This window comes from Nocardioides sediminis (assembly GCF_003047295.1).
Lineage (GTDB): Bacteria > Actinomycetota > Actinomycetes > Propionibacteriales > Nocardioidaceae > Nocardioides > Nocardioides sediminis.
In genome coordinates this window covers 785,374-900,716 of record NZ_PZYZ01000001.1, presented here as the reverse complement: position 1 = coordinate 900,716, position 115,343 = coordinate 785,374, and the positions used below count along the sequence as shown (strand labels likewise).

The window sequence follows — 115,343 nt, the reverse complement described above, 5'->3', positions numbered from 1 at the left end:
CCTCGCCTTCTCCCTGATGCTCCGGGCGATCCCGTCCACCCTCTCGCTGGCCGGGGAGTCGCGGGACGCCGCGCTCGCCCGTGGCCTCGAGCGCTCGCCACGCGCGCGGCTCGTCCCGCTGGTGATCCGCGTCGTGGCGCGGGCGCGGGAGACCGGCGACGCCCTGCACGCCCGCGGCATCGGCGAGTAGGGGCCCCCGCCGCCTCGTCGGACGTCCGGCGGGACGTCCGGCGGGACGTCCGACGATCAGGTCGCCCGAGCCGCCGCCTCGTCGGACGTCCCGGTCGACGTCCGAACGCCCCGGCCGTCAGGGCGACGGCTGGTTGAGGAACCACCGGTGGCCGAAGGGGTCGCGGAACACCGCCACCCGACCGGCGGGCGGAGCGTCCTCAGGACCTCGGTCCAGGGTCGTGCCCGCGGCGCGCAGTCGCGTGCAGACCGCGTCGACGTCGTCGACGGTCAGGTGCAACGACACCGCCGCACCGAGGCCGGGGTCGGGCGCGGCCACACCGGAGTCCGGGAACTCCTCCGACATCATCCAGCCGGCGCCGTCGACGGCCAGCTCGACGTGCCCGACGCGGCCGTCCTCCATCAGGATCGGCTCGAACGTCACCTGGGCGCCCAGCACGTCGACGTACCAGTCGATCGCGGCCCGCGCGTCCGGCACGCAGAGGTACGGCGTCAGCTCGCTCACCTGCCCAAACCGACCACGCCGGTGGCCGGTTGTCCAGAGCCGTTCACCAGCCCGGTGGCCGCCGGTCGACCCAGGGCCGCGCCTGCTCGAGCTGGGCGGCCGCGGCGAGTAGCACGTGCTCCTCGGCCGGACGGGCGGCGAGCATGGTGCCGACGGGCAGACCGTCGTCCGTCTGGTGCAGCGGCAGCGACACCGCCGGCATGCCGGTGACGTTCCAGGCGCTCGTCCAAGGGGTGAAACGCTTCTGCGCCTCGAAGTCGGCCTCCGGGTCGGCGTCGTCGCGCAACGCACCGACCGGGGGCGGCGGAGTGGCCAGGGTCGGGGTCAGCACCAGGTCGTACGGCGCCAGCGCGAGCAGCGCCTCGGCGGCGTACTGGCGCATCCGGGCGATGGCCCGCCCGAAGTCGGGCCCGCTGACGGCCCGGCCGCGTTCGGCGAGCCACCGGGTCAGCGGCCTCAGGAGGGGCTCGGTGCCCGCCGGGACCTCGGCGAGCGCGGTCAGCACGGCCCAGCAGGTCTCGAAGGTAGCGACCGCCTCGCGCGGCAGCGGCACCGCGACGTCCTCGACGTCGTGGCCGAGCCCGGCGAGGAGCGCGGAGGTCGTCTCCCAGGCCTCGACGCTGCTGGGGTCGACGGCGGTGTCGGTGATGACTGGTGTGATGAAGCGAGCGACCCGGAGGCGCCCCGGGTCGCGGTCGCAGGCGTCGAGGAACCGGAGCGGAGGAGGTGGGGCCCAGGAGGGGTCACCGGGCCGCCGGCCCGCCAGCACGTCGAGCAGGGCAGCGGCGTCGCGCACGGTCCGGGCGAGGGTCCCGGCCGTGGCCAGGCCGGTCGGATCGCCGTACAGGGGGGCGGCACTGATCCGACCGCGGGTGGGCTTGAGCCCGACGAGCCCGCAGCACGAGGCCGGGATGCGGATGGAGCCGCCGCCGTCCGAGCCCGGGGCCACGGGCACCAGCCCCGCCGCCACGGCTGCCGCTGCCCCGCCGCTGGAGCCACCCGCGGTCCGGGTGGGGTCCCAGGGGGTCACGGCCGGCGGTGCGACGTCGGGCTCGGTGTAGCAGGGCGAGCCGAGCTCGGGGGTGTTCGTCTTGCCCAGGCTGGGCATGCCCGCGGCCTCGAGGGTGAGGACGACGTTGTCGGAGACGTCCGGCACGAAGTCCGCGAACGCGGCGGAGCCGAAGGTCGTGCGCACGCCCGCGGTGGGGTGCAGGTCCTTGATCGCGGTCGGCACTCCCCACAGGGGCGCGGCGCCCTCGGGACGCGGTCCGAGGCGACGCGCGTGCTCGCGCGCCTGTTCGGGGGTCGGCGTGACGAAGGCGCCGACGCGGTCGGCGCGGGCGAGGTAGTGCTCGACCAGGTCGAGCGGGGTGACCTCCCCACGGCGGACGAGGTCACCCTGCTCGAGGGCTGTCAGGTCGTGGAGTGCGGCCACGCAGGCGACCGTACCCCGGTGGACCGGCGGTCAGGCCGCGGCGTCGTCGCGCCAGTCGACCAGCTCGGCGACGGCGGCGCGGAACTTGGCCAGCACCTCGTCGGAGAGCACGTCGACGTCCACGCCGGGCTGCGAGAGCACCACGGTGTCGATGACCTTGGCGCCTGCGATGGTGGCCGAGTGGCGGGCGTGCTCGTGCGACCACTTGCCGCCGTACGGCGTCGGGGTGGTGCCCACGGCGGCGAAGGGCTTGCCCACGATGGCGCCCGCGCCGTAGGGACGCGAGAGCCAGTCGATGGCGTTGTTGAGCACGGCGGGCATGGTGCCGTTGTACTCGGGGGTGATCACCAGCACGCGGTCGGCGGCGGCGACCTGCTCGCGCAGGGCGACGGCCGCGGCGGGCGCCGTCTCGCCGTCGATCTCCTCGTTGTAGAACGGGATCGAGCCGAGGCCCTCGGCGATCTCGAGGGTGACGCCCTCGGGGGCGGACGCCTTCAGCGCCTCGGCGAGGCGGCGGTTGATCGAGTCGGCGCGCAGGCTGCCGACGAGGACGAGGACGCGGGTGTCAGTCATGACGGACAAAACGGACCGTGGTCCGCTTTCATTCCCGCCGTCGTCAGGAAATGCGGGATCCGGGTGTGGCGCCGGCCACTACCCTGACGCCGTGCCCATCAGCCTCCCGATGGCGGACGCGCCGCCTCCCGAGCGAGCCGACGCCGCGCGCAACCGGGAGACGATCCTGGCCGCCGCCTCCCGGCTCGTCGACGAGCTGGGCGTGGAACGGGTCTCGATGGATGCCGTGGCGCGCGAGGCCGGCGTCGGCAAGGGCACGCTGTTCCGGCGCTTCCACAGCCGCGAGGGCCTGATGGCCGCGGTGCTCGACCGCTCCGAGTCCGCGTGGCAGGCCAGCGTCCTCTCGGGCCCACCCCCGCTCGGGCCCGGGGCGCCGCCCTACGAGCGGCTCCTCGCGATGGGCCACTCCCGCCTGCGGCTCAACGTCACCCACGGCGCGCTCATCAAGGCGGCGACCGGCAGCCACGGGGCCCGCTCCCGCGCGGCGGCGTCCTTCGCGATCATGCACCTGCGCCACCTGCTCTCCGAGCTGCACGTGGAGGGCGACCTCCCCCTGCTCGCGGTCGCCCTCCTCGCACCGCTCGACATCGTGGTCGTCGAGCAGCAGCAGGCCGACGACGTGACCCTCGACCGCATCGAGGCCGCGTGGGACGACCTGGTCCGCCGGGTCGTCGGGCACTGAGCCGGGGCGAGCGCGCCTCGGACTCACCGACGCAACCGTCATGGCACCGCCTAGCGGTGGTGCCGCCGCAGCCCGAACGTCAGCCCGTCGACCAGCGCGCCCCAGGACGCCTCGATGACGTTGTGCCCGACGCCCACCGTCACCCAGGACGACTCGCCGTCGGAGGTCTCGATGAGCACGCGGGTGATCGCGTCTGTGCCGTGGCCCTGGTCGAGGATCCGGACCTTGTAGTCGATGAGCTCGAACTTGGCGACCTCGGGGAACGCCTGCCCGATCGCGGTCCGGAGCGCCGCGTCGAGGGCGTTGACCGGGCCGTTGCCCTCCCCCGTGACGACGTAGCGCACGCCCTCGGCCCTGAGCTTGACCGTGGCCTCGGAGACCGCCTCCGCGGCCGGTGCGGTCTCGGTGATGACCCGCCACGACTCGACGTCGAAGTACGACGGCCGGACGCCCTCGACCTCCTCGACGAGGAGGAGCTCGAAGGAGGCGTCCGCCGCCTCGAAGGTGTAGCCGCGCTGCTCGAGCTGCTTGACCCGGTCGGTCACCCGGGTGACCAGGTCGCGGTCTCCGGAGAGGTCGAAGCCCAGCTCGCGGCCCTTGAGCTCGATGGAGGCCCGTCCGGCCATGTCCGAGACGAGCAGGCGCATGTCGTTGCCGACCTCGAGCGGGTCGGTGTGCTGGTAGAGGTCGGGGTCGACCTTGATGGCCGAGGCGTGCAGGCCGGCCTTGTGCGCGAACGCCGACGTGCCGACGTACGGCTGGCGGGACGCGGGCGGGACGTTGGTGACCTCGGCGACGGCGTGGGCGATGCGGGTGGCCTCGCGCAGCAACCCCTGCGGCAGGACGTGGCGGCCCAGCTTGAGCTCCAGGTTGGCGACCACGGTGACCAGGTCGGCGTTGCCGGTGCGCTCGCCGTACCCGTTGATGCAGCCCTGCACGTGCGTCGCGCCCGCGTCGACCGCGGCGAGCGAGTTGGCGACGGCGCAGCCGCTGTCGTTGTGGGCGTGGATGCCCACGCGGGCCCCGGTGGTCTCGATGACGTCGTCGACGACGTCGCTCACCCAGTCGGGCAGCATGCCTCCGTTGGTGTCGCACAGGGCGACGACCTCGGCCCCGGCCTCGGCGGCGGTGCGCAGCACCTCGAGGGCGTAGGCCCGGTTGGCGCGGTAGCCGTCGAAGAAGTGCTCGGCGTCGAGGAAGACGGTCTGCCCCTCCTCGCGCAGGTGGCTGACGGTGTCGCGGACCATCGCGAGGTTCTCCTCCAGCGTGGTGCGCAGCGCGAGCTCGACGTGCCGGTCGTGCGACTTGGCGACGAGCGTGACGACGCCGGCGCCCGAGTCACGCAGCGCGGCGACGAGCGGGTCGTCGGCAGCGCGTACACCGGCACGCCGGGTGGCGCCGAACGCCGCCAGGCGCGCGTGCTCGAGGTCGAGCTCGAGGGCCGCCCGGCGGAAGAACTCCGTGTCCTTGGGGTTGGCGCCGGGCCAACCGCCCTCGATGTAGCCCACGCCGAGCCCGTCGAGCTGGCGCGCGATGGTCAGCTTGTCGGCGACGGAGAGGTTGAGGCCCTCCTGCTGCGCGCCGTCGCGCAATGTCGTGTCGTAGACGTGGAAGGAGCCCTGCAGGTCCATCGGTCTCTTCTCTCGGGGCGGGGGCGTGCGGGTACAAAAAAACCTCCCGGGGTGCAGGAGGTCGGCGCGGCGGGGATCCCGTCGCGCTAGGAAATGATGATCGTGATCATGGCCACGTCCCTACTGTGCCACGCCCGCCGGCGGCGCCGGCCGGTGTCTCGCGATCCGGCCGACCGAGCGGCTAGAGCCAGCTGGGGAGGCTGACGTCCGCGAGCGGACGGTCGCGCGCGGGCGCCCAGATCGTGCCGTCGCTCGTCGCCGTGGCGGCGAGCCCGGTCGCGGCGGCCAGCAGCACGAGGGTGGCCAGGAACCACGGCACCCCCCGGGCCGCGAGCGGGTGGCTCACCCGCTGCACCGGGCCGCGCAGGCGCGAGCTGCCCGGTCCCCACCACATGGCCAGGGCCAGGACGAGGCCGACGACGCCGAGGCTGGTGGTGAGCGAGAGGCCGGCCGCGAAGCACAGCAGCGCCCCCGCGGCCGCCAGGCCCAGGCTCCACGTCACCAGCAGCAGCACGCCCGGGACGGCGGCCACCGCGTGCCAGGGCGTCGCCAGCAGCAGCTGGGGGGCGTCGTACCACCTCGTGCCGCGGAGCTGGCGGCGCGCACCCGCGGCGCTGCCGGCCAGCGAGCCGCTGCGCAGCAGCCAGGTGACCACGACCAGCAACGCGATCGTGACGTACGGCGCGACCGCGACGCCGGCGCCGGCCACCGCCGCGCCCGCGACGACGAGCACCCCGCGGCGGAAGCGCTCGAGCCCTCCGGTCCGCGGTGGCGGCGGGTCCCAGGGCATCGCCTCGCCGTGGCCGGGGTCCCGGATGGTCTCGGTGGGGCCGGTCGCGCCGTCGTCGTGGAGGACGCGGGTCGAGCGGGGAGACGGCTCGGTCCACGGCTCCCGGCCGACCGCGGCGGGCGCGGTGAACGCCTCGTCCTCGCCCCGCCAGCGGTCGCCGCCCGCGGGCTCGACCCGCCGGTCGACGACCTCGGTGGTGTCGGCCGCCGGGGCCAGCGAGGCCACGGCCATCGGCATCGTGAAGGGCTCGGCCCGGTGGTCGGACCGGTGCTGGGACGGCTGCCCGGGCGTGGCCGGCAGCAGCCGGTCGAGCCATGCGCGCAGCTCGGGCAGCGAGGGGCGACGTGCCGGGTCCGGGTCGAGGGCCTCCTCGAGGGCGGGCCGGAGCACCGGGTCCAGGTCGGTCAGGTCGTGCTCGCCGCGGCGGACACGGTCCATCACCGCCACGGACGGCCCGCGTCCGAACGGCGGTCGACCGGTGCCGGCGAAGGCGACGGTGGCCGCCCACGAGTGCACGTCGGAGGCGGCGGTGGCGTCGTCGCCGTACAGGATCTCGGGGGCGAGGTATCCCGGCGTCCCGAGCAGCCACCCGGTGTGGGTGAGCTTGGGGTCGTCCGCCACCCGGGCCAGGCCGAAGTCGATCAGGATCGGCGTGCGCCCCTCCATCAGCACGTTGGACGGCTTGACGTCGCGGTGCAGCACCCCGACCTCGTGCACGGCCGCCAGCGCCTCGGCCAGGCAGCTGGCGGTCCAGACGAGGTCGGGTCCGGTGAGCGGGCCCTCCTCGTGCACGTGGTCGTGGAGCGAGAGCCCGGGGACGTAGCGGGTGGCCACGAAGGGGATGTCCCCCCACGGGTCGGCGTCGACGATCTCGGCGACGCGCCGGTTGCGGATGCGGCCGAGGCTGTTGACCTCACGCGCCAGCCGCCGGCGGGCCTCGTCGTCCCCGACGATGTGCGGGCGCAGCACCTTGAGCGCCACCCGCTCCCCACCCGGCTTGCGGGCGAGGTGCACGACGCCCATCCCGCCCTCGCCGAGTCGCGTCAACAGCTCGTAGCCGCCCACGCGCAGACCGGGCGGCGCCTGCTCGGGGCGGGATGTGGTCACGCAGGGAGATTACCCGTGGTTCCCGCGGGTGCGGAGCACCCCGGGCGGTCGGGGCGGGAGGTCACCCGGCCGGCGCGTCCCGGCCCGCTTCGACCTGCGCCCCGAAGCCGTGGGCGAGCTGGGAGGCGAGCAGCGCGTGACTGCCGGACCGGGTGAGGGGCGGCAGGGGACGCAACCCGTCACCGGGTCCCGGAGGACCGCCGGTGGGGAGGTCGGCGAGGCCCTCGTGGACCCAGGCCCGGTGGGTGACGCGGACCGGCTCGGCCGGACCCTCGGCACCGGCGGCGGGCAGGACGGTCGCGAGCGCCGCGGGCGGGAGCGCCTCGACCCGGCTCACCACCGCGGCGGGGTCGTCCGCCAGCAGCTCCTCACCGGCCCCGAGCAGCTCCTCCCACGTCATCACGCGTCGGTCGGGATACTGGCCGTCGAAGAGGACCACCTTGCGGACCGAGCGGATGTCGCCCCGCACGCGGCGCAGCTTGTCCACCTGCTCGACGTCCTCGGCCACCACCACCACGGCGCCCGCGTCGTGGACGACGCGGGCGAGGTCCTCCGGGGCGCTGTCCGGCGGGACGGCGACCGTCGCGGCGCCGGCGCACAGGCCGGCGAGGTGCGCCAGCACCCAGTCGACGCGGATCCGCGAGAGGACCGCGACGCGGTCGCCCGGCTCGACCCCGAGACCGACGAGGCCAGCCGCGAGGGGCTCGACGAGCGCGCGGACCTCGCTCCAGGTGACGTCCTGCCAGGCCTCGCGTCCGGGCGCTCCCACCAGGTGCCGGTAGGCGACGTCGTCGGGCTGGGCCTCACTCCGTTCCCAGAGCAGCCGGGCGAGCGTCGGCGAGACGTCGGCGGTCCCGCCCTCCCCCTGGTCCACGACGCCCCCTCACCGACCCTCGCGGGCGGCCAGGCCCGACTGGGCCTCCAGGACGGCGCGCAGCGTGGCGGCGTCGTACGCCCCCACGTGGCGCACGTCCCCGATGAAGAAGGTCGGCGTGCCCCGGACGCCGCTCGCCTCCGCGCTGGCCACGTGCCGCTCGACGCGGTGCTGGAGCTCCTCGTCGTCCAGGTCCCGCAGGAACTGCTCGACGTCCAGGCCCAGGACGCCGGCGTAGCCGGCGAGGTCCTCGAGCTCGAGCTCGTCCTGGTGGTCGAAGAGCATCGCGTGCATGTCCCAGAACCGTCCCTGTCGCCAGGCGGCCTCCGCGGCGTACGCCGCGAGCTCGGCGTGCGGGTGGACCGTCAGGGGGAAGTGTCGCACCACGTAGCGCAGCCGGTCGCCGAAGTGCGCCCGCAGCTCGTCGCCCACGCCGCTCACGCGCGCGCAGAAGGGGCACTCGTAGTCGAGGTACTCGACCAGGGTGAGCGGGGCGTCCACGTCGCCGAGCACGTGGTCCTCCGCGGGGTCGACCGGCACCGACAGCGTCCTCGGGAGAGCCGCGTCCCCCTCCCCCAGCACGCGCGCGGCGAAGGCGAACATCGCCCACCCGAGCAGGCTGGCCAGCACCGCCGAGAGCAGCACGCCCACGCGCGCCTGCTCCTGCAGCGCCTCGGACTCGAAGGCGAGCGACACGATCAGGAGGGAGACGGTGAACCCGATGCCGGACAGGGCGCCGCCGGCCAGGGTGTGGCCGGTGCCCACGCCCTGCGGCAGCCGGCCCCAGCCGAGCCGCACGCTCGACCACGCGCCGACGGCGATGCCGACCGTCTTGCCGAGGACCAGGCCGACGACGATGCCCCACGTGACCGAGGAGACGAGCGAGTCGGCCAGGACGCCCCCGCGCAGGTCCACGCCGGCGTTGGCCAGCGCGAAGACCGGCACCACCACGTGGCTGGTCGGGCCGTGCAGGGCCTCCTGCAGCCGCTCGTTGACCGAGATGGCCCGGGTGAGGGTACGGCGGGCGGCGCGCTGGACGTCCGGCATCGGCGACTGGCGGAAGGCCCGGAACCGGGTCGCCGCCTCCTCCACGTCGGCCCGCCGCGGGTCCAGCGCCGGGACCAGCAGGCCCGAGACCATGCCGGCGATGGAGGCGTGCAGCCCCGACTCGAGCGTCGCCACCCACAGCACGACCACCACGGCGACGTACGGCGCCGCCTGCCACACGCCGTACCGGTCCAGGCCCACGAGGACCGCCAGGCAGACGGCGGCCACCGCGAGCGGGCCCAGGTGCAGGTCGTCGGAGTAGACGACGCCGATGACGCTCACCGCGACGATGTCGTCGATCACGGTGAGGGTCAGCAGGAAGATCCGCAGCTGGGTCGACACCGCCGGCCCGACCAAGGCCATCACGCCCAGCAGGAACGCGGTGTCGGTGCCGATGACGGCGCCCCAGCCGCGGGCCTCCTCGCCGGAGGAGTTGAGCGCGAGGTAGAGCGCGGCCGGCACGAGCATCCCGGTGATCCCGGCGACGAGCGGGACGACGACCCGGGACCGGTCGGTCAGCTCGCCGATCGCGAACTCCTTGCGGACCTCGAGGCCGATGACGAAGAAGAAGACGACCATCAGGCCGTCGTTGATCCAGTGGTGGAGGTCCATCGAGATGTCCCCCGCGCCGGCGGCGACGGACACCGGGGTGGCCCACAACGCCTCGTAGGCGTCCGACCAGGGCGAGTTGGCCCACACCAGGGCCACGACGGAGGCGAGCACGAGCAGGCCGGCGGAGCCGGCCTCGGTGCTCATGAACTGGCGCAGCGACCGGGGCGCCTGCCCTACGAAGGCGTCCTGGCCCCGGCAGACGGTCTGGTCAGTCGCGGCGCCCACGGCGTCAGCAGACCTGGTGCATCCAGCCGAAGGTGTCGTCGGCGCGACCGAGCTGGATGTCCACGAGCGCCTGCCGGATCTGCATGGTCAGGTCCGTGGAGGCGGGGGCGGGCGCCTCGCCGCCCTCCCACTTCAGCGAGCCGACCGGGGTCACGACCGCCGCCGTGCCGCAGGCGAAGATCTCGACGATGTCGCCGCTGGCCACCCCGTCGCGCCACTCCTCGATCGAGAACCGGCGCTCCTCCACCTGGTGCCCGAGCTTGCCGGCGAGCTCGATGATCGAGGCACGGGTGATGCCCTCGAGGATCGTGCCGGTCGCCGGGGTGACGATGCGCCCGTCGCGGAACACGAAGTACATGTTCATCCCGCCCAGCTCCTCGACGTACTTCCCGTCCTGGGCGTCGAGGAACACGACCTGGTCGCACCCGTGGGCCGTCGCCTGCTGCTGGGCGACCAGCGAGCTGGCGTAGTTGCCGCCCGTCTTGGCCGCTCCCATGCCGCCGCGGCCCGCGCGCGTGTAGTCCTCGGTCAGCCACAGCGTGACCGGCTTGACGCCGCCCTTGAAGTAGGCGCCCGCCGGGGAAGCGATGACCATGAAGGTCACGTGCTCCGCGGGCCGCACGCCGAGGAACACCTCGGAGGCGAACATGAACGGCCGCAGGTAGAGGCTCTTCTCGCCGCCGTCGGGGTTGTCGGGCACCCAGCGCTGGTCGATGGTGACCAGGGCGTCGACGGCCGCCACGAAGTCCTCGGGGTCGAGGACCGGGAAGGCCAGCCGCTCGCTGGACCGCACCATCCGCTTGGCGTTCTCCTCGGGCCTGAAGGTCCACACCGTGCCGTCGGGGTGCCGGTAGGCCTTCATCCCCTCGAAGGTCTCCTGCGCGTAGTGCAGGACCGCGGTCGCGGGGTCCATGGTGAGGGGGCCGTACGGCGTGATGCGGGCGTCGTGCCACCCCTGCGCCGGCGTCCACTCGACCGTGAACATGTGGTCGGTGAAGTGCGTCCCGAAGCCGGGGTTGGCCAGGATCTCGGCCAGCCGGGCGTCGTCGACGGGGGCGGGGTTGGCGGTCGTGCGGATGTCCATGGCGTCAGGCTAGCCCCGGATCACAGGCGCGCGGCGATGGAGTCGCCGACCTCGCTGGTACGACGCGTGGTCCCGGGAGCGCGCTCGGCCAGGTCGGCGAGGACGGCGGCCTCCACGGCGGCCGCGGCCCCGGGGTGTCCGAGGTGGTCCAGGAGCAGCGACGTCGAGAGGATGGCCGCGGTGGGGTCGGCCTTCTGCTGCCCGGCGATGTCGGGGGCGGACCCGTGCACCGGCTCGAACATCGAGGGCGCCGTCCGGTCGGGGTTGATGTTGCCGGAGGCGGCCAGGCCGATACCGCCGGTGATGGCGGCGGCGAGGTCGGTGACGATGTCGCCGAAGAGGTTGTCGGTGACGATCACGTCGAAGCGGCTCGGGTTCACGGTCATGTGGATCATCGCGGCGTCGACGTGCATGTAGTCGGTCGTGACGTCCGGGAACTCGGTGGCGACCTGGTCGAAGATCCGCCACCACAGCGAGCCGGCGTGCACGAGCACGTTGGTCTTGTGGACCAGCGTGAGGTGCTTGCGGGGACGCCGCCGGGCGCGGGCGAAGGCGTCGCGGACGACGCGCTCCACGCCGTACGCCGTGTTGAGGCTGACCTCGGTGGCGACCTCGGCCGGGGTGCCGGTGCGCAGGGCGCCGCCGTTGCCGGTGTAGGGGCCCTCGGTGCCCTCGCGGACGACCACGAAGTCGACCTCGCCCGGGGCGGCGAGCGGGCTGGGTGTGCCCGGGAAGAGCCGCGAGGGACGCAGGTTGACGTAGTGGTCGAGCTCGAACCGCAGCCGCAGCAGGAGCCCGCGCTCGAGGATCCCGGGCGGCAGGTTCGGGTCGTTGGGCTTGCCGCCGACGGCACCGAGCAGGATCGCGTCGTGCTCCCGGATCTCGGCGAGCACGGCATCGGGGAGCACCTCGCCGGTGGCCAGGTAGTTCTCCGCACCCAGGGAGTAGTGGGTCTGCGCGAACTTGACCGGGACGTCGACCGCTTCGAGGACCTTGAGGGCCTCGGGGACCACCTCCTGGCCGATGCCGTCGCCGGGGATGACGGCGAGGGCCACGGTGCCGGTGGCAGGCTCGGGCGAGGGCGTGGGTGCGTCGGTGCTCATGCCGGCGAATCTAGTTGTCGTCGGGCAGGCGCCCGCCGTTGTCTCGCAGGTCAAGCGCGGCCTGGACGGCGGCCGCGGTGGCCTCCAGGCTGCGGGGGTTCTCGGGGTGGTGGCTGGCGGGTCCCCAGTCGGGGTACATCTCGTACATGGCTGTCCTTCGTGAAGTCGTCGTGTCGGTCGGGTCGGCCCGGACGCCCCGGGCGGGGCGCGTTCACTGACGACTCGTGGATCGCACGAGGAGGGTGACCAGCGGACTGCGGATCGCGCGAGATGGCGCTGGGGCGGTCCGCCGCGGGGCGTCAGGGCCTGGGATCTTGCTGGAAAAGATCCGAGGCCACTGCAACGCCGAACACCGCGGCGAGGTGGCCTCGGTCAGGCCTCGCCGCGGCAGTCGATGAGTACGAGCTGGAACCGCATGGTGCGACGAGCGTACGCCGCGGTCCGGCGTCGCGCACCGGGATTCTCAGAAGCGTTCACGATGCGAGACAGGCGTCTTGTCATGGAAGACTCGGCGACCTCATGAGTGCCCCACCCGAGCTTCCCGACATCGTGTCCCGCGCCTTCGACGTCTCCCGCAAGGCGGGCTACGTCTCGTTCTGCCGCAACGAGACCGGCCGCCTGCTGGCGACGCTCGCCGCCACCCGCGGCGGGACGCTCGCCGAGTTCGGCACCGGCTGCGGCGTCGGCACCGCCTGGCTGCGCAGCGGCGTGCGCAACGGCGCGCACATCCTCACCGCCGAGCGGGATCCCCGGCTGGCCACCGCGGCCGCCGAGATCTTCCACGACGACGACCACGTCGAGGTCCTCGAGGCCGACTGGTCGACGCTGCACGAGCGCGGGCCCTACTCGCTGATCTTCCTGGACTCCGGCGACCCCGACTCCGTGCGCGTGGACGCCGTGGTCGACCTGCTCGAGCCGGGCGGCATCGTGGTGCTCGACGACTTCACGCCCTGCGAGATGTGGCCGCCGATCGCCTACGGCCGGGTCGACACCCTCCGTGAGGAGTGGCTCACCGACGAGCGCTTCACCGCCGTCGAGGTGATGATCGCGCCCGACGCCTCAGCGCTGATCGCCACCCGGCGCTGACACCCGGGGCGACACCTCGACGGTGCACCACGGCAGCATGAGCTGTGCGAGCGGCCCGATCGCCAGCGCGTAGACCACGGTCCCGAGGCCCAGCGCGCCACCGAGCAGCAGGCCGATCACGACGACGGTGACCTCGAGCGCCGTACGCACCAGGCGCAGGGACAGCCCGGTCCGGCGCGCCAGGCCCGTCATCAGCCCGTCGCGCGGGCCGCGGCCGAGCTGGGACCCGATGTAGAGGGCGGTCGCCAGCCCGTTGAGCGCGAGCCCGCCGACCAGCAGCCCGACCCGCAGGACCACGGAGTCCGGCTCGGCCAGCACCGCCAGCGTGGCGTCGGCGGCCAGCCCCACCAGGACGGCGTTGGCCACCGTGCCGATGCCCGGCTTCTCGCGTAGCGGGATCCACAGCAGCAGCACCACGAAGCTGAGCAGCACGACCGCCTGGCCGATGGTCATCGGGACGTGGCGGATGAAGCCGGAGTGCAGCACGTCCCACGGCGCCAGGCCGAGCGCGCCGCGGACCATCATCGCCAGCGAGGCGCCGTAGAGCAGCAGGCCCACCAGCAGCTGCGGGAGCCGACGGCCGAGGCGCCCGGCGCGGAGCTGGGCGACGGGACCGAGGTCGAGGAGGGCGGGCCGGACGCGAGGGGTGGTCGTGGTGCTCACGGGCTCCAGTCTGGCCACGATTGGCCTTCTTCTCGATAGCCAATCGTGGGACAGTGGCCTGCATGACCCGCACCATCACGGCCGCCCGCGTGGCCAACCTCGTCGGCCCGTTGCGCACGGAGGACCGTCCGCTGTACGTCGCACTGGCGGAGCAGCTGCGCCTGCTGATCGGCGAGGGGCGCATCCCCGCGGCCACCCGGCTGCCCAGCGAGCGCGAGCTGACCGCCGCGCTCGGCGTGAGCCGGACGACCGTCACCCGTGCCTACGCCGAGCTCCGCGAGCGCGACTACGCCGCGTCGCGGCGGGGCTCCGGCACCGTCACCCGGCTACCGCTGCGCGCGGAGTCGGTGACCGACCGCGTGTTCGCGCCGTGGTCGCAGGACCCCGACGTCATCGACCTCAACTGCGCGGCACCCAGCGCCCCGGCCGGCGTCGCGGCGGCGTACGACTCGGCGGTGCGCGAGCTGCCCGCCTACCTCTCCAGCCACGGCTACTACCCCGCCGGGCTCCCCCGCCTGCAGGCGGCGATCGCCCGGCTGTACGACGAGCGGGGACTGCCCACGTCGCCCGAGCAGGTCATCGTGACCGCCGGCGCCCTCGGCGGCGCGGCGATCATCGCGCAGGCGCTCACCGCCCCCGGCGACCGCGTCGTGGTCGAGGACCCCGTCTACCCCAACGCCACCCAGGCGCTGGGCCACCGCAGCGCCCGCCTCGTGCCGGCGCCCGTCGACCCCGGCGGCTGGGACGTGCCCGCCACCGCGGCGATCGTCCGCCAGGCCGCGCCGCGTCTGGCCTACCTCGTGCCGGACTTCCAGAACCCGACGGGCAGCCTGATGCCCGACGCCCAGCGCGAGGAGTACGCCGCCGCGCTGCGACGAGCGCGCGTCGTGCCGGTCGTGGACGAGGCCCACCAGGCGCTCGCGCTCGACGGGCAGGAGATGCCGGCGCCGTTCGCGTCGTACCTCCCCGGCACGGTGACGATCGGCAGCGCGAGCAAGCAGTTCTGGGGCGGCCTGCGGCTGGGGTGGCTACGGGTGCCGGAGGCGATGGTGCCGCAGCTCCTGCACTCCCGGATGAGCCTCGACCTCGGCGCCCCGCTGGTCGAGCAGCTCGCGCTGCTGCACCTGCTCGAGCACCGGCACGAGGTGTGGGCGACCAACCGGGCGCGGCTGCGCGCGCAACGGGCTGCGCTGCTCGACCGGCTGGTGGAGCAGCTGCCCGAGTGGGAGTTCGTGCGCCCCGGCGGCGGGCTGGCGGTCTGGTGCCGGCTGCCGCTCCCCCGCGCCTCGGCGCTCGTCGCCGAGGCCGAGCGCCGCGGCGTCGTCGTCGCCGCGGGCCGTGTCTTCGCCGTCGAGGGCGGCCTCGAGCACCACGTGCGGATCCCGTGGACCCGTCCGGTGGACGACCTGGAGGCCGCGGTGGACCGGCTGCGGGAGGCGTGGGACGTCGTCGCGCACGGGCGCGCCCGCGACGGTGGGGCGGCGGACCGCCTCACCGTCGCCTGAGCGGGTAGTCAGTCCAGGTCGACGGCGCGCACCGAGACGGCGTCGATGGCCGCCTCGATCTCGGCCAGCGTCTCGGCGGGGATCGCGGAGTCCACCGACAGCGCCACCAGCGCCTCGCCGCCCTTGTCCTGGCGGGAGACCTGCATGCCGGCGATGTTGACCTGGGCGTCGCCGAGGATGCCGCCGACCGTGCCGACCATGCCGGGGCGGTCGGTGTAGGTGAAGAACGCCAGGTGGTCGGTCGGCTCGATGTCGATCTCGAAGCCGTTGACCTCGACGATCCGCTCCTTCTGGTTGATCCCGATGAGCGTGCCGCTCGCCGAGACCTGGTGCCCGTCCGCGAGGGTGCCCCGCAGGGTGATGAGGTTGCGGTGGTCGGGGCTCTCCGGGTCGGTGACGAGGCGGACGGCGGTGCCGCGCTCGGCCGCGAGGAGCGGCGCGTTCACGTAGGAGACCTGGTCCTCGACGATGTCGGAGAAGACACCCTTGAGGGCGGCCAGCTCGAGCACCTTGACGTCGAACTCGGTGATCTCGCCGCGGACCTCCACGTCGAGCTGCTGGGCCACCTCGCCGGCGAGCGCGGTGAACACCCGGCCGAGCTTCTCGGTGAGCGGGATGCCGGGACGCACGTCCTCGGCGATCACGCCGCCCTGGACGTTGACCGCGTCGGGCACCAGCTCGCCCGAGAGAGCAAGCCGCACCGACCGCGCGACGGCGATGCCGGCCTTCTCCTGGGCCTCGTCGGTCGAGGCGCCGAGGTGCGGGGTGGCGACGACATTCTCGAGCTCGAAGAGCGGCGAGTCGGTGCACGGCTCGGAGGCGAAGACGTCGAGCCCGGCGGCCGCGATCTGGCCGGTCTTCAGCGCGTCGTACAGCGCGGCCTCGTCGACGATGCCGCCGCGGGCGGCGTTGACGAGCACGAGCGAGGACTTGGCCTTCGCCAGCTGGTCGGCGCCGATGAGCCCGACGGTCTCGGGGGTCTTGGGGAGGTGGACGCTCATGAAGTCGGCCTCGGTCAGCAGCGTGTCGAGGTCGACGAGCCGGACGCCCATCTGCGCGGCGCGACCGGCCTGGACGTAGGGGTCGTAGGCGATGACCTTCATGCCGAACGCCGAGAGGCGCTGGGCGACCAGGACGCCGATCCGGCCGAGACCGACGATGCCGACGGTCTTCTCGTAGAGCTCGATGCCGGTGTACTTCGAGCGCTTCCACTCGCCGTTCTTGAGGGCGGCGTGCGCGGGGCTGACGTGGCGCGCGGCGGAGAGCATCAGGGCGACGGCGAGCTCGGCCGCCGAGACGATGTTGGAGGTCGGCGCGTTGACCACCATGACGCCGGCCTGGGTGGCCGCCTTGACGTCCACGTTGTCGAGGCCGACGCCGGCGCGGGCGACGACCTTGAGGTTGCGGGCGGCGGCGAGGGCCTCGGCGTCCACCTTGGTGGCCGAGCGCACCAGGATGGCGTCGACGTCGGCGATCGCCGGGATCAGCTCGGCACGGTCGGCACCGTTGCACTGGCGGACCTCGAAGTCCGGACCGAGCGCCTCGATGGTGGCGGGGCTGAGCTCTTCGGCGATGAGTACGACAGGCTTCGTCACAGCGGATCCTCACAGACGTGGGAACAATGGTCGAGGTGCACGACGCTGTGCGGCGTCCAATGTACAAGCCCGAGGGTCTGGTGTCCGATCGGGTCCACATCGCAAGGCGCAGCGGTTCATCCGTTCCGTACGGTCCGCCGGGGACGATCCGGTGCGAGGCTCGGGACGTCCGACGAGGCCGCGGACGGAGCCGATGAGGAGTGCGTGCCCATGACTGGACCCACCATGACGGGGATCGTCCCGCGCTGGGAGTCGAGGATCTTCGCCCGGTACGTCCCGCCCGCCGCGGCGGCGGTGCTCGACGCCACCGAACCGAGGTCGGTGGAGGAGACCGACGAGCTCTACCTGCTCGTGCCCGGCGCGGACAACGTCAAGGTCCGCGACGGCCTGATGGACGTCAAGGTCCTGCGGGAGACCGACGCCGCCGGCCTGCAGCGCTGGGAGCCGGTGCTCAAGGCCCCGTTCCCGCTCGACCGGGAGGCCGTCGGGACGGTCTTCGCCAGCCTGCGGCTCACCGCGCCGGCGGTCCCTCCGGAGGGCCTGACGCTGCACGAGGCGCTGGCGGCGGCGGAGGCCGCCGCGAGCCGGGGGCTGCGCGTCGTACGGGTGCACAAGCGCCGCGCCCGGTACACCGTGGCCGGGTGCGCGGCCGAGCGGTCCGACTTCGAGGCCGCCGGACGGCGTACGACGTCGGTCGCGGTCGAGTCCACCGACCCCCGGGAGGTCCTGGTCGCCCTCGCGACCCTCGGCCTGCGCAACCACCGCAACGTGGACGTGCTGGCGGGGCTGCGCATGCTCCTGGACGGCGTCCCGGAGCGCTACGCGGTCGTCGACGTCGGCACCAACTCGGTGAAGTTCCACGTCGCCGAGCTCGACACGGAGGGCCACGGCGGGTGGCGCACGGTCGTCGACCGGGCGGAGGTGACCCGGCTCGGCGAGGGCCTGCAGGCCACCGGCGTCATCGGCGCCGAGCCGCTCGACCGCACGGCCCGGGCGATCGCCGCGATGGCGGCGGAGGCCAGCCGCCTCGAGGTGCGGGCGATCGCCGCGGTCGGCACGGCGGGGACCAGGATGGCCGGCAACCGGGACGAGGTCGTCGCCGCGATCCGTGCACGGTCCGGGTTGTCGCTGGAGGTCATCTCCGGGGAGGACGAGGCCCGCCTGGCCTACCTGGCGGCGGCCAGGGGCGTCGGGCTCGGCGACGGGCTGGTGGTGGTCTTCGACACCGGTGGCGGCAGCTCGCAGTTCACCTTCGGCCACGGACCGGTGGTCGACGAGCGGTTCAGCGTGGACGTCGGGGCCGCGCGCTTCACCGAGAGGTTCGGGCTGGCGGAGGCCGTGTCGCCGGAGGTCGTCGCCGACGTCCGTGCGGCCGTCGCCGCGGACCTGGCGCGCCTCCACGGCCGTCCCCGACCGGACGCGGTGGTGGCCATGGGCGGTGCCGTGACCAACCTCGCGGCCGTCAGCCACGGTCTGGCGACCTACGACCCCGACGTCGTGCAGGGGACGCGGCTCGACGCGGCCGAGATCGACCGGCAGATCGAGCGCTACCGCGTCCTGGACGCGGCCGGCCGCCGGACGGTCGTCGGGCTGCAGCCGGCGCGGGCCGAGGTCATCCTCGCGGGCGCGTGCATCGTCCGGACCGTGCTGGACGAGCTCGGCTGCGACGCGGTCACGGTGAGCGACCGCGGGCTCCGCCACGGCGTGCTCGTGGAGCGCTTCGGGGTCGGGACCGAGGCGCCGAGCCACTGACCGTGACCACTGACCGGGGCCACCGACCGCCGGTCAGGGGGCCGCGAGCTCGCGGGAGAAGAACTCCAGGGCCGAGCGGGTCTTGGTCTGCTGCTCCGCCCCGAGGTCGACGCCGTGGGAGCCGAGGTAGGCCTTGCTCTCGGCGGCGGCGGTGAACGCGTCCGCGGGCGGGCACTTGGTCGAGAGCTCCAGGATCCGGCTGCCGTCGGGGTAGAACCACAGCTCGGCCACCATCCGTCGGGTGAAGTCGGTGGGGGTCCACTTGAGCTTGGCGACGGTGATCGGACCCAGCACGCTGAGGTCGTCGAGCCCGACCGCGCCGCTGTGGGCAGCGAAGAGTGCCCGCTGCTTCTTGCCGAAGAGCGTGCTGACCGGGCGGCGGCCCGCGATGACCTCCTTGACGTCGCCGCCGTCCACCTCGTCCTTCATCGTCCCCGAGCACACGAACCCGCCGGGCAGCGCGTCGACCTCCACCGAGAACCGGCGGTCGCTCCTGAGCTCGTCGGGGAGCGCCGCGGGGTCGACCGGCCGGAGCTTCACGACGGAGTCGCCGGGCTTGTTCTGGGTCCGCCGGGCCCGGACGACGACGCCCATCCGGTCCAGCTGCAGGTCCGGGGTGTCGAAGAAGACCACCTGCCGCAGCTGGGCGTCGAGGGGGTCCATACCGAGCGCGGCCACGGTGGACCGCCGGTCGGTGTCGGGAACGGTCAGCTTGAGCTCGACGCTGTCCGCTCCGCGGATCAGGGTCAGGAGCTCGGACAGCTGCTCGGGCGAGAGCGTGGGCATGGGAGTCGCGGCGTCCATCACCCCACGATGGCCCGCGTCGCGCGCCGGCGACTCACCCTCACCGGGTGAAGAGCCCCGGCGTACGACGCGGACCAGGGTCCGCCTGTGGCACGCTCGGCTCGTGGGCGTGCAGGACGACGCGGAGCGGCTGGAGCCGGCGAGCGCGCAGGAGTGGAGCGCCTGGCTGCGCGAGCACCACGGGCGGTCCCACGGCGTCTGGGTGGTCAGCCGGCGCCGGGCGGCCGACCGGGAGTTCACCTACGAGGAGTCGATCCTCGAGGCGCTCCGGTACGGCTGGGTGGACTCGACCCTCAAGCCCGTCGACGAGGACCGCTCCATGCTGTGGTTCGCGCCGCGCCGCAAGGGGAGCATCTGGACCCGCATCAACAAGGGCCGCGTCGCCCGCCTCGAGGAGGCGGGCCTCATGGAGCCCGCCGGGCGTGCCGCCGTGGCGGCGGCCAAGGCGTCGGGCATGTGGACCCTCATGGACGCCGTGGAGGATCTAGTCGTCCCCGACGACCTCGCCGCGGCCTTCGACCGCCACCCCGGCTCGCGGGAGCACTGGGCGTCCTTCTCCCCGTCCTCGCGGAAGCAGGCCCTCGCGTGGATCGTGCTGGCGAAGCGGCCGGAGACCCGGGCCGCCCGCGTCGAGACGGTGGCCGAGAGGGCGGCGCGCGGCGAGAAGGTGCAGTGACGGCTCAGACGGGGCAGCCGTCGGGACCGCACACGTCCCCGCCGGGACCCCCGGCGAGGACCTGGACGACCGGGTGGGCGTCGGCCCACGCACGCTCGAGGACCTGGGCGAAGGCCTCGGCCGGCTGCGCGCCGGAGACGCCGTACCGCTGGTCGACGACGAAGAACGGCACGCCGCTGGCGCCGTACGCCTGGGCCTGCTCCATGTCGGCCCAGACCTCGTCGGTGTACGCCGACCCGGCCAGCACCTCGTCGACCCGCGCGGCGTCGAGGCCGCACGCGACCGCGACCTCGCGCAGCACGGCGTGGTCGGCGACGTTGCGACCCCGTGCGAAGTAGGCGTCGAGCAGCGCCTCCTTGACCCGGCCCTGGAGGTCGCTGCCTCCCAGCTCGTGGGCGAGGTGGATGACGCGGTGCGCGTCGACCGTGTTGAGGTGCAGGGTGTCGCCGAGCCTGAACACCAGGCCCTCCTCGGCTGCGACCGCCTCGACCTGGTCCTGCATCTGCCGAGCGCCCTGGGGCGTCTGGCCGTACTTGCGGGCGAGCATCGTCGCGGTCGGCTCGGTCGGCTCGGTGGGCGCGCCGGGGTCGAGCTGGAAGGAGCGCCAGCGCACCTCCACCTCGTCGGCGTGCTCGAAGCCCGCGAGGGCCTTCTCCAGGCGGCGCTTGCCGATGTAGCACCAGGGGCACACGACGTCGGACCAGATCTCGATCAGCATGTCGGGCCCAACGCGGCGGAGCGGGTGGTTGTTCCGTCAACCACCCACTCGGGCGCCGGGGGCCGACGCGGTCTCCTCCTGCCGGCGCACCTTCCCCCGTCGAGCGAGGTAGGTCACCGCGAAGCCGAGCACGAGCGCGAGGAGCACGCCGAGGTTGGCGTAGGGCCAGGCTCCTTCCCAGTACGGCGCGACCGGGTCGTCGACGTAGGTGCCGAGGCCGAGCGGGCCGATGAGGAACCCCTGCCAGTTGTTCCACGCGGCGTCGGCGGCGAAGCTGTTGACGACGAGACCCCAGCCCAGCACCGACGCGCCGACGAAGGTGCCCAGCGACACCGCGTCGTACGCGCCGTAGCGTCCGCGGGCGTCGAAGAGGGCCTCATCGTCGTAGTCGCGGCGGCGCAGCGCGATGTCGGCGATCATGATCCCGGCCCAGGCGGCGAGCGGGACGCCCAGCGTGATCAGGAAGCTCTGGAACGGGCCCAGGAAGTCCTCGGCGAAGAACACGACCCAGATCGTGCCGAGGGTCAGGATGACGCCGTCGAGGAAGGCGGCCGCCGGACGCGGGATGCGCACCCCCAGGGACAGCAGCGTCAGGCCCGAGGAGTAGATGCCGAGCACCGCGCCGCTGACCAGGGCCAGGATCGCGGTGAGCAGGAACGGCACCAGGAACCACGTCGGGAGCAGCGTGCCGAGCGTGCCGATGGGGTCGGCCACGATGCCTGCCATCAGCTCCTCGGAGGAGCCGGCGAGCAGCAGCCCGAACGTCACGAGCAGGACCGGTGCGACCGCGCCCCCGAAGGTGTTCCACCCGACGATCGCCGCTCCCCTGGCGTCCCGGTGCTGGTAGCGCGACCAGTCGGCCGCGATGTTGATCCAGCCGAGGCCGAAGCCGGTCATCACCATGACGAGCGCGCCCACCATCTGCTGGGCGTCGCCGTCGGGGATGGCTCGCACGCCCGACCAGTCGATCTCGTCGAGGGTGAGGCCGACGTAGATGATCGTGGCGATGCCGGTGATCCACGTCAGCACCGACTGCATGCGCATGATCACGTGGTAGCCGGCGACGCTGGCCGAGACGATGAGGAGCGCCACCACGACCGTGGCCGCCACCTTGGTGCCCGTGCCCCCCGACCAGCCCAGCTGGTCGAAGATCGTGGCGGTGGCCAGCACGGCGAGGATGGCCAGGAAGGTCTCCCAGCCGATGGACACCAGCCACGAGACGACACCGGGGACCTTCTGGCCGTTGACCCCGAACGCCGCCCGGCTCAGGACCATGGTCGGCGCCGAGCCGCGCTTGCCCGCGATGGCGATGACGCCGCACAGGGCGAACGACACCACGATGCCCACGACCGTGACGACGGCCGCCTGGCGGAAGGAGATCCCGAAGCCCAGCACGAACGAGCCGTAGCTGATGCCGAACACCGACACGTTGGCGGCGAACCACGGCCAGAAGAGGTCGGAGGGGCGCGCCGTCCGGTCCGCCTCGTCGATGATCTCGATGCCGGTGGTCTCGACGCCGAGGCGGCGGGTCCGCTCCAGGGTGCTGTCGCTCATGTCCGCATGGTCGCGCACCCGGGCGCGGGGGGCCACCACCGCCCCGCCCCTGGGGGTCCCGCCCCCGTCACCTCGAGCGGTGCCGGTGGGCGGCGGCCTTGACCCGGTTCTGGCAGCGGGTGGAGCAGAACCGTCGGCCCCCGTTGCGCGAGGTGTCGGTGAAGACCCGGTCGCACGGGTCGGCGGCGCAGACCCCCAGTCGTCCGCCCCGGTCGCTGCCCAGCGCGAGCGCGAGCCCGGCCGCCAGGCCGGCGGCCCAGCCCCGGGCGACGCTCTCGTCGGGCCCGTGGAAGTGCAGGTCCCACCCGGTCTCGGTGTGGGTGAGCCGCGGCCGCGCGTCGGTGCGCTCGAGCAGGTCGTTGACCAGTGCCGCCGCCCGGTCGAGGTCACCGCCGTCCGCGGCCGCGTACACCGCACGGAGGTCGGCGGCGACGTCGCCGAGGGCTCGCGCCGTGGCCGGTGACACCGTCGGTCGGTAGTCCTCCCGCGAGATCGCCTCGCGGACCGCGTCCTGGAGGGCCCGCCCCGTCGGGACGTCGACCGCTTCGGTGCCGTCGTGCCCGGCGGTCGTCGCGTTGACGAGCGCCGCCCCGGCGTCGAGGAGGATCCTCACATGACTGTCGAACAACATTTGACCAGTCACCCCTGTCGTCGTACGGTCGGCGCGTGATGACTGACGATAACCCAGACACCAGTCACGATCCGCTGCCGCGGGCCGTGCGGGCCCTCGTCGCGGCGCGGACGGTCAACCGGCTCGGCGCGTTCGCGCTCCCCTTCACGGCCGCGATCCTCGTGGAGGACTTCGGCACCTCGGTGACGACCGCCGGGCTGGTCGTCGCATCCTTCGGCGTGGCCTCGATCCCGTCCCGGCTCGCGGGCGGCGTGCTGGCCGACCGGTGGGGCCGACGGCCCACCATGCTGCTCGGGCTGGTGGGCTGCGCGGTGGCCCTCCTCGCCTTCGCCGCCTCCCCCACCCTGCTGGCGGCCGCCGCCTCGGTCACCCTGCTGGGGCTGGTCTTCGAGCTCTACGAGCCACCGAGCCAGGCGATCATCGCCGATCTGTGCCCACCTGGGCAGCGACCGCGCGCCTACTCGCTGCTGGGGGCCGCGCTGGCCGTCGCCGGGGTCGCGGCCGGGCTGCTCGCCGCGGCCCTGGCCGCCCTCGACCTGCGATGGCTGCTGGTCGCCGACGCGGTGTCGTGCCTGGCCGCTGCGGTGGTGGTCGCCGTGGTCGTGCCGGCCGGAGGGACGTCCCGGGGTGCGGGGGCAGGGGTCGGCCGGCCGTGGCGGGACCGGCGGCTCGTGCTCATGTGGCTGGCCGGCACCGCGTTCGCGACGCTCTACATGCAGGCGATGGTCGGCCTCCCGCTCACGCTGCTCGCGCGCGGGCTGCCGGCCGGCGGGATGGGCTGGTTGCTGGCGGTGTCCGCGCTCGTCATGGTGCTGGCGCAGCGCCTCACCCGGGGTTGGTCCCCGACGCCCTTCCGGGCGATGGCGGTCGGGTACGTCCTGCTGGCGGCGGGGATGGGTGTCGCCGCCGTGGCCGACGCGATGCCGGCATTCGTGCTCGCGGTGGCCGTCTGGAGCGTAGGCGACCTGCTGCTCCTCGGGCACCCGTTCGCGGTGGTCGCCGGCCTGGCACCGGCGGGCGGGAGCGCGCGCTACCTCGCGGCGTACGGGACCTGCTGGGGCGTCGCGTCGGTGCTCGCCCCCGTGCTCGGGACGCGGCTCCTCGCGGTCGACCCCGCCTGGCTGTGGGGGTGCTCCGCGGGCCTGGCGCTGGTGCTGGCGGGCGTGCAGCCGCTGCTCGCACGGGCGATGGCTCGCAGCACGGTACCGGAGCCGCAGCCGGACGTCGTGCGCGCTTGAGCCGACGGCCCGCCGCCGTACGTCGTCGCGTGCGTCAGGCGCCGAGGCGGGCGACCTCGTCGGCCACCGGGGTGTCGCCCGAGACGAGGTTCCACTGGGCGCCGACGCCCGCGCCGGTGTCGATGACCTCGGCGAGCACGGCGGCGACGTCGCCCCGCGGCACCTCGGCCCGCTCGACCCGCTCCCCCAGCTCGACCCGACCGGTGGGCTCGTCGTCGGTGAGCCGGCCGGGCCGGATGATCGTCCAGTCCAGGCCGCTGTCGCGCAGGGCCGCGTCGGCGTCGCGCTTGGCCTCGACGTACGCCGCCCAGACCGGCTCGGTGTCGTCGGGCACCGGCTCGTCGACGTTGATCGCCGAGACCTGCACGAAGCGCGAGATCCCGGCGGCCCGGGCGCCGGCGATCGACTTGAGGGCGCCCTCGAGGTCCACGGTGCGCTTGCGCTCGATGTTGCCGTCCGGTCCCCCGCCGGCCGCGAACACCACGGCGTGCGCGCCCTCGAAGGCCGCCGCGAACGCGGCCTCGTCGGCCTGCTCGATGTCGAGCAGACGGACCTCGGCCCCGGCGGCCTCGAGGTCGGCCCGGTAGGACTCCGATCGCACCAGCGCGATCGGCGTGTGGCCCCGCTCCACGAGCAGGGGGTGCAGCTGGCGGGCGATCTGCCCGTTGCCTCCGACGACAGCGATACGACTCATGCCCCCACCGTGCCAGAGCGGTCAAGGCGGTCAAGGCGAGCCATGCGAGCGACGGGCCCCAGACGTCGCGTCCGGGGCCCGTCGCAGGCGGGGTGCCGTGGTCAGCGGGTGGCGGTGCCCTCGACGTAGTCGGAGTCGTGGGACTTGACCCAGGCCATCAGCTTGCGCAGCTCGCGGCCGGTCGACTCGATCGGGTGCTGCTCGCCCTTGGCGCGCAGCTCCTTGAACTCCGGCGCGCCGGCGTCCTGGTCGTCGATGAAACGCTTGGCGAACGCGCCGTTCTTGATGTCCTCGAGGACGGCCTGCATGTTCTCCTTGACCTGCGGGGTGATCACCCGCGGGCCGGACACGTAGTCGCCGTACTCGGCGGTGTCGGAGACCGACCAGCGCTGCTTGGCGATGCCGCCCTCGTACATCAGGTCGACGATGAGCTTGAGCTCGTGCAGGCACTCGAAGTAGGCGACCTCCGGCTGGTAGCCGGCCTCGATGAGGGTCTCGAAGCCGTACATCACCAGCTGGGAGGCGCCGCCGCACAGCACGGCCTGCTCGCCGAACAGGTCGGTCTCGGTCTCCTCGGCGAAGGTGGTCTTGATGCCGCCCGCGCGCAGGCCGCCGATGGCCTTGGCGTAGGACAGCGCGAGGTCCCAGGCCTTGCCGGACGCGTCCTCCTCGACCGCGACGAGCACGGGGACGCCGCGTCCGTCGACGTACTCGCGACGGACCAGGTGGCCGGGGCCCTTGGGGGCGACCATGAAGACGTCGACGCCCTCGGGCGGGGTGATGTAGCCGAAGCGGATGTTGAAGCCGTGGCCGAAGACGAGGGTGTCGCCGGGGGCCAGGTGCGGCTCGATGGACTCGGCGTACACGGTGCGCTGCACCTGGTCGGGGGTGAGGATGACGACGACGTCGGCCTCCTCGACCGCCTCGGCGACGTCGAGGACGCGCAGGCCCTCGGCCTCGGCCTTGGCGCGGCTCCTCGACTCCGGCGCGAGCCCGATCCGGACGTCGACGCCCGAGTCGCGCAGGCTCAGCGCGTGGGCGTGGCCCTGGCTGCCGTAACCGATGACGGCGACGTTCTTGCCCTGGATCAGGGACAGGTCGGCGTCGTCGTCGTAGAACATCTCAGCCACTGGTGGCTCACTTTCTGGTTGGGAACTGCTGGGAACGGATGTCAGGTTGCGGGTCGAGGTCGGCCTCAGCGGCCGGCGGTGCCGGCCGCGGGGGCCGGGACGGGAACCGGTCGCAGGCTGCGCTCGCTGATGGAGCGGGAGCCGCGGCCGATGGCGACCATGCCGGACTGGACGAGCTCACGGATCCCGAAGGGCTCGAGCACCCGGAGGAAGTCGGCGAGCTTGTCGGCGTTGCCGGTGACCTGGATGGTGATCGCGTCGGGCGCCACGTCGACGACCTTGGCGCGGAAGAGCTGCACCGCGTCGAGGACCGCGCCCCGGGTCGCGGCGTCGGCGCGCACCTTGACGAGGACGAGCTCGCGGTCGATCGCCGAGGCCTGGTCGAGCTCGACGATCTTGATGACCTCGACGAGCTTGTTCAGCTGCTTGGTGACCTGCTCGAGGGGCGACTCCTCGACGTTGACCACGATGGTCATCCGGGAGATCTCGGGGTGCTCGGTCGGCCCCACGGCGAGGCTGTCGATGTTGAAGCCGCGCCGGCTGAAGAGACCCGCGATCCGGGCCAGCACGCCGGGCTTGTTCTCGACCAGCACGGACAGGGTGTGCTTGGACATCAGAGGCCGTCCTCGTCGAACTCAGGCGCGAGGTCGCGCGCGTACTTGATCTCGTCGTTGCTGGTGCCGGCCGCGACCATCGGCCACACCATCGCGTCGCGGTGCACCCGGAAGTCGACCACGACGGGCTGGTCGTCGATCGACATGGCCTTCTCGATGGTGGCGTCGACCTGGTCGGGCGACTCGCAGGACAGCCCCACGCAGCCGTAGGCGTCGGCGAGCTTGACGAAGTCGGGGATCCGCTTGGAGTGGAGGTCGGTGTTGGAGTAGCGCTCGTTGTAGAACAGCGTCTGCCACTGGCGGACCATGCCCAGCGACTCGTTGTTGATGATCGCGACCTTGATCGGGATGTCGTTGATCGCGCAGGTGGCCAGCTCCTGGTTGGTCATCTGGAAGCAGCCGTCGCCGTCGATCGCCCACACGGTGGAGTCGGGCATGCCGACCTTGGCCCCCATCGCCGCCGGGACGGCGTAGCCCATGGTCCCCAGACCGCCCGAGTTGAGCCACGTGTTGGGCTTCTCGTAGCCGATGAAGTGCGCCGCCCACATCTGGTGCTGCCCGACGCCGGAGGTGTAGATGGCGTCCGGGCCGGCGATCGCGCCGAGCCGCTCGATGACGTACTGCGGGGCGAGGCCCGAGGCGGGGGTGTCGTAGCCCAGCGGGTAGCGCTTCTTGACCCCGGCCAGGAAGTCGACCCAGGCCTCGTAGTCGCCGGTGTGGCCGGCGTCGGCCTCGGTCGTCAGGAGCGCGAGCAGGTCGGCGATCACCTCGTGGCAGTCGCCGACGATCGGGACGTCCGCGTGCCGGTTCTTGCCGATCTCGGCCGGGTCGATGTCCGCGTGGATCACCTTGGCGCCGGGGGCGAACGAGTCGAGGTTGCCGGTGACCCGGTCGTCGAAGCGCGCGCCGAGGCTGATGATCAGGTCGCTCTTCTGCAGGCCCGCCACCGCGGCGACGGTGCCGTGCATGCCGGGCATGCCGAGGTGCTGGACGTGGCTGTCGGGGAACGCGCCCCGGGCCATCAGGGTCGTGACCACCGGCATGCCGGTCGCCTCGGCCAGCTTGAGGAGCGCCTGGGAGGCGCGGGCCCGGATGACCCCGCCGCCGACGTAGAGCACCGGGCGCCGGGCCTCGAGGATGAGCCGGACCGCCTCGCGGATCTGCTTGCTGTGCGGCCGGGTCACGGGACGGTAGCCGGGCAGCTGGAGCTCGGTGGGCCACGCGAAGGTGGTCTCGGCCTGCAGCGCCGACTTGGCCACGTCGACCAGGACCGGGCCGGGCCGGCCGGTCGAGGCGATGTGGAAGGCCTCGGCGACCGTGCGCGGGATGTCACGCGGGTCGGTCACCAGGAAGTTGTGCTTGGTGATCGGCATCGTGATGCCCCGGATGTCGGCCTCCTGGAAGGCGTCCGTGCCGATCATGCTGGCGCCGACCTGCCCGGTCACCGCCACCAGCGGCACCGAGTCCATGTGGGCGTCGGCGAGCGGCGTCACCAGGTTCGTCGCGCCCGGACCGGAGGTCGCCATGCAGACGCCCACCCGGCCGGTCGCCGCAGCGTACCCCTGGGCGGCGTGCCCGGCGCCCTGCTCGTGGCGGACCAGGATGTGGCGGATCCGCGTGGAGTCCATGAGGGGGTCGTACGCCGGCAGGATGGCGCCGCCCGGGATGCCGAAGATGTCGGTGGCGCCGGCGCTCTCGAGCGACCTCACCAGGCTCTGAGCGCCCGTCATGCCCTCGGGCGTCGCCTTCCCGGTCGTCGGGACGCCCCTGATGCCCGTCTCACTCATGATGCTTCCTCGTCGTCGTCGTGATCGTCGTCATCACGATCCTCGGCCAACAAAAAACCCCTCGGCCCGGCGGGCAACGAGGGGTGACGCGTGGGCGCGCAGCCTGGGGCTGTCAGCTCACGCGTCGCGTGCGTACAAGAATCCGTGCGGATGTCTGGGAGCGCATGCGCCTACGGTCGCCGTCGGGTCGTTCCGACGTCAACCGAGTCTGCCACCTGTCCCACTATCTGGAACAGCGGTCTCGCGATGTGGCTACCCGCGGCAGGTCAGCGACCCTGGGCCGTGCACACGCACGACCGGTTGCCCTGGGCGTCCTCGAGGACCCAGAAGGAGTGCTCGGACACGTCGGCCACCAGCCGCCCGCCCGCGGCCACGACCGCGTCGATCCGCGCCTGCACCTGGTCGCCCGGCACCCACACGTCGAGGTGCCAGCGCTGCCGCGGCTCGTCGCTGCCCGACTCCTGGAACCAGACGGGCGGCAGGCGGTCGTGCGGGTCGCGGATCCCACCCCCGCCGCCGTCGAAGGCCAGGAAGTCGCGCCAGAACGGCAGGACCGACGCCTCGTCGGGCGAGTCGAGGGCCAGCTCGAGCTGCTGGAGGCTCGCCGTGTCGGCGGAGACGCCCAGCTCGGCGGCGATCTCGCTGATCCTCCTCGCCATCGCGAGGTCGCGTCCGGTGACCCGGCCGACGTCGTGGCTGACGAGCGCGACGTCGACACGCGGGTAGGTGAGGGTGACGTCGGGGTGGTGGTTCGCCTCGTCGGCGGCCGCGCCGATGGCGTCGACGAGCCGGACCCCCGCGGCGAAGCTGCCCGTGGCGAACCGGGCGTGGATGCCGGTGAGGAGCATCCGCCAGTCGTCGAGCCCGGCCGCCGTCACGTCGTCGTAGGTCACGCGCGTGCTGCCGCTGCGGTCATCGTCGCTCACGGGAGCACCTCCTGGCCGATGGGTCCTGGGTTGTGGCAGATCTCCCAGCGGAAGCCGTCGGGGTCGGCGAAGTAGCCGGAGTAACCGCCCCAGTCGCGCTCCACGGCGTCGGACACGTGCTGGGCGCCGGCCGCCCGGGCCTGCTCGAGCACCCGGTCGACGCCGTCGGTGGTCGCGAGGTTGTGGGACAGGGTGAGCGGGGCGAGGCCGCCCCCCGGGGCCTGGCCCACCTCGGCGGTGAAGGCGTCGACGTCCCAGAGGGAGAGCACGAGCTTGTCGCCCGCCTTGAACATCAGCACCTCCCCCGGCTCGTCGACCGCCGGCTCCCAGCCCAGTCCGTCGACGTAGAAGGCGCGCGAGGCGCCGAGGTCACGCACCGCGAGGGTCACGAACGAGATCCGCTGGTCCATGCGCACACCATGCCAGCGCCCACCGACGGTGGCTACGTCTGGCACGGTGGGGCCATGGGTTCACCTTTCGACCGGCTCACCGCTGGACTCGGCAAGGCGGCCCAGGCCGTCGTCGGCGCGCCTCACGTCTTCAACGCCGCGCGGGCCGCCGGGGCGAGCAGCTCTGCCGCCGCCGACGTGATGGCCGCCTCCGCGGCCGCGCTCCAGGTCGCCGCCGCGCGCTCCGACGGGACGCCCGGCCGGCAGAACGCCGTCCGGCACTTCATCTGGCAGGCCTACATCGCCGGGCGCCACGGGGCCGCCGTGGCCGAGGCGGTCGCGGCCGCCCACGAGGAGGGGCGCAACACCCCGCACGACACCCGTGTCGACCTGCACAACAACGCGGTCGGCCGCGCCTACGGCGTCGCCCACGCCGCCGAGGTCGGACGGGGGTCCCTGCTCGACGCCCTGCGCAGTCTGGCCGTGGTCGCCGAGGAGAAGTGGGCGGCCGAGGAGCTGATCTGGGTCAGGGACCGCTGAGGATGTGCTCCTGGGCGGCGCGGCTCGCCCCACCGCCGGCGAGCACGTCGCGGACGGCCGCCATGCCGGCGTGCACCTCGGCGTACGACGTGGACAACGGCGACAGGCCGATCCGCAGGCCGCCGGGGTCGCGGTAGTCCGGGATCACGTCGCGCTCCCACAGCGCGGCCGTGACCTCGCGCATCCGGTCGTGGCGCAGCGTGACGTGGCCCCCGCGCAGGTCGGGGTCGCGGGGCGAGGCGACGGTCACGCCGTGCTCGGCCAGCCAGGCGTCGGCGAGGTCGACGGCGTACGACGTCAGGTCCCGCGACTTGGCGCGCACCGCGTCCATCCCGGCCCGGTCGACGAGGTCGAGCATGTCCTGCATGGCGAGCATGCCGACCACGGCCGGGGTGCCGGAGATGAAGCGCCGGATGCCACCGGAGGGCTGGTAGCCCGGTCCCATCAGGAACGGGTCCGCGTGGCCCATCCATCCCTGGATCGGCTGCCGGAGGGCCGGGCCGGCCGAGCCGTCGAGGTGTCGCTGGGCGACGTAGGCGAACGCCGGCGAGCCGGGACCGCCGTTGAGGTACTTGTAGGTGCAGCCCACCGCGAGGTCGACACCCCACCGGTCGAGCTCGACCGGCACCGACCCGACCGAGTGGCACAGGTCCCACACGACGAGGGCACCGGCGTCCTGGACGACGGGAGTGATCGCCTCGACGTCCGCGAGGTGCCCCGAGCGGTAGGCGACCTGGCTGAGGACCACGACCGCGGTGCGGTCCCCCACCGCCTCGCGCACCTGCTCGACATCGACGCCCGAGTCGTGCTCGACCGGGATCCAGCGCACCGTCAGGCCGCGCTCGGCGGCGATCCCCTCGACGATGTAGCGGTCGGTGGGGAAGTTGTCGGAGTCGATGACGATCTCGTCCCGGCCCGGCCGCGCGTCCACGGCGGCTCGGACGAGCTTGTAGAGCAGCACCGTCGTCGAGTCCCCGACGGTGGTCTGGCCGGGGGCGGCGCCGAGGCAGACGCGGGCGATCTCGTCGCCCAGGCGGAGCGGGAGGTCGTACCAGCCCTCGTCCCAGCCGCGGATCAGGCGACCGCCCCACGCCTCGTCGACGAAGGCGCGCAGCCGCTCGCCCGTGACCGCGAGCGGGCGGCCCAGCGAGTTGCCGTCGAAGTAGACGAGGGAGCTCTCGGCACCGACGAACTCGGACCGGAAGGCGGCCAGGGGATCGGCGGCGTCGAGCGTCGCGGCGTACGTCGGGCTGGTGCTGCTGGAGGTGCCGGTGCCGGCCGGGTCGGTCATGGCGGACAGCCTCTCAGACCCACCGGAGGGTCGCCCGGACGTTACGCCACCCGATCCCGCCGGCAACACCCCCGACGGGGTCTGACGGGGGTGAGCGGGCGGTCCTAGGTTCGAGGCCGGTCCGCGCACCGCGGTACCGAATTCTTGGGAGGGAATCATATGATCCGCACCATCCGGAGCGTCACCGCCGGCTTCGTCGTGGCGATCGCCATGGCCGTCGGCCTCACCACCGTGGGCATCGCCCCCGCCAGTGCCGCCGGCAGCTGGACGACCGTCGCCAAGACGGCCGAGGGCAAGATGAAGAGCAAGATCGTCGGCAAGACCTCGACGGGCCGCAAGGTCACGGGGTCCTTCAAGCCGAAGAAGTTCATCGAGAAGGACGGCAAGGTCTGGGCCAAGGGCGTCATCCGCGGCGAGTTCGAGAACGCCGCCGGCAAGACCAAGACCTTCAAGGTCAAGCGGAAGGTGCCGGTCAAGAAGATCAACGGCACCCCCGCCACCGCGCGAGCCGCCGCACGCGCCGACTGCGACGTCCTCAACCTCGTCCTCGGCCCGCTGGACCTCAACGTGCTCGGCCTGACGGTCAACCTCAACCGGCTCGTGCTCGACATCGTGGCCGTCAGCGGTGCCGGCAACCTGCTGGGCAACCTGCTCTGCGCCGTGGCCGGGCTCCTCGACGGCGGCGGCCTGCTGAGCAACCTGCTGGGTCAGATCACCGACCTGCTCAACCAGATCCTCGGTCGCCTGGGGCTGGCCGCCCGAACCATCTCCGGATAACCCTGTCGCGGACGCCTGCCCTGGCCTACAGTAAAGGACAGGCGCCGCGCGTCTTGGACCCACAGCCCCCGATCAACCCCCCGGCGATCTGGGGGCTGTGGCCATTTCTGGGCAGGCGACGGAGGCGACCCATGGGGCCGTCAGCTCGTGACGGCCCCGTGGGCAGCGGACTGGACGACCTTGGCGTACTTGCCCAGGACGCCGCGGGTGTACTTCGGGGGGTTGGGCTCCCAGCCCACCTTGCGGTCCTCCCAGGGCTCGCTGCCGTCGGCGGGCTCGACGTCGAGCCGCTTGTTGGCGACGTCCAGGGTGATCTGGTCGCCGTCGCGGATGAACGCGATCGGTCCGGCGTCGACGGCCTCGGGCGCGATGTGCCCCACGCACAGGCCCGTGGTGCCGCCGCTGAACCGCCCGTCGGTGATGAGCAGCACGTCCTTGCCGAGCCCGGCTCCCTTGATCGCCCCGGTGATGGCGAGCATCTCGCGCATGCCCGGCCCACCCTTGGGACCCTCGTAGCGGATGACGACGACGTCGCGGGCCTTGATCTCCCCGGCGGCGAGCGCGTCGAGCGCCTTGCGCTCGCCGTCGAAGACGCGGGCGGTGCCGGTGAACGTGCTGTCGTCGAACCCGGCGCTCTTGACGACCGCCCCCTCGGGGGCGAGCGAGCCGGTCAGGATGGTGAGGCCGCCCGTCGCGTGGATGGGGCGGTCGAGGTTGCGCAGCACCTCCCCGTCGACGTGCTGCGGGGCGAGCGCCTCGAGGTTCTCGGCCATGGTCCGACCGGTGACCGTGAGGGTGTCGCCGTGCATGAGCCCCGCGTCGAGCAGGGCCTTCATGACGACCGGGATGCCGCCGATCTTGTCGACGTCGTTCATCACGAAGCGGCCGAACGGCTTGAGGTCACCGATGTGCGGCACCGTGGCGCCGATCCGGTTGAAGTCGTCGAGGGTGAGGTCGACCTCGGCCTCGCGGGCGATCGCGAGGAGGTGGAGCACGGCGTTGGTGGAGCCGCCGAGCGCCATCACCACGGCGATGGCGTTCTCGAAGGCGGGCCGGGTCATCACCTGGCGGGCCGTGATGCCCCGCCGGAGCATCTCGACGACCGCCTCGCCGGAGCGGTGCGCGAAGCCGTCGCGGCGCCGGTCGACGGCGGGCGGGGCCGCGCTCCCGGGCAGGCTCATGCCGAGCGCCTCGGCGACGCTCGCCATCGTGTTGGCGGTGTACATGCCGCCGCAGGCTCCCTCGCCCGGGCAGATCGCCTTCTCGATGCGGGTGACCTCGTCCTCGGTGATCTTGCCGGCCAGGCACGCGCCGACCGCCTCGAAGGCGTCGATGATCGTGACGTCGTTGCCGTCGACCTGGCCGGGCATGATCGACCCGGCGTAGAGGAAGACGCTCGCCAGGTCGAGGCGGGCGGCGGCCATGAGCATCCCGGGCAGCGACTTGTCGCAGCCCGCGAGGAGCACCGAGCCGTCGAGGCGCTCGGCCATCATCACCGTCTCGACGGAGTCCGCGATCACCTCGCGGCTCACCAGGCTGAAGTGCATCCCCTCGTGGCCCATCGAGATGCCGTCGGAGACCGAGATGGTGCCGAACTCGAGCGGGTAGCCGCCCGCCGCGTGCACGCCGTTCTTCACGGCCTTCGCGAGCCGGTCCAGGCTCAGGTTGCAGGGGGTGATCTCGTTCCAGCTCGAGGCCACGCCGATCTGCGGCTTGACCCAGTCGTCGTCGCCCATGCCGACCGCGCGGAGCATCCCGCGGGCGGCGGCCTTCTCCAGGCCGTCGGTGACGTCGCGTGACCGGGGCTTGATGTCGGGCTGCTGTCCTGTCGGCTGGTCGGTCGGCTGGGTCATGGCGTCAGGCTAGTCGGGCTCCCCCGCCGACCGTCCGCCCGTCTCAGGAGGCGCGAGGCTGCCCGGACTCGAACGCCCGGAGCTCGTCCACGACCTCGGCCAGCGTCGGGTGGTCCTGGGGCGTGCCGTGCGCGAGTCGCAGCATCGCGCGCCAGACACCGCGTTCGTAGGTGATGCGCGGCACCCCCAGCTCTCGGGAGCGTTGCCACTGCCACGCTCCCTCGACCGTGGTCGACGACCCCGGGGGCGCCCACCACCCGCGTCCTCGAGGATCGCAGTGCGCGGGGTAGAGACGGTGTGCCCGGTCCCGGACCACCGCCGGACTCATCGGCCGGACCTCCTCGCCGGCCTCGTCGACAGCCACGAGGGTGACGCCGCCCAGGGCGAGGACGTCCGCGAGGTCCGCCACCGAGGGGCTCGTGCGGCCCGTCTCCCACCGCGCCACCCGCGACTGCGAGACCCCGAGCGCCGCGGCCAACGCGCGTTGGGACATGCCCAGCCGGCGGCGTACGCGACGCACCAGACCGGGCAGGGAGTCGAGCAGTGCCCCGCCGCCACTCGCCCCGTCAGCTCCCGCCACCGCGTCTTGCAGGCCGTCGTGCACCTCGTCCCCCGGCCCGGCCCCCGCCGGCTGTCCCTCGAGCCCGTCCATACCGTCCCCCCGTAGTCGCCGTGGCTGTCGTCCCGGAGAACGAGGTGAACAGGCGGCACCGACACCGCGTCCGGTCTGTCCACAGGCGAACACCGCGGGGACTTCCCGGCGAGCGCTACGACCTGAGTCACGGGGTGACTCAGGTGGTGTCCCGGCCGCCCGTCGCCCGACCGCTGCGACCTGAGTCACCGGGCGACTCAGGTCGCAGTTCTCGTCTCGGCCGCCCGCCCCCCAGACCTGAGTCACGGGGCGACTCAGGTCACAGCACTCCTCAGCGGGACTCGGCCGCCGCCCTGAGCGAGGCGAGCCCCCGGTCGAAGTCCTTGCCGATCGACCGGTCGAAGAACAGCCTGCCGGCGAGCGACATCAGCGCGCCCCGTCGCCCGCTCATCGTCCACACGACCCGGGTGTGGCCGCCGCCGACCTGCTCGAGGTCGAAGGTCGTGAGGTTGCGCGCCTTGAAGGGCTTGAGGAACTGAAGGTCGACGGCGACCCGCGACGGGGTCGACTCGACGATCTCCATCTCCCCCTCGCCGGCCTTCCTGTTGCCCGACCAGTGGTAGCGAGCGCCGACGCCGCACTCCGGCCCGATGTACCTGCGCTCGAGGGCGGGGTCCAGGCCCTCCCACGGCGACCACTGCTGCCACTGGCGGAAGTCGTCGACGAGCCCGTGCACCCGGTCGCTGGGCGCATCAACAGTGGTCGATCGGGACACCGAGAACTCGGGCATCGCAGGCCCGGCCTCAGTCGATCGAGGCCGCGCGGACGAACAGCACGTCCGGAAGGTCCTTGTGGATCTCCTGCCACGTCTCCCCCGTGTCCGGCGAGCACCAGACGGCCCCGTTGCGGCCGCCGAAGTAGAGGCCCGTCGACTCGTGGTCGTCGGCGCACATCGCGTCTCGCATGACCGCGGCGTAGAAGCTGTCCGGCAGGGACCCCTCGCCCAGGACCTCCCAGGTGGACCCGCCGTCCGTCGTACGGCAGACACGGGCCTTGCCGTCGACCGGCCAGCGACCGCCGGCATCGGCGATCGGGAAGGTGTACGCCGTGTTGGCCTGCCGCGGGTGGGTCACCATCGCGAAGCCGAACTCCGAGGGCAGGCCGGGAGCGATGTCCTGCCAGCTCGCACCTCCGTCGTCGGAGCGGTAGACGCCGCCGTGGTTCTGGAGGAAGAGCCGGTCGGGCTCGGTCGCGTCACGGGCCACCTTGTGCACGCACTGGCCGAACTCCGGGTAGTTGCGCTCGCCGGGGTAGAACTCCGCCTTGACGCCGGTGTTGGAGGCCTCCCACGAGGCACCGCCGTCGGAGGTGCGGTAGACCCCTCCCGTCGAGATGGCGGCCAGCACCGAGTCGCCGTCGGTCGGGTGCGGCAGGATCGTGTGGAACGCCTGGCCCCCGAAGCCCTCGTTCCACTCCTGACGGTGCGGGTGGTCCCACAGTCCGCGGACGATCTCGAAGGTCTCGCCCCGGTCGGTCGAGCGGAAGATGGCGCCCGGCTCGGTGCCGGCCCAGACCACGCCGTCCTCGACGCCCGGCACCATCTGCCACACCCGGGCCAGGGTGGCCGGGCTGCCGTCGGGCTGCCTGGCGTCCTCGGGGAAGCGGATCGCGCCGTTGGGCGTCTCCTGCCAGGAGGCGCCGAGGTCGTCCGAGCGCCACACCTGGGGCCCGAGCCAGCTCGACGAGGCCCCGGCCAGCAGGCGTGGCGTGCCACCGCGCCCGTCGATCAGGACGGAGTAGACCTCCTCCATCGGGAAGTGCGGACCGGTCCACTCCCATGCGGTGCGGGCCTCGTCCGAGGTACCGATCCACAGGCCCTTGCGGGTCCCCACCATCAACAAGCTGCGCGTCATCTGCGTTCCCCTCCGTCGAACGACCCCGAAACCCCGTATTCCTAAAAGGAACAGTAATCTTCTTCCACCATGGGTCAAGACCTTCCCGTCACCTCGTACGCGCTGCTCGGCCTCCTGACGTTCGGGGACGAGCTGACCGGCTACGAGCTCAAGCAGCGCGCCGACGCGACGCTGCGCTTCTACTGGGTCTCCCCCGCGATGAGCCAGGTCTACAGCGAGCTGGCCCGCCTGGCCGACCGCGGCCTGGTCCTCACCCGCGCCCGCCGGTCCAACGGTGACGAGACGACCGCCACGACCTACCGGATCAGCGCCGCGGGACGCCGCGCGCTGGAGACGTGGATGCGGGAGAGCGAGCCCGGGTTCTCGGTGCTGAAGCACCCCGTCGCGCTGCGGCTCCTGCTCGGCCACGTGGTCGACCCGGAGACGACCATCGCCATGCTCGAAGCACACGTCGAGGCCCTCGACGCCGAGCGGGCGGCGCTGGCCCGCGTGCGCGAGGGTCTGCGCGGACGGGACGAGCCCGGTCAGCCGTTCCGGCACCCGAGCCTCGTGGCCGACTGGGGGCTCGACTACTTCGACAACGAGCGCCGTATCGTCACCCACCTCATCAGCCGGCTGCGGGAGGAGGGGGACGCGTGACGCGTGCCGTCTGGCTGGTGCTCGTCGGCATCGTCTCGGTCCAGGTCGGCGCGGCCTTCGCGAAGGACCTCTTCGGCACCGTCTCCCCGACCGCCATCGTGTGGCTGAGGCTGGTCACCAGTGCCCTCGTTCTCGCCGCCGTGGCCCGGCCGCGGCTCCGGGGGCGCACCCGTCAGGACTGGCTGGTCGTGGTCGGCTTCGGGGTGAGCCTGGGGGTGATGAACTGGGCGATCTACCAGTCCTTCGCCCGCATCCCGCTGGGCATCGCGGTCACGATCGAGTTCATCGGGCCGCTGACGTTGGCCGTCCTGGGCTCCCGCCGCGCGAGGGACCTCGTCTGGGTCGGGCTCGCCGCGGTCGGCGTGCTGCTCCTGGGGTTCGAGCCGGCCGACCTGACGGTCGCGGGCGTGGCCTACGCGCTGCTCGCCGGGACCGCGTGGGCGGCGTACATCCTGCTCAGCGCCAGCACGGGGGCCCGCTGGCCGGGCCTGGACGGGCTCGCGATCGCGAGTGTGCTGGCGACCGTGCTGCTCACGGTCCCGGCCCTCGTGACCGGCGGCGAGACGCTGCTCGACGGGAGGGTGCTGCTCGTCGGCGCAGTGATCGGGCTGCTCTCCTCGGTCATCCCCTACAGCTGCGAGATGGTGGCGCTGCGGACCCTGCCGCCGTCGGTGTTCTCGATCCTGATGAGCCTGGAGCCGGCCGCCGCGGCGCTGGCCGCGGTCGTCGTCCTGCAGGAGCTGCTCACGCCGCTGCAGTGCCTCGCCATCGCCTGCGTGATCGCGGCGAGCGTCGGCGCCACCCGGGGCCGGCCCCTGCACACGGAGCCGGCTCCCGACTGATGCCTCAGTGCCCCGTCTCGGCCTCGATCGTGTCGGCGACGATCGCCGCGTCGCTGCGCGGCGCGCGCAGCGAGCGGTTGGCGCGCGCGACGGGCAGCGGGTTGTCGGCGACCTGCCGCATGCCGCGCACCCCGTCGTCGACCACGAACGTGGCGCGGGTGAAGGCCTGGTCGCCGGGCACCGAGACCCGGGGCAGGCAGCGGTAGTCCGCGGTGAACGACGTCGGGGTGATCGTGGTGCTGACATAGCCGCGCAGGTTGGTCCAGAACCGGAGGTTGGGGTTCTGTGCCGCCCACGGGTGGGTGCCGTCGGCCTTGTCGTAGCCGTCGCCGCCGCTCGTGATCGACGAGCACACGAACTCCGACCCCAGCACCGGCGAGGAGCCGTCGGTCCAGTCCGTGAGCACGTCCGAGCCCCAGTGGGCATGGACGTCGCCGGTCAGCACGATCGGGTTGCGCACGCCCGCGTCGACCCAGGACCGCACCACCCGGTCGCGGGAGGCGGGGTATCCGTCCCAGGCGTCCGTCGAGACCCTGTTGTCCGGGGTGGCCGTGCTGTCGCGACGGCCGAGGAAGACCTGCTGGCCCAGCACGTCCCACGTCTGGGTGGACGCGGCGAAGCGCTCGGCCAGCCACGCCTCCTGGGCCATGCCGGGAAGCGACCGCTCGGGGGCCGCGGCCGGCGGGCAGTCGTCGTACCCGTCGCCGCAGGCCTGGTCGTCGCGGTACTGCCGGGTGTCGAGCATGTGGAAGCTCGCCAGCCGGCCCCACTGGACGGAGCGGTAGAGCTGCATGTCGGGGCCCGACGGCACGGACGTACGCCGCAGCGGCATGTTCTCGTAGTACGCCCGGAAGGCGGCGGCCCGGCGGTCCGTGAAACCGGGCTGCGACGCGGCGTTCTCGGCGATCTCGTCGGCCCAGTTGTTGTCGACCTCGTGGTCGTCGAAGACGACGAGCCAGGGGGCCACGGCGTGGGCGGCCTGGAGGTCGGGGTCGGTCCGGTACTGGGCGAGGCGCTGCCGGTAGCCGCCGAGCGTGACCGTCTCTGGGCCCCGGTGGTCGCGGACGTTGCCGCCGGGGACCGTGTAGCTGTCGGCCGTGTACTCGTACTGGTAGTCGCCGAGGTGGAGGACGAGGTCGGGCCGCTCCTCGGCCAGTCGCCCGTAGGCGGTGAACCAGCCGTGCTCGAACTGGGAGCACGAGGCGAAGGCCATCGACAGGGAGGCGGGCATCGACAGCGGGTCAGGTGCCGTCACGGACCGTCCGGAGGGCGAGAGGTGGCGGCCCGTGCGGAAGCGGTAGAAGTACTCCCGGCCCGGCAGCAGCCCGCCGACCTCGACGTGCACGGAGTGCCCGAGCTCGGGACCCGTGCGGACCGAGCCGGCACGGACCACCTCGGTGAAGCCGGCGTCTGTGGCGACCTGCCAGCCCACCTGCCGGCTGGTGGACGGCATCCCGCCCAGGCCGTCGTCGGCGAGCGGGTCGGGGGCGAGCCGGGTCCAGATGACGAAGCCGTCGGGCAGCGGGTCGCCGCTCGCGACGCCGAGCGTGAAGGGGTCGCCCGGGGTGGGGGGTGCCGCGGCACTGGGCCGCTGGTCGAGGAGGACGGGCACGCCGGCGGCGAGCGCCGCACCACCCGTCACGAGGCCGGTCTTGAGCAGGATTCGCCGAGAAGTCTCCATGCCCGAAGCGTGCGCAGCCCGAGTCGACCTGCCGACGACGCGGGCATGAAGGGCGGGTGTCCAGCCCCGGACGCCTCGCCCCCGTCGGGCACAATCGACGCCATGCCCACCCGGCCGCGCCCCACGCCGCCCGCCGCACCGAGCCCCAGCGAGGCCACGGCGCCGGTGCCGGCGACCACCCGCGCGATCGGCTACACCGAGGTCGTCTCCGACGACGGGACCCGGCTCCGGGCCTGGACCAACGACCCGGCCGGCACCCTGGACGGGCCGACGGTCGTGCTCTGCAACGGGCTGGGCACCGGTCCGTGGGCGTGGCCGGCCCTCCTCGAGCCCGACTGCGGCGTGCGGGTCGTGTCCTGGGACCACCGCGGCGTCGGGGGGTCGGCGCGGCCGAGCGACCCCGACCGGGTCGGCATCGCCGAGTTCGTCGAGGACGGGCTCTCGGTGATGGACCACTTCGGCCTCGACCGGGCCGTCCTCGCGGGCTGGTCGATGGGCGTCAACACCGCCTTCGAGCTCGCGGTCTCCCACCCCGAGCGGGTGAGCGGGATCTTTGCGGTGGCCGGCGTCCCCGGCGACACGTTCGCCACCATGCTCGGCCCCCTGCACCTACCCCGCTGGTTCGCGCGCGGGGTCACCGTCAGCGGTTCCCGGGTCCTCAAGCACACCGGACGGCTGCTCTCCCCCGTCGTCAACCGGGTGCCCGTGACCTCGTGGGCGATCGGGGCCCTGACCCACTCCGGCTTCATGCTCCCGGTCCAGGACCCCGGCCTCGCCGCCCGGGCGGTGCAGGAGTTCCTGGCGACGCCCGTCGACTGGTACTTCCACCTGGCCCTCCGCACGAGCGAGCACGCCCGCGTCTCCCTGAGCGCCGTCGACGTCCCGGCGACGTTCGTGGCCGCGACGTACGACGTCCTGGCCGGCGCCCGCGACATGCGCACGGCCGCCGCCCGCATGGCCGACGCGACGTACGTCGAGCTGAGGGCGAGCCACTTCGTCCAGATGGAGCGACCGGACGCGGTGCACCGGCACCTGGTCGAGCTGCTGGAGCGGGTGGGCCGATGAGGGCCCGGCCGACGGCGGTGGCCGTGCTGGCTGTCCTGGGTCTCCTGGTGCTCGCCGGGTGCGGCGAGGACGAGGACGCCGAGCCTGCGGTGCCGAGCTTCACCCAGCCCACCGACGCCACCCCCGACGGACCGGCGACCACCGCGACCGAGTCCTCGACCCCCGAGGAGCCCCCGCCCGGCGGCCCACCCCGCGTCGCCGGGGTCGTGGCCACGGACCTGGCCGTGCCCTGGGGGATCGACTTCCTCCCCGACGGCACGGCGCTGGTCACCGAGCGCGACAGCCGCCGGGTGCTGGCGGTGGACCCTGAGGGCGACGTGCGGCAGGTCGGCGAGGTGGCCCAGGCCCAGCCCGAGGGCGAGGGCGGCCTGCTGGGACTCGCCGTCGACCCGGCCAGCGACGGCCGCGACGTCTACGTCTACGCCACCACCGCGGAGGACAACCGGGTGCTCCGCGCCGAGCTCGTCGACGGACGGCTCGGGGAGGCCGAGGTCGTGCTCGACGGGATCCCCCGAGGCTTCATCCACGACGGCGGACGGCTCGTGTTCGGGCCCGACGGCCACCTCTACGTCTCCACCGGGGAGACCGGTGTGCGCGAGCTGGCCCAGGACCCCGACTCGCTGGCCGGCAAGATCCTGCGGATCACCACCGACGGCGACCCGGCCCCGGGCAACCCCGACCCGTCCTCGCCGGTCTGGTCGCTGGGCCACCGCAACGTGCAGGGGCTGGCCTTCGACGACGAGGGCCGGCTGTGGGCCTCGGAGTTCGGCGAGTCGACCTACGACGAGGTCAACCTGATCGAGCCGGGCGCCAACTACGGCTGGCCCGCGGTGGAGGGGCCCGGCGGCGGCGACGAGTTCGTCGACCCGCTGGTGACCTGGCCGACGTCTGCCGCGTCCCCCTCGGGGATGGCGTACGCCGACGGCCACCTGTGGGTCGGCGCCCTGCGGGGCGAGCGGCTGTGGCGCATCCCGGTCCGTGGTGAGCGGCTCGGCGAGCCGACGGGGTTCTTCGAGGGCGAGAACGGGCGCGTCCGCACCGTGGTGACCTCGCCCGACGGCGACCTGTGGGTGACCACCTCCAACCGGGACGGGCGCGGCACCCCCGCCGCGCGGGACGACCGCATCCTCCGCGTGACGCCCTGAGCGCTACCCCGTCCGCACGACCACCGAGCGCCGCGAGGCCCGCCGGAGGGTCGTGAGGATCGCCGGGCCGAGCACGACGAGCGCGACGGAGGTGGTGATCGCGCGGCCGGTGTCCCAGCTGCCCGTCGAGGTCAGCAGGGTGTAGACGACGAAGCGCTGGAGGTTCTCCACCATCGGCGCCCCCGCGACGTACGACAGCGACCCCTCGTGCCCGGGGACCGCGATGCCGAGGGTGAAGGGCCAGCTGGAGAGGTTCATCAGGATGCCGAAGGCGTACGACGCGACGACGCCGTAGACGACCAGCACGGCGATCTCGGCACGGCCCGTCCACCGGCGCGGCAGCAGGCCCGCGCCCATGCCGATCCAGGCCGAGAGCAGCATCTGGAAGGGCAGCCACGGCCCCACGCCGGCGGTCATCAGCGCGCTGGCGAACAACGACGTGCACCCGAGCACGAACCCGAAGCCCGGCCCGAAGACCCGGCCGGCGAGGATCAGCAGGAAGAACACCAGCTCGATGCCCGCCGTGCCCGCGCCGAGCGCCCGCAGCACCGCGTTGACCGCGCTGAGCACGCCGAGGACGGCCAGCACCCGCGCGTCCATCCCGCCGTCGCTGAACTCCGCGAGGACCACCACGATGACCAGCGGCAGCAGGGCGAGGAAGAGGAACGGCGGGTCCACCCGGGCGCCCTCGGGGACGCGGAGCAGCAGCGGCCAGCACAGCATCATCAGCCCCGCCACCGACGCAGCCGCCAGCACCATCGCGGACCGCGGCCGGAGCGGGACCGCGCTCACGCGCGACCGCGCGTCGAGGTCCGTCGTGGTGCTCATCGCGCGGCCCCGAGCGCGTCCACGACCTCGTCGACGCGCAGCCACGGCGGACCGAGGATCTTGGTGACCTGGGGGGCGTAGGACGGCGACGCCGCGACGACCTCACGGGTCGGGCCGGACGAGACGACCTCCCCCTCGGCGAGGACGACCACGTCGTCGGCGACCGAGGCGACGAACTCGACGTCGTGGGTGGCCACGAGCACCGCGTGCCCGTCGTCGGCCAGGTCACGGACGATGGCCGCGAGCTGGCGCTTGGCGGCGTAGTCCAGCCCCCTCGTGGGCTCGTCGAGCAGCAGGACCCGGGGGCTGGTGGACAGGACGATGGCCAGCACGAGCGCCAGCCGCTGCCCCTCGGAGAGGTCGCGGGGGTGGTGGTCGGGGTCGATCCCGGGGGCGAGGCGGTCCAGGATGGCCCGGCACGTGCCCACGGCCTCCTGGTCGGCCGCGCTGCACTCCTCGGCCACCGTCTCGAGGTAGAGCAGGTCGGCCGCCGTCTGCGGGACCAGCCCGACGCGGGCCCGGCGCCGCTCCGGGTCGAGCCGGGCCGGGTCGCTCCCGTCGACCTCGACCGACCCGGAGCGTCGCTCGCGGGTGCCCTGGAGGGTCCAGATCAGGGTGGACTTGCCCGAGCCGTTGCGTCCCATCAGGGCCGTGACGTGACCGGACCGCAGCTCGAGGTCGGCGTCGCGGAGCGCCACCCGGTGCCCGTGCGTGACCGTGAGTCCGTGCGCCCCGAGCAGGACCTCCCCGCCGCGGACCGGCACCGGCGCCGGTTCGACCAGGTCCGGCATCGCGCGGACGTGGCGTCGGGCCTCCCGGACGCTCAGGGGCAGCGGCGACCAGCCGGCGACCCGCCCGAGCTCGACGATCGGCGGCACCACCGGCGAGGACGCGAGCACGGTGGCCGGGTCCCCCACCCAGAGGCCGCCGTCACCGGTGAGCAGCGCGATGCGGTCGGCGAAGGGCACGACCCGCTCCAACCGGTGCTCGGCGAGCAGCACGGTCAGTCCCAGGTCGTGGACCAGCCGCGTGAGGGTGGCCAGCACGTCCTCGGCCGCCGTCGGGTCCAGGGCCGAGGTGGGCTCGTCGAGGACCAGGACCCGCGGGTGGGCGGTCAGCACCGACCCGATGGCCACCCGCTGCTGCTCGCCCCCCGAGAGCGTCCGCAGGTCCCGGGCCCGGAGGTCGGCGATGCCGAGCAGGTCCAGGGTCTCCTCCACCCGGCGCCGCATCGTGTCCGGGGCGACCCCGAGCTGCTCCATCCCGTAGGCGAGCTCCTGCTCGACGGTGTCGGTGACGAAGCCGGCGACCGGGTCCTGGCCGACGTACCCGATGACGTGCGCGCGCTCGCGCGGCGGCAGGTCGATGATGCTGGCTCCGTCGAGCAGGACGTCGCCGGTGAGGGTGCCGCCGGTGAACCGGGGCACCAGGCCGGTGAGCACGCCGAGGAGGGTCGACTTGCCCACGCCGGTGCGCCCGGAGACGAGCACGAGCTCGCCCTCGTCGAGGGTGAGGTCGACCCCGTCCAGGACGGGCACGTCGTCGTCGTAGCCGAAGCGGACGTCGCGGAGCTCGATCATGCGCCCACCCCCAGCGCGGGGGTGAGGGCGCGGCGGGGCGGCGGGGAGAGGACTGCCGGGAGCACGCCGACGAGCACCGCGGCCAGCGCGGTCACGTCGAGGTAGGGCATCGACTCCACGCCCGGGTGGACGACGAGCACGGCGGTGCGGCCGAGCCACCAGACCATCGCCCCGACGGCGATGCCGGAGAACGCGACGAGGACCTCCTCGACCCGCCACTCGTCGGGACGGTAGCGCGACCGCTGCACACGGCGGCCGGACCCGGCCAGCCCCACGACGGCCACGACCACCCCCGCGACCAGCATCGGGGTCGCGAGCCAGCGTGGGGCGGTGGAGTCGAGCAGGGCGTAGGTGCCCACGCCGACGCCGCACAGGGCGGCGAGGAGCAGCGTCCCGGTGAGCCACCGCTCGGCGCGGGTGGCGGTACCGGACCGGCCGTAGCCGCGGGTGTCCATCCCGGCGGCCAGCGCCAGCGAGCGCTCGAGGGCGTCCTCCAGCACCGGGACCAGGAACCGACGCAGACGGCCGACGCGACCGCCCGCGCCGCCACGCAGGGCCTGGGCGGCCCGGACCCGGCGGGCACTGTCGGCGAGCTGGGGGAAGATCGTGACCGCGACGACGAGGGCCGTGCCGATCTCGTAGAGCGCCGGGGGCACCGAGGTCAGCAGCCGCTTGGGGTTGGCCAGCGAGTTGGCGGCACCGACGCAGATGACGATGGTGGCGAGCCGGAGCCCGTCGTACAGGCCGGCGAGCAGGCCCTCGCGCGTGAGCGGCCCGAGGAGCCGGACGCCGGCCACCCACTCCGGCAGCGGCACGGTCGGCAGGTCGAGCAGCACGTGGCCGCCGTCCACGCCGCCGAACACGACCCGGAACACCACGCGGATGACGACGATGGCGACACCCAGCCAGACGTAGAGCCGGAACGACCGGGCCCAGGGGTGGTCGGAGCGACGCGCCTGGACGACGACGGCGGCCACCGCGACCAGCAGCAGGAGGAGCAGCGGGTTGGTGGTCAGGGTGGCGGCCGTGGCCAGGCCGAGGGCCCACACCCACCAGGCGACCGGGTGCAGGTCCCGGGCCAGCCGGGTGCTCACGGCTGGTCGCCGCGCCGGCGACGGGCGGCCAGGGCCAGGGTGGCGGTCACCGCGAGGAGCACGCCCAGGACGGCCAGCGTCACCCAGGTGGGGACGCGTCCCTCGTCGCCGGCCGGGGCGTCGGCGGTGGGACCGGGCCCGTCGTCGGACGGGGTGGCGGACGCGGGTCCGGAGGTGCCGCCGTCGCCGGCCGGGCGTGCCGACGGCGTGGCCGAGGAGGTGCTGCCGCGCTTCTCCTTCGGCGTGGCGGAGTCGCGGGCCGACGTGCGGGCCGACGACGCGGGGGCCGGGCTGCGGGGGGTCGCGCTGGACGGCCGGCTGGACGGCCGGGGCGTCGGCGACCCGGACGACGTGGTCGGGGCGGAGGGGGTCGCCGAGGGGGTCGCCGAGGGAGCAGCCGGGGACTGCGTCGTCGAGGAGGGCGACGGCGTGCGCGTCGGGCTCTTGGTGGGGCTCTTCGTGGGGCTCGGGCTCTTGGTCGGCGAGGCCTGGTGCACGGGTGCCGCGATCCCCGGCGTACGACGCGTGGTGCCCTGCTGCCAGGCGAGCGCGACCGCACCGCCCTCGGGCACCTGGAGGCCGGTGACGCCGATCGAGGAGTAGGTCCACGTGCCGCTCGTGCCGTCGGTCCAGAAGAGGCCCCAGTAGGCGTCGGCCGGCGGGGTGTTGACGCAGGGGTCGCTGGCGGGGACCCCGTCGACCCGGCACACGAACCCGGGCTGGCGCTGGGCGTAGGTGAGGGCGACGCCGGAGTCGGCGTAGCGGGCCGAGGCCGCCTGCCCGGAGCCGCTGTCGCACACGGACGTGAGGGCGCCCCCCAGCGCACCGGGGTCGACGACCACGGTGACGCCGTCGGCCGACGTGCACGACGCGGCCGAGGCCGGCGCCGTCGGACCGAGCGCGACCGTCGCCGCGACCACCAGGGTGGCCGCGGCGACGAGGCGTGCGAGGGGTGCTCTCGTCACGGTGGGACCTTGCTAGTTGCGCACCGAGATGCGGGTCTTGGCGGCGTCGTCCGCCGTCTTGACCTTCACGACGCGGGACTTGTTGCCGGTGGGCATGCGGAGCTTGCGGGTGACCGGCTTGGCGCCGGCCTTGCCGATGATCCGCTTGGGGTCGCCCTTGATCGAGACGCAGGCGCGCTCGCCGGGGGCGAGGCCCCAGACCTTGACGCGCACCTTGTCGCCGGACTCGGCGGACGTGCGGTTCATCGCGACGCGCAGGTCGTCGGCGGCGGCCGGCGCCCACTGGAGGACGGCCATCGCCTGCGCGGTGGCACGACGCCACTGGCCGCGCACGTCGCCGTCGGTCAGGCCGCTGTTGCGGGCGGCCTTGACGGCCTTGGCCTCGTAGGCGATCGCGCCGGTGTCCTTGGTGAGGGCGCTGCGGCAGCGGTTCTTGTCGATCGGCTGCTGCTTGCGCACCCACGTCGCGGCGGAGGTGGCGGCGGACCTCTCCTTGACCAGGCCCAGGGCCCAGCCGGCGAGGCCGGTGCTGTTGGTGTTGCCGGCGAACGAGCCGTTCTTCTTCTGCTGGGTCAGCAGCCAGTCGGTCGCGCGGTCGACGGCCGTGTTGACGGACGGGCCCTTGGCGTCGCCCTCCACGAGGTTGACGACCGCGAGCGCGGTGGCGTCGACGCTGGGCTCGGAGCCCGTCTGGCCCTCGGCGCAACCCTGGGCGGCGGCGGCCTTGTCCTTGGTGAAGTCCTGGCGGAAGAAGCCGGAGGTGCACTGCTGGGCGAGCAGGAACGCGACGGCGTCGGCGGCCCGCTGCGACTTGGCCTCGGTGAGCGCGCGCACGGCGTAGGACTGGCCCAGGGTGTTGGCGTAGTCGCCGAAGCCGGACTTGTCCTCGATGCGCCCGACGATCGGCGCGGTCGCGCTGACGCGCTCCTCGAGGCGGGTGACGAGGTTGACCCCGCCGTACGACGTGGCGTTGGCGCCGGCGACCCGGGCGAAGACCGCGGCCTTGGCGACCGAGCCGGCGTAGGTGCTGCCCGCGTCCCCGAAGGCGTCGCCGGAGATGTAGTCGTTGACGACCGGCTGGAAGGCCCGGTTGACGGCGGCCACGCCGGGCTTGTCCCCGGCCTGGTCGAGCGCGAAGCCGGTGTCGAGGGTGAGGCCGAAGTCCGTGAAGCCCCCGGCGTCCATGAGCCCGCCGGTCAGCTCGCCCTTGAGCCAGGACCCGGCGACGGTGATGGCGGTGTCGTCGGTCCTGCCCGCCCCGGTGGACGGGGCGGCCGAGGCCGGCTGGCCGACGGCCGTCAGTGCCAGGGTGGACGCGGCCACCAGCCCGGCGGCGCGACGCCAGGTGTGGGAGCCCCGGGTGTGGAGGCGCAGTGCGTGAGACATGCTTTCCTTCCCGCTGATGTGGCGGGAGGCGGCCCTGAGGGGACGACACCCGCTGTTTCCTCGCAGCGTGGTTGTCAGGTGCCTGCAACGGGCGGTCCGGCTCACGTCCCGGACCGAGGGCCGGGACGCCTACGGTTGCGGGTCAGCGCCGGATTCTGACCGGCTTCCCCGCTGCAGGCGGATGATGGTTTCCGAGGCGCACACTACATCCACGCGGGCGCCCCGGACGCCTCAGGTGAGCTTCTCGAGGATGAGCTCGCGCACACGACCTGCGTCGGCCTGGCCGCGCATCTCCTTCATGACCGAGCCGATGAGCGCGCCCGCGGCCGCGACCTTGCCGTCGCGGATCTTGTCGGCCACGTCCGGGTTGTCGGCGATCGCCTTGTCGACGGCCGCGCCGAGCGCCCCGTCGTCGGAGACGATGGCCAGCCCGCGGGCCTCGACGATCTGCTCGGGGGTGCCCTCCCCGGCGTACAGGCCCTCGAAGACCTGGCGCGCGAGCTTGTCGTTGATGCTGCCCGCGTCGATGAGCCGCTGCACGGCGACCACGTCGGCCGGCGCGACACCCAGCTCCGCGATGTCGGTGCCGGTGTCGTTGGCGCGCCGGGCGAGCTCGGAGAGCCACCACTTGCGGGCCACCTGCGGGGCGGCGCCGGCCACGATGGTCTCCTCGACCAGGCCGAAGGCGCCCGCACCGACGGTGTCGCGCATCTCGAGGTCGGAGAAGCCCCACTCGGCCTGGAGCCGGGCGCGCTTCTGCGTCGGGTTCTCCGGCAGCGTCGCCCGCAGCTCCTCGACCCACTCCCGGCTCGGCGCCACCGGCACCAGGTCGGGCTCGGGGAAGTAGCGGTAGTCCTCGGCGTCGGACTTGACCCGGCCGCTGGTCGTGATGCCGGTGTCCTCGTGCCAGTGGCGCGTCTCCTGGAGGATCGACCCCCCGCCCGCGAGGATCGCGCCGTGCCGCTGCATCTCGAAGCGCACCGCCCGCTCGACCGAGCGGAACGAGTTGACGTTCTTGGTCTCGGTCCGGGTGCCGAGGGTCCCGGTGCCCTTGGGCGCCAGCGAGAGGTTGACGTCGGCGCGCAGGTTGCCCTGGTCCATCCGGGCCTCGGAGACACCGAGCGCGAGGATCAGGTCGCGGAGCTGGGCGACGTACGCACGCGCGACGTCGGGGGCCTTCTCCCCCGCGCCGAGGATCGGGCGGGTGACGATCTCGATGAGCGGGATGCCGGCACGGTTGTAGTCGACCAGCGAGTAGTCGGCGCCGTGGATGCGACCGGTGCTGCCGCCGACGTGCAGCGACTTGCCGGTGTCCTCCTCCATGTGCGCGCGCTCGATCTCCACGCGGTAGGTCTCGCCGTCGACCTCCACGTCCATCCACCCGTCGAAGGCGATCGGCTCGTCATACTGCGAGGTCTGGAAGTTCTTGGGCATGTCCGGGTAGAAGTAGTTCTTCCGCGCGAAGCGGCACCACTGCGCGATCTCGCAGTTGAGCGCGAGGCCGATCCGGATCGCCGACTCCACGGCCTTGCCGTTGACGACCGGCATGGCGCCGGGCAGGCCCAGGCAGGTCGGGCAGACGCCCGAGTTGGGCTCCCCGCCGAACACCGCCGGGCAGCCGCAGAACATCTTGGACGCGGTGTTGAGCTCGACGTGGACCTCGAGCCCCAGGGCGGGGTCGAAGGTCGCCAGCACGTCGTCGAAGGGCATCAGTCGCTCGGTCATGCGTGGGTTCCTCCGGTCTCGGCCAGGGCGGGCGCCCGGTCCAGCAGGCTGCCGCCCCACCGCTTCGCCAGGAGGGCCTCGAGGGCCGCGCCGACCCGGTAGACCCGGTCGTCGGCGAGCGCGGGGGCGAGGACCTGGAAGCCGGTCGGCAGGTCGTCCTCGTCGGCGAGGCCGCTGGGCACCGAGATGCCCGGGACGCCGGAGAGGTTGGCAGGGATGGTCGCGAGGTCGTTGAGGTACATCGCGATCGGGTCGTCGAGCTTCTCCCCGAGCCGGAACGCCGTGGTGGGCGCGGTCGGCGACACGAGGACGTCGACCTTCTCGAAGGCCGCCTCGAAGTCACGGCTGATCAGCGTCCGGACCTTCTGCGCCTGGCCGTAGTAGGCGTCGTAGTAGCCGCTGGACAGGGCGTAGGTGCCCAGGATGATGCGGCGCTTGACCTCGTCGCCGAACCCGGCGTCACGGCTGGCCCGCATCACCTCCTCGGCGCTGGGGTTGTCGACGCCCTCGGGGAGCACCCGCAGGCCGTAGCGCATGGCGTCGAACTTGGCGAGGTTGCTGGACGCCTCGGCGGGCAGGATCAGGTAGTAGGCCGCCATCGCGTGCACGAAGGACGGGCAGGAGACCTCCACGACCTCGGCCCCGGCCTCGACGAGCAGGTCGACGGACTCGGAGAACCGCGCCATGACGCCGGGCTGCCAGCCGTCGCCCGCGAGCTCGGTGATGACGCCGACCTTCACCCCGGTCATGTCGCCGGACGCGCCCTCGCGGGCGGCGTCGGTGAACGACGGCCACTCCTGGTCGATGCTGGTGGAGTCCTTGGGGTCGTGCCCGCCGATCACGTCGTGCAGCATCGCCGCGTCGAGCACGGTGCGGGTCACCGGCCCGGCCTGGTCGAGGCTGTTGGCCAGGGCGACGAGGCCGTAGCGGGAGACCCCGCCGTAGGTCGGCTTGACGCCGACGGTGCCGGTCACGGCGCCGGGCTGGCGGATCGAGCCGCCGGTGTCGGTGCCGATGGCGAGCGGCGCCTCGAAGGCCGCCACCGCGGCGGCCGAGCCGCCACCGGAGCCGCCCGGGATCCGGTCGAGGTCCCACGGGTTGCGGGTCGGGCCGTACGCCGAGTGCTCGGTGGAGGAGCCCATCGCGAACTCGTCCATGTTGGTCTTGCCCAGGATCGGCAGGCCGGCGGCCTTGAGGCGCGCGACCACCGTGGCGTCGTACGGCGGGACCCAGCCCTCGAGGATCCTCGAGCCGCACGTGGTGGGCAGCCCGGTGGTGGTGAGCACGTCCTTGACGGCGATCGGCACGCCGTCGAGCGGGCTCAGCAGCTCGCCCCGGGCGCGGCGCGCGTCCGACTCGGCCGCCTGCGCGAGCGCGCCCTCGGCGTCGACGTGGAGGAAGGCGTGGACGTCGGTGTCGACGGCGCCGATGCGGTCGAGGTGCTGGCGGGTCAGCTCGACGCTGGTGGTCTCGCCGGCAGCGAGGGCCGCGGCCATCTCGGCGGCGGTCTGTCGGATGCTGCTCACTGCTCGTCCCCCAGGATCCGCGGGACGCTGAAGCGCTGCTGCTCGCTGGCGGGGGCGCCGGAGAGCGCCTCCTCGGCCGTCAGGCCGGGCACCACGACGTCCTCGCGGAAGACGTTGGTCAGCGGCAGGGCGTGCGACGTCGGGGGGACGTCGTCGCCGGCCACGCCGTTGATGGACGCGACGGACTCGAGGATCACGCTCAGCTGGGGCGCGAGGTGGTCGAGCTCGGCGTCCGAGAGGTCGATGCGGGCGAGGGTGGCCAGGTGGGCCACCTCCTCGCGGGAGATCTCGGGCATGGCGGCAATCCTAGGTGCGACCCGCCCGAGGACCGCACGCGGCACCTGTCCGGCCGATGGTCCCGGACAGGCGCCGCGCGTGCGGCGCTCGCAGGACCTCGGCGCGACTCAGCAGGAACCACGCCGCTCGATCAGCAGGCACTTGTCGTTGCCGCCCTTGGCGTAGGCGATGTCGAAACCCTTGCCGCCGACGAGGAGGTCGCTGCGGTCGGACCCGGTGATCACGTCAGCGCCGCCGCGGCCCTTGATGACCGCGCGGTGCTCGGGGTCGGCGTCGATGACCTCCCCCTTGTCGAGGCCCTTGTAGAAGGACTTGGTGGTGGGGGGCAGCCTCACCTCGATGAAGCTCTGGACCTTGCCCGTGATGGCCACCGGGGCGAGCTTGGTGACCTTGGTGAGTCCCTTGCGCTGGTCCATCCGCATCGTCGGCTCGAGCGCCGGGTTGGGGTAGGCCAGCATCCGCAGCTTGTCCTGGCCCGGGCCACCGAGGACCTTGAACCCGGACTCCCCCGGCACCTGGACGGCGATGGTGTCGAATCCGCCGCCGCCGTTGATCGCCACTGCGTTGACCGAGGTGGAGCTGATGGCGTCCGCGCCGATGCCGCCGACGAGCGTGTCGTAGCCGGCCGCGCTCTCGATGCGGTCGTCGCCCCCGCCGCCGTCGACGAGGTCGGCCCCCGAGCTGGCGTCGCCGTCGGGCACGATCCGGTCGTCGCCGTCCTGGCCGAAGAGCTGGTCGTCGCCGCCCCGGCCGAGGATGACGTCGTCGTGGTAGGTCCCCCGGACGACGTCGTTGAAGGGGGTCCCCACGAACCGCAGCGCGGACCCGGCGGCCACCGCGATGGTGTCGGCGCCGTGGGCTCCGACGGTGGCGGGGCTGGTGCGCAGGTCCACCACGGCCGGTGCGGGGGCGTCGGCGTAGGTCACGGTGTCGGGGGTGAAGTCGATGCCGGGCGACGTACGGCGGGCGTCGTAGCCGGGGTCCACGGTGTCGTTGCCGGCGCCCGGGTCGATCACGTCCCCCTCCTTGCGCGCCAGGCCGAAGGAGTCGGTCCAGTAGCGGTCGGTGCCGCCGTGGATCGCGTCGTCGTCCGCGCCGCCGAAGATGCGGTCGGCACCCTCCCCGCCGCAGATGACGTCGTTGCCGCCGAGGCCGCGGATCGTGTCGTTGCCGGCCCCGGCGGCGATGACGTCGCGCCGGTCGGTGCCGTCGATCTTGTTGGCCTTGGCGTTGCCCACGATGGTGGCCTTGAGGCCCCCGCAGGACGCGGCCGCCGCGTCGGCGGCGGTGGTGGTGACGACGAGGCCCGGCAGCAGCAGGCCGAGTGTCAGTGCAGCGGTCGGGACGAGACGCATGTGAACCCCCAGAGAAAGATGTCCCACCCCTCGTACCGCCCGGACCCTCGGCCGAAACGTCGAGGCGGCGATCAGTCCTCGTCGGCGGACGGAGGCGGCCCGTCGGCCAGCAACCGCTCGAAGCCCGCCTCGTCGAGGATCGGGACGCCGAGCTGCTCGGCCTTGTCGGCCTTGGAGCCCGCGTTGTCGCCGACCACGACGTAGTCGGTCTTCTTCGACACCGACCCGGACGCCTTGCCGCCGCGCACGATGATCGCCTCCTTGACCGAGTCGCGCGTGTAGCCGTCGAGCGACCCCGTCACGACGATCGTGAGCCCCTCGAGCGTCCGCGGCACGGAGTCGTCGCGCTCGTCGGCCATGGTCACCCCGGCCGCCTCCCAGGCGTCGACGATGGCGTTGTGCCAGCCGGTGTTGTCACCGACCTCGTCGGTCTCGGCGTCGCCGGCGCTGGTGCCGTGGAACCACTCCCGCACGGACGCGGCGATCGTCGGGCCCACGCCGTCGGTGTTGGCCAGCGTCTCCTCGTCGGCCTCCCGGATGGCCGTCATGGAGCCGAAGCGGGTGGCCAGCGCGCGGGCCGCGGTCGGGCCGACGTGCCGGATGGACAGCGCGACCAGCACCCGCCACAGGGGCACGCCCGCCTTGCGCTCGTGCAGGTTGGCGAGCAGCCGCGCACCGTTGGCGCTGAGCTGCGGGCCCTCCTCCCCCTTGCGGGGCGCGCGGGTGAACAGGGGGGCCGTGAGCAGGGCCGCCTCGTCGAGGTCGAAGACGTCCCCCTCGTTGGTGATCGCACCGGCCTCGAGGAGGGCGGCCGCGGCCTCGTAGCCGAGCCCCTCGATGTCGAAGGCACCGCGCCCCGCGACGTGGTAGACCCGCTCGCGCACCTGGGCCGGGCACTTCTCGTGGTTGGGGCACCGCAGGTCCTTGTCTCCCTCCTTCTGCTGCACGAGCGTCGTGCCGCACGCCGGGCACTCGGTGGGCATGACCCACTCCGCGAGCCCCTCCGGGCGCAGCGGCAGCACCGGGCCGACGATCTCGGGGATGACGTCGCCGGCCTTGCGCAGGATCACGGTGTCGCCCGGCCGGACGTCCTTGCGCCGGACCTCGTGGGCGTTGTGGAGCGTGGCGTTCTCGACCGTGGAGCCGGCGACGCGAGTGGGCTCCATGACGCCGTAGGGGGTGACGCGGCCGGTGCGGCCGACGTTGACCTCGATGGAGAGGAGCCTGGCGTTGACCTCCTCGGGCGGGTACTTGTAGGCGATCGCCCAGCGGGGAGCGCGGCTGGTCGAACCGAGGCGGCGCTGGAGGGCCACGTCGTCGACCTTGACCACGACTCCGTCGATCTCGTAGCCGACGATGGTGTGCCGGTTGTCGCCGACGTGCTCGATGTAGGCCTTCACCTCCTCCAGCGTCGGGACGACCCGCACCTGGTCGGAGGTCGGCAAACCCCAGGCGCGCATGGCGTCGTACGACGCGGACTGTGCGGTCGGCTCGAAGCCCTCCCGCGCGCCGAGGCCGTGGCAGACCATGCCGAGCGCGCGGGTCGCAGTGACCCGGGGGTCCTTCTGGCGCAGGGAGCCGGCGGCGGCGTTGCGCGGGTTGGCGAACATCGGCTTGCCGGCGTCGACCATCGCGGAGTTGAGCCGCTCGAAGGCCTCGGCCGGGAGGAACACCTCTCCCCGGACCTCGACCAGGGCCGGCACCGGGAGGTCGTCGGTGCCGGTGAGCCGGTGCGGGACCGAGTCGATCGTCTTCACGTTGGGGGTGACGTCCTCACCAGTGCGCCCGTCACCGCGGGTGAGGGCCCGGACGAGGCGGCCCCGCTCGTAGAGCAGGTTGATGGCCAGGCCGTCCACCTTGAGCTCGCACAGCAGGTCGGGCGACTCGACGCCGTCGCGGCCGAGTCGGGAGTACCACGACTCGAGCTCCTCGAAGGAGAAGGCGTTGTCGAGGCTCTCCATCCGCTGGAGGTGGTCGACCGCGGTGAACTCGGTGGAGACGGCGCCGCCCACGACCTGGGTCGGCGAGTCGGGCGTGCGGAGCTCGGGGTGCGCCTCCTCGAGGGCCTCGAGCTCGCGCATCCGGGCGTCGAAGTCGGCGTCGGAGAGCGTCGGGGCGTCGAGGACGTAGTAGCGCCAGCGCGCCTCCTCGATCTGCTCGCTGAGCTCCTGGTGACGCTCGCGCGCGTCGGCGGGGGCGGGCTCCACGGTCATGGCGCACAGTCTGCCCTCCCCCACCGACGCTCCGGGCGGAGCCGCCCCCGGGTGGGGTGGTCCAGACCGGGGGAATGCGGGATGGAACGACGTCGTTCCATCCCGCATGACCCCCGCCGACATGCCGACCCGCCCCCGGGTGGAGGGCGACCGCGAGCAGCAGGTCCTCGACGCCGCCCTCGCGGTGCTCGCCGAGGTGGGCTACGACCGGCTGACCATGGAGGCGGTGGCGACCCGCGCCAAGGCCTCCAAGGCCACGCTCTACCGGCGCTGGAGCAACAAGCTGACCCTGGTCATCGACGCCCTCGTCGCCCAGAAGGCCACCCCCGAGCCGCCCGACACAGGATCCCTCCGTGGTGACCTCGCGGCGGCGTACTGCGGTCTCGGCGGCCTCACCGACCGCGAGACCGTCACCCGGTTCACCAGCGTGCTGACGGCCATCGGCCGGGACCCCGAGTTCGCCGAGGCCTACCGCACGCGGGTGCTCGGCCCCAAGGTGGCCCAGGCCGTCACGATCTTCGAGCGGGCCCGGGCCCGCGGGGAGCTCCGCGACGACCTCGACGTCACCCTCATCGCCCCGGCGCTCCCCGGGATCGTCCTGCACCGCTTCCTCGTGCTCGGCGAGGCCCCCAGCCCGGACCTCGTCGACCGGGTCATCGACCAGATCATCCTGCCCGCTGCCATCAGTACCGCCACCGGTGCCGACGTGACCGGGTCGCACTGAACCGCACTGAACCGCACTGACCCCGCTGGCCCCCAGCCCTCATCCGAAGGAACACCATGTCCGACCACACCCAAGCCCCGGCGCCGGTCGAGGTCACCCCCGAGGAGCACAAGCGGCTCCGCTGGGCGCTCGTCCTGATCTCCCTGGCCCAGCTGATGGTGGTGCTCGACTCCACCATCGCCAACATCGCCCTGCCCTTCATCGGCGCCGACCTCGACATCGACCAGGCCAACCTGTCCTGGATCGTCACCGGCTACGCCCTGACCTTCGGCGGCTTCCTGCTGCTCGGCGGTCGTCTCGCCGACCTCTACGGTCGCCGGCGGGTCTTCATGATCGGGGTCGTCGTCTTCGCCATCGCCTCGCTCGTCGGCGGCGTCGCCCAGAGCGAGGCGGTCCTGCTCGCGGCCCGTGCCCTCCAGGGCACCGGCGCGGCGATGGCCTCCCCCGCCGCCCTGGCCCTGATCACCACCACCTTCCCGGCCGGGCGCGAGCGCAACCGGGCGTTCGCCGTGTACGCCGCGATGGCCGGCATCGGCGCCGCCGTCGGCCTCATCCTGGGTGGCTGGCTCACCGGCCTCGACTCGCCCCTCGGCATCGCCGGCTGGCGCTACACCTTCCTCATCGTCGTGCCGATCGGTCTGGCGGCCGCGGTCTTCGCGCCCCGGTTCCTGCCCGAGTCCGAGAAGCACGCCGGCGAGCTCGACGTCCCCGGCGCCATCACCGGCACCGGCGGCCTGCTCGCGATCGTCTACGGCCTGACCCGTGCGGGTGACGAGCGCTACGGCTGGGGCGACACCTGGACGATCACCAGCCTGGTGGTGGGCCTGGCCCTGCTCGGCGTCTTCCTGCTGATCGAGTCCCGGGTCGAGCACCCGCTCATGCCGTTCCGCGTCTTCCGCAACAAGAACCGCGCCACCGCCTTCGCCGTGATGATGATCGTCCCGGCCGCGATGTTCGCGATGTTCTTCTTCCTCAGCCTCTTCATCCAGCTCGTCGTCGGCTACTCGCCGCTCCACACCGGCTTCGCGTTCCTGCCGTTCTCGATCGCGATGATCATCTCGGCCACCGCCGCGTCGAGGCTGATCAGCCACGTGGACCCGCGGTTCCTGTCCGGGGTCGGCACCCTGCTGTCGGCCGGCGCCCTCTACGGCTTCTCCCGGCTCTCGGTGCCCGAGGACCCCGCCGGCATCCTGTCGTCGGGCCAGTTCCTCGGCGACGGCGTGAACTACTGGACCCACGTCCTGCCGTTCGTCGTGCTGATGGCCTTCGGCATGGGGCTCAACTTCGTCCCGCTGACCCTGGTCGCCCTGCACCACCTCGCCCCGCAGGACAGCGGCATCGGCTCGGGCGTGCTCAACACGATGCAGCAGGTCGGCGGCGCGCTCGGCCTCGCGACCCTCAGCACCGTCGCGCTGCACTTCGCCCAGGCGCGCACCGACGAGCTCGCCCCGCAGCTGGCGACCGCGGCCGGGCAGGCCGGGGTGGACCTCTCCCCCGAGCAGCTCGGCGGGCTCGCCGGGCTCGCCGGGTTCGCCGAGGGCGCGACGTACGCGTTCATGGCGGGCTCGATCATGATGCTCGCGGCGTCGGCGATCGTCTGGCTCTTCCTCGACGTCAAGCACGAGGAGCTGGCCACCGACGGCCCGCACGAGGTCGCGCACGTCGGCTGAGCGCGTCGTGCACCCATCCACGTCCGGGGCCCGCACCGAAGGAGAGCCGTGACCGACCCCCTGCTCACGAGGTACGACGCCCCGGGGCGTCCCGAGGCGCTCGTCCTGATGCTGCACGGCGGCAAGCCGCGCTCGCGCCTGGCCGTCGACGGCCGCAGCGCGTCGTGGCAACGGTCCGCCTGGATGCAACGCACCATCGCGCCGCGTGCCCACGAGGCCGGGGTCGGGGTGTGGCTGGTGCGCTACCGGCAGCGGGGCTGGAACGGCGGCACGGACCGCGTGGCCGACGCCCGCCACGCCCTGGACGCGGTGCGCGGCGACCTCGGGGACGTGCCGGTCGTGCTGCTGGGCCACTCGATGGGGGCCCGGGTCGCCGTCCACGTCGCCGACGACCCGTCGGTGGTCGGTGTCGTCGGCCTGGCTCCCTGGTGGTCGGCGCAGGACCCCGTCCGCACCCTCGCCGGGCGGACGCTGGTCGCCGCGCACGGGCGCCGCGACCGCATCACGTCGTACGCCGAGACCGCGCGGTACGTCGAGCGCGCCCGGCGCGTCGCGGTGGACGCCACCCTGCGCGACATGGGAGCGCTGGGGCACTACATGCTCACGGGCGCCGACCAGTGGAACGACGTCGCCCTCGAGTCCGCGCTCCAGGTACTCGACTCCGCCCCCGCCTGACCGCGTCGCACCGCCCCGCTTCGCTGGGTAGTTTGGGACGAAGTCGTAGGTCGGATCGCGGTCTCGCCACCGATTTCGTCCCAAACTACCGCCCAGGACGGGGTCCGCAGCAGGACGGCGTCAGAGGTGGCCGGCCACGGCGGCCGAGAGGCGCACCGCCTCACGCGCCCAGGCGTACGACGCACCCGCCAGGCCGCAGGCCGGCGTCACGACCAGCCGTGCCCGCGCCTCCTCCGGGTCGACACCGAGCATGTCCAGCCAGCGGAGCACCCGCTCGGTGATCCCGGCGTCGCCCGGGGCAGACGCGGGATCGGTCGAGGGGACGACGCCGACGGCCAGGGTCCCCCCGGCCTCGAGCGCCTCGGCGAGGTCGTCGAGGTCGCCGGGCACCAGCACGTCGAGGTCGGCGGAGAGCCCCTGCGCGCCGGCCCCGCGGACGAGCGCCCACGGCACCCCGGGGGCGCACGAGTGCACCCACGGCTCGGCGCCCGCCTCGGCGATCGCCGCCAGCACCCACTGCAGGGCCATGGAGGCCTCGGGGAGGTCCACCCTGCGGTGGCGGCCGAAGCCGGACGCGGTGGGCACCGACCCGGACAGCACCGCCGGCAGGGCCGGCTCGTCGACCTGCACGACGAGCCGGTCGGTGCCGACCCGACGCCGGAGGTCGGCGACGTGGTCGCGGACCCCCTCGGCGAGGGCCTGGGCCAGGTCGCGGCGGGCGCCGTGGTCGGCGAGCACCTTGTCGCCCCGCGGCTTCTCCACGGTCGCGGCCAGCGTCCAGGGACCGCAGACCTGGGCCTTGAACGGTCCGTCGTGGCCCTGCGCCTGCTCCTCGACCTGGTCGAGGTCCTGGGCCAGCAGCGACCGGGCCCGGCGGTGGTCGATCCCGGGGGCGTCGGTCAGCCGCCAGCCGGCGGGCTGGAGGTCGGCGCCGAGGCCGGCGACGACCGCGAGCCCCCGGCCCGTCATCGACGCGGTGGCCCCGCGACCGGGCAGCTCGGGGACGTGCGGCAGCGACAGGTCGCCGAGGACGACGCGCACGGCCTCGGCGTACTCCCGGTCGTCGGAGCCGGGCATCGACCCGACCCCGCTGGCGAGCGCCGTCACGCGAGCGCCTCGGAGCGGGCCGTGGCGCTGATCGTCGCGGAGCCCACCACGCGGCTGCCGTCGTAGACCACAGCGGCCTGTCCCGGGGCGATACCCTCGGCCGGGTCGAGCAGCTCGATGTGGACCTCGTCGCCCGCCACCCGCACGATCGCCCGGTGCTCCACGCCGTGCGCGCGCAGCTGCACCGTGACGTCCGGGCCGTCGAGCAGCGTGGGGACCGAGCCGCACCAGCGCGGCCGGACGCCGGTGATCCGGTCGACGCGCAGGCCCTCGCGGGGACCCACGGTGACGGTGCCGGAGACCGGCTCGATGTCGAGGACGAAGCGCGGCTTGCCGTCGGGTGCGGGCCGGCCGAGACGCAGGCCCCGGCGCTGGCCGATCGTGTAGGCGACGGTGCCCTCGTGGGTGCCCAGCACCTCCCCCGACGCCGCGTCGACGATGTCGCCGCCGGTGTTGGGGTTGCGGTCGCCGAGCTTCTCGCGCAGCCAGCCGGCGTTGTCGCCGTCGGCGACGAAGCAGATGTCGTGGGAGTCCGGCTTGTCGGCCACCAGCAGCCCGCGCCGGGCCGCCTCCTCGCGCACCAGCGGCTTGCTGGTGTCGCCCAGCGGGAACAGCGAGTGGGCCAGCTGGCCCTGGTCGAGCACCCCGAGCACGTAGGACTGGTCCTTGCCGTGGTCGACCGCCCGGTGCAGCTCGATGAGGCCGTCGTCCCCCGTGCGCAGCTGCGCGTAGTGGCCCGTGGCGACGGCGTCGAAGCCCAACGCCAGCGCGCGGTCGAGCACGGCGGCGAACTTGATCTTCTCGTTGCACCGCAGGCACGGGTTGGGGGTGCGGCCGGCGGCGTACTCGTCCATGAAGTCCTCGACCACGTCCTCGTGGAAGCGGTCGGAGAGGTCCCAGACGTAGAACGGGATGCCGATCACGTCGGCCGCGCGCCGGGCGTCGTTGCTGTCCTCGATCGTGCAGCAGCCGCGGGCGCCCGTGCGGTACGACGCGGGGTTGCGCGAGAGGGCCAGGTGGATGCCGGTCACCTCGTGCCCGGCCTCGACGGCGCGGGCGGCGGCCACGGCGGAGTCCACCCCGCCGGACATGGCGGCGACGACGCGCATCAGGGCCTCACCGGGACCTGACGCCGCGGGCGCGCTCCACGACCGGCCCGATGGCCTCGACGAGGGCGGCCACGTCGGCGGCGGTGGAGGTGTGCCCGAGCGAGAAGCGCAGCGAGTGCCGCGCTTGGTCGGGGTCGCAGCCCATCGCGAGCAGCACGTGTGACGGCTGCGGGACGCCGGCGCTGCACGCCGAGCCGGTGGAGCACTCGATGCCGCGGGCGTCGAGGAGCATGAGCAGGGAGTCGCCCTCGCAGCCGGGGAAGCCGATGTGGGCGTTGCCGGGCAGCCTGCCGACGCCCGTGCCGTCGGTCGGTGCGCCGTGCAGGTGGGCGTCCGGGACGACCTCGAGCACGCGTCGTACGAGGTCGTCGCGCAGCGCCGCCACGCGCTCGGCGTGCTCGGGCTGCGCCTTGACCGACGCCTCGATGGCGGCGGCGAGACCGGCGATGGCCGGCGGGTCGAGGGTGCCGCTGCGGATGTCGCGCTCCTGGCCGCCGCCGTGCACGAGGGGCGACACGCGCAGGTCGCGGCGCACGACGAGCGCACCCACGCCGTAGGGCCCGCCGACCTTGTGGCCGGTGAGGCTCAGCGCGTCGACCCCCGATGCCTCGAAGTCGACCGGCACCGAGCCGACGGCCTGCACCGCGTCGGTGTGGACCGGGATGTCGTGCTCGCCCGCGATCCGGACGACCTGGTCGACCGGCTGCAGCGAGCCGACCTCGTTGTTGGCCCACATGACCGAGACCAGGGCGACCGACCCGGGGTCGCGGGCGATCGAGTCCCGCAGCGCCTCCAGGTCCAGGACGCCCTTGTCGTCGACGGGCAGCAGCTCGACCTCGGCGCCGCCCTCCTCGCCGAGCCACACCAGCGGGTCGAGCACCGCGTGGTGCTCGATCGCGGTGGACAGGATCCGCAGGCGGCGCGGGTCCTCGGCACGGCGCGCCCAGTAGATCCCCTTGAGGGCCAGGTTGTCCGACTCCGTGCCGCCGGAGGTGAACACGACGTCGCCGGGCCGGCAGCCCAGCGACCGCGCGATCGTCTCCCGGGACTCCTCGACGACGCGACGGGCCGCGCGGCCCGAGGCGTGCAGGGAGTTGGCGTTGCCCACCGAGGCCAGTCGTGCGGTCATGGCGTCCAGCGCGACGGGCAGCATCGGCGTCGTCGCGGCGTGGTCGAGGTAGACGTGGCGCCCGGGGGTGGTCATGACCTGCCAAGCCTACGCGCGCGGCGAGGCCCAGCCCCATCCCGGCGGGTGTGATGTGGGCGAACCCGCTGCTGGCGGGCCGGCGGCATCCCTACGCTCCGCACATGCGGGGGATCGCTCGAGTGGCCGCGGCACTCGTCCTGGTGGCGACGGGCGCGGCCTGCACCGGCGTGGACGTCGCGTCCACGCCTCCCGGGACCGAGGCGTCCACGCCGCCGGCGGGCACGGACGTGAGCCTCCGTGAGGCGGCGCTCGACGTGGTCGAGCGACGCGAGCAGGCGCTGGTGTCGGGCGACCGGGACGCCTTCCTGGCCACGGTCGACGAGGATGAGCTGACCTTCGCCGCGACCCAGGCCCGGTGGTTCGACAACCTGGCCCGGCTCCCCGTCACCGACCTCTCGCTGACCCTCGGCGACGAGGACGACATGAGCAGGGTCCACGGCGAGGGCGCCCTCCAGCTGCCGGTCGAGCTGACGATGCGCCTCGACGGGTTCGACCGCCACCCGGTCACCCAGCCGCTGGTCTACACGTTCAACCGCGACGGGGACGACGCCGTCCTGGCCGACGACCGCAACGTGCAGAACGACGCCGCGCACGGCTGGTTGCCTGCGCCGTGGGACATCACTCGGATCGAGGTGCGCCGGCAGGGTCCGGTCCTCGGCATCTTCGACGAGGAGACGGTGGCGTACGCCGACTCGGTGATGGCGGACCTGGCCGAGGCCCGGGCGCTGGTGCGGGCGGCCGTGCCCGGCTGGTCAGGCCGGTTCGTGGCGTACGACATCGAGGACCTGCAGGCCCTGGAGCAGATGACCCACATGCGGACGTGGCAGACCGGCGGGGTCGCCTTCCCGGTCCTCGAGCGGCCCGGGAGCAGGCGGGTCGCGTCGTACCGTTTCATGGTCAACCCCGACGTCGCCGAGTCGTACTGGCAACGCCCCTTCCTGTTCCGGCACGAGCTGGTGCACGTCGCCCTCGGCGGGTCCGACGCGGCCAGTCCCGTGTGGTTGCGCGAGGGCATCGCCGAGCAGGTCTCCCGCAGCGTGCTCCCGACCTCCGATCGGCGCCGGATCGCCGCGATCGCGCTCTCGAGGGCCCGGCCCGGGCTGCGTCTCGAGCCGGGGGTCGACTTCTACCGCAGGGTGCCGGCGCTCCACTACGAGCTGGCCGCCGTGGCCTGCGACTTCCTGGCGACGACCCAGGGGCGCGAGGTGCTCTGGGAGCTGCGGGACGCCTTCGCCGCCGAGCCGGCGTCGTCGGCGGCCCAGGTGAGCGCCGTCGTACGACGCGTGACCGGCCTCGGCACCGGCGAGCTCGCGGCCCGGGCGCGCATCTGGGCGCTGACGGGCTAGGCCGTCCGGGTCGCCGCGCTCAGAGCAGCACGAGGTCGTCGCGGTGCACGACCTCGCGCTCGTACGCCGCCCCCAACGTCGCCTTGAGCTCGCGGGTGGAGCGGCCGAGCAGCCCCGGTAGCTCGTCGGCGTCGAAGTTGACCAGCCCCCGCGCGACCGGGACCCCCGCGTCGTCGACCAGGTCCACCGGGTCGCCGGCGACGAAGGAGCCGTCGACCGCCACGACGCCCGCGGCGAGCAACGAGGCCCGCCGCTCGGTCACGGCCCGGACGGCGCCGGCGTCGAGCGTGACGGACCCCTTGGGCTCGGTGGCGTGCGCCAGCCACAGCAGCCGGGTCGGACGGCGCCGGCCGGTGGCGTGGAAGAGCGTGCCCACCTCGGCGCCGCTCAGCGCGGCCGCCGCCTGGTCGGCCGCGGTGAGCACGACGGGGATGCCCGCGCCGGTGGCGATCCGAGCGGCCTCCACCTTGGTGACCATCCCGCCGGTACCGACCCCGGCCCCGCCGGTGGTGCCGATGGTCACCGCGTCCAGGTCCGCCTCGGACCGTACGTCGCGCAGCAGGCGCGTGCCGGGCCGGCTCGGCGGGCCGTCGTACAGCCCGTCGACGTCGGAGAGCAGGACGAGCAGGTCGGCGTGCACCAGGTGGGCCACCAGCGCCGCCAGCCGATCGTTGTCGCCGAAGCGGATCTCCGAGGTGGCCACGGTGTCGTTCTCGTTGACGATCGGCAGCACGCCGAGCTCGAGCAGCTTGGCGAACGTCTGGTAGGCGTTGCGGTAGTGCGCCCGCCGGGTGACGTCGTCGACCGTCAGCAGCACCTGGCCGGTGACCAGCCCGTGCCGGGCGAACTCCTCCTGGTAGCGGTGCGCGAGCAGCCCCTGCCCGACGCTGGCGGCGGCCTGCTGGGCGGCCAGCGCCTTCGGGCGGCGGGAGAGCCCCAGCGGGGCGAGCCCGGCGGCGATGGCGCCCGAGGACACCAGCACCACCTCAGCGCCACCGCCGCGCGCGGCGACCAGGACCTCGACCAGCTGGCGGACCCGGGCGGGGTCGATGCCGCCGGCGGCGGTCGTCAGCGAGGACGAGCCCACCTTGACCACGACGCGTCGCGCCCCCGCGACCAGGGCGGCCCGGTCGACGGCGCGGTCAGTCCTGGTCACTGCCGTCCCAGTCGGGGTCGTCCGCCGAGCCGATCTCGTAGGACATCGGCCCGACGCCGGAGCCGCCGGTCCGCTTGTCCGGACCCTTGCCCCCGCGGTCGAGGCGGCGGGCGACGTCGGCGCGGGTCTCGCCCTCGTCGCGGCCCTCCATGGCCTCGTCGATCTCGCGCCGGCGACGGTGCGCCGGGCGCTTCTCGTCGAAGCGCTGGTCCTCGCCACGGCGGCCGAGCATCTCGGCGCCGGCCTCGATGTTGGGCTTGAAGTCGAAGACGACCGAGTTGTTCTCGGGCCCGATGATGACGGTGTCGCCCTCGAGCGCACCGAGCTTGACCAGCCGGTCCTCGATGCCGAGGCGGTTGAGGCGGTCGGCGAGGAAGCCGACGGCCTCGTCGTTGCTGAAGTCGGTCTGCCGCACCCACCGCTCGGGCTTCTCGCCGCGCACGCGCCACCCGTCGTCGGTCTCGACGACCTCGAAGTCGCCGCCGTCGACCGACGGCGGGCGGATGACGATGCGGGTCGCCTCCACGACGGGACGCTCGGCCCGGGCGCGCTGCACCAGGTCGGCCATCGCGAAGGTGAGCGCCTGCATCCCCTCGCCGGACGCGGCGCTGACCGGGAAGACCCGCAGACCGCGCTCGGCGAGGTCGTCCATGACCATGTCCGCGATCTCGTGCCCGTCGGGGACGTCGACCTTGTTGAGGGCGACCAGGCGGGGACGGTCCTCGAGGCCGCCGTAGCGGGACAGCTCGTTCTCGATGACGTCGAGGTCGTCGAGGGGGTTGCGGCCCGGCTCGATGGTGGCGGTGTCGATCACGTGGACCAGGGCCGCGCAGCGCTCGATGTGGCGCAGGAAGTCGTGGCCCAGGCCGCGACCGTCGGCGGCGCCCTCGATGAGGCCGGGCACGTCGGCGACGGTGAACGTCGTGTCCCCGGCACGCACCACGCCGAGGTTGGGGACCAGGGTGGTGAAGGGGTAGTCCGCGATCTTGGGCCGGGCGCGCGACATGGCGGCGATCAGGCTCGACTTGCCGGCGCTGGGGAAGCCGACCAGGCCGACGTCGGCGACGACCTTGAGCTCGAGGCGTACGTCGACCTCGTCGCCGGGCTCGCCGAGGAGCGCGAAGCCGGGGGCCTTGCGCTTGGCGCTGGCCAGTGCGGCGTTGCCGAGGCCGCCGCGACCGCCGGCGGCGATGACCATCTCGGTGCCCGCGCCGACCATGTCGCCCAGGACGGTGCCGTCGAGCCGCTTGACCAGCGTGCCGTCGGGCACGGGGAGGACGAGGTCGTGGCCGTGGGTGCCGTTGCGGTGGCCGCCGGCGCCGTGGCCGCCGTGCTCGGCACGCCGCTTGTTGCTGTGGTGGTAGTCGATGAGCGTGGTCACGTCGGGGTCGACGCGCAGGATCACGGAGCCGCCGGGGCCGCCGTTGCCGCCGTCGGGACCACCGAGAGGCTTGAACTTCTCGCGGTGCACCGACGCGACGCCGTTGCCGCCCCGACCCGCACTGATGTGCAACGTGACCTGGTCGATGAAGGTCGGGACTGCCATGGTTTCGCTCTCTGTTGCGGGGAAATGCACGAAGGGCGCCCCCAGATCCTAGGGACGCCCAACGTGTGGATGAGTCAGTGTCGCTGCAGCGTCACTCGCCGGGGACGATGTTGACGACCTTGCGACCACGCTTGGTGCCGAACTCGACGGCACCGGCCTGCAGCGCGAAGAGGGTGTCGTCGCCGCCGCGACCCACGCCCGAACCCGGGTGGAAGTGGGTGCCGCGCTGGCGGACGATGATCTCGCCGGCGTTGACGGTCTGGCCGCCGAAGCGCTTGACACCGAGGCGCTGGCTGTTGGAGTCGCGACCGTTCTTGGTGGACGCGGCGCCCTTCTTGTGAGCCATGAGTTCAGTCCTTCGTGTTCAGAGCCTGTGAGTCCGAGCGAGCGCTCAGAGGGAGATGTCGGTGACCTTGACCTGGGTGTACTTCTGGCGGTGACCCTGGCGCTTCTTGTAGCCGGTCTTGTTCTTGTACTTCTGGATGACGATCTTGGGGCCCTTGGTGGCGCCGACGACCTCGACGGTCACGGCGGCCTTGTCGAGGCCGGTCGCGGTGACCTTCTCGCCGTCGACCACCATCACGACGGGGAGGGTGAGGGTCTCGCCGACCGCGGTCAGGGACTTGTCGATCTCGATGACGTCGCCAACAGCAACCTTCTGCTGCTTGCTGCCACTGCGCACGACTGCGTACACGGCGGACTCACTCTCCTCGGGTCTTCATGGATGCCGGGCGGAACCGCCTCGGGCAAAGTCGGGTGGCACGCCGGAGCGCACAAGGGGCAACTTTACGGGCGGAGGGTGACAGGGTCAAAACGAAGACCCGGCCACCACCCCGCTCCGGCGGATCAGCGCTTGCGGGCGCCCTTCTTCTTGATCGGGACGTGCTCGACGTGCGGCTCGGGAGCCCCCTCGCCGGTCTGCGCGTCCGGTACGGCGACCGGCTCGCCGCCGAGCTCGACGTCGGAGGTCCCGGGCTCGACACGGCCCGAGTCGGGCATCGTGCCGGCGACACCGGACGGCGGGCCCGCGGGCCGGCTCGCCGAGCGTCGGCGCGTCCGCGTCACCACCTTGGGCTTCTCGGGCTCCGCGGCCGTCCCGGCGTCGGGCTCGGCGACCGGCGCGGCCACCTCCTCGTCGGGAACGGGAGACGTCACGGCGTCCAGGGGCAGCTCGCCGGCCGGGGCGCCGTCGACGACCGCGGCCGTGCCCGGCTCGTGGGACGGCGTCGGGGTCGCGACGTCCTCGCCGGCCGCGGGCTCGCCGGCCGCGGGCTCGGTGGTCGACGGCTCGGTGGCCGACGGCTCGGTGTCGCCCGCAGCGCCGCGGCCACGGCCGGACCGGCCCCCGCGCCGGGAGCCACGTCGGGCGCCGCCCTCGGAGTCGGTCCCGGCCGCCGCGGTGCCGGCGGGAACACCGGGCTCGGTGCCGTCGGTGGTCCCGGCGGGCTCCGTCCCGCTGCCGGTGTCGTCGGTGCCGGCGGGCACGGTCTCGTCCTCGGGCTTCTCGGCCTTGTCGGCACGCGCCATGGCGGCGACGTCCTTGGGCGAGGGCGCAGCCGCCTGGGACGCGCCACCGCCGTTGCCACGCCCGGAACCGTTGCCGGAGCCGCCGCCCGAGCCGTTGCCGGTGGCGCCGTCGCGGCCGCGGCCGCGTCCTCGGCGACCGGAGCGCTGCGGCTCGTCGTCGCCGCCCTTGCCGGGCTCGACGGGCTCGCTCTGCACGATGACGCCACGGCCGTGGCAGTGCTCGCAGTCGTGGCTGAAGGACTCCAGCAGGCCGGTGCCGATGCGCTTGCGCGTCATCTGCACCAGGCCGAGGGAGGTGACCTCGGCGACCTGGTGGCGGGTGCGGTCGCGGCCCAGGCACTCGACGAGGCGGCGTACGACCAGGTCGCGGTTGGACTCCAGCACCATGTCGATGAAGTCGACGACGATGATGCCGCCGATGTCGCGCAGCCGGAGCTGGCGGACGATCTCCTCGGCGGCCTCGAGGTTGTTCTTGGTGACCGTCTCCTCGAGGTTGCCCCCCGAGCCGGTGAACTTGCCGGTGTTGACGTCGACGACCGTCATCGCCTCGGTGCGGTCGATGATGAGCGACCCGCCCGAGGGCAGCCAGACCTTGCGGTCCAGGCCCTTGGCGATCTGCTCGTCGATGCGGTGGACGGCGAAGACGTCCGACTTCTTGGCCGAGGCGCCGTCGGGGGCCTCGAACTTCTCGACGCGGTCGACGAGGTCGGGAGCGACGTGCTCGACGTACCCCTGCACGGTCTCCCAGGCGTCGTCGCCCTGGATGACGAGCTTGTTGAAGTCCTCGGTGAACAGGTCGCGGACGACCTTGAGCGTCAGGTCGGGCTCGCCGTAGAGCAGGGCGGGGGCGGTGCCGCGGGCCTTGCCCTCGATGTCCTCCCAGCGCGCCTTGAGCCGCTCGACGTCGCGGGTGAGCTCCTCCTCGCTGGCGCCCTCGGCCGCCGTGCGCACGATGACGCCGGCGGAGTCGGGGACGATCTCCTTGAGCAGCGTCTTGAGGCGGTTGCGCTCGGTGTCGGGGAGCTTGCGGGAGATGCCGCTGGTCGTGCCGTCCGGCACGTAGACCAGGAAGCGGCCGGCCAGGCTGACCTGGCTGGTGAGGCGCGCGCCCTTGTGGCCGACCGGGTCCTTGGTGACCTGCACCAGGACGGACTGCCCGCTGGACAGGACCGACTCGATCTTGCGGGGCTGGCCCTCCTTGTGGCCCAGCGCCGCCCAGTTGACCTCACCGGCGTAGAGCACCGCGTTGCGGCCCTTGCCGATGTCGATGAAGGCGGCCTCCATGGAGGGCAGCACGTTCTGCACGCGGCCGAGGTAGACGTTGCCGATGAGCGAGGTCTGCGACTCGCGGGCGACGTAGTGCTCCACGAGGACCTTGTCCTCGAGGACCGCGATCTGGGTGAGCTCGTCGCGCTGGCGGATGACCATCGTGCGGTCGACCGCCTCGCGCCGGGCGAGGAACTCGGCCTCGCTGACGATCGGGGCGCGGCGGCGACCGGCCTCACGGCCCTCACGACGGCGCTGCTTCTTGGCCTCGAGCCGGGTGGAACCGGCGAGGGCGGTGATCTGGTCCTCGGCCGCGCGGCGGCTGCGGACCTTGGTGACGGTGTTGGGGTCGTCGTCGTCCCCGGCGCCGCCCTCCTCGCCGGCGCGGCGACGGCGGCGGCGACGGCGCGAGGTGCCCTCGCCCTGCTCGCCGGAGTCGTCGGCGGCCGAGGAGTCCTCGGACGAGGCGTCCTCGCCGTTGTCGGCGTCGGAGTCGGAGTCGACCGTGCCGTCGGACCCGTTGTCGCTGCCCTTGCGGCGGCGGCGACCGCCGCGACGGCGGCGCCGGCGGGCGGGGCCCGTGCCGTCGCCGGACTCGTCCGCGGACTCCTCGGTGTCCGTGTCCTCGTCCTCGGCGGCTCCGTCGACCGACTCGGCAGGCTCGGCCGTGGCGTCGATCTCGGCGGAGGCGTCGGTCGCCGCCTCCTCGGTCTCGGCCTCGGTCTCGAGGTCCTCGGCCGGCTCGGCGGCCGGCGCGGCCTTCTTGGCGGCGGACTTGCGCGTACGACGGGTCACCGTCGGGGTGGCCTCGGGTGCCTGGAAGAGCGGGACGACTCCCCCGGCGGACACCGGCTCGACCGGCTCGCCGGCGGTCTCGGTCGGCTCGGTGACGGTCTCGGCGGCAGGCGCCTCGGCAGCGGCGGTCTTCTTGGCGCCGGAGCGGGACGTGGACTTGCGGGCGGCCTTCTTCGCCGGGGCGGCGGGCTCGGCCTGCTCCGCAGCGCCCGTCTCCTGGGCCGCCGCGCCGGTGGCGTCCTCGACGGGTGCCGAGGTCTTCTTGGCGGCCGTCTTGCGGGTGGTCGACTTGCGGGCCGCCGTCTTCTTGGCGGGCGCGGGTGCGTCCGTCGACGCGTCGCCGGCCGGCGCCTCCGCGGGAGCCTCGTCGGCGGGAGCCGACTCGATGGCCGGGGCGGCGCTCTTGCGGGTGCGGGTCGTCTTGCGCGCCGCGGTCTTCTTGGCCGGCGCGGGAGCCTCGGCCGCCGGATCGGCGGTGGCCTCCGCCGCTGCGTCGGTGGCGGCGTCCGCGGCCGGCGCGGAGACGGCGGCTGCCGTCTTGCGCGGCGTACGGGTGCGGGTGGTCTTCTTCACCACCGGGGCCTCGGGTGCCTCGGGAGTGGCCTCCGGAGCGTCACCGCCCTCGGGGGCAGCGGCGGGAGCCGCCGTCTTGCGGGTGCGCGGCGTGGTGGTCTTGCGTGCCGCAGTCTTGCGGGTGGTCCGGGTGACCGTCGGCGGCGCGGCGGTGTCCCCGCTCGCCTCCGCCCCGGTGCTGTCGGCGGTGGTGCTGTCGTTGGGGTTGTCGTTGGGGTTGTCGTCGAGCATGTCGCTCTCCTCGCCGGCACCCGGCTCGAGGTCCGGGGCCGTGTCGGCGCCGCGAGGCCGTGGTGGCGTCGGGGCGCAAAGCCTTCGTGTGGCGGCGACACCCTCCGCGTGTGCGTCACCGGGTGCGTGCCGTCACCTGCCGCGGTCGCCGGGACCCGGGAGGGACCGGGGTCCTTCCCTGCGCGGGTCGCTGTCACCGACCCACAGGCCGCGTCGCGGTCTGGTGACGACTCCCAACCGGTGTGCCGACCTGGATCGGTACGGCGAGAACGTCGTCGGCCCGGCGTGGGGTGGCGGACCACCCCGTGCCGGACGTGGCGAGTATCGCACACGGGTCGTCGATCCCCGGCACCGTGAACGGCGCGTGGTCAGGCGACGAAGGGGTCCCCGATCGTGCCGTCCTCCGCCAGGGGCCCCTGGGCGAGGCGGGTCATCAGCGGGGCCGGGCCGGGCTGCACGTCGGAGACCGACACCAGAGCGGTGAGCACGTCGTCGGGCCGCACGGCCGGCACGCCGTGCCGCAGCACCACGTCGAGCGCCGAGCGGTCGTCGTACCCCGAGGGCGTGACCGCGAGGCTGACCACGGCCCCGCGCGCGTCGAACTCGCGCAGGCCCTTCTTGGTCATCCGCTCGACGAGGACCTCCTCGGCGGCCAGGAAGGCGGCCACCCCGGCCCCCACGACCTCGGGCGAGCCCTCGACGTCGATGCGCCACCGGCTGGCCTCGAGGCGGTCGGCGAGCGAGCCGCCCGGCGACTCGACGACCTCGATCACGTCGAGGCCCTCGGGGAGCGCCTCGTCGAGCGCGGCGTGCACCTGGGCCGGGACCAGCACCTGGGCGAGGGCGATCTCGAGGTACTCCGCCTCGCTCGCCGAGCCGGTCGGCGCGGCGCCCGCGTAGGAGATGCGCGGGTGGGGGTTGAACCCTGACGAGTAGGCCATCGGGATGCGCGCGCGGAAGACCGCGCGCTCGAAGGCGCGGCTGAAGTCGCGGTGGCTCGTGAAGCGCAGGCGGCCGCGCTTGGCGTAGCGCACCCGGAGGCGCTGGACGGGGGGCGGCTGCTGCGGGGGGTCCTGGCGTGGCATGGCGGGCACAGGCTATCCGCGCCCGGCACCGGGGCGGCAAAGCGCGAGGACCGGCGTCCTCAGGTCAGCCGCGCCTCACGCATCTGCCGCGACGCGTAGACGCTGTTGACCGCCTCCCCGTCCAGCCACGCGGTCAGGCGCTCCGCCTCCACCTCGAGGGCAGCGCGGGCGTCGGCACCCGGGTCCTCGCGGAGCACCACGCGCACGGCGGCGGCGTCGTCCTGGACCCAGCAGCCGACGACCCGGCCGTCCCACCACGCCGTGGTGCCGCCGTTGCCGTTGACGTCGAAGAGGTGGGGCACGTGGCCGGGGTCGAGGTACCAGTCACGCTGCTTCCAGCCCATCAGGGTGGGGTCGAGCACCGGGAGCAGCGCGGCCCACGGCTCGACCGCGGGCTCCGGGTCGAGGTCGTCCGGGAGCAACCAGCCGGTGTCGCCGGACTCGACGGCGACCGGCACGGCGCCGAGGTCGGCGAGCGCGCGGCGTACGACGCCCTTGGTCGCGCCCAGCCACCACACGACGTCGGTCTCGGTGCCGGGCCCGAAGGTCCGCAGCCAGCGCGCGACGAGCTCCGCCCAGCCCTCGTCGGCGGGCAGCGGGACCGGCTGCTCCCCCAGCCACCGCGCCATCGACACCCACACCGGGCGCGAGATCCGCCAGTGACCGCCGTTGCGGCCGCGCACCAGGTCGGCGGTCAAGCCGAGGTGGGTGAGCAGCCGGGTGTGGTTCCACGTCGACCCGGCGGAGACGGCGACGGCCGTCTCGAGCTCGGGGAGCAGCGCCCGGACGTCGGCCGCCGCGACACCCTCGGGGTGCGTCGCCAGGTGGGCGAGTACGCGGGCACGCGCGTCGTCGAGCCAGGCGTCGCCGTCGGCGGCGATGCCGGCCTTCTCGACGTCCTTGGCGATCCGGCGTCGCTCGATGCCGGCGACCCTCTCGGAGGCGCTCCCCCACGCCGCCGGGAGCAGGTCGCGGGGGAAGACGAACAGGGTGCGCCGCATCGCCAGCTGCTTGACCAGCGACCGGTCGACGTACAGCGCCTGGTCGACGTCGTCGCGGGTCACCGTGTCGACCCGGGCATGGATCGACAGGTACGGCGTGGGCGGCTCCGTCGAGTGCAGGACGGTCATCGCCCGGGTCGCCGCGACCGGGTCGGCCAGCCGGTGCTGCGGGGCGATCCCGTGCCGGCGGGCCATACGGGCGCGACGCTCGGCGTCGGGGACGAGGCGGACCGGGCTGCTCACGACGAATCCGGCTCAGATGGCCACGGTGTCGAGGCCGAGGATCGCCGGCAGGGCGGCGTACAGCGCGAGCCCGGCCACCGCGAGGACGATCGCCGTGCGGGTCCGCAGCAGGAGCGCGGCGAAGGCCACACCCAGCGGGAAGACGGCCAGCCCGTAGCGGAAGTGCATCGCGAAGTACTGGTCGGTGGTCGCGAAGACCATGACGTCCAGCACGACAGCGCCGACGGCTGCGCCGAGCAGGTAGCCGGGCGCGAGCTGCCGGACGTAGGACGGCAGGCCGGGCACGAGGCCGGCCCACGCCGCCATCGCGGTGCCGCCCATGGCCAGCACCAGCCATGCCGCGGGCGCCGTGAGCACGCCCTCGCCCCAGCTGGTGAGGAACTTCACGCTGTCGACCGTGACCGCCCGTGGGTCGAGCGACTCGACGACGTAGTTGCCCGGCGGGTCGTAGTCGGCGACCCGGGTGGCCGAGAGCCACGCCTGGTGGGCGAGGAACAACGCGAGCGTGCAGACGGTCAGCACGACCCCGGCGACGAGGGCGCGGATCCGTTCCTCCCGTTCCGACGACGGCCAGACCAGGACCGCCAGCAGCGCGATCCCCACGGCCACGGCGACCACGATGTTGGACCCCTTGACCCCCACGACGCTCAGCGCAGCGAGCGGCAGCACCCACACGGGCCACTCCCTGCGCAGGTAGCGCAGGGCCGCCAGCACGGTGAAGGCGCCGACCGGGATGTCGAGGGCGTGCGGGGTGATGTGGATGTACTGCTGGAGGAAAGCCGGCACGAGCAGCACGGTGCCGGCCGCGACCGCCGCGGCGGGACGTCCGGCGCCGACGGCGCGGGCGAGCAGCCACAGGGTCCACATGCTCAGCCCGGCCCAGAGGATGCCGACGAGCCGGCCGGCGTTGACCGGGTTGTCGACCAGCCCGGTCTCGAGCAGCACGAACGCGCCGAGCCCGGTCGCGACGAAGTAGGGCGCCGGGTCGCTGGCGGCGTAGTTGGGGGTGGGCGTGTCGGCGATCGGCTGGAGGCGGCACCCCGTGGGCGGCATGATCCGCTCCACGCCACGACAGGCGCGCGCGAGCTCGCCCCACCGCGAGACGTCCTCACCGTCGTTCATCACGACGTTGCCCTCGGTGACGGCGTGGACGCGATCGGCGTACTGCCACTCGTCGTAGATGCTCAGCGGCCGGTCGTTGACGGCGCGGAACCCGACCAACGGGGCGGCGAGGAGCACGAACGCGAGCAGCAGCAGCGCCTGCCGCTGCCAGCCGCGCAGCTCGGTGGACCGGCGCTGCACACGGCTCCAGGCGGTTGACGACACCGGCGCAGTATCCCGTAGGCCGGCCCCGCTCCCGGTATTGGCTAGCGTGCCGCCCATGCCCGGCACTCCCCGCCTGACCTTCGCGATCCCGTACTACCGCGGTCGTGACTACCTCGCCGAGGCGATCCGGAGCGTGCTGGCGCAGACCGAGCAGGACTGGCGGCTCCTCGTGGTCGACGACCGGGGGCCCGAACCCGCCGACGAGCTGGTCGCAGACTTCGACGACCCGCGGATCGACTACGTCCGCAACGAGCGCAACCTCGGCCTCGCGGGCAACTGGAACGAGTGCGTGCGGCTCGCGACGACGCCGTACGTCACCGTCCTCCACGGCGACGACCGGTTGCTCCCGGAGTACGCCGCACACGTGCTCGCCGCGGCCGATCGGGAACCCGACGCGGCGGTCGTCTTCACCGACGCGGTGAACATCGACGGCGACGGTCGGCCCACGCGCACGCTCGCCGACGTCGCGAAGGGACTGCTCCCCCGCCGTCGGGAGGACCACGTGCTGTCCGGGGACGCCGACCTGGCCGGGCTGCTGGCCGGCAACTACATCGTCTGCCCCACCATGTGCCTGCGCCGGGACCTGGTGGGCGAGGCGCCGTTCGACGCGTCGCTGAGGTTCGTGCCCGACTGGGAGCTCACCACCCGGCTGCTGATGGAGGGTGGTCGGCTCGCTGCCGTCCGCACACCGCTGCTGGAGTACCGCCGCCACGGCGGCAGCGAGACCTCGCTGCAGACCGAGGACGCGTCCCGCTTCGTCGAGGAGATCGCGTTCCTCCGACGCCGGGAGGAGCAGCTGGCCGCCCTCGGCTGGAGCGCGTCGGCCCGGTCGGCCCGCCGTCGCACCACGGTCCGGGGGCACCTGGCCGTGCTGACCGCCCTGGACCTCGTGCGCGGCCACCGGGCCGCGGCACGGGCGAAGTGGACGGTGCTCCGCGGCGACCTGCGGCGCCGCTGAGGACCGTCAGGACTCGCTGGTCGTGACCTCGGGCTCCGGGTGGACGACCCGGATCCGGAGCAGCGACAGGAACACGCCGGCCATGATCGTCTGCGCGCCGATGATCAGGCTCAGCGCGGCCGGGAGCACGCGTCGGACGCTGTCGGTCGGGTCGAGCGGACCGAAGTCCGAGTCGCCCCACCAGACGAACGAGACGACGAGCCACACGAGCCCGAGCACGAAGACGACGACCCCGGCGACGATGATGTTCTCGAGGTTCAGCCGGCCCTCCAGCGCCCGGAAGCGCGCGCTGGCCGGCAGGAAGCCCTCGTGCAGGGCGTAGACCTTGGACAGCAGGAAGAAGAGCACGGCCTGGTAGCCGACGACGGCGACGGCCGCCGAGTAGATCATCGTGCCGACGTCGAGACCGAAGTCCCCGATGAAGACCGGGCCGGCCAGCAGCACGGCGGTCGCGACGAGGCCGAGGACGGCGAGCACGAGCCCGGGGTAGAAGAACACCCAGCGCGGGCTGTAGAGCATGAGGAAGCGGAGGTGCCGCCACCCGTCCCGCCAGCTGCGCAGGTGCGGCGGGCGGCTGCGGCCGTCCTTGCGGAGCGTCGTCGGCACCTCGACGATGTCGAGGCCGGTCAGCGACGCCTTCACCACCATCTCGCTGGCGAACTCCATGCCGGTCGTCCGCAGGCCGAGCGCCGTGATGGAGTCGCGACGGAAGGCGCGCAGGCCGCAGTGGAAGTCCTTGACCGGGGCGTTGAAGAAGACCCGGCCGACCATCGAGAGCACCGGGTTGCCGAGGTACCTGTGCAGCGGCGGCATGGCACCGGGCTCGATCCCGCCCCGGAACCGGTTGCCCATCACGAGGTCGGCGCCCTTGCGCAGCTCGTCCACGTACGGGCCCAGGCCCTCGAAGTCGTAGCTGTCGTCGGCGTCACCCATCGCGACGTAGGTCCCGCGGGCCGCGGCGATGCCGCCGATCAGCGCGGCGCCGTACCCCTTCTCCGCCACGTGGACGACACGGGCGCCCTCCTCCTCGGCGATCTGCTGGGACCCGTCGGTGGACCCGTTGTCGGCGATGATCACCTCGCCGACGACGCCGGACGTCTCGAGGAACGTGCGTGCGTGACGGATGCACGTCGCCAGCGTCTCGGCCTCGTTGAGGCACGGCATCACGATCGAGAGCTCGATCGGAGCGGCCTCCTCGGGCGAGCCGTCGGTCAGTTCGGAGGTCGAAGCGCTGGCAGACACCCGAGGAGGATAGGAGACGCGGGCCGGGGAGTGGGACTCGGCGCCCCTCCGGGGTCAGGCTCGCTCGAGCACCCAGGCGGCCTGGTCGCCGCGCGAGGTCGCGTTGAGCTGGGTGGCGCGTTCGGCCCACGCCGTGATCTCGGCGGGGCTGAACACCGAGGCCTTCTCGTCGACCATGTGGGAGTGGGGGGACATGAGGGGTACGCCGCGGCGCACCTGCTCGCTCGCCCAGAACTGCGCCGAGAACGAGTCGTCGCGGACCGACACCACCCTCAGGCCGACCCGGTCGGCGACGGCCTCGACGCCGGCGCGCGAGGGGACGGCGAGGTGGCGTGGCGCGTCGAGCCCGTAGTAGTCGGTGCCGTAGAGCTCGTAGGCCTCGCCCGACACGGTGGGCATCCGGGTCAGGATCCGACCGCCGGGCGCCAGCTTGTCGAGCGCGAGGGACAGGCTCGCGGCGGGGTCCGGGACATGCTCGAGACTGTGGTGGAACATCACCAGGTCGAAGGTGCCCTCGACGTCCGCGAGCTCGCGACGCAGCACCCGAGCACCGTTGTCGAAGACGCGGTCGGTCGGGGCGAACGGGTCGATGCCCACCGGCTCCCGCACGCCGGCCAGCGCGAGGGCGTAGACCATCAGGCCCGATCCGCACCCGACGTCCAGCACCCGTGTCGACCGGCCTCGAGGCATGCCGGCGACGGCGATGCCCTCGAGCACCGTGACGTAGCTGTGGAACTGCCGCATCCGCACGACGCGCCGTGCCGTCGCCGCGACCCGGCCCGACCCGAACAGCACGGACCGGGCGACCGTGGAGGCGAGCTGACGCACCCCGGGACGTCCCAGCACGCGCTCGGGATCGAGGTCGACGGAGTAGTAGTCACCCGGGTAGTACGGGCCCAGGTCGTCGGGGACGTCGGGGAGCCAGACGGTGCCGCACGTCGCACAGGGGACGTAGGTGAACGTCTCGCCGGTGCCGTACATCATCTCGGTGACCCGCAGCGTCTCCTCTGCGCGCGCCCCGTCGCAGAACGGACAGGTGGGCTGCAGCGGCATGTGGCCTCCGACGGACGGGTGGAGCGGCAGGGACCGGGGCCCCTCGGGCACCGGGAGTCTAGGGGCACCCGCCCCCCGGCCGGTGGCCGTGCTCCGGTCCCTAGACTTCGACCTTTGAGTCCGCAGGCGGCACGGGGGCACGAGCACATGGTCGAGGTCGACGCACACGAGGTCGACGAGCCGGTCGGTGAACCGGACCGCGGGCGACCCCCGCGACGCTGGGCGGCGATCCTGGGGATCGCGATCCCCCTCGTGGTCTACGTCGTGGTCGTGCTCAGCGGCGCCACCCTCTCGTCCCTCGGGATCAGCGGGCTGCGTGAGGACCCGGCCGACCCGCTCGGCACGCAGTGGGGCCAGGCGAGGGAGATCCGGTCCGACGAGTACCTCACCCAGTCCTCGCAGGAGCTGGCCGTCCTCGCGACCGGCCACTCGACGCACTCACTGCTCGCCCGTGGGCCCGACATCACCTTCCAGCTCTCCTCGGGCCAGCTGGCCGAGTCCCTGCTGTTCGCGGAGTACAACCTCCTGCGACTCGGACCGGTGCTGCCCGACGAACAGCTGTTCTCGGCCGTGCGCAACTTCTCCCTGCTCCTGCTGGCGCTGACGCTCCCGCCACTGCTCCGCCGGTTCGGGGCGAGCACACCGACGGCCTGGCTCGCGTTCGCGCTGACCGTGCTCGCTCCGGTCACGCTCTGGTGGTCGCTGACCCCGGTCCGGCTGATCTCCCACGCGAGCGCCGGCTGCCTGTTCCTGCTGCTGGCCCACGAGCAGTGGCTGCGCGCCGCGGACAAGGGACGGACCGCACTGCGGCGCACGGGCGCCCTGGGCCTCGCGGCGGCCGGCGGCGTCCTGCTCGCGCGCTTCGGCACGTGCTACGTGCCGTGGTACATCACCATCGGCACTCCGCTCGTGGTCGCGACCGGCCTCTTCCTCGTGCGCGAGGCGCCGCGTCGTGCGGCGCTCGTCGTGCTCGGCACCGGGGCCGCGGCCGGGGTGGCGACACTGGGCGCGGCCTTCTGGCAGAACTGGCCCGCCGTGGAGGCGACCCTCAACACCCTCTACCCCGGCCAGCGTCGCGAGACCGGCGTGGTCGCCGAGGCGTGGGCGCTGTTCGGCACGCCCGGGCTCTACCAGCTGCAGGACGGCGCGCTCCCGTCGGTCCTCAACCAGCCCGAGATCACCTCGGCCTACACCCTGTGCGGCCTCTGGGCGCTGTGGCTGCTGCGCCGCGGCCTGCCCGGCGCGACCCCGAGCATGCGTGCCGCCTGCTGGGGGCTCGCTCTCACCACCGGCTTCTGGGCGCTGTGGTGCACCATCTCGTGGGGGTCGCTGGGGGCCCACATCCCCGGGGTCAACCTCGTACCGCCGGGGCGCGCGGCCCAGTCCGTCGGGTTCGGGTCGGCCATGCTGCTCGCCGTCGCCCTCGCGCGGGCGCCGCGCCAGGGCCGCATCATCGCGCTCGTGCCGGCCGCGATCTGCGCCGGCGTGACGCTCTACGGCCTGCGTGACCTCCAGGGGATCATGCCGTCGCTGCCGACGCTGGCGGTCGTCGTCGCCACCGTCACCGTGGCGGCCCTCGTGTGGCTGCTCACCGTGCACCCGCGCGGACTGCCCGTGGCTCTCGCCTGCCTCGTCCTGCTCTACCCCGTCGTCCGCGTCAACCCCGTCCTGATCGGTCTCGGCGACATGCGGGACAGCGAGTCCGCCGTGCTCGCCGCCGAGGTCGGCGACAGGGCCCGGGCCGCCGGCAAGTTCATCGCCACCGACACGACGACGACCTCCGCGCTCTTCGTCGCCAACGGTGCGCCGATGATCACCGGCTGGCAGATCAGCGGGCCCAACGAGGGACAGTGGCGCAAGCTCGATCCGACCGGCCAGTACGAGGGCGCCTGGAACCGCGGGGCGAGCTACCTCACGGTGGCGTTCCCCCCGGAGCGCGCCCCCGCACCCGTCGTCGTCTCGCCCTTCCCCGACGTGATCCAGGTGCAGGTCCACCCGTGCGAGTTCCCGGACTCGCTCCGCCTCGGCTGGATCGTCACGAGCGCCCGCCACCGCGGAGGCTGCCTGGAGCTCGAGCGCGAGCTCCGCTGGTCCGGACAGGTGCACTACCTCTACGCCGTCCGGGCGGGCGAGGGCCGGGACGCGGACGACCGGCAGCGGACCGGGCGGCGCTAGTGTCTGGACGCATGTCCGAGGAAGTCGGGTCGACCGCGGTCGACCGCATCGCCCTGCTCGAGTCCGAGCTGCTCCGCGCGCGCCGCGAGACCAAGTGGGTGCAGGGGGAGCTGGAGCACCAGGCCGAGGCGCTGCAGCGTGTACGACGTCAGCGGGCACGCCTGCGCGAGCAGTCCGAGTCCCTCGCCGCGGCCCTGGCTGCCGAGCTCTCCAGCTCCTACTGGCGCGCGGTCGAGACCGGCCGCGGACGCCTGCGCCGACGCGACCCGGAGGCGGACCTCGTGCGCGAGGTCGAGGCCAGCCCGCACTTCGACGCCGGCTGGTACCTGCGCCAGCACCAGGCCGCCATCGCCGGGCAGCGGCTCGCGCCCGCGCTGCACCACGTCCGTCACGCCAACGAGCGTCGGCTCGACCCGGGCGAGGACTTCAGCACCGCGCGCTACCTGCGCCGGCACCCCGAGGCGGGCGACAGCGGACTGCCCGCCCTCCTGCACGCGACGCGGCACGGGCTCCTCGATGACGGCCTCGTCCAGGTCGACGAGGCCGACGACTGATGCTCGACCTCGCTGAGTTCAGGAACCGCTGGTTGGCCTTCTGCGAACGGTTCCTCGTGGCGGAGGAGGGCGAACGCGCCCGACTCGTCGCGGAGGCGGTCGACACCGGGCTGCCCCCGGGCGTTCCGTCGGCGAGCTTCGACCCGACCACGTCCGAGAAGGCTGCACCGGCCGGCGCGGTCATCCGCGCTGCCGGACTGTTCGACGACCTCGGCTACCTCCTGCACAACCCCGACCTGCCGTGGGAGCTGTGCGGCCACCAGGAGGAGCTCGAGCACTTCGTGACGCGCGGGTGGAAGGAGCTGAGGCACCCCAACGCGGAGTTCGACATGTGGCACTACTGGTGCGAGCACCTGGACCCGACGCGCGAGGACGTCAATCCCGTCGTGCACTTCGCGGTCGAGGGCCGTCGCGCCGGACTCACCACGTTGCCCCGGCTGGAGACGTTGCCGCCGCCCGAGCCGCCCGGCCCCGGCTACGCACCGCGTCGCATCTGCCTCTTCGCGGCCTACGACGGCGACGGGATCATCGACGACACGGTGGTCACCTACCTGACCGACCTGAGCCGGTTCGCCGACGTCTACTACCTGGCCGACTGCGAGCTGTCGCCCGGCGAGCTGGACAAGGTCGCGCACTGCACGAAGGGCGCCTGGGCGATCCGGCACGGCCGCTACGACTTCGGCTCCTACTCCATGCTCGCCAAGGACCTCGTCGGCTGGGACGTCATCGACACGTACGACGAGCTGATGCTGGCCAACGACTCGTGCTTCCTGGTGCAGCCGCTCGACCAGGTGTTCGCGAAGATGGACGCCACCACCTGCGACTGGTGGGGCCTGCAGGCGACCTACGACGACTTCGACGACCGTGCGTTCGACCGCCTGGGCCGCCGGCTCGGCCTCGACGAGGTCGGCGAGCAGATGCGGCGGCTCTCGCTGTGGCGATACTCCGACTTCCTGCACGTCGGGTCCTACTTCCTGAGCTATCGCCGCCGGGTCCACACCGACCCCCGCTTCCGCAGACGCCTCGACGAGGTGGCTGCGCAGTCGGAGAAGGTCACGATCATCCTCAAGTACGAGATCGGCTTCTCGCGGCTGCTGCTCCTGGCCGGGTTCACGCTGGCGACGTACGTCGACGGGATCCTCGCCTACCACCCCGTCTACCGGGCGTCCGCGTTCGACCTGATGGCCGAGGGCTTTCCGCTGCTGAAGCGCCAGCTGATCACCGAGAACCCGTTCGAGACGCCCGACCTGCACCGCTGGAAGGAGCGCGTGCTCGCCGTCGCGCCGGCGGCCGACGTGGAGGCCATGGACCGGTGCCTGCGCCGCACGGCGCCGCCGTGGAGCCTGGTGCGGAGCTTCGGCTTCCGGACCCGCCGCGACGGCACGGTCCAGCCCCCGGGGCACGTCGGGCCCGCGGAGTTCGCGGACGAGGACAAGTGGGTGCCCAAGCACCAGCACTGGTGGATCTTCCCGGTCGATCCCCGCACGGGCGTCCTGTCCGGGGCCGTGCGCGCGGTGTTCGAGGAGGTCCGGGACGACCCGACGATCAAGAAGATCGTGCTGCTCGGCTCGCGTGGCCTCAAGGTCGGCGGGGAGAACGTGGCCATCGTGCCCGGCGAGAGCACCGCGGGGCAGATGTACGGCCTGCGGGCCGGGACCATCTTCTGCACCGTCAGCCCCCGGGCCGACGTCAACCATCCCCTGGGACGTCGTCACCACAGGTTCGTGGACCTCGGCCGGACCACCGGCCTGCCTCCCGCCGTCGTGGCGCTGGGCGGGCACGGGGCGAACGGTGACCGCCCCCTGCCGGACGCCCGGTTCGATGCACGGCTGGTCCGTGCCGCGCTCACCGCGTCGGACGCCGCCACCGACGCCGCGCTGGCCCACTTCCCCGACCTGGAGGCCGATGGCCTGTGGAACGACGGCTCGCCTCGCATCGACCTCCTGGTGCGACCCGAGCCCGCGCTCTCCCCGGAGCTGCGCAAGGACCTGAGCGCGCTCCGCGACCTGGTGGCCGGACGCCGGCTGGTGCTGGTCTCACCGGACCGGAGTGGCGGGGTCGACCTCCCCGCGCTCGCCGCGTGGGCGCAGGACCACCGAGACGAGGTCGCGGTCGCGGTGCTCGCGACGGACGGATCCAGGCCCCGCGTACCCGCGCCCCTGCTGGACCTGCTGGACGAGAGGTGGCTGGAGAGCCGCGTCGGACTACGCGTGCCGCCCGTCGTCGAGATGGTGTGGCGCCTGACCGACGTGCTCGTCTCCGGGGCCACGGCCGACCTGGCCGACTTCGCGACCACGGGCCGCCCCGCCGTGGCCACCGCCGCAGCGACGGCCACGGGCTTCCCGTTCGAGGTCGCGGCCGGCACCTCCGAGCTGCTGGCGGCGATCGAGTCAGCCCTGTCCGGAGAGGTCGACGACGACCGGCTCGCGTGGGGTCGGTCGCTGCACAGCCGTTCCGACGGCGCCGCTGCCGCCCGGCTGGTCGACCGTCTCAAGAGGACCTATCTCCCCTGGGACGAGTGGTTGCGGGAGGACGCCGGGCTCAGCGCCGGGTGAGGCGACGCAGGCCGTGGACGAACCTGCGAGCGGCGGCACCGTCGAGCGGCGCAGCCTGGGACGGCGTCGAGATCGCAGAGCGCGGGAAACCGGTCCCGGCCAGGTTCGTGAGCGCCTCGAGAAGGCCGTCGGCGTCGGCGACCGGGATCGGCCGGAGCCAGCCCTCGTCGGGGAGCGCGGCCTCCACGTGTGCGCCGACGTCGTGGCCTGTCACCCGCAGCACCGGGACCCCGGTCACCAGGGCGTCCAGGGCGAGCGGGTCACCGCCGTCGGTCACCACCGCCGAGGCCACGCGCAGCACGGGCACCGGAGAAGCCAGGGTGCGGTCGGAGAGCGACAGCACGCACGGCAGCCCGGCGTCGAGCAGCGCCCGTGTCCACCCGTCGGGCCGGTCCACGCGCGGCTCACGGACGCCGACGACGACGTCGTGCTCCTCTGCCCACTCGGCGAGCCGCATCGGGAGCGCCCGCACGGCGCCGTTCGCCCACCACACCACCAGGGGACGACCGGCCAACGACTGGCGAAGACGGTGCTCGGCCGCCTGCAGGTCGCGAGGAAGATCCTCCGAGGCGATCACGAGGTGGTCGTGGCGCGGCAGCCCGGTCGGCCAGAAGCGCCCCAACGGGAGGTCGCGGACCAGTGCGGCCCTGACCAGGGCCTCCCCCGGCGAGGACACGGCCATCGCGTCGAGCTTCGACCAGTCCGCGTCCGGCCGCGGCGGCGGAGGCAGTGCGGGGACACCGGTGCCGACGTGGGCGAACCTGTGCCGGGAGCGCGGGAACGAGAAGGGATAGCTCAGGATTGGGGCGTCATCGGTCAGCATCAGGCCGCATCGCACCATCGCCGCCTGGCCGTCGGGGGTGTCGACGGGCACCACGGTCACGCGCTCGCCCGCGAGAGCCTCGACATCGGCGAGCGGCCGTCCGCGTGTGAGGACCACCTTGTGCAGGCTCGGGTCCTCGCGCACCTCTTCCAGGACAGCTCGCAGGCCGGGGTCGAGACGTCCCGAGGGCGAGACCGGGAATGCCCACCAGTGCCCGAAGCTGGGCGTCTCCCGGTCCAGACGGCGCAACCCGTAGCCCTGCGTCGCCCGCAGGGGGATGTGTCGACGACCGTCGTCGCCCAGCCGCGCGCCGTACGCCTCTCGCAGCACGCCCGGTTCCGTCACCCGCTCGAGGTGGGCCCGCATGGCGGCGAAGGGCGCCTCGGGCACCCATGGTCGAAGACGCTCCTCCCACTGCTCGAGACCGGGGACGTGTCGCGGGTTCTCGCCGAGGAAGTTGCGCTTCACCAAGGGGAAGCCTTGCTGCACGATCTCGAAGAAGTGTCGGCCGTAGAGCGGGTGGAACGCCCACAGGTCCGGCAGGAACGTGTCGAAGTCGAAGCCCGCGCCGATCAGGTAGCGGCTGATCCCCACCTCGTACTTGTGGATGACCAGGCGCTTCTCCCGCTGGCGGGTGACCGTGTCGAGACGCCAGCGGAAGCCGGGGTCGTCGAGGACCGGGCGGCGGTAGACCACGAAGTACGAGCTCAGGTGCAGGTGGCGGTCGTCCTGCCAGTGCCGCGTGCCGGTGAAGCGTCGCTTCGCCTCGGCGAGCGGGATCGGCGCGTCGTCGGAGGAGTACGACTCGTCGTGCTCCATCGACGACGCCTGGAGGCTCCACCAGTCGCAGGCACGGGCGTCCATGCGGGCGAAGACCTCGTCGAGCGGCCGCAGGAGGTAGCAGCTGTCGTTGGCCAGGATGACCTCGTCGTAGTCGGCCAGCCGCTCCCACCCGACGAGGTCCCGCGCAAGCAGGGAGAACGAGCCGAAGTCGTAGGCGCCGTGCGGGATGCTCCAAGCGCCCGCGGCGATGCCGTCCAGCCGGGCGAGCTCGCCCGGGTCGAGGACCCCGTCTGCGAGGTAGAAGACGTCGGCGTGGCGGGCCAGGTCGGCGAGGTAGGCGACGACCGTGTCGTCGACGAGCCCGTCCTTGTCGTGCGCGGCGAAGAGCGCGGCCCGACGGGGCGTGCCCGCGAGACGGGCCGGGGCCTTGGGCGGGGCCGGTTCGGGCAGCGGCTCGAGGCCGTCGTGTCGACCGCGGAGGAGGTAGTGGAGCAGCGGGTTGACGGAGTCGTCGGTGGGGTCGAGGTGCTCGACCCAGTAGGTCCACAGGTCGAACCGCAGGCTCGGCGCACGCAGGCTGCGCCAGCCCTCGTCGACGAAGTGTCGGACGGGGTCGGTGCCGCGCCGCAGGCGGTGCCGGACCGTGTACTCGTCGCTGTCCAGGAAACCGCTCGCCGCTACGACGGCCCGCGCGCACGCAGCCTGGACGGCGTCGGGTGGCGGCGGCGGGTCGGCGTCACCGATCTCCGGGAGTCCCTCGGCGAGCGCCTGCTCGACCATCGCCCGTGCCTCGTCCAGGTCGCGACGCGTGGTGGCGCGCCAGCGGCGCACGAAGCGGAACCAGCGACGCTGGAAGTCGGACACCTCTCCCCGGCGCGCCTCGAGCACGGCCTCCATGTCAGCGCGGGCCGGGAGGGTAGGAGTCCGCCCCCACCGACTCGGCGGTGAGCAGGAAGTGCACCAGGGGGTTGATGCGCTGCTCGACGGCCTCGGGGTGGTCGATGAGGTACTGCCGCACGTCGAACCGCTCGCTCGGGTGCCGCACGGGGAAGTAGGGGTGACGGACGAAGTGCAGCGCCGGGTCCTCCCCCAGCTCGACGACGTCGGGGTAGGTCCGCAGGTACCACGCCGGGTCCCACATCGAGGACCCGCGCAGCATCTCCAGCTGGGCCTCCTCGTCGCGGGTCGGCGGCTTCTGCCGGGACTTCATCAGGACGCCCCCGCGGCCCCGGCCGGCGGCGTCGATGCGCACGCGCTCGGCCAACGCCTCGGACAGGGACCGGGCGGCCCGCTCCGCGGCGTCCCGCGCGGCGACCAGCTTGGCCTCGCGCTCGGCCACCCCCTCCTGCAGGACGCGCAGCTCGGCGAGCTCGGCCCGCGCGTCGGCCAGCTCCGCCTCGAGCGTCGACACGTCGGGCTGGGGCCGTTGCACAGTCACGGCGCGACCCTATCGTTCCGTCTCCCCCGTACCGTGGAGGTCCCGAGCCGAGGAGCCCGCCGTGACGTTTGAGCTCGTACGCCGCCCCGCCGCGGCCCTCGCTGGCCTCGTCGTCGTGCTCGCGCTGGCCGGGTGCTCCGGCGGGTCGGCGGAGCCGGAGTCCTCCCCGGCCTCGTCGGACGTGGTGCCGGAGTCGGACTCCTCCGCCGACTCGGAGTCCGCGTCGCCGTCGCCCACGGAGTCGGCGTCTGGGTCCCCCTCGGACTCGCCTGCCGAGTCGCCCACAGCAGAGCCCACCCGGCCGCCGCACCCGATCTCGATGGCCGCCCTGTCAGCGGCCGACCACGACGGCGACCGGCTCCGGCTGGGTGCGGTGCGCGAGCGCACGGCGGCGTACACGTCGTACGACGTGACCTATCGCGTCACGACGCGCGACGGCACCGGCCCTCGGCGTTTCACCATCAGCGGGGTGCTCAACGTGCCGACGGGACGCGGCCCCTTCCCGGCGGTGGTGCTGGCGCACGGCTACATCGACCCGCTGTACTACGTGCGCGGCCAGGGCATGACCCGCGAGCGCGGAGTGTTCGCCAGTCGCGGGTACGTCGCGCTGCACGTCGACTACCGCGGGCACGCCGAGTCGACCGACGACCCCCGCTCGGACCGCGACCTGCGGCTCGGCTACTCCGCGGACGTGATCGCCGCGGTCAAGGCCCTGCGCGCGGCACGTGACGTGCCGGTCGACGACGACCGGGTGGCGCTGATGGGGCGCTCGATGGGCGGCGGCGTCGTGATGAAGGCGCTGGTCGCCGAGCCCGGCCTCGTGCAGGCCGCCTCCCTGTGGGCGTCGGTGTCGTCGCTGGAGGGCGAGAACTTCGACCAGTTCATCCGTCCCGACGGCGATTCCCGCCGCGACGCGATCGTGCGGGCCCACGGACTCCCCGAGCAGCGGCCGGACTTCTGGCGGGCGGCGTCCGCACGGCCCTACTTCGACGAGATCACCGAGCCGGTGCTCGCGGTCCACGGCCGCTTCGACGACACCTGCCCGCCGCGGTGGGCGCTGGCGACCCAGCGGGCGATGCAGCGGGCCGGGGTCGACAGCACGCTCGCCTGGTACGACGACGGCCACGCCTTCGGCCCCGCCTTCCTCGCCGCGATGGACCGGACCATCAGCTACTTCGACCAGCAGCTGGGCGTCCGCCGCGGTTGAGTGTGGGTTCGCCCCTGCCGTGCAGCGACGAGCGCAGCGAATCCGGCCGCTGGTTGAGCAGCGACGAGCGCAGCGAGGAGCGTGTCGAAATCAAGGTCGTCCACAACCACCGCACGACCACTGGCGCCCAGCAAGCGTGCGGTTCGACCATGGACCGATGGCCTGGACCTACATCCTCGAGTGTGCCGACGCCTCGTACTACGTCGGCAGCACGGTCGACCTGGAACGGCGGGTGTCCCAGCACGACCTCGGCGAGGGCGCGGCGTACACCCGGCGTCGACTCCCCGTCAGGCTCGTCTGGGCCGCTCAGTTCGCCAGGGTCGACGATGCCTGCGCGTTCGAGAAGCAGGTGCAGGGATGGCGCCGCGACAAGCGCATCGCCCTCATCGAGGGGCGGTACGACGACCTGCCGGCGCTCGCCCTCAGGTACCGGCGCAGGCGAGGCGCCACGGGCGGGTGACCATCGACGCCCTTGGTTTCGACACGGCGCTGGCGCGCCTGCTCAACCAGCGGGTCCACCGCGGTTGAGTGTGGCTTCGGTGCCACCAGACGACACCGAACCCACAGTCAGACCCGCCGGACAACACGCCCAGGCGCCCTCCGGACCTCAGACGACGCTGAGGGGGAGCAGCTGGCGGCCGGTGGGGCCGATCTGGATCTCGGTGTTCATCTCCGGGCACACGCCGCAGTCGTAGCAGGGCGTCCAGCGGCAGTCCTCGACCTCGATGTCGGCGCCGTCGGCCGCGGCGAGCGCGTCCTCCCAGTCGGCCCACAGCCAGTCCTTGTCGAGGCCCGAGTCGAGGTGGTCCCAGGGCAGGACCTCGTCGTAGTCACGCTCGCGGGTGGTGTACCAGTCGACGTCGATGCCGGTGCCGGCGAGGCCGCGCTCGGTGGCGGCCATCCAGCGGTCGTAGGAGAAGTGCTCGCTCCAGCCGTCGAAGCGGCCGCCGTCGCGCCAGACCTCCTCGATGATCCGGCCGACGCGGCGGTCCCCGCGGGAGAGCAGTCCCTCGACGATGCCGGGCTTGCCGTCGTGGTAGCGGAAGCCGATGGCGCGGCCGAAGCGCTTGTCCTCGCGGACGGTGTCGCGCAGCTTCTTGAGGCGGGCGTCGGTGGTCTCGTGGTCGAGCTGGCCGGCCCACTGGAACGGCGTGTGCGGCTTGGGCACGAAGCCGCCGATGGAGACCGTGCAGCGGATGTCGTTGTGGCCGGCGACCTCGCGGCCCTTGGCGATGACCTTCTTGGCCAGCTCGGCGACCTGGAGGACGTCCTCGTCGGTCTCGGTGGGCAGCCCGACCATGAAGTAGAGCTTCACCTGGCGCCAGCCGTGGGAGTACGCCGCCGCGACCGTGCGGATCAGGTCCTCCTCGGTGACCATCTTGTTGATCACCTTGCGCATCCGCTCGGAGCCGCCCTCGGGCGCGAAGGTGAGGCCCGAGCGCCGCCCGTTGCGGGAGAACTCGTTGGCCAGGGTGATGTTGAAGGCGTCGACTCGCGTGGACGGGAGCGAGAGCGAGACGTTGGAGCCCTCGTAGCGGTCGGCCAGGCCCTTGGCGACCTCACCGATCTCGGTGTGGTCAGCGCTGGAGAGCGACAGCAGGCCGACCTCCTCGAAGCCGGACTTGCGGATGCCGTTCTCGACCATGTCGCCAATGGTCTCGATGGAGCGCTCGCGCACCGGCCGGGTGATCATGCCGGCCTGGCAGAAGCGGCAGCCGCGGGTGCAGCCGCGGAAGATCTCGACGCTGAAGCGCTCGTGGACCGTCTCGGCGAGCGGGACCAGCGGCTTGGCCGGGTAGGGCCAGGCGTCGAGGTCCATCAGCGTGTGCTTGCGGACCCGGAAGGGGATGCCGGGCTTGTTGGGAACGACGGCCTCGATGGTGCCGTCGGCGGCGTAGGCGACGTCGTAGAACTTCGGGACGTAGACGCCGCCACTGACCGCGAGGCGGCGCAGCAGCTCGTCGCGACCGCCGGGGCGGCCCTCGCCCTTCCACTCGCGGACGACCTCGGAGATCGCGAGCACGACCTCCTCGCCGTCGCCGAGGACGGCGGCGTCGATGAAGTCGGCGATCGGCTCGGGGTTGAACGCCGCGTGGCCGCCGGCCAGCACGATCGGCTCGTCGTCGCCACGGTCGGCGGCGTGCAGCGCGATGCCCGCGAGGTCGAGGGCGTTGAGCATGTTGGTGTAGCCGAGCTCGGTGGAGAACGAGAGACCGAGCACGTCGAAGGCGCGCACCGGGCGGTGACTGTCGACGGTGAACTGCGGGATCGAGTCCTCCCGCATGACGCGCTCCATGTCGGGCCACACGGCGTACGTGCGCTCGGCGACGATCCAGTCGCGCTCGTTGAGCACCTCGTAGAGGATCTGGACGCCCTGGTTGGGCAGGCCGACCTCGTAGGCGTCGGGGTACATCAGGGCCCAGCGGACCGTCTCGCCCCCGGCCTCGGACTCCGCGGCGCAGTCCCACGACTTGACCGTGGAGTTGAGCTCGCCGCCGACGTACTGGATGGGCTTCTGCACCGACGGGAGCCGGGACTCCAGGAGCGGGAAGACCGACGCCGGAGCGGTCGCGGACGTGGTGACGGGCACGTTGGGGAACACCTCACGCAGTGGGGGAAGGACCAGCCCACAAGGGTACGCCGCGCAGACCACTGCGCGAAAAGGGAACGGGGTGCGTGCAGACTTCTCCACGTGACGAGACGGGAGCAGCTGGTGCGCGCGCTGCTCGTGGTGCTCGTGCTCGGCGTGGTGGTCACCCTCGTCGTCGTCGACCGGCGTCGGGGCGACGACCTGCCCGCAGCTGTCGACCCCGGCGCGACGCCGAGGCCGACGCTCACCGTCGAGACCCGGGGACCCTCCGCCGAGCAGTCCGCCGACGAGCGCGCGGGCAGCGCCGGCAAGCCGGACAGACCGGGCAAGTCCCGCAAGCGGGACAGGAGCGTCCCGGAGGAGGTGCCGACTCCCCCGCCGGGCATCGAGGCGATCGCCTGCCGCAAGCTCCAGGGGTCGGTCGACGTGCGGGTGCTCTCGTTCAACACCCACCGCTCCTTCGGCGGCATCGCCACCGTGGCGTCGGAGATCCGCTCGCTCGACCCCGACGTCGTGCTGCTCCAGGAGGTCGACCGCTTCCACGGCCGCACGGGCGGCGTGGACCAGGCCGCCTACTTCGCCGAGGCGCTGGGCATGGAGGCCTCCTTCAGCCCCAACGTGGTGCAGGGCCGCGGTCAGTACGGCACGGCGATCCTGTCCCGCTTCCCGATCCTCGACTCCGGCCGCTTCGCGCTCCCCAACGGCGCCGGCGGCGAGCAGCGGGGCCTGCAGTGGGCCGGCCTGGACATCGGCGGACAGGAGGTGCGGGTCTACAACACCCACCTCCAGAACAAGATCGTGGGCCTGCGCGAGGCCCAGGCCCGGCACGTCGCCGGGATCCTGGCCGGCGAGGAGCAGCCCACCATCCTGGGCGGGGACATGAACGCCACGGCCAACACCCCCACCCTCGGTCCCCTGCTCGCCCGGCTGGTCGACGCCTGGGCGGTCGCGGGCTCGGGTCCCGAGGGCACCGGCCCCAACGGCTCGCGCATCGACTTCGTGATGGCCAGCCCCACGCTGGAGCCCCAGGGCGCCCAGGCACTGCGGTCGGCCGTCTCGGACCACGCCCGAGTGGTCGTCGACTACGTCGTCCCCGCCTCCACCGACTGCCCCACCCGCACCCGCCGGGGCTGAGTCTCCGCGGGGAGCCCGCTCAGCGGGAGACCAGCACCCGGTTGGTCGCGAGCAGCCTGGTCGGCAGCGCCGCCGAGGACCGCAGGTGGACGTTCTGGAGCAGCCCCAGCGCGAGCATGCCGGCGAACATCGACGAGCCGCCGTACGACACGAAGGGCAGCGGGACGCCGGTGACCGGCATGATGCCGAGGCACATCCCGACGTTCTGGAAGGCCTGGAAGCCGAACCAGCAGGCGATGCCGGCCGCCGCGACCCGGCCGAAGACGTCGTCGGTGTCCATCGCGATGGCCAGCGCCCGCCAGATGACGATGCCGAGCAGCGCGATCACCACACCGGCCCCGACGAGCCCGAGCTCCTCGCCGGCGACGGTGAAGATGAAGTCGGTGTGCTGCTCGGGGACGAACCCGGAGCGGGTCTGGGACCCCTCGAAGAGTCCCTGCCCGAAGAGCCCGCCGTTGCCGACCGCGATCCGCGCCTGCTCGGTGTTGTAGCCCGCACCCCGCGGGTCGAGCCCGGGGTTGGTGAACGCCATGAACCGGTCGACCTGGTAGTCCTTGAGGACGCCCGCCCACACGGCCACGGCTGCACCGGCGACGCCGGCGACCGTGAGGCCCACCAGCCATCGGCGTCCGGCGCCGGCCACGGCCAGCACGCCGAAGACGGTGGCCGCGAGCACGAGCATGGTGCCGAGGTCGGGCTGGAGGAGGATGAGGGCGGCCGGGACCGCGGCGATGAGCAGCATCCCGAGCACCTCGGGGGTCTTGACCCCGCGCCGCCAGCGTCCCTCGCTGCGCTCGGCGACCAGCAGCGCCATGCCGATCACGACCGCGAGCTTGGCGAACTCCGAGGGCTGGATCGACATCCCGCCGACCTGCAGCCACGACCGCGAGCCGTTGATGGTGCTGCCCGCCACGAGGACGCCGACCAGGCCCACGATCGAGCCGAGGTAGACCAGGGGCGCCAGGATCCGCACCCAGCGGTGGTCGGTGGCGAGCACCATGACCATGAGCACGACGCCGATGGCGACGTTGACCAGCTGCTTGCGCAGGTACGCCGTCGCGTCGCCGCCGGTGAGGTCGGCGCGCGTGGAGGTCGCCGACCACACGAGCAGGGTGCCGATGACGACGAGCCCCATGGCCGCGCCCATCAGCAGCCAGTCGAGGCCCGGGGCGCGCAGGGCCGGCCGACCGGCGGGTGCCCCCGCGGGCCTCACTTCTCGCCCCCCGCTCCGGGGACGGCGGGCGGCAGGATGGAGCCGTCCTCGAGGAAGGTCGGCAGGGTCCGGGGCGAGACGGTGCCGGGGATGGCCGCCTTCGCGGGGCGCACCTTCTCCCCCTCGATGCCGTAGAGCGTCTCCCAGATCTTGCGGATGCCGTCACCGGTCGATCCCGAGCCGGTGCCGCCCTGGCTGATCATCATCACCACGACGTAGTCCTCGGTGTAGGACGCGACCCAGCCGGTCGACTGCTTGCCGTAGACCTCGGCGGAGCCGGTCTTGGCCCGGACCGTGACGTCGTCGATCGGGAAGCCGCCCAGCTTCCAGGCCATCGTGCCGACGCGGCTGACGTTCTCCAGCGCGGCGTCGATGTAGTCGAGGTAGCGCCGCGGGACGTCGACCGTCCCGGCCTTCGTCGGCGCGATCCGGCGCAGCACCTCACCCGAGGGGCTCACCACGGCCTTGGCGACCGTCGGCTGCCACAGGGTGCCGCCGTTGGACAGCGCGGCGTAGGCCCGCGCCAGCTGGAGCGGGGTCACGATCGTGTCGCCCTGGCCGATGGCGAAGTTGACGGCGTCACCGGCGCGGTAGGCGTAGCCCTCGATGCAGAACTCGCGGGAGAACTTGTAGACGAAGTCGCTGGTCTCGGGCGTCTGCGGCTTGTCGGCGATCCCGCAGTAGTAGTCCTTCATCGACTCGTAGTAGTCGCGCTTCCAGGCGCGGTCCGCGATCCGGCCCGGGGCCTCCCCCGGTACGTCGATCCCGGTGCGGGAGCCGAAGCCGAAGGTCTTGGCCTCCTCGACCAGCGGGTCCTTGGCGTCGACGTCGGCGACGTCGGAGCCGAACTTCTGCCAGTAGTCGTAACCGATCCGGTAGAAGAAGGTGTTGCACGAGACCTCGAGCGCCTTGGCGAAGCCGATGTTGCCGTAGGCGCCCGACTCGTAGTTCTTGAAGACCCGGTTGCCGACCTGGAAGCCGCTGGAGCAGGGCAGCGTGGTCTGGGGCGAGTAGCCGTTCTGCAGCGCACCCGCGGTCATGAACGGCTTCCACGTCGAGCCCGGCGCGAACTGGCCCTGGGTGGCCCGCGACAGCAGAGGCGTGCCGGCCTCCTCGGAGTAGAGGCGCTCGAGCTCGCCGGTGCTGATGCCGCCGACCCAGACCCCGGGGTCGTACGTCGGCTGGCTGGCCATCGCGACGACCCGTCCGGTCTTCGCCTCGAGGACGACGGCGGCGCCCGAGTCGGCGGCGTACTTGCGGCCGGTCACGGGGTCGAGGGTGGCCCGCTGGGTCCTGATCCGCTCGGCGAGCTGCTTCTCCACGACGCTCTGCACCTTGGCGTCGATGGAGGTGACCAGGGTGTCGCCCGGCGTCGACTCCACCACGGAGTCGTCGCCGAGCACGCGGCCCATCGAGTCGACCGCGACCCGGCGGTAGCCGGGCAGGCCGCGGAGCCACTCGTCGTACTGCTTCTCCACGCCGGCGCGGCCGACCGCGGAGCCGCCGTTGAGGGACTGGTCGTCGGCCTGGGCCGCGGCGTCGTACTCCTCCTCGGTGATCGGGCTGAGGTAGCCGAGCACGTGCGCGAGGTTGATGCCGTAGGGCTGGGGGTAGGCGCGGACGCTCTGCTGCTCGGCGAGCACGCCGGGGTAGTCCTCGGGCTGCTCGAGCACCCTCAGCGCGACGTCCTTGGAGACGTCGGTGGCGACCGGGACCGGCTGGTACGGCGACCCGTTCCAGCAGGTGCCGCGGATGCTGCCCTCGTGGCCGCACGTCACCAGCCGCTGCTCGATCGTCTCGGCGTCCTCGCCCACCACGACCGACACGCGCCGCACCAGCTCGGTGCGCTGACGGTCGGTCATCTTGCCCATCAGGTTGCGGTCCATCGAGATGATCCACGAGGTGCGGTTGGCAACCAGCGGCCGGCCCTGGTTGTCGACGATGAGGCCGCGCTGCGGCTGCACGACGATGTCGCGCACCGACTGGTCGGCCGCCATCGCCTGGTAGTCGTCACCGCCGACGACCTGGAGGTAGTAGAGCCGCACGAAGAGCGTGGCGAACAGCGAGAACACCAGGGCCTGCACGACCACCAGTCGCAGGCGGCTGCGCCGCGAGCCGTCGACCCCACCCATCAGGCAGCCGCCAGTCGCGGGTCGAGCCGGCCGAAGAGCCGCATCAGCGGCGGCAGGACGAACGGGGTGAGCAGGACGTCCCAGACGACGGCGATGCCCACGACCCGGAGCAGCTCGCCCACCGACCAGGAGTCGCCGAGCAGCAGCCCGGTGAGCGCGAAGATCGAGGTGCCGACGAACGACGCGGCGGCGACCGTGGCCACGACGGCCACCGCGGTCGGGCGCACGTCCTGGCGGACGCGGACGGCCAGGAAGGCCACCACGGTGAGCGCCAGCGCCCAGCGGCCGGCCACGTGGTCGGCCGGCGGAGCCAGGTCGAGCGCGACCCCGGCCGCGAACCCCAGCAGCAGTGCGGAGGGCGCGTTGATGGTCAGCGCCGCGGCGACCACCACGAGCAGGCACAGGTTGGGCACGACGCCCTGCCAGGCCAGGTGCGGGAAGAGCGAGACCTGGAGCACCAGGGCGACGACGACGGCGACGAGCGCGATCGGCGCGCGGAAGCGGGTCACCTCAGCACCGCCTTCACCGCAGGGCTCCGTCCGCCTCGACCACCGCGCGGTCGCTCGTGGTGCCGGTCGGCACCATCACCCCGACCACGTCGAGGGCGGAGAAGTCGACGAACGGCCTGACGACGGCCCGCTGGGACGTCTCGAGCAGGCTGCTGTAGACCTCGGTGACCTCGCCGATCGGCACACCGGGCTGGTAGGGGCCGCCGCTGCTGCCCCAGGTGACGACCGTGTCGTGCTCGGCGGGGACGACGGCGTCGTCGACGAGCCGCAGGTCGAGCCCGCCGTCGTCGGCCAGCGACCCGCGGCCGTGCACGAAGCCGATCTCCATGCTGGAGCCGATCCGCCCGCCGACGATCGACTCGGTGTCGGTGACGAGCAGGACGGTGGCGGTCGAGCGGGTCACGCGCAGCACCCGGCCCACGAGGCCGTCGTTGTTGACGACCGTCATGTCCGGGCCGATCCCGGCCCGCGAGCCGGCGTCGATGGTGACGGTGTTGCTGAAGGACTGCGACGGGCCGAAGGCGACCACCCGGGCCGGGACCAGCGCCTGCCCGAGGTCCTGGGCGGCCTGGGTGAGACCGTCGTACTGCTCGAGGCGGTTGCGGTCGAAGCCGGCCGTCTCGACCTCGTTGCGCAGCGCGGAGTTCTCGGCCTCGAGCTCGCGGATCTCGTCGCCGAGGGCGCCCTGGCTGCGCAGCCAGGCCGGCACGGAGGTGAAGGGGCGCACCACCCCGGCGGTGACCGACTCCACGGGACCGAACGCCTCGCCGACGACCCGGCGGGCCGGCTCCATCGCCGAGTCGGTGCCGCCGTGGTAGTCGAGGGTGATCAGCGTGGCGCTGGCCAGGAGGAGCGCGACGAACAGCGACCGGGGCGGGCGGCTGCGCGCGTCGAGGCGGTCGATGCCTCGCCAGCGCCGCTCGCGGGTGTCGGCCATCAGTAGCGCCTCGGGTCGGAGACCAGCACCTGCTGGAGCGCCTCGAACTCCTCGACGCACTTGCCGGCGCCGTAGGCGACCGACGACAACGGGTCCTCGGCGACGTGGACGGGCATGCCGGTCTCGTGGCGCAGCCGCTCGTCGAGGCCGCGGAGCAGGGCGCCACCGCCGGTCAGCACGATGCCGCGGTCCATGATGTCGCCGGCCAGCTCCGGCGGGGTCTGGTCGAGCGTCCCGCGGACCGCGTCGATGATGTTGTGCAGCGGCTCCTCGAGCGCCTGGCGGACCTCGGCGCTGGAGACGACGACCGTGCGGGGCAGGCCCGAGACCATGTCGCGGCCGCGGATCTCGGCCTCCGGCTCGGTCGGCAGCGGGAAGGCCGAGCCGAGGGTCATCTTCATCTCCTCGGCGGTGCGCTCCCCGAGCATCAGGGAGTACTCCTTCTTCATCCAGGCGATGATCGACTGGTCGAGGTCGTCCCCGGCGGTGCGGACGCTCAGGCTGGTGACGATGCCGCCGAGGCTGATGACGGCGACCTCGGTGGTGCCGCCGCCGACGTCGACGACCATGTTGCCGGTGGCCTCGTGCACGGGCAGCCCGGCGCCGATCGCGGCCGCCATCGGCTCCTCGACGATGTAGACCTTGCGGGCACCCGCCTGGTAGCCGGCCTCCTTGACCGCACGCTGCTCGACGGCGGTGATCCCGCTGGGCACGCAGATGACCATCCGCGGCTTGGCGAAGTAGCGGCGCCGGTGCACCTGCTGGATGAAGTAGCGCAGCATCTGCTCGGTCGCCTCGAAGTCGGCGATGACGCCGTCCTTGAGCGGCCGGATGGCGGCGATGTTGTCGGGCGTGCGCCCGATCATCCGCTTGGCCTCGTGGCCGACCGCGAGCACCTCACCGGTCGTGGCGTTCATCGCCACGACCGACGGCTCGTCGAGCACCACGCCCTTGCCGCGGACGTAGACCAGCGTGTTGGCGGTGCCGAGGTCAACGGCCATGTCGCGGCCGATGAGACTGTGTGCCATGCGCTGCCTCTTGTGCCTGCGTGTCGAAACACTGCGTGTCGGGGAAGGGACCGGTCCCCTCGCCGGCCCACGCCCAAAGCGTAGGTAGCCCGACACCCCCTTCCGGGGAGGACACGCGGAGGCCGGCGCCGCCGTGCGGCGCCGACGTCGTCAGCGCGTCACAGGGCCGGGAACCAGATGCCGATCTCGCGGGCGGCGGACTCGGGCGAGTCGGAGCCGTGGACGATGTTCTGCTGGACCTTCTCGCCCCAGTCGCGGCCGAGGTCGCCCCGGATCGTGCCCGGCGCGGCGACGGTCGGGTCGGTGGCGCCGGCCAGCGAGCGGAAGCCCTCGATGCAGCGCTCGCCCTCGAGCACCATCGCGGCGACCGGGCCCGAGAGCATGAACTCCACGAGCGGCTCGTAGAACGGCTTGCCCTCGTGCTCGGCGTAGTGCTCGGCGAGCAGCTCGCGGGTGGCGGGCCGCAGCTCGAGGGCCACCAGCCGGTAGCCCTTCGCCTCGACGCGACGGACCACCTCACCGGTGAGGCCGCGGCGCACGCCGTCGGGCTTGACGAGGACCAGGGAACGCTCAGTCATGGGCCGGAGACTATCCGGCCCCGAGCGCCACCGCGCGCGCGGTCACGTCCGGGGGCACCTCTCCCCCGGCGTCGGGGTCGGGCACCGGCGTCCCGGCCACCCGGCGGAGCGGCACGTGACCGCCCCAGGTGCCGCCCGCGACGTCCGCGGGCTCGTCCCCGGGGCCGCCGGTGCGCTCCTTCATCGACGCCTCGTGGAGCGGTACGGCGACCACGGCGGTCGCCGCCAGCTCCTTGCGGGTGCTGGGGCGCAGGGTGGCGGACCGCCCCGGCACCATGTGGTCGACGATCAGGTCCAGCGCGTGCTGCCGCTCGGCCGGGTCGTCGACCAGCCGGGCCTCCCCGACCACCACCGCCGACCGGTAGTTCATCGAGTGGTGGAAGGCCGACCGCCCGGCGACGAGGCCGTCGAGCTCGGTGACGGTGACGCACACGGTCGCCGCGGGCGCGGCCCGCAGCCAGCCGGCGGCCACCGAGCCGTGCAGGTAGAGCGTGCCGTCGCGGTCGGGACCGTCCGGGTCCACGCCGAAGGCCGAGGGCAGCACCAGCGGGCGGTCGCCGACCTGCACCCCGACGTGGGCCACCAGCGCGTCGTCCAGCAGGACCATCAGGCGGGAGCGGTCGACGACGGCGCGGCGACGACCGCGGTTGGTGCGGGTCCGGGCGGTGGGCTCCAGCGGCGTGCTCATGGGAGGATCCTGCTCGACAGGTGGCCTGCACGCACCGGCCACATCGGGATGACTTCGACAGGCCACTTCTCGTGCTCCCCCTCACCCTCGACCGCGCGGACCCGCGCCCGCTGGGCCTCCAGCTCGCCGACCAGGTACGCCGCCTGGTCGTGGCCGGCACGCTGGCCCCCGGTGACCGGCTGCCCAGCACCCGCCGGCTCGCCGCCGACCTCGGCGTGGCCCGCTCGGTGGCCGAGCAGGCCTGGGACCAGCTCCGGGCCGAGGGCTGGATCGAGGGCCGCCAGGGGTCCGGCACCTGGGTCACGGGCGGGGCCGGGCCGGCGGCCGCCGCGGTCCCCCGGCGACCGGCGCCGACCACCGCCACCCCGCTCGTCCACCTCGACGCCGGCACCCCGTGGATCGACGGCCGGCACGCCGCCGCTTGGCGCCGCGCCTGGCGGGAGTTGTCCTCGGCGACCCCGCCGCGGGGCTACGACGACCCGCGCGGGCTGCCCGAGCTGCGGGTGCTGCTGGCCGAGCGCCTCGGCCGGACGCGCGGGCTGGCCGTGGACCCCGAGGACGTCGTGGTCACCGCGGGGACCACGGCCGGGCTGCGGCACCTGCTCGCGGTCCTGCCACGCGATCCCGTCGCGATCGAGGACCCGGGCTACCGGGCGGCGGTGCTCACCGTGGCGGAGACCGGCCGGGCCGTCCTGGACCTGCCGGCGCTCGAGCCGGTGACCGACCTGACCGCCGCGTGCGCGGCGTACGTCACGCCCGCCCACCAACACCCCCTGGGCCGGGTGATGCCCGCCGAGCACCGGCTCACCCTGCTCGCGACCGCACGGCGCGACGGCGCGGTGGTGGTGGAGGACGACTACGACTCGGAGTTCCGCTACGACGTGGCGCCGGTGCCGGCGCTGGCGTCCCTGGAACCCGACCTCGTGGCCTACCTCGGGACCGCCTCCAAGTCGGTCTCCCCGTCGCTGCGGCTCGGCTGGCTGGTCGCCCCACCGCACCTGCGTCCCGCCCTCGACGAGCACCGCCGGATCACCCACGACGCCCCGGCCTGGCCGGTCCAGCGCGCTTACCGGGCGCTGCTGCGCGACGGCTACGTCGACGCCGTCGTCCGGTCGGCCCGTCGGACCTACGCCGAGCGGGCGCCCCGCGTCGTCGCCGCCCTGTCGCCGTACGCCGAGCTGGCCGGCCCGGTCGCCGGGATGTACTCGACGTGGCTGCTCCCCCACGACCGTGCCCTCCGTGCCCGGCAGGACGCCGAGGACGCGGGCTTCCGCGTGACCCTGCTCGCCGACCACTGTCGCTCGGCGGACCTCTCCGGCCTGGTCGTCGGCTTCGGCGGACCGACCGACGAGCAGCTCGACGCCGGCCTTGCCGTGCTGGCCCGCTCGCTGGCCGGCTGACGCGTCCGGCCGACCCGCGGGAGCGGTGAGCTCGCGGTCAGTCCGGGTTCTCGGCGCGGTACGCCGCCCACGCGGCAGCGCGCTCGCGCTCGATCTTGCGACCGAGCAGGTCTGCGCCGGCCCACAGAGCGGCGAAGACCGCACCGAGACCGAACATCACCGGGATCACGAAGCCGAGGCCGATGGCCGCGACCTGCACGGCGTACCCGGCGAGGTAGGCCCACTCGGCCCGCAGCATCCCGGCGAGCAGCAGGCACACGACCGCCAGCCCGAGCCCGACGGCCAGCGCGGTCCCGGTGTCGACGTCCGCGATCGTGATCATCACCGGGGTCGTGAGCCCGAGCGTGATCGCCTCGAGGCAGAGCACCGCGGCGCACATGCCGCGACGGGGCGAGCGCTCGGTGTTGTGCGGTGCCGGGCCGCGGGACGCGGACGTGTCGCTCACGAGCGCGCCCGCCGCAACAGCATCGACCGCGCCTCGCCGACGGTGACGACCGAGCCGGTGACCAGCACCGCCCCGGAGCCCAGCGGATCGCCGAACGCCTCGCCGGCCTCGGCCAGCGTCGCCGCCCGCTCGATCGCGTCGGCCAGGTCGCGGACCACGGTCACCCGGTCCTCGCCGAAGATCTCGGTGGCGGCCATGCCCAGGGCCTCCGCGCTCATCGACCGCGAGGTGGAGTTCTGCGTGCAGACCAGGTGCTCGAGGTGGGGCTCGAAGGCCTCCAGCACCCCGACCGCGTCCTTGTCACTCATCACGCCCATCACGCCGATGAGCGGGGAGAAGGTGAACGAGTCCTCGAGCGCCGCCGCGGTGGCCGCGGCGCCGTGCGGGTTGTGCGCCGCGTCGAGCACGATGGTGGGGCTGCGCCGGACGATCTCCAGCCGGCCCGGGGACGTGGCCTCGGCGAAGGCCGCGCGCACCAGGTCCGCGTCAAGCGGCTCCTCGCCGGCGAAGGCCTCGACCGCCGCCAGCGCGACCACGGCGTTCTGCGCCTGGTGGGCGCCGTAGAGCGGCAGGAACACGTCGTCGTACCGGGCGCGGAGGCCCTGGAGGGCGAGCACCTGGCCGCCGACCGCCGGGACGCGGGAGACGACCCCGAACTCCATGCCCTCGCGCGCGACGGTGGCGCCGACCTCCGCCGCCCGCTCGATGAGCACGGCGGCCACGTCGGGCTCCTGCTGGGCGAGCACGGCGACCGAGCCGGGCTTGATGATGCCGGCCTTCTCGTGGGCGATGGCGATGGGCGAGTCCCCGAGGTACTTGGCGTGGTCGACCGAGACCGGCAGCACCACCGCGACGTCGGCGTCGACCACGTTGGTGGCGTCCCACGCCCCGCCCATGCCGACCTCGACGACCGCGACGTCCACGGGGGCGTCGGCGAACGCGGCGTACGCCATCCCGACGATCGTCTCGAAGAAGCTCAGCGGGTGCGGCTGGTCGGCGTCGACGAGGTGCGTGTAGGGCGCGACGTCGTTGAAGGCACGCACGAACTCCTCGTCGGTCAGCGCCTCCCCGTCGATGCTGATCCGCTCGCTCATCTTCTCCAGGTGCGGGCTGGTGAAGCGGCCGGTGCGCAGGTCGAGCGCACGCACGAGGCCCTCGATCATCCGGCTGGTCGACGTCTTGCCGTTGGTGCCGGTCAGGTGGATGGTCCGGAACGAGCGCTGCGGCTCGCCGAGGAGCTCGGTGAACGCCTCGATCCGGTCCAGGCTGGGTTCGAGCCGGGTCTCCGGCCAGCGGGACAGCAGGGCGTCCTCGACCTCGGCGAAGGTCTCGGCCGGGCGGGCGTCGGGGGAATACTCACTCATCTCGCGACGAGTCTAGGGGTGGCTCAGGCGATCACGTGCTCGGCCATGTCGACGACGGGACGGTAGCCGAGCGCCTCGTAGATCTTGTTGGACGTCGGGTTGGCCTGGTCGGTGAAGAGGCACATCCGGTGCCCCTGCTCGAGGCCGCGACGGGTCAGGGCCCCGACCACGTGGCTGGCGATGCCCCGCCCGCGGTGCTTGCGCGGCGTATAGACCGGGCCGATCCGGGAGACCCCGTACGACGGCAGGCTGGCGCCGGTGAGGTGCGCGACCTCGCCGTCCGGGAGCTCCCAGAGCCACTCGACGCCCTCGCGGATGCGGACCAGGGCGCTCTCGCGGGTGTTGTGCTCGCCGCCCGCGTGGTCCGGAGCCCGGCCGGCCTGCTCGTCGGCCTCGGCGTGGAAACGGCGGAACCAGTCGAGCACCAGGTCGACGTCCGCCTCGGTCGCCCGCCGCAGTCTCCCCTCGGGGGCCGGGGGCACGTCCACCGTCGTGGCCTCCCACAGCCGGGTGTGCTTGCCGACGGTCATCGTCGCGGCGGAGAGCCGCGCCGACTCGGCGGCGAGGACCCCCGCGCCGGGGAGCACCCCGTTGCACCCTCCCAGCACGTCGCCGCGGTCCTGCAGGGCCGCGGCGAGCAGCGCGGCGGCCTCGTCGGGCATCGCCAGCGAGTAGGTGGGCCACGGCTTGAAGGGCGCCGTGCGCATCGCCGCACCGACGACCGCGCCCGCACCGTCGCGCACCGCGAGCCACCAGCGGTCGAACGGCGCCCCCGCCTCGGGCCAGGAGTCGCGTCCCTGCGCCAGCTCGCGCGCGGTCCGCTCGGTCACGCTGGCGATCACGCTGCCCAGGACGGGCTCGGCCGCCAACAGGTCGCCGGCGGCGTCGAGGAAGGTGTCGGGACGGTCGTGGAACTCCAGGTGCATGGCGCGACGCTAGCCAGCCCGCGCCCCGCCCCGTAACTGGTTTTCGCAGGCGAGAGGCGCTTCCGTAGCATGCGCACCATGACTGAGAACCCCGAGAACCAGGCCCCGGACACGACGACCGCCGAGCGGCGTGCCGTCGTCGTACCGGACAAGGCCGTGCTCGAGGGCCTCGAGTCCCGCTGGTCCGAGCGGTGGAGGGCCGACCAGACCTATCGCTTCGACCGCACGCGCCCCCGCGACGAGGTCTACTCCATCGACACCCCGCCGCCCACGGTGAGCGGCAGCCTGCACGTCGGGCACGTCTTCTCCTACACCCACACCGACCTCATCGCGCGCTACCAGCGGATGCGGGGCAAGACGGTCTTCTACCCGATGGGCTGGGACGACAACGGCCTGCCCACCGAGCGCCGCGTGCAGAACTACTACGGCGTCCGCTGCGACCCGTCCCTGCCCTACGACGCCGACTTCACCCCGCCGGAGAAGCCGGACCCCAAGAAGCAGGTCCCGATCAGCCGTCCCAACTTCATCGAGCTGTGCGAGCAGCTGGTGGAGGAGGACGAGAAGGTCTTCGAGTCGCTGTGGCGGACCCTGGGCCTCTCGGTGGACTGGGAGGAGAACTACACGACCATCGGGCCCAAGTCGCAGGCCGTCAGCCAGACCGCCTTCCTGCGCAACTACGCCCGCGGCGAGGCCTACCTGCAGGAGGCTCCCACGCTCTGGGACGTCACCTTCCAGACCGCCGTCGCCCAGGCCGAGCTCGAGGCCCGCGACTACCCCGGCGCCTACCACCGCGTGGCGTTCCACCGCCCCGACGGCCAACCGGTCCACATCGAGACGACCCGCCCCGAGCTCATCCCCAGCGTCGTGGCCCTCATCGCGCACCCCGACGACGAGCGGTACGCCGACCTCTTCGGCACGACCGTGACCTCGCCGGTGTTCGGGGTCGAGATCCCCGTCCTGGCGCACCCCGCCGCCGAGCCCGACAAGGGCGCCGGCATCGCCATGTGCTGCACGTTCGGCGATCTGACCGACGTGATGTGGTGGCGCGAGCTCGACCTGCCGGTGCGGACCCTGATCGGCCGCGACGGCCGGATGCTCCGCGAGACCCCCGAGTGGCTCTCCGGCGAGACCGCCGCGGCGGCGTACGAGGACCTCAAGGGCAAGACGACCTTCAGCGCCCGCGAGGCGGTGGTCGCCAAGCTGCGCGAGACCGGCGACCTCGACGGCGAGCCGACGCCGACCCAGCGGATGGCCAACTTCTACGAGAAGGGCGACAAGCCGCTCGAGATCGTCGCCACCCGCCAGTGGTACATCCGCAACGGCGGCCGGGACGCCGCGACCCGCGCCGAGATGCTGTCCCGGGCCGACGAGGTCCAGTGGATCCCGGCCCACATGAAGCACCGCTACGACAACTGGGTCGGAGGCCTCAACGGCGACTGGCTCATCAGCCGCCAGCGGTTCTTCGGCATCCCGTTCCCCGTCTGGTACCCGCTCGACGACGCCGGCGACCCCGACTACGACCACCCGCTCATGCCCTCCGAGGCCGAGCTGCCGGTCGACCCGTCGACGCAGGCCCCGCGCGGCTACGACGAGGAGCAGCGCGGCAAGCCGGGCGGCTTCATCGGCGACCCGGACGTCATGGACACCTGGGCGACGTCCTCGCTGACCCCGCAGATCGCCGGCGGATGGACCACCGACGAGGACCTCTTCGAGCGGGTCTACCCCTACGACCTCTGCACCCACGCCCACGACATCATCCGCACCTGGCTCTTCAGCCGGGTGGTGCGCGGCCACTTCGAGCAGGGCTCGGCGCCGTGGCGCACCGCGATGATCTCCGGGTTCATCGTCGACCCCGACCGCAAGAAGATGTCGAAGTCCAAGGGCAACGTGGTCGTCCCGACCGAGATCCTCGACAAGTACGGCGCCGACGCCGTCCGCTGGCGGGCCGCGCTGGGCCGTCCCGGGCTGGACTCCCCCTTCGACGAGTCGCAGATGAAGGTCGGCCGCCGGCTGGCGATGAAGGTGCTCAACGCCTCCAAGTTCGTGCTCGGCAACGTCGGCGCCACCTCGCTCGACCACTTCGCCGTCAGCGAGCCGATCGACTGCGCCCTGCTCGGACGGCTCGAGGTCGTGGTGCGCAAGGCGACCGAGGCCTTCGACGCCTACGACTACACCACCGCCCTCGAGGTCACCGAGAAGTTCTTCTGGGAGTTCTGCGACGACTACCTCGAGCTGGTCAAGGAGCGCGCGTACGACGAGGACGGCGGTCCCGCCACCGCCTCGGCCAGGGCGGCGCTCGCCGTCGCGCTGCACGTCCAGCTGCGCCTGCTCGCGCCGTTCCTGCCCTACGCGACCGAGGAGGTCTGGTCGTGGTGGCAGGAGGGCTCGATCCACCTCGCGTCCTGGCCGGTCGGCACCGACCTCGGCGCTGCCGCCGCGGCCGACCCGACGATGGTCGACGCGGTGGCCGCCGCCCTCATCGGCATCCGCGGCGCCAAGTCCCAGGCGAAGGTCTCCATGAAGGCCGAGCTCTCCCGCGTGGAGATCAGCGGCCCTCCCGCACTGGTCGACGCCGCGGAGGCGGCGGCCGGTGACCTGCGGCGCGCCGGCAAGATCACCGGCGACCTGGTGTTCACCCGCGACGAGTCGGCGCAGCAGATCTCCGTCGACGCCGAGGTGGCGACGGCCTCGGAGTAGGCCCGGCGTCTGCCTCGCAGACCCGGTGTCCCGGGGTCGGTCCGTGACCGACCCCGGGGCCTGCGGCGCTCGGACCGGCGGCGTACGACGCCCCTCGGCGCGGTGAACCTGTCGCGCGCGGCCAGGTGGCCGGCTCAGTGCTGGGTCGCGGCCTTAGCGGCGTCCTTGGCCGCCGTCGCAGCGTCCTTGGCCGCCGTCGCAGCGTCCTTGGCTGCGTCCCTCGCTGCGGCCGCAGCGGCCTTCTCGGCCTCCCTGGCGGCCTTGTCGGCCTCCTTGGCTGCCGCCCTCTCGACCTTCTCGGCCTCCTTGGCGGCCTTGCGGGCGGCGACGACGGCCTCCGCGGCGGCCTGCTCGGCCGTCTTCTCGGCCTGGCGAGCGGCCCGCTCGGCGGCCTTCTCGACCTGACGCGCGGCCCGGGCCGCAGCCCTGTCGGCAGCCTGCTGTGCCCTCGTGGCTGCCTGCTCCGCTGCCTTCTCAGCAGCGTCCTCGACGGCCTGCTCCGCCGCCGAGGGGACGGGAGCCGGAGCGGTGGTCGCCTCGACCGGCGTGGTGACGAGCTCGGTCGTGGTCTGGCCGACGGGGGTGACCGCGCCCGCACCGGCGCCGGACGCGACCGCCACCGCCACCGCCCGGCGTACCCGCGTGGGGGCCGCGGTGGCCACGCCCGTCGCGGCGGCAGTGGGCGCGGACGTCGTGGAGGTGAGCGCGACGGGCTCGCGACCGGTCGGCGCCTGGCCCACGGGCGTGCCGGAGGCAGCCGGGCGAGGCTCGGGGGCCGCCACGGCGACCTGGCCCCGACCGGGAGTGAGCAACCCGACGAGCGCGTCCGTGCGGATCGCGTGCCCCAGCATGACGGCGCACAGGATCGTCACCAGGACGAACGCGTACAGCGGTCGCTTGTGCTCAGCACTCACCCGAGAACCCCCTTGGAACCATCGACCCCCATTCTCGCGCGCGATCCGGGTGCCTCACACCATCGATAGCCCAAATAGCCCGAAGTGACTAGTCGGAGCATGGCCCGTTCGGGCCACCCGCCCGTCATTCCGTCGGGGTCGGCTCCTCAGCCGCGGTGTCGACCTCCGGCGCGGGCTCGACCGGAGCCCCCGCCGTGTCGTCACCCCCCGGCTCGTCGGCCGCCTCGGCCGGCGCCTCGGCCGGCGTCTCGGCGGGCTCCTGCACCGGAGTCGTGGAGGATCCCTCGACCGGAGTCTCGACCTGCACGGCGGCCTCCTGCGCCGTGGTCGTGGAGGTCCCCTCCGCCGCTGTCCCGGCCGGCTCCGGGGCCGGCGCCTCGGTGGTTCCCTCGGCCGGCGTCTCGGTGGTTCCCTCGGCCGGCGCCTCGGTGGTCCCGTCGGCCGGCGCCTCGGTGGTCTCGTCGGCCGGCTCCTCGGCCGGTGCCTCGGTGGTCCCGTCGGCCGGCTCCTCGGCCGGTGCCTCGGTGGTCCCGTCGGCCGGCTCCTCGGCCGGCGCCTCCACCGGCTTCTCGTCCGGAACCGGGGCCGCCTCCTCGGCCGGGACCTCTGCCGGGGTCTCGACGGGCTCGTCGGCCGGGGGTGCGGCGGGGGTCGGCGGGTCGAGGACGACCTGGCGGTCCGAGTTGGTGTCCGGCACCGGCTCGTCGTCCTTGGCGGGACCGCCGCTCTCCTTCGCCACCTCCTCCACGCGCTCGAGGGCCTGCTCGGCCCGGCGCTGGGCTGCGGTCGCCTCCGCGGCCGCCTTGTCCGCGATCTTGCGGGCACGCACGGCCTCGACCAGGGCTGCGGCCGCCACGAGCTGGCCCGCGGGGTCCTTGGCGGTCGCTGCCGCCTGCACCGCGACCTGCTCGGCCTGCTGCGCGACGCCCTCGGCCACCTGCGCCTCCGCGGCCTCCTTCACGGCCTGGGCGACGGCACGCTGGGCCACGAAGACGGCCTGCTGCACGGTCTCGGCCGGTGCCACCGGGTCGACCGTCTCGTCGTCCTCGACGCCGACCGCGGCGTCATCCGGTGCGGTGTCGACGGAGGCGTCGGGGCGGGTCGGCGCCTCGGTCTCCGCGGGCGCGTCGGAACCGTCCGTTCCGGGAGTCGGCGTCGCGGGGGCCGATCCCTCACCCGGGGCCGGGTCCGGCGCGTCCCCCGGCTCCGGGACCGAGTCGGGCGTCGACGTCGACGGCGGGCTCGTGGCCGGGAACGAGGGGCTGACCTCGCCCTCGGGCGGTCCCTCGTCGGCGGCGGGCGGGGCAGCGGACGTCGTCTCGGACGCAGCGTCGGACGGGCCTGCGGAGGACTCGGACGGAGCCACGCCGGAGGCCACCCGGCCACCCACGGCACCGGGGTCCGAGGACGCGACAGGGCTGCCACCCGCCTCGTCGCGGTTGGCCTGACCGAGGAGCACGCCGCACAGGATCGCCACGATGACGAACGCGAGCAGCGGCCCCTTGTGCTCTGCGTGCACCGAGAGACACCCCTTCAGCTCGAACGTCTCCAGTGTGCGTGATCACACGACGTCAGCCACGGGCCGTGCAGCGATCTGACGAAAACTGACTAGGCCACACCACCCGATCGGGGCATGGGGTGCTGGTCAGGCCGACTTCTTCTTCTTCGCCTCGGTCTCGCGCGGCACCAGCGTGGGCGCCACGTCGTCCTCGACGACCTCGCGGCTGACGATCACCCGGCCCACGTCCTCGCGGGACGGGACGTCGTACATCACGTGGAGGAGGACCTCCTCGATGATGGCGCGCAGCCCGCGTGCACCCGTGCCGCGCTCGAGGGCCTTGTCGGCGATGGAGGCGATGGCGTCGTCGGTGAACTCGAGCTCGACACCGTCGAGCTCGAAGAGCTTCTGGTACTGCTTGACCAGCGCGTTGCGCGGCTCGGTGAGGATCTGGACGAGGGCCTCGTTGTCGAGCTTGCTGACGCTGGCGATGAGCGGGAGCCTGCCGATGAACTCGGGGATCAGGCCGAACTTGGTGAGGTCCTCGGGGCGGACCAGCGCCATCAGGTCCTGGGCGTCGCGCTCGGCCTGGCCGCGGACCTCGGCCGTGAAGCCGAGCGACTTCTTGCCGACCCGCTGCTCGACGATCTGCTCGAGGCCCGCGAACGCACCGCCGACGATGAACAGGATGTTGGTGGTGTCGATCTGGATGAACTCCTGGTGGGGGTGCTTGCGACCACCCTGCGGGGGCACCGAGGCGGTGGTGCCCTCCAGCATCTTCAGGAGCGCCTGCTGGACGCCCTCGCCGGAGACGTCGCGCGTGATCGAGGGGTTCTCCGCCTTGCGGGCCACCTTGTCGATCTCGTCGATGTAGATGATCCCCGTCTCGGCCTTCTTGACGTCGTAGTCGGCCGCCTGGATGAGCTTGAGCAGGATGTTCTCGACGTCCTCGCCGACGTAGCCCGCCTCGGTCAAGGCGGTGGCGTCGGCGATCGCGAACGGGACGTTGAGCATCCGGGCGAGGGTCTGCGCGAGGTAGGTCTTGCCACACCCCGTGGGGCCGATGACCAGGATGTTGGACTTGGAGACCTCGACGGCCTCGTCCTTGGTGTGCTTGCCACCGACGGGCTGCAGGCCGGCCTGGACCCGCTTGTAGTGGTTGTAGACGGCGACGGCCAGGGACTTCTTGGCGTGCTCCTGGCCGATCACGTAGGAGTTGAGGAACTCGAAGATCTCCCGCGGCTTGGGCAGCTCGTCGAGGCTGACCTCGCTGCCCTCGGCGAGCTCCTCCTCGATGATCTCGTTGCAGAGCTCGATGCACTCGTCACAGATGTAGACGTTGGGGCCTGCGATGAGCTTCTTGACCTGCTTCTGGCTCTTGCCGCAGAAGTTGCACTTCAACAGGTCGCCACCGTCACCGATACGAGCCACGGGTCGTTTCCTCCGGATCCTGCCGGGAGGGTCCCGGCGCTTTCAAACTCCTCGACGGTACCCCGTGCCGGCCCCGCGCGGGCGCCGGACACGGAGCATCGCCGTGAACTGCCTTGGTCAGCTGGTGAGCGCGGGGGCGCCCTTGCGCGACTCGATCACCTGGTCGATCAGGCCGTACTCGACGGCCTGCTCGGCGGTGAGGATCTTGTCACGCTCGATGTCCTGGCTCACCTGTTCGATGGACTTGCCGGTGTGCTCGGCGATCATCTTCTCCAGGAGCTCGCGCATGCGCAGGATCTCGTTGGCCTGGATCTCGATGTCCGAGGTCTGGCCGAAGGTGCCCTCGGTGTAGGGCTGGTGGATCAGGATGCGGCTGTTGGGCAGCGCGAGGCGCTTGCCCTGGGTCCCGGCGGCGAGCAGGATCGCCGCGGCCGAGGCCGCCTGCCCGAGGCACACGGTCTGCACGTCGGGCTTGATGAACTTCATCGTGTCGTAGATGGCCGTCAGCGCGGTGAACGAGCCGCCGGGGCTGTTGATGTAGATGCTGACGTCCTGGTCGGGGTTCATCGTCTCCAGGCACATCAGCTGGGCGATGACCGCGTTGGCCACGTCGTCGCTGATCGGGGTGCCGAGGTAGATGATGCGCTCCTCGAACAGCTTGGCGTAGGGGTCGATGCGCCGGAACCCGTAGGACGTGCGCTCTTCCCACTGCGGGATGTAGTAGTTCACGGTGTCAGTCCTTCTGCCGCGCGGGGCGGCCCTCGTCTGCTGCCTCGCGGGCGCTGGTGATGACCTGGTCGACGAGGCCGTACTCGACGGCCTGGTCGGCGGTGAACCAGCGGTCGCGGTCTGCGTCGGCGATGACCTGCTCGACGGGCTGGCCGGTGTGCTCGGCGATGAGGTCGAGCAGCACCTTCTTGATGTGCAGCGACTGCTGCGCCTGGATCTTGATGTCGGAGGCCGAGCCACCCATCCCGGAGGACGGCTGGTGCATCATGATCCGCGCGTGCGGCAGGGCGTAGCGCTTGCCCTTGGTGCCCGCGCACAGCAGGAACTGGCCCATCGAGGCGGCCAGGCCCATGCCGACCGTGGCGACGTCGTTGGGGATGTAGTTCATCGTGTCGTAGATCGCCATGCCGGCGTCGACGGAGCCACCGGGGCTGTTGATGTGGAGGAAGATGTCGGCTTCGGGGTCCTCGGCCGAGAGCAGCAGCAGCTGGGCGCAGATCGCGTTGGCGTTCTGGTCGCGCACCTCGGAACCGAGGAAGACGATCCGCTCGCGGAGCAGCCGCTGGTAGATGTGGTCGTCGAGTCCGTACATCGACCCGGCGCCGTTCATCTCGGGCGAGAGAGCTGGGCTGGAGTTCTGGTTCACGTCAGCGACACTAGCCCGAAGCGCCGACACTTCCACGCGAACCCCGCCCCTGTTCGCCCACAGCGGATTCAGGCCCGGGGCGGGACGCTCAGGCCAGCCAGTCGCGCAGCGCCTGGTGCACGCGCGGGTGGTTGAGCAGGTCGAAGTGGCCGGTGCCGCCCACGTGGAGCACGTCCGCCCCCGGGAACAGGTCCACGCCGCTCCCCCGCCCGTGGGCGGAGTCCCGGCGCACCAGGCCGTCGCCGAGCACCGCGCCGAGGGGGTGCCGGGGCGAGCCGGTCAGCGTGGCCGCCACCAGGCGGTAACGCGCGTGCGGGAGAGGAGCCACGTCGTGGGCCAAGCCGTGGACCAGGTCGTGCACACCGACCGAGCGCCAGTCCAGGACGCGCCCGAAGGCCGCCGATTCGGGCAGCCACCCCAGCCCCCGGCTGCCGGCACCCACGGCCCCCGCGACCGGCGACCCGAGGTGTGGGGTCCCGAGGGTCACGACGTCGCTCACGAGGTCGACCCAGTGGTCGTCGCAGTCCTCGCACCCGTCGGCCACGTCGGCGGCCGCCCGCATGACCAGACCACCCATCGAGTGGCCGACGAGCGCGATCCGCGTGACCGGCACCGGCCAGGAACGGGTGAGGTCGTGGAGCACCGAGGTGAGGGCGGCACCGTTGACCCGCAGTCCGAGCCCCGTGTTGGCGCGCAGCATGACGGGGCTCCACCCGCGCGCGGCGAGCGCCTCGGCGTACGTCGTCCCCACCACGTCCCGCCCGCGTGACCAGAAGGTCTCGTCCTCGCAGAGGCCGTGCAGGAAGACCACCAGCCGTCCGGTCGCGTCCGGGTACGCCGTGCGCACACCGTCCGAGGTCAGGTCGACGTCGCGACCGCCCACCCGCACCGCCATCGGGATGGACCACCGCGGACGCTCCCGGGCGAGCCGGTCCCCGATCAACCCGTTGACCGCCGCGCGGAGGAGGCGGCCCCCGCGGCGCTCCTCGAGCCGTCCGCCGACGCGCCCGTCCAGGCCCGCGTCCGCGGCCCGGTCCAGACCTCGGCGCGCCGCCCCCAGGCCCGCGGCGAGCCCGCCGTACACGCCCGTCGCGACGGTCCGGTGCACCCGCCCGGCCAGCGCCGACGAGGGCCCCAGCGCGGGGTCGAGCAGCCCGTGGACGCGGTCGACCCAGGCGAGGTGGGTGTCGCGCGCCGTGCGGACGCCCAGGCCGTCGACGACCTCGGCGGCCAGCGACAGGGTGTCGAGCAGTCCGGGACCGGGTGTCGTGGCGGCCATGGGCGGCAGCCTAGCGACCGGTGGACGCCTGTGCACCGGCTGTCGCGCGGGTCCGCTCGGGGCTCCCGGTCGGCGCGGATCCGGTCCAGACTCATCCCCATGCCGGACATCGGCCGAGCAGGCGCGCACGACCGCAGGGACCTGGGGCCCGCCGACGTGCCCGACGACGAGCTGGCCGCCATGGTCGCCGCGCTGTGGGGCGTGCCCGCCGTCGAGCTGCTCGGCAGTGCCACGTCGCCGGTGGCCTACGACGTCCCCTCCATCACCACGGCGTCCCGCACCTGGGTCACGGGCACGGCGGACGCCGGCGCCGGCCCGCGGGAGTTCAGGCTCTTCGTCAAGCACGTCCACCGGTTCGACCGCTCGCCGTTCTTCGCGACCGTGCCGCCGGAGGTGCGGACGTTCGCCACGATCGCCCTGCCGTGGGAGGCCGAGGCGCTCGTCTACCGCTCCGACCTCGCCGCCAGGCTCCCCGACGGGCTCGGCATGCCGCGGTGCCTGGCCGTCCACGACCTCGACGAGGGGTCGCGCAGCATCTGGCTGGAGGCCCTCGACCCCGTCCCGGGGCCGTGGAGCGACGCGGAGTACGCCGAGGCGGCGCGACTCCTCGGACGCCTGTCGGGCAGCCCAGAGGTCGCCGGACTCGCCGCGCTCGACCCGCACGTGTGGCACGTCGACCTCATGGTCGCCGGCCGGCTCAAGCACGGGGTGATCCCACCGCTGCTCGACGACGACCTGTGGCGCCACCCCGCCCTGGCCGGGACCTACGGGCCGGTGCTGCGGGACCGGCTGCTCGACGCGGCCGCCCGCGTGGACGACGTCGCCGCCGAGTTCGCGGCGCTGCCGACCGCCGCCAGCCACGGGGACGCGTGCCCGGGCAACCTGCTCCGCGTGCCGGGGCGGGACGGGCTCGTGCTCATCGACTTCCAGTTCTGGCGGCCCCAGCCCCTCGGCCACGACCTCGGCCAGCTGCTCGCGGGGGACCTCCAGCTCGGCACCCGACCCGCCCTCACCACCGAGGAGGTGGCGGACCTCGACGAGCTGATCCTGCGGGCCTACCTCGACGGCCTCGCCGAGGAGGGTGCGGACGCCGACCCCCACGTCGTACGCCGCGGGCACGCCGTGTCGATGATGCTGTTCGTCGCGCTGCCCTCGGTCCCCGTGGAGCTGCTGGAGTCGGTGCCCGCCGACCGGCTGGCCGCGCTGGCCACTGCCCGCGCGGCGCTGGCGACGTACTGCTGCGACCTGCTGGACGCGACCGCGAGCTGACCCGGGACCGGCTGCCCCGGACGCACGGGCGGGGCGCCCGGATCGCTCCGGACGCCCCGCCGTGGCAGTGCAGTGGTGCTGCTCGGGCCGATCAGGCCTGGGCGGTGTCCTCGGAGTCCTCGCCGGCCGCGGCGTTCTCGGCGGGCTCGTCACCCTCGACTGTCGGCTCACCGATGGTGCCGTCGGGCTGCAGGTTCTTGAGCTCGACCGGGTTGCCCGAGGCGTCCTTGACGGTCGCCGACTCCACGATCGTGGCGAGCGCCTTGCCGCGCAGGATCTCCTGCACGAGCTCGGGGATGTGGTTGTGCTCGAACATGTGGTTGGCGAACTCCTGCGGGTCCTGACCGGACTGCTGGGCGCGCCGCACCAGGTGCGAGGAGAGGTCCTGCTGGTCGACGCCGAGCTCTTCCTTCTTGGCCACGGCGTCGAGGATGAACTGGGCCGCGATGGCGTCCCGCACGCGGCGCTCGAGGTCGGCCTCGAACTCCTCGGTGGTCTGGCCCTCGTCCTCGAGGTACTTCTCCATCGTCAGGCCGGCGTAGACGAGCTGCTGCTCGACGTTCTCGCGGCGCGCGTTGAGCTCGTCGGCGACCATGGTCTCCGGGAGCGGGATGGAGACCTTCTCGAGCAGCGCCTCCAGGACGGCGTCGCGGGCGGCGGCGGCCTGCTCGAGGCGCTTGCCGCGACCGAGACGCTCGCGCACGTCGGCGGTGAGCTCCTCGGCGGTGTCGAACTCGGAGGCCATCTGCGCGAACTCGTCGTCGACCTCGGGCAGGTGCTGCTCCTGCACGCCGGTGACCTTGACGGTGACCTCGACGTCCTCGCCCACCAGGTCGCCACCGACGAGCTGGGAGGAGAAGGTCTTCTCGTCGTCGGCCTTCATGCCGACCAGGGCCTCGTCGAGGCCGTCGAGCATGCCGCCGCGACCGACCTTGTAGGACATGCCGGAGACCTCGCCGCCCTCGACGGTCTCGCCCTCCTTGGCGGCGGTCAGGTCGATGGTCACGAAGTCGCCGTCGGCGGCCTCGCGCTCGACCTCGGTGAGGGTGCCGAAGCGCTCGCGGAGCGCCTGGACCTGCTCCTCGACGTCGGCGTCGGTGACCTCGACGTCCTCGACCTCGGCCTCGAGGCCCTCGTAGGCCGGGAGCTCGAACTGCGGCTTGACGTCCACCTCGGCGGTGAACTCCAGCGTGTCGTTGTCCTCGAGCTTGGTGACCTCGATCTCGGGCTGGGCGAGCGGCTCGAGCTCGTTCTCCCGCAGGGCCTCCATGTACTTGGCCGGGACGACCTCGTTGATGGCCTCGTCGAGGACGACGCCGCGGCCGACCTGGCGGTCGATCACCGCCGGCGGGACCTTGCCGCGGCGGAAGCCGGGGACGTTGATCTGCTGGGCGATCTTCTTGTACGCCGCGTCGAGGCTCGGCTTGAGCTCCTCGAAGGGCACCTCGACAGTCAGCTTGGCCCGGGTCGGGCTCAAGTTCTCGACGGCGCTCTTCACAGGTTGTCTCCTCAGTGTCTGCAGTGGTGTCCGCGTCCCGCGCGGAACGGCAGGACGACGATGTGGTCTGGGGGCGCCGGGCGCTGTGCGCCAGCGGCTCCGGGCCTCAGGGCAGCCTACTGGGCACCCGACGGGCCACCGAAATCCGCTGGTCGGGGCGACAGGACTCGAACCTGCGGTCTCCTGCTCCCAAAGCAGGCGCGCTAGCCACTACGCTACGCCCCGCCAAGTGGGTCTCTCCGGGGCGGAAGGACCCGCTTGGAGCGGATGACGGGAATCGAACCCGCGTAATCAGTTTGGAAGACTGAGGCTCTACCATTGAGCTACATCCGCGTGCCTCTCCGAGGCGGCCGCCAGGCCGCTCCGACGCGGTGTCATGGTGCCACACCGCGCCACACCTGCCACAACCGAGCCGGGTCAGCGCCGGTGGACGAGCAGCAGGGCGCGGTCGTCGTTGCGCGACCCGAGGGCCTCGATGAGCCGGGCGGCCCCGCCCTCGAACTGGCCCCGCAGCAACCGCTCGGCCTGGCCGAGCATCCGGTCGACCCCGAGCATGATGTCGCGTCCCGAGGTCTCGACCATGCCGTCGGTGTAGAGCAGCAGGGCGTCCCCGGGCTTCATGACGCCCTCGACGCAGTCGTACGCCGTGCCCTCGATGAGGCCCAGGACCGGGCCCTCGGCCTCGAGCACCGACCATCGGCCCGACCCTGCGGTCCGCAGCGCGGCGGGCGGGTGGCCGGCCGAGCGGACGGCGTACCGACCGGTGTCGAGGTCGAGGGAGAGGTGCACGGCGCTGGCGAACCCCTCGTCCCAGTCCTGGTCGAGCAGGAAGTCGTTGGCGGCGACCAGGAACTCCTCGGGCGGCAGCGCCCGCAGCAGCCCGCCGAGCGCCCCGGAAAGCAGCAGGGCGCGGGTCCCGGCGCCCTCGCCCTTGCCGGAGACGTCCACCACCGCGACGTCCAGCCGGTCGTCGTGGCGCGCCGCGACCACGAAGTCGCCGGCGAAGGCGGTGCCGCCCGCTGAGCGCAGCTCGCTCTCCACGAGCCAGGTGTCGGGGAGGTCGGGGATGCGTCCCTGCTTGAGGATGCGGTCGCGCAGGTCGACGAGCATCGACTCGCCCCGCAGGCCGGCCACCCCGAGGCGCGAGCGCCGGAAGCTGGACAGCAGGATGATGAAGCCGACCGTGAACACGACCAGGACCGTGACGGCGATGCGCTTGGTGATGTCGGGCTGCTGCGGCACCAGCACGGCGAGGAGCAGCAGCACGAACACGACGAACCACGGGAGCTGCCGGGGGCCCAGCACCAGGCTGCCGATCACCAGCGGCACGATCAGGGTGTTGATCGGCGACCAGTCCGGGACCTTCCAGATCGCGAGCGAGATCGCGAGGGCGAGGATGACCAGCACCCCCAGCGCGCGCGACTCCGGCGGCATGACGCGCATGAGCCAGTCCTCGAAGCGGCGACCGAGGCTCGGCGACGCGCCTGCGGATCGGGCTGTGCTCATGTCCTGGGTCCTTGCGGGGGTCGGTGCGACGACTGTAAGGCCCGGGAGCGGAACCGGGGCTGACAACGCGGACACCAGAAGACATTTCGCCCGGCGAGCACCTCGGTCCGCACGGTGGAGCCGCACACCAGGCAGGGCTGGCCGGTCCGCCGGTAGACGTAGACCTCGCCACCGTGGTCGTCTTGCCGCGGCTCACGGCCCATCGCCTCGGGCGTGTGCTCGGGGCGCACCGTGTCGATGCGGTTGGCGACGACGCCCTGTGCCATCAGCACGACCAGGTCGTCCCAGATCGCGTGCCACTGCCCGACGCGCAGCGTGGTCCCCGGACGGAGCGGGTGGACACGGTGGCGGAAGAGCACCTCGGCCCGGTAGACGTTGCCCACGCCGGCCAGCACCGCCTGGTCCATGAGCAGGTCGCCGATCGGCCGGTGGCTGGCCTTGATGCGCCGCCAGGCCCGCTCGGGCTCGGCGTCGGCGCGCAGCGGGTCGGGCCCGAGGCGGGCGATGACCTCGTCGCGGCGGGCGGGACCGACCAGGTCGCACCGGGTGGCGCCGCGCAGGTCGGCGTACGCCGTCGGGCCCTGCCCCGTGGTCACGATCCGCAGCCGGACCTGGCCGACCGGAGGTGGCA

Annotated in this window: 99 protein-coding genes, 2 tRNA genes and 1 pseudogene (2 of these 102 only partly in view); 27 read left to right on the top strand and 75 right to left on the bottom strand. The window is 73.2% G+C overall.

The genetic code is table 11. From position 1 onward, the window contains the following. Positions 1-190 carry the 3' portion of an energy-coupling factor transporter transmembrane component T family protein gene (locus DAI17_RS04315; protein WP_107771592.1) on the top strand. The gene continues 419 nt to the left of window position 1, outside the view, so 190 of the gene's 609 nt are visible here — the last part of the coding sequence; its start codon lies off the left edge, out of view; the stop codon is at positions 188-190. A gap of 117 nt (positions 191-307) precedes the next feature. On the opposite strand, the gene DAI17_RS04310 is transcribed toward DAI17_RS04315, so the two are convergent. The 3 genes from DAI17_RS04310 to DAI17_RS04300 are packed head-to-tail and all read right to left on the bottom strand — an operon-like array spanning position 308 to position 2,702. Then, a complete protein-coding gene (locus DAI17_RS04310) occupies positions 308-694 on the bottom strand; it encodes a VOC family protein (protein ID WP_107771591.1) in 387 nt (128 codons plus the stop codon). A 43-nt stretch (positions 695-737) separates the two neighbouring features. Then, positions 738-2,129 carry an amidase gene (locus DAI17_RS04305; RefSeq protein ID WP_107771590.1) on the bottom strand — a complete coding sequence of 464 codons (1,392 nt, stop codon included), beginning with the start codon at positions 2,127-2,129 and terminating at the stop codon, positions 738-740. Positions 2,130-2,159: 30 nt separating this feature from the next. After that, the gene (locus DAI17_RS04300) at positions 2,160-2,702 is read right to left on the bottom strand and encodes an NADPH-dependent FMN reductase (protein ID WP_107771589.1); all 543 of its coding nucleotides are present in this window, start codon (positions 2,700-2,702) and stop codon (positions 2,160-2,162) included. 91 nt (positions 2,703-2,793) lie between these two features. Between DAI17_RS04300 and DAI17_RS04295 the strand changes: the two genes are divergently transcribed. Continuing rightward, positions 2,794-3,384, top strand: coding sequence for a TetR/AcrR family transcriptional regulator (locus DAI17_RS04295; RefSeq protein ID WP_234412185.1), 591 nt, complete (start codon positions 2,794-2,796; stop codon positions 3,382-3,384). Between the two features lie 50 nt (positions 3,385-3,434). Here the strand turns inward: DAI17_RS04295 and cimA are convergent, their stop codons facing one another. The 7 genes from cimA to DAI17_RS20870 form a co-directional block, all read right to left on the bottom strand. Then, positions 3,435-5,015, bottom strand: coding sequence for a citramalate synthase (gene cimA / locus DAI17_RS04290; RefSeq protein WP_107771588.1), 1,581 nt, complete (start codon positions 5,013-5,015; stop codon positions 3,435-3,437). Positions 5,016-5,196: 181 nt separating this feature from the next. After that, entirely contained in the window at positions 5,197-6,912 is a 1,716-nt protein-coding gene (locus DAI17_RS04285; protein WP_159081350.1) for a serine/threonine-protein kinase, read from the bottom strand. A gap of 61 nt (positions 6,913-6,973) precedes the next feature. Next, the gene (locus DAI17_RS04280; RefSeq protein WP_107771586.1) at positions 6,974-7,786 is read right to left on the bottom strand and encodes an AMP-binding protein; all 813 of its coding nucleotides are present in this window, start codon (positions 7,784-7,786) and stop codon (positions 6,974-6,976) included. A gap of 9 nt (positions 7,787-7,795) precedes the next feature. Beyond that, positions 7,796-9,670 carry a Na+/H+ antiporter NhaA gene (gene nhaA, locus DAI17_RS04275; RefSeq protein WP_234412183.1) on the bottom strand — a complete coding sequence of 625 codons (1,875 nt, stop codon included), beginning with the start codon at positions 9,668-9,670 and terminating at the stop codon, positions 7,796-7,798. A gap of 4 nt (positions 9,671-9,674) precedes the next feature. Continuing rightward, positions 9,675-10,754: a branched-chain amino acid aminotransferase gene (locus tag DAI17_RS04270; RefSeq protein WP_107771585.1), complete on the bottom strand. Its 1,080-nt coding sequence runs from the start codon at positions 10,752-10,754 to the stop codon at positions 9,675-9,677. A gap of 20 nt (positions 10,755-10,774) precedes the next feature. Next, positions 10,775-11,857: a 3-isopropylmalate dehydrogenase gene (locus DAI17_RS04265; protein WP_107771584.1), complete on the bottom strand. Its 1,083-nt coding sequence runs from the start codon at positions 11,855-11,857 to the stop codon at positions 10,775-10,777. Positions 11,858-11,867: 10 nt separating this feature from the next. Next, positions 11,868-12,005 carry a hypothetical protein gene (locus DAI17_RS20870; protein ID WP_159081349.1) on the bottom strand — a complete coding sequence of 46 codons (138 nt, stop codon included), beginning with the start codon at positions 12,003-12,005 and terminating at the stop codon, positions 11,868-11,870. A 371-nt stretch (positions 12,006-12,376) separates the two neighbouring features. Here DAI17_RS20870 and DAI17_RS04260 point away from each other — a divergent pair, with 371 nt between their 5' ends. Then, positions 12,377-12,943: an O-methyltransferase gene (locus DAI17_RS04260; protein ID WP_107771583.1), complete on the top strand. Its 567-nt coding sequence runs from the start codon at positions 12,377-12,379 to the stop codon at positions 12,941-12,943. Here DAI17_RS04260 and yczE read toward each other — a convergent pair. After that, positions 12,917-13,606 (bottom strand): membrane protein YczE, encoded by a 690-nt coding sequence (yczE, locus tag DAI17_RS04255; RefSeq protein WP_107771582.1) that lies wholly within the window; start codon positions 13,604-13,606, stop codon positions 12,917-12,919. The genes DAI17_RS04260 and yczE overlap by 27 nt on opposite strands. A gap of 62 nt (positions 13,607-13,668) precedes the next feature. Here yczE and yczR point away from each other — a divergent pair, with 62 nt between their 5' ends. After that, a complete protein-coding gene (gene yczR / locus DAI17_RS04250) occupies positions 13,669-15,111 on the top strand; it encodes a MocR-like transcription factor YczR (protein WP_107771782.1) in 1,443 nt (480 codons plus the stop codon). Positions 15,112-15,119: 8 nt separating this feature from the next. Here the strand turns inward: yczR and serA are convergent, their stop codons facing one another. Further along, complete coding sequence (serA, locus tag DAI17_RS04245; RefSeq protein WP_107771581.1) at positions 15,120-16,706, bottom strand: phosphoglycerate dehydrogenase; 1,587 nt, start codon at positions 16,704-16,706, stop codon at positions 15,120-15,122. A 210-nt stretch (positions 16,707-16,916) separates the two neighbouring features. On the opposite strand from serA, the gene DAI17_RS04240 reads away from it, so the two are divergent. Further along, a complete protein-coding gene (locus DAI17_RS04240; RefSeq protein WP_234412181.1) occupies positions 16,917-18,458 on the top strand; it encodes a Ppx/GppA phosphatase family protein in 1,542 nt (513 codons plus the stop codon). Between the two features lie 33 nt (positions 18,459-18,491). Here the strand turns inward: DAI17_RS04240 and DAI17_RS04235 are convergent, their stop codons facing one another. After that, positions 18,492-19,262, bottom strand: coding sequence for a CYTH domain-containing protein (locus DAI17_RS04235; protein ID WP_159081348.1), 771 nt, complete (start codon positions 19,260-19,262; stop codon positions 18,492-18,494). 103 nt (positions 19,263-19,365) lie between these two features. Here DAI17_RS04235 and DAI17_RS04230 point away from each other — a divergent pair, with 103 nt between their 5' ends. Beyond that, positions 19,366-19,938, top strand: coding sequence for a YdeI/OmpD-associated family protein (locus DAI17_RS04230; protein WP_199904924.1), 573 nt, complete (start codon positions 19,366-19,368; stop codon positions 19,936-19,938). A 4-nt stretch (positions 19,939-19,942) separates the two neighbouring features. Here the strand turns inward: DAI17_RS04230 and DAI17_RS04225 are convergent, their stop codons facing one another. The 3 genes from DAI17_RS04225 to DAI17_RS04215 form a co-directional block, all read right to left on the bottom strand. Then, on the bottom strand, positions 19,943-20,656 hold the full coding sequence (locus DAI17_RS04225) for a DsbA family oxidoreductase (RefSeq protein ID WP_107771578.1): 714 nt from the start codon (positions 20,654-20,656) through the stop codon (positions 19,943-19,945). A 36-nt stretch (positions 20,657-20,692) separates the two neighbouring features. Further along, entirely contained in the window at positions 20,693-22,210 is a 1,518-nt protein-coding gene (locus DAI17_RS04220) for a purine-cytosine permease family protein (RefSeq protein WP_107771780.1), read from the bottom strand. A 67-nt stretch (positions 22,211-22,277) separates the two neighbouring features. Further along, positions 22,278-22,823, bottom strand: coding sequence for a CGNR zinc finger domain-containing protein (locus DAI17_RS04215; protein ID WP_234412179.1), 546 nt, complete (start codon positions 22,821-22,823; stop codon positions 22,278-22,280). 56 nt (positions 22,824-22,879) lie between these two features. Here DAI17_RS04215 and DAI17_RS04210 point away from each other — a divergent pair, with 56 nt between their 5' ends. Continuing rightward, positions 22,880-24,079, top strand: a complete 1,200-nt coding sequence (locus tag DAI17_RS04210) for an MFS transporter (protein WP_107771576.1) — start codon at positions 22,880-22,882, stop codon at positions 24,077-24,079. A 34-nt stretch (positions 24,080-24,113) separates the two neighbouring features. Here DAI17_RS04210 and DAI17_RS04205 read toward each other — a convergent pair whose 3' ends face one another. The 6 genes from DAI17_RS04205 to DAI17_RS04180 form a co-directional block, all read right to left on the bottom strand. After that, positions 24,114-24,773, bottom strand: a complete 660-nt coding sequence (locus DAI17_RS04205) for an SDR family oxidoreductase (RefSeq protein ID WP_107771575.1) — start codon at positions 24,771-24,773, stop codon at positions 24,114-24,116. Positions 24,774-24,874: 101 nt separating this feature from the next. Further along, on the bottom strand, positions 24,875-25,903 hold the full coding sequence (gene ilvC, locus DAI17_RS04200; RefSeq protein WP_107771574.1) for a ketol-acid reductoisomerase: 1,029 nt from the start codon (positions 25,901-25,903) through the stop codon (positions 24,875-24,877). Positions 25,904-25,968: 65 nt separating this feature from the next. Then, positions 25,969-26,517, bottom strand: a complete 549-nt coding sequence (gene ilvN, locus DAI17_RS04195) for an acetolactate synthase small subunit (protein WP_107771573.1) — start codon at positions 26,515-26,517, stop codon at positions 25,969-25,971. Beyond that, entirely contained in the window at positions 26,517-28,304 is a 1,788-nt protein-coding gene (locus tag DAI17_RS04190) for an acetolactate synthase large subunit (RefSeq protein ID WP_107771572.1), read from the bottom strand. Before DAI17_RS04190 ends, ilvN begins: the two co-directional genes overlap by 1 nt. A 266-nt stretch (positions 28,305-28,570) precedes the next feature. Then, on the bottom strand, positions 28,571-29,230 hold the full coding sequence (locus DAI17_RS04185) for a 4a-hydroxytetrahydrobiopterin dehydratase (RefSeq protein ID WP_234412177.1): 660 nt from the start codon (positions 29,228-29,230) through the stop codon (positions 28,571-28,573). Next, positions 29,227-29,640: a VOC family protein gene (locus DAI17_RS04180; RefSeq protein WP_107771571.1), complete on the bottom strand. Its 414-nt coding sequence runs from the start codon at positions 29,638-29,640 to the stop codon at positions 29,227-29,229. The genes DAI17_RS04185 and DAI17_RS04180 overlap by 4 nt, the downstream gene beginning before the upstream one ends. Positions 29,641-29,694: 54 nt before the next feature. Here DAI17_RS04180 and DAI17_RS04175 point away from each other — a divergent pair, with 54 nt between their 5' ends. Then, the gene (locus DAI17_RS04175) at positions 29,695-30,159 is read left to right on the top strand and encodes a DUF6973 domain-containing protein (protein WP_159081347.1); all 465 of its coding nucleotides are present in this window, start codon (positions 29,695-29,697) and stop codon (positions 30,157-30,159) included. Here DAI17_RS04175 and kynU read toward each other — a convergent pair. Beyond that, positions 30,146-31,450: a kynureninase gene (gene kynU, locus DAI17_RS04170; RefSeq protein ID WP_107771569.1), complete on the bottom strand. Its 1,305-nt coding sequence runs from the start codon at positions 31,448-31,450 to the stop codon at positions 30,146-30,148. The genes DAI17_RS04175 and kynU overlap by 14 nt on opposite strands. Before the next feature lie 159 nt (positions 31,451-31,609). On the opposite strand from kynU, the gene DAI17_RS04165 reads away from it, so the two are divergent. Beyond that, complete coding sequence (locus DAI17_RS04165) at positions 31,610-32,227, top strand: ABC transporter substrate-binding protein (protein WP_107771568.1); 618 nt, start codon at positions 31,610-31,612, stop codon at positions 32,225-32,227. Between the two features lie 140 nt (positions 32,228-32,367). Here DAI17_RS04165 and ilvD read toward each other — a convergent pair whose 3' ends face one another. From ilvD to DAI17_RS04145, 4 genes are all read right to left on the bottom strand, one after another. Beyond that, complete coding sequence (gene ilvD / locus DAI17_RS04160) at positions 32,368-34,080, bottom strand: dihydroxy-acid dehydratase (RefSeq protein ID WP_107771567.1); 1,713 nt, start codon at positions 34,078-34,080, stop codon at positions 32,368-32,370. 43 nt (positions 34,081-34,123) lie between these two features. Further along, positions 34,124-34,732, bottom strand: coding sequence for a helix-turn-helix domain-containing protein (locus DAI17_RS04155; RefSeq protein ID WP_107771566.1), 609 nt, complete (start codon positions 34,730-34,732; stop codon positions 34,124-34,126). Positions 34,733-35,003: 271 nt separating this feature from the next. Then, entirely contained in the window at positions 35,004-35,462 is a 459-nt protein-coding gene (locus tag DAI17_RS04150; protein WP_107771565.1) for an SRPBCC family protein, read from the bottom strand. A 13-nt stretch (positions 35,463-35,475) separates the two neighbouring features. Beyond that, entirely contained in the window at positions 35,476-36,585 is a 1,110-nt protein-coding gene (locus tag DAI17_RS04145; protein ID WP_107771564.1) for a WD40/YVTN/BNR-like repeat-containing protein, read from the bottom strand. A gap of 69 nt (positions 36,586-36,654) precedes the next feature. Here DAI17_RS04145 and DAI17_RS04140 point away from each other — a divergent pair, with 69 nt between their 5' ends. Next, a complete protein-coding gene (locus DAI17_RS04140; protein ID WP_107771563.1) occupies positions 36,655-37,224 on the top strand; it encodes a helix-turn-helix transcriptional regulator in 570 nt (189 codons plus the stop codon). Next, positions 37,221-38,066, top strand: coding sequence for an EamA family transporter (locus DAI17_RS04135; RefSeq protein ID WP_199904922.1), 846 nt, complete (start codon positions 37,221-37,223; stop codon positions 38,064-38,066). The genes DAI17_RS04140 and DAI17_RS04135 overlap by 4 nt, the downstream gene beginning before the upstream one ends. Before the next feature lie 4 nt (positions 38,067-38,070). Here the strand turns inward: DAI17_RS04135 and DAI17_RS04130 are convergent, their stop codons facing one another. Continuing rightward, the gene (locus DAI17_RS04130; RefSeq protein WP_107771562.1) at positions 38,071-39,747 is read right to left on the bottom strand and encodes an alkaline phosphatase D family protein; all 1,677 of its coding nucleotides are present in this window, start codon (positions 39,745-39,747) and stop codon (positions 38,071-38,073) included. Between the two features lie 102 nt (positions 39,748-39,849). On the opposite strand from DAI17_RS04130, the gene DAI17_RS04125 reads away from it, so the two are divergent. Continuing rightward, entirely contained in the window at positions 39,850-40,812 is a 963-nt protein-coding gene (locus DAI17_RS04125) for an alpha/beta fold hydrolase (protein WP_107771561.1), read from the top strand. Further along, complete coding sequence (locus tag DAI17_RS04120; RefSeq protein ID WP_107771560.1) at positions 40,809-41,957, top strand: PQQ-dependent sugar dehydrogenase; 1,149 nt, start codon at positions 40,809-40,811, stop codon at positions 41,955-41,957. Before DAI17_RS04125 ends, DAI17_RS04120 begins: the two co-directional genes overlap by 4 nt. Positions 41,958-41,960: 3 nt before the next feature. On the opposite strand, the gene DAI17_RS04115 is transcribed toward DAI17_RS04120, so the two are convergent. From DAI17_RS04115 to ligA, 10 genes are all read right to left on the bottom strand, one after another. Beyond that, positions 41,961-42,785, bottom strand: coding sequence for an ECF transporter S component (locus tag DAI17_RS04115; RefSeq protein ID WP_234412170.1), 825 nt, complete (start codon positions 42,783-42,785; stop codon positions 41,961-41,963). Further along, entirely contained in the window at positions 42,782-44,365 is a 1,584-nt protein-coding gene (locus DAI17_RS04110) for an ABC transporter ATP-binding protein (RefSeq protein ID WP_107771559.1), read from the bottom strand. The genes DAI17_RS04115 and DAI17_RS04110 overlap by 4 nt, the downstream gene beginning before the upstream one ends. Then, a complete protein-coding gene (locus DAI17_RS04105; protein ID WP_199904921.1) occupies positions 44,362-45,459 on the bottom strand; it encodes an energy-coupling factor transporter transmembrane component T in 1,098 nt (365 codons plus the stop codon). The genes DAI17_RS04110 and DAI17_RS04105 overlap by 4 nt, the downstream gene beginning before the upstream one ends. Continuing rightward, positions 45,456-46,424, bottom strand: a complete 969-nt coding sequence (locus tag DAI17_RS21195; RefSeq protein WP_199904920.1) for a hypothetical protein — start codon at positions 46,422-46,424, stop codon at positions 45,456-45,458. Before DAI17_RS21195 ends, DAI17_RS04105 begins: the two co-directional genes overlap by 4 nt. 12 nt (positions 46,425-46,436) lie before the next feature. Continuing rightward, a complete protein-coding gene (locus DAI17_RS04100) occupies positions 46,437-47,810 on the bottom strand; it encodes a prenyltransferase/squalene oxidase repeat-containing protein (RefSeq protein ID WP_107771558.1) in 1,374 nt (457 codons plus the stop codon). 231 nt (positions 47,811-48,041) lie between these two features. Then, positions 48,042-49,535 (bottom strand): Asp-tRNA(Asn)/Glu-tRNA(Gln) amidotransferase subunit GatB, encoded by a 1,494-nt coding sequence (gene gatB, locus DAI17_RS04095; protein WP_107771557.1) that lies wholly within the window; start codon positions 49,533-49,535, stop codon positions 48,042-48,044. Further along, positions 49,532-51,031, bottom strand: coding sequence for an Asp-tRNA(Asn)/Glu-tRNA(Gln) amidotransferase subunit GatA (gene gatA / locus DAI17_RS04090; protein ID WP_407669673.1), 1,500 nt, complete (start codon positions 51,029-51,031; stop codon positions 49,532-49,534). Before gatA ends, gatB begins: the two co-directional genes overlap by 4 nt. Before the next feature lie 26 nt (positions 51,032-51,057). Further along, positions 51,058-51,357 (bottom strand): Asp-tRNA(Asn)/Glu-tRNA(Gln) amidotransferase subunit GatC, encoded by a 300-nt coding sequence (gene gatC, locus DAI17_RS04085; protein ID WP_107771555.1) that lies wholly within the window; start codon positions 51,355-51,357, stop codon positions 51,058-51,060. A 108-nt stretch (positions 51,358-51,465) separates the two neighbouring features. Then, entirely contained in the window at positions 51,466-52,713 is a 1,248-nt protein-coding gene (locus DAI17_RS04080; protein ID WP_107771554.1) for a calcium-binding protein, read from the bottom strand. A gap of 71 nt (positions 52,714-52,784) precedes the next feature. Next, positions 52,785-54,926: an NAD-dependent DNA ligase LigA gene (gene ligA, locus DAI17_RS04075; RefSeq protein WP_107771553.1), complete on the bottom strand. Its 2,142-nt coding sequence runs from the start codon at positions 54,924-54,926 to the stop codon at positions 52,785-52,787. 106 nt (positions 54,927-55,032) lie between these two features. Here ligA and DAI17_RS04070 point away from each other — a divergent pair, with 106 nt between their 5' ends. From DAI17_RS04070 to DAI17_RS04060, 3 genes are read left to right on the top strand one after another with little or no spacing between them, the layout of a single operon-like run. Then, entirely contained in the window at positions 55,033-55,650 is a 618-nt protein-coding gene (locus DAI17_RS04070) for a TetR/AcrR family transcriptional regulator (protein ID WP_107771552.1), read from the top strand. A gap of 56 nt (positions 55,651-55,706) precedes the next feature. Next, complete coding sequence (locus DAI17_RS04065) at positions 55,707-57,320, top strand: MFS transporter (protein WP_107771551.1); 1,614 nt, start codon at positions 55,707-55,709, stop codon at positions 57,318-57,320. A gap of 48 nt (positions 57,321-57,368) precedes the next feature. Then, positions 57,369-57,995, top strand: a complete 627-nt coding sequence (locus DAI17_RS04060) for an alpha/beta hydrolase (protein WP_199904919.1) — start codon at positions 57,369-57,371, stop codon at positions 57,993-57,995. 120 nt (positions 57,996-58,115) lie between these two features. On the opposite strand, the gene DAI17_RS04055 is transcribed toward DAI17_RS04060, so the two are convergent. From DAI17_RS04055 to DAI17_RS04045, 3 genes are read right to left on the bottom strand one after another with little or no spacing between them, the layout of a single operon-like run. Continuing rightward, entirely contained in the window at positions 58,116-59,102 is a 987-nt protein-coding gene (locus DAI17_RS04055) for a uroporphyrinogen decarboxylase/cobalamine-independent methonine synthase family protein (RefSeq protein ID WP_325049843.1), read from the bottom strand. Next, the gene (mnmA, locus tag DAI17_RS04050) at positions 59,099-60,211 is read right to left on the bottom strand and encodes a tRNA 2-thiouridine(34) synthase MnmA (protein ID WP_107771550.1); all 1,113 of its coding nucleotides are present in this window, start codon (positions 60,209-60,211) and stop codon (positions 59,099-59,101) included. The genes DAI17_RS04055 and mnmA overlap by 4 nt, the downstream gene beginning before the upstream one ends. A gap of 7 nt (positions 60,212-60,218) precedes the next feature. Beyond that, positions 60,219-61,415, bottom strand: coding sequence for a cysteine desulfurase family protein (locus DAI17_RS04045; protein ID WP_107771549.1), 1,197 nt, complete (start codon positions 61,413-61,415; stop codon positions 60,219-60,221). 104 nt (positions 61,416-61,519) lie between these two features. Between DAI17_RS04045 and DAI17_RS04040 the strand changes: the two genes are divergently transcribed. Next, positions 61,520-62,764: a DcrB/PsbP domain-containing protein gene (locus DAI17_RS04040; protein WP_159081346.1), complete on the top strand. Its 1,245-nt coding sequence runs from the start codon at positions 61,520-61,522 to the stop codon at positions 62,762-62,764. A gap of 19 nt (positions 62,765-62,783) precedes the next feature. Here the strand turns inward: DAI17_RS04040 and proB are convergent, their stop codons facing one another. From proB to DAI17_RS04000, 8 genes and pseudogenes are all read right to left on the bottom strand, one after another. Continuing rightward, positions 62,784-63,920 (bottom strand): glutamate 5-kinase, encoded by a 1,137-nt coding sequence (gene proB, locus DAI17_RS04035; RefSeq protein WP_234412168.1) that lies wholly within the window; start codon positions 63,918-63,920, stop codon positions 62,784-62,786. Continuing rightward, positions 63,907-65,466 carry a GTPase ObgE gene (obgE, locus tag DAI17_RS04030; RefSeq protein ID WP_107771547.1) on the bottom strand — a complete coding sequence of 520 codons (1,560 nt, stop codon included), beginning with the start codon at positions 65,464-65,466 and terminating at the stop codon, positions 63,907-63,909. The genes proB and obgE overlap by 14 nt, the downstream gene beginning before the upstream one ends. Before the next feature lie 91 nt (positions 65,467-65,557). After that, the gene (gene rpmA / locus DAI17_RS04025) at positions 65,558-65,812 is read right to left on the bottom strand and encodes a 50S ribosomal protein L27 (protein WP_056885725.1); all 255 of its coding nucleotides are present in this window, start codon (positions 65,810-65,812) and stop codon (positions 65,558-65,560) included. 45 nt (positions 65,813-65,857) lie between these two features. After that, the gene (rplU, locus tag DAI17_RS04020) at positions 65,858-66,160 is read right to left on the bottom strand and encodes a 50S ribosomal protein L21 (RefSeq protein WP_107771546.1); all 303 of its coding nucleotides are present in this window, start codon (positions 66,158-66,160) and stop codon (positions 65,858-65,860) included. Between the two features lie 929 nt (positions 66,161-67,089). Then, positions 67,090-69,009 (bottom strand): annotated as a pseudogene (locus tag DAI17_RS21765) (Rne/Rng family ribonuclease); the annotation flags it as partial. 1,217 nt (positions 69,010-70,226) lie between these two features. Continuing rightward, entirely contained in the window at positions 70,227-70,943 is a 717-nt protein-coding gene (locus DAI17_RS04010) for a TIGR03936 family radical SAM-associated protein (RefSeq protein ID WP_107771772.1), read from the bottom strand. Positions 70,944-71,002: 59 nt separating this feature from the next. After that, a complete protein-coding gene (locus DAI17_RS04005) occupies positions 71,003-72,187 on the bottom strand; it encodes a winged helix DNA-binding domain-containing protein (RefSeq protein ID WP_234412167.1) in 1,185 nt (394 codons plus the stop codon). Between the two features lie 12 nt (positions 72,188-72,199). Next, positions 72,200-73,513 (bottom strand): glycosyltransferase family 39 protein, encoded by a 1,314-nt coding sequence (locus tag DAI17_RS04000; protein WP_159081345.1) that lies wholly within the window; start codon positions 73,511-73,513, stop codon positions 72,200-72,202. A gap of 55 nt (positions 73,514-73,568) precedes the next feature. On the opposite strand from DAI17_RS04000, the gene DAI17_RS03995 reads away from it, so the two are divergent. Then, positions 73,569-74,471, top strand: a complete 903-nt coding sequence (locus tag DAI17_RS03995) for a glycosyltransferase family 2 protein (protein WP_159081344.1) — start codon at positions 73,569-73,571, stop codon at positions 74,469-74,471. Positions 74,472-74,477: 6 nt separating this feature from the next. Here DAI17_RS03995 and DAI17_RS03990 read toward each other — a convergent pair whose 3' ends face one another. Together DAI17_RS03990 and DAI17_RS03985 are read right to left on the bottom strand one after the other, a co-directional pair. Then, positions 74,478-75,713 carry a glycosyltransferase family 2 protein gene (locus DAI17_RS03990; RefSeq protein WP_199904918.1) on the bottom strand — a complete coding sequence of 412 codons (1,236 nt, stop codon included), beginning with the start codon at positions 75,711-75,713 and terminating at the stop codon, positions 74,478-74,480. A 54-nt stretch (positions 75,714-75,767) separates the two neighbouring features. Further along, on the bottom strand, positions 75,768-76,766 hold the full coding sequence (locus DAI17_RS03985; RefSeq protein ID WP_107771543.1) for a class I SAM-dependent methyltransferase: 999 nt from the start codon (positions 76,764-76,766) through the stop codon (positions 75,768-75,770). A gap of 114 nt (positions 76,767-76,880) precedes the next feature. On the opposite strand from DAI17_RS03985, the gene DAI17_RS03980 reads away from it, so the two are divergent. The 3 genes from DAI17_RS03980 to DAI17_RS03970 are packed head-to-tail and all read left to right on the top strand — an operon-like array spanning position 76,881 to position 82,050. Further along, complete coding sequence (locus DAI17_RS03980; RefSeq protein ID WP_159081343.1) at positions 76,881-78,941, top strand: DUF7657 domain-containing protein; 2,061 nt, start codon at positions 76,881-76,883, stop codon at positions 78,939-78,941. 11 nt (positions 78,942-78,952) lie between these two features. Beyond that, positions 78,953-79,495, top strand: a complete 543-nt coding sequence (locus DAI17_RS03975; RefSeq protein ID WP_107771541.1) for a hypothetical protein — start codon at positions 78,953-78,955, stop codon at positions 79,493-79,495. Further along, positions 79,495-82,050, top strand: coding sequence for a rhamnan synthesis F family protein (locus tag DAI17_RS03970; protein WP_107771540.1), 2,556 nt, complete (start codon positions 79,495-79,497; stop codon positions 82,048-82,050). The genes DAI17_RS03975 and DAI17_RS03970 overlap by 1 nt, the downstream gene beginning before the upstream one ends. Here the strand turns inward: DAI17_RS03970 and DAI17_RS03965 are convergent. Further along, positions 82,037-84,544: a rhamnan synthesis F family protein gene (locus DAI17_RS03965; RefSeq protein WP_159081342.1), complete on the bottom strand. Its 2,508-nt coding sequence runs from the start codon at positions 84,542-84,544 to the stop codon at positions 82,037-82,039. The two genes, DAI17_RS03970 and DAI17_RS03965, sit on opposite strands and share 14 nt — an antisense overlap. A 10-nt stretch (positions 84,545-84,554) precedes the next feature. After that, the gene (locus DAI17_RS03960) at positions 84,555-85,094 is read right to left on the bottom strand and encodes a hypothetical protein (RefSeq protein WP_159081341.1); all 540 of its coding nucleotides are present in this window, start codon (positions 85,092-85,094) and stop codon (positions 84,555-84,557) included. Positions 85,095-85,155: 61 nt separating this feature from the next. Here DAI17_RS03960 and DAI17_RS03950 point away from each other — a divergent pair, with 61 nt between their 5' ends. Both DAI17_RS03950 and DAI17_RS03945 read left to right on the top strand, forming a co-directional pair. After that, positions 85,156-86,301 carry an alpha/beta hydrolase family protein gene (locus tag DAI17_RS03950; RefSeq protein WP_234412165.1) on the top strand — a complete coding sequence of 382 codons (1,146 nt, stop codon included), beginning with the start codon at positions 85,156-85,158 and terminating at the stop codon, positions 86,299-86,301. Positions 86,302-86,458: 157 nt separating this feature from the next. Continuing rightward, a complete protein-coding gene (locus tag DAI17_RS03945) occupies positions 86,459-86,761 on the top strand; it encodes a GIY-YIG nuclease family protein (RefSeq protein WP_107771535.1) in 303 nt (100 codons plus the stop codon). Between the two features lie 147 nt (positions 86,762-86,908). On the opposite strand, the gene DAI17_RS03940 is transcribed toward DAI17_RS03945, so the two are convergent. Further along, positions 86,909-88,843 (bottom strand): TIGR03960 family B12-binding radical SAM protein, encoded by a 1,935-nt coding sequence (locus DAI17_RS03940; protein ID WP_234412220.1) that lies wholly within the window; start codon positions 88,841-88,843, stop codon positions 86,909-86,911. Between the two features lie 150 nt (positions 88,844-88,993). Between DAI17_RS03940 and DAI17_RS03935 the strand changes: the two genes are divergently transcribed. Further along, positions 88,994-90,025, top strand: coding sequence for an endonuclease/exonuclease/phosphatase family protein (locus DAI17_RS03935; protein ID WP_159081340.1), 1,032 nt, complete (start codon positions 88,994-88,996; stop codon positions 90,023-90,025). Positions 90,026-90,044: 19 nt separating this feature from the next. On the opposite strand, the gene rodA is transcribed toward DAI17_RS03935, so the two are convergent. The 7 genes from rodA to DAI17_RS03900 form a co-directional block, all read right to left on the bottom strand. Continuing rightward, positions 90,045-91,238: a rod shape-determining protein RodA gene (gene rodA, locus DAI17_RS03930; protein WP_234412163.1), complete on the bottom strand. Its 1,194-nt coding sequence runs from the start codon at positions 91,236-91,238 to the stop codon at positions 90,045-90,047. Beyond that, a complete protein-coding gene (mrdA, locus tag DAI17_RS03925; RefSeq protein ID WP_107771534.1) occupies positions 91,235-93,370 on the bottom strand; it encodes a penicillin-binding protein 2 in 2,136 nt (711 codons plus the stop codon). The genes rodA and mrdA overlap by 4 nt, the downstream gene beginning before the upstream one ends. Then, the gene (gene mreD, locus DAI17_RS03920; RefSeq protein WP_107771533.1) at positions 93,370-93,879 is read right to left on the bottom strand and encodes a rod shape-determining protein MreD; all 510 of its coding nucleotides are present in this window, start codon (positions 93,877-93,879) and stop codon (positions 93,370-93,372) included. The genes mrdA and mreD overlap by 1 nt, the downstream gene beginning before the upstream one ends. A 13-nt stretch (positions 93,880-93,892) precedes the next feature. Further along, the gene (mreC, locus tag DAI17_RS03915; RefSeq protein ID WP_107771532.1) at positions 93,893-94,816 is read right to left on the bottom strand and encodes a rod shape-determining protein MreC; all 924 of its coding nucleotides are present in this window, start codon (positions 94,814-94,816) and stop codon (positions 93,893-93,895) included. Next, positions 94,816-95,844, bottom strand: coding sequence for a rod shape-determining protein (locus DAI17_RS03910; protein WP_107771531.1), 1,029 nt, complete (start codon positions 95,842-95,844; stop codon positions 94,816-94,818). Before DAI17_RS03910 ends, mreC begins: the two co-directional genes overlap by 1 nt. Positions 95,845-96,002: 158 nt before the next feature. Then, the gene (gene ndk / locus DAI17_RS03905; protein ID WP_107771530.1) at positions 96,003-96,422 is read right to left on the bottom strand and encodes a nucleoside-diphosphate kinase; all 420 of its coding nucleotides are present in this window, start codon (positions 96,420-96,422) and stop codon (positions 96,003-96,005) included. Positions 96,423-96,432: 10 nt separating this feature from the next. Further along, on the bottom strand, positions 96,433-97,110 hold the full coding sequence (locus DAI17_RS03900) for a pyridoxamine 5'-phosphate oxidase family protein (protein ID WP_107771529.1): 678 nt from the start codon (positions 97,108-97,110) through the stop codon (positions 96,433-96,435). 71 nt (positions 97,111-97,181) lie between these two features. Here DAI17_RS03900 and DAI17_RS03895 point away from each other — a divergent pair, with 71 nt between their 5' ends. Continuing rightward, positions 97,182-98,510 (top strand): aminotransferase-like domain-containing protein, encoded by a 1,329-nt coding sequence (locus DAI17_RS03895; RefSeq protein WP_107771528.1) that lies wholly within the window; start codon positions 97,182-97,184, stop codon positions 98,508-98,510. Between the two features lie 37 nt (positions 98,511-98,547). Here DAI17_RS03895 and DAI17_RS03890 read toward each other — a convergent pair whose 3' ends face one another. The 3 genes from DAI17_RS03890 to DAI17_RS03880 are packed head-to-tail and all read right to left on the bottom strand — an operon-like array spanning position 98,548 to position 101,245. Beyond that, positions 98,548-98,955 (bottom strand): DUF4233 domain-containing protein, encoded by a 408-nt coding sequence (locus DAI17_RS03890; protein WP_234412161.1) that lies wholly within the window; start codon positions 98,953-98,955, stop codon positions 98,548-98,550. Next, positions 98,952-100,319: a bifunctional folylpolyglutamate synthase/dihydrofolate synthase gene (locus tag DAI17_RS03885; protein WP_107771527.1), complete on the bottom strand. Its 1,368-nt coding sequence runs from the start codon at positions 100,317-100,319 to the stop codon at positions 98,952-98,954. The genes DAI17_RS03890 and DAI17_RS03885 overlap by 4 nt, the downstream gene beginning before the upstream one ends. Positions 100,320-100,342: 23 nt before the next feature. Next, complete coding sequence (locus DAI17_RS03880) at positions 100,343-101,245, bottom strand: GNAT family N-acetyltransferase (RefSeq protein WP_107771526.1); 903 nt, start codon at positions 101,243-101,245, stop codon at positions 100,343-100,345. Between the two features lie 78 nt (positions 101,246-101,323). Between DAI17_RS03880 and valS the strand changes: the two genes are divergently transcribed. Then, positions 101,324-103,942: a valine--tRNA ligase gene (valS, locus tag DAI17_RS03875; protein WP_107771764.1), complete on the top strand. Its 2,619-nt coding sequence runs from the start codon at positions 101,324-101,326 to the stop codon at positions 103,940-103,942. A 134-nt stretch (positions 103,943-104,076) separates the two neighbouring features. On the opposite strand, the gene DAI17_RS20865 is transcribed toward valS, so the two are convergent. The 6 genes from DAI17_RS20865 to DAI17_RS03845 form a co-directional block, all read right to left on the bottom strand. Beyond that, positions 104,077-104,856, bottom strand: a complete 780-nt coding sequence (locus tag DAI17_RS20865) for a hypothetical protein (RefSeq protein WP_159081339.1) — start codon at positions 104,854-104,856, stop codon at positions 104,077-104,079. A 124-nt stretch (positions 104,857-104,980) separates the two neighbouring features. Further along, positions 104,981-106,375, bottom strand: coding sequence for a hypothetical protein (locus DAI17_RS03865; protein ID WP_107771525.1), 1,395 nt, complete (start codon positions 106,373-106,375; stop codon positions 104,981-104,983). 126 nt (positions 106,376-106,501) lie between these two features. After that, complete coding sequence (gene clpX, locus DAI17_RS03860; RefSeq protein ID WP_107771524.1) at positions 106,502-107,785, bottom strand: ATP-dependent Clp protease ATP-binding subunit ClpX; 1,284 nt, start codon at positions 107,783-107,785, stop codon at positions 106,502-106,504. A gap of 117 nt (positions 107,786-107,902) precedes the next feature. Beyond that, on the bottom strand, positions 107,903-108,514 hold the full coding sequence (locus DAI17_RS03855; RefSeq protein ID WP_107771523.1) for an ATP-dependent Clp protease proteolytic subunit: 612 nt from the start codon (positions 108,512-108,514) through the stop codon (positions 107,903-107,905). Between the two features lie 4 nt (positions 108,515-108,518). Beyond that, on the bottom strand, positions 108,519-109,106 hold the full coding sequence (locus DAI17_RS03850) for an ATP-dependent Clp protease proteolytic subunit (RefSeq protein WP_325049846.1): 588 nt from the start codon (positions 109,104-109,106) through the stop codon (positions 108,519-108,521). A 142-nt stretch (positions 109,107-109,248) separates the two neighbouring features. Continuing rightward, a complete protein-coding gene (locus DAI17_RS03845; RefSeq protein ID WP_107771521.1) occupies positions 109,249-110,439 on the bottom strand; it encodes a lipase family alpha/beta hydrolase in 1,191 nt (396 codons plus the stop codon). Positions 110,440-110,538: 99 nt separating this feature from the next. On the opposite strand from DAI17_RS03845, the gene DAI17_RS03840 reads away from it, so the two are divergent. Continuing rightward, positions 110,539-111,708 carry a phosphotransferase gene (locus DAI17_RS03840; protein WP_107771520.1) on the top strand — a complete coding sequence of 390 codons (1,170 nt, stop codon included), beginning with the start codon at positions 110,539-110,541 and terminating at the stop codon, positions 111,706-111,708. A gap of 91 nt (positions 111,709-111,799) precedes the next feature. On the opposite strand, the gene tig is transcribed toward DAI17_RS03840, so the two are convergent. The 5 genes from tig to DAI17_RS03815 all read right to left on the bottom strand — a co-directional run. Continuing rightward, on the bottom strand, positions 111,800-113,206 hold the full coding sequence (tig, locus tag DAI17_RS03835; RefSeq protein WP_107771519.1) for a trigger factor: 1,407 nt from the start codon (positions 113,204-113,206) through the stop codon (positions 111,800-111,802). Positions 113,207-113,355: 149 nt separating this feature from the next. Next, positions 113,356-113,431: transfer RNA gene (locus tag DAI17_RS03830), tRNA-Pro, on the bottom strand. A gap of 34 nt (positions 113,432-113,465) precedes the next feature. Further along, a tRNA-Gly gene (locus DAI17_RS03825) sits at positions 113,466-113,539 on the bottom strand. An 84-nt stretch (positions 113,540-113,623) separates the two neighbouring features. Continuing rightward, entirely contained in the window at positions 113,624-114,712 is a 1,089-nt protein-coding gene (locus DAI17_RS03820) for a PP2C family protein-serine/threonine phosphatase (RefSeq protein ID WP_107771518.1), read from the bottom strand. Then, positions 114,709-115,343, bottom strand: partial view of an Fpg/Nei family DNA glycosylase gene (locus tag DAI17_RS03815; RefSeq protein WP_107771517.1) — the 3' portion only. The gene runs 247 nt beyond the window's last position; only the last 635 of its 882 coding nucleotides appear in the window; its start codon lies off the right edge, out of view; the stop codon is at positions 114,709-114,711. The genes DAI17_RS03820 and DAI17_RS03815 overlap by 4 nt, the downstream gene beginning before the upstream one ends.

Bases quoted from the DNA above. Each gene is read 5' to 3' on its own strand.
- DAI17_RS20870 (WP_159081349.1), bottom strand. From the start codon at position 12,005: ATGTACGAGATGTACCCCGACTGGGGACCCGCCAGCCACCACCCCGAG.
- DAI17_RS04300 (WP_107771589.1), bottom strand. From the start codon at position 2,702: ATGACTGACACCCGCGTCCTCGTCCTCGTCGGCAGCCTGCGCGCCGAC.
- valS (WP_107771764.1), top strand. From the start codon at position 101,324: ATGACTGAGAACCCCGAGAACCAGGCCCCGGACACGACGACCGCCGAG.
- gatA (WP_407669673.1), bottom strand. From the start codon at position 51,031: ATGGCCGCGGCCCTCGCTGCCGGCGAGACCACCAGCGTCGAGCTGACC.
- DAI17_RS04115 (WP_234412170.1), bottom strand. From the start codon at position 42,785: ATGAGCACCACGACGGACCTCGACGCGCGGTCGCGCGTGAGCGCGGTC.
- DAI17_RS04145 (WP_107771564.1), bottom strand. From the start codon at position 36,585: ATGACGCGCAGCTTGTTGATGGTGGGGACCCGCAAGGGCCTGTGGATC.
- DAI17_RS04100 (WP_107771558.1), bottom strand. From the start codon at position 47,810: ATGTCTCACGCACTGCGCCTCCACACCCGGGGCTCCCACACCTGGCGT.
- DAI17_RS04190 (WP_107771572.1), bottom strand. From the start codon at position 28,304: ATGAGTGAGACGGGCATCAGGGGCGTCCCGACGACCGGGAAGGCGACG.
- gatB (WP_107771557.1), bottom strand. From the start codon at position 49,535: ATGACCGAGCGACTGATGCCCTTCGACGACGTGCTGGCGACCTTCGAC.
- rpmA (WP_056885725.1), bottom strand. From the start codon at position 65,812: ATGGCTCACAAGAAGGGCGCCGCGTCCACCAAGAACGGTCGCGACTCC.
- DAI17_RS03840 (WP_107771520.1), top strand. From the start codon at position 110,539: ATGCCGGACATCGGCCGAGCAGGCGCGCACGACCGCAGGGACCTGGGG.
- DAI17_RS03945 (WP_107771535.1), top strand. From the start codon at position 86,459: ATGGCCTGGACCTACATCCTCGAGTGTGCCGACGCCTCGTACTACGTC.
- DAI17_RS04120 (WP_107771560.1), top strand. From the start codon at position 40,809: ATGAGGGCCCGGCCGACGGCGGTGGCCGTGCTGGCTGTCCTGGGTCTC.
- ilvN (WP_107771573.1), bottom strand. From the start codon at position 26,517: ATGTCCAAGCACACCCTGTCCGTGCTGGTCGAGAACAAGCCCGGCGTG.
- obgE (WP_107771547.1), bottom strand. From the start codon at position 65,466: ATGGCAGTCCCGACCTTCATCGACCAGGTCACGTTGCACATCAGTGCG.
- DAI17_RS04270 (WP_107771585.1), bottom strand. From the start codon at position 10,754: ATGGACATCCGCACGACCGCCAACCCCGCCCCCGTCGACGACGCCCGG.
- DAI17_RS04045 (WP_107771549.1), bottom strand. From the start codon at position 61,415: ATGACCACCCCCGGGCGCCACGTCTACCTCGACCACGCCGCGACGACG.
- DAI17_RS04235 (WP_159081348.1), bottom strand. From the start codon at position 19,262: ATGGACGCCGCGACTCCCATGCCCACGCTCTCGCCCGAGCAGCTGTCC.
- DAI17_RS04155 (WP_107771566.1), bottom strand. From the start codon at position 34,732: ATGGACGGGCTCGAGGGACAGCCGGCGGGGGCCGGGCCGGGGGACGAG.
- DAI17_RS04220 (WP_107771780.1), bottom strand. From the start codon at position 22,210: ATGAGCGACAGCACCCTGGAGCGGACCCGCCGCCTCGGCGTCGAGACC.
- DAI17_RS04265 (WP_107771584.1), bottom strand. From the start codon at position 11,857: ATGAGCACCGACGCACCCACGCCCTCGCCCGAGCCTGCCACCGGCACC.
- DAI17_RS04010 (WP_107771772.1), bottom strand. From the start codon at position 70,943: ATGCCACGCCAGGACCCCCCGCAGCAGCCGCCCCCCGTCCAGCGCCTC.
- DAI17_RS04125 (WP_107771561.1), top strand. From the start codon at position 39,850: ATGCCCACCCGGCCGCGCCCCACGCCGCCCGCCGCACCGAGCCCCAGC.
- ligA (WP_107771553.1), bottom strand. From the start codon at position 54,926: ATGACCGTGGAGCCCGCCCCCGCCGACGCGCGCGAGCGTCACCAGGAG.
- DAI17_RS04225 (WP_107771578.1), bottom strand. From the start codon at position 20,656: ATGCTGATCGAGATCTGGTCCGACGTCGTGTGCCCCTGGTGCTACATC.
- DAI17_RS04070 (WP_107771552.1), top strand. From the start codon at position 55,033: ATGACCCCCGCCGACATGCCGACCCGCCCCCGGGTGGAGGGCGACCGC.
- DAI17_RS04040 (WP_159081346.1), top strand. From the start codon at position 61,520: ATGCGGGGGATCGCTCGAGTGGCCGCGGCACTCGTCCTGGTGGCGACG.
- cimA (WP_107771588.1), bottom strand. From the start codon at position 5,015: ATGGACCTGCAGGGCTCCTTCCACGTCTACGACACGACATTGCGCGAC.
- mnmA (WP_107771550.1), bottom strand. From the start codon at position 60,211: ATGCGCGTCGTCGCCGCCATGTCCGGCGGGGTGGACTCCGCCGTGGCC.
- DAI17_RS04080 (WP_107771554.1), bottom strand. From the start codon at position 52,713: ATGCGTCTCGTCCCGACCGCTGCACTGACACTCGGCCTGCTGCTGCCG.
- DAI17_RS03885 (WP_107771527.1), bottom strand. From the start codon at position 100,319: ATGAGTGAGTATTCCCCCGACGCCCGCCCGGCCGAGACCTTCGCCGAG.
- DAI17_RS04110 (WP_107771559.1), bottom strand. From the start codon at position 44,365: ATGATCGAGCTCCGCGACGTCCGCTTCGGCTACGACGACGACGTGCCC.
- DAI17_RS04150 (WP_107771565.1), bottom strand. From the start codon at position 35,462: ATGCCCGAGTTCTCGGTGTCCCGATCGACCACTGTTGATGCGCCCAGC.
- DAI17_RS03970 (WP_107771540.1), top strand. From the start codon at position 79,495: ATGCTCGACCTCGCTGAGTTCAGGAACCGCTGGTTGGCCTTCTGCGAA.
- DAI17_RS03845 (WP_107771521.1), bottom strand. From the start codon at position 110,439: ATGGCCGCCACGACACCCGGTCCCGGACTGCTCGACACCCTGTCGCTG.
- DAI17_RS03850 (WP_325049846.1), bottom strand. From the start codon at position 109,106: ATGTACGGACTCGACGACCACATCTACCAGCGGCTGCTCCGCGAGCGG.
- DAI17_RS03975 (WP_107771541.1), top strand. From the start codon at position 78,953: ATGTCCGAGGAAGTCGGGTCGACCGCGGTCGACCGCATCGCCCTGCTC.
- ilvD (WP_107771567.1), bottom strand. From the start codon at position 34,080: ATGACCCAGCCGACCGACCAGCCGACAGGACAGCAGCCCGACATCAAG.
- DAI17_RS04165 (WP_107771568.1), top strand. From the start codon at position 31,610: ATGATCCGCACCATCCGGAGCGTCACCGCCGGCTTCGTCGTGGCGATC.
- gatC (WP_107771555.1), bottom strand. From the start codon at position 51,357: ATGCCCGAGATCTCCCGCGAGGAGGTGGCCCACCTGGCCACCCTCGCC.
- yczR (WP_107771782.1), top strand. From the start codon at position 13,669: ATGACCCGCACCATCACGGCCGCCCGCGTGGCCAACCTCGTCGGCCCG.
- DAI17_RS04205 (WP_107771575.1), bottom strand. From the start codon at position 24,773: ATGAGTCGTATCGCTGTCGTCGGAGGCAACGGGCAGATCGCCCGCCAG.
- DAI17_RS03880 (WP_107771526.1), bottom strand. From the start codon at position 101,245: ATGCACCTGGAGTTCCACGACCGTCCCGACACCTTCCTCGACGCCGCC.
- DAI17_RS04175 (WP_159081347.1), top strand. From the start codon at position 29,695: ATGGGTTCACCTTTCGACCGGCTCACCGCTGGACTCGGCAAGGCGGCC.
- mreC (WP_107771532.1), bottom strand. From the start codon at position 94,816: ATGGCCGACACCCGCGAGCGGCGCTGGCGAGGCATCGACCGCCTCGAC.
- DAI17_RS03985 (WP_107771543.1), bottom strand. From the start codon at position 76,766: ATGCCGCTGCAGCCCACCTGTCCGTTCTGCGACGGGGCGCGCGCAGAG.
- DAI17_RS04240 (WP_234412181.1), top strand. From the start codon at position 16,917: ATGACTGGACCCACCATGACGGGGATCGTCCCGCGCTGGGAGTCGAGG.
- DAI17_RS04260 (WP_107771583.1), top strand. From the start codon at position 12,377: ATGAGTGCCCCACCCGAGCTTCCCGACATCGTGTCCCGCGCCTTCGAC.
- DAI17_RS04130 (WP_107771562.1), bottom strand. From the start codon at position 39,747: ATGGAGACTTCTCGGCGAATCCTGCTCAAGACCGGCCTCGTGACGGGT.
- DAI17_RS03995 (WP_159081344.1), top strand. From the start codon at position 73,569: ATGCCCGGCACTCCCCGCCTGACCTTCGCGATCCCGTACTACCGCGGT.
- kynU (WP_107771569.1), bottom strand. From the start codon at position 31,450: ATGACCGACCCGGCCGGCACCGGCACCTCCAGCAGCACCAGCCCGACG.
- mrdA (WP_107771534.1), bottom strand. From the start codon at position 93,370: ATGGGTGGGGTCGACGGCTCGCGGCGCAGCCGCCTGCGACTGGTGGTC.
- DAI17_RS04065 (WP_107771551.1), top strand. From the start codon at position 55,707: ATGTCCGACCACACCCAAGCCCCGGCGCCGGTCGAGGTCACCCCCGAG.
- DAI17_RS03820 (WP_107771518.1), bottom strand. From the start codon at position 114,712: ATGAGCACAGCCCGATCCGCAGGCGCGTCGCCGAGCCTCGGTCGCCGC.
- DAI17_RS04140 (WP_107771563.1), top strand. From the start codon at position 36,655: ATGGGTCAAGACCTTCCCGTCACCTCGTACGCGCTGCTCGGCCTCCTG.
- ndk (WP_107771530.1), bottom strand. From the start codon at position 96,422: ATGACTGAGCGTTCCCTGGTCCTCGTCAAGCCCGACGGCGTGCGCCGC.
- DAI17_RS04180 (WP_107771571.1), bottom strand. From the start codon at position 29,640: ATGGACCAGCGGATCTCGTTCGTGACCCTCGCGGTGCGTGACCTCGGC.
- DAI17_RS03910 (WP_107771531.1), bottom strand. From the start codon at position 95,844: ATGGCACACAGTCTCATCGGCCGCGACATGGCCGTTGACCTCGGCACC.
- DAI17_RS03900 (WP_107771529.1), bottom strand. From the start codon at position 97,110: ATGAGCACGCCGCTGGAGCCCACCGCCCGGACCCGCACCAACCGCGGT.
- DAI17_RS04210 (WP_107771576.1), top strand. From the start codon at position 22,880: ATGACTGACGATAACCCAGACACCAGTCACGATCCGCTGCCGCGGGCC.